This is a genomic window from Bradyrhizobium sp. WSM3983, from assembly GCF_000473045.1.
GTDB lineage: Bacteria > Pseudomonadota > Alphaproteobacteria > Rhizobiales > Xanthobacteraceae > Bradyrhizobium.
On sequence record NZ_AXAY01000021.1, the window covers coordinates 1 to 112805 of the forward strand.

The following is a 112805-nucleotide window of genomic DNA, read 5'->3' on the forward strand; positions in this document are numbered from 1 at the left end:
GCGGCAGGGCAATCGCATATGAAAACTTGTCCCTGCGGCCATCCTTCGAGACGCCCGCTTTGGGCGGGCTCCTCAGGATGAGGGCGGAGTATGCGGCAGCAGTTTCAAAGGGGCACTGACGCTGGTTAGCCTCATCCTGAGGAGGCGCGTAAGCGCCGTCTCGAAGGACGAGGCGTGCGCGCAGGTCGCCGCAACGAGTCATATGCGATTGCCCTGCCGCTTGCGGGGAGAGGGGGAATTTCAGCACGGGAGGTGATAGCTGGATTCGCGGAGAGTCCCCCTCACCCGGATTGCATCCACGATGCAATCCGACCTCTCCCCGCAGGCGGGGCGAGGTGAAGCGGAGCTCGTGGCGATACCACAGCATTCAGTATCCCGCCCGCGTCTTGCCGTAGCCTGCCGGCGCGGTGGCGTTGGCGTCGAGCAGCCAGCGCGCGCGCGGTTGCGCCTCCATCGTATCGGTGATGCCGAGCGCGAGGCGTTCGGCGCCGGCCCAGGCGATCATCGCGCCATTGTCGGTGCAGAGCGCGGGCGGCGGCATGATCAGCTGCGTGCCGGCTTGCCGCGCGACGTCAAACAGTGCGCCGCGGATCGCCTGATTGGCGGCGACGCCGCCGGCCGCGACCAGCGCGCGCGGCGCGCCGAACTGTTCGCGGAACAGTTTTAGGCCAACGCGAAGCCGATCGGCCGTGGAATCCAGCACCGCGGCCTGAAAGCCCGCGCAGAGATCGCTGACGTCCTGCGGCGTGATCTCAGCCAACCGGCTCGCTTCGGTGCGGACTGCGGTCTTCAATCCCGACAGCGAGAAATTGGCATCGGGACGTCCCTGCATCGGCCGCGGGAAAGCGAAGCGCGCCGCATCGCCGTTCGCCGCCGCGCGCTCGACCTGCGGGCCGCCCGGATAGGGCAGGCCCAGCATCTTCGCGACCTTGTCGAAGGCCTCGCCGATCGCGTCGTCAACGGTGGTGCCAAGCCGCACATATTGGCCGACGCCGGTGACCGCGACGATCTGGGTGTGGCCGCCGGAAGCGAGGAACAGGCAATAAGGAAAGTCGATGCCGTCGGTCAGGCGCGGCGTCAGCGCATGCGCCTCGAGATGGTTGACCGCGACCAGCGGCGTGTCATGTACCATCGCGATCGCCTTTGCGGTGGTGAGCCCGACGATGACGCCGCCGATCAGGCCCGGGCCCGCGGCTGCCGCGACGCCGTCGAGCTGGGCGTAGTCGATGCCGGCCTCGTGCATGGCGCGGTCGATGATGCCGTCGAGCACGTCGACATGGGCGCGCGCGGCGATCTCCGGCACGACGCCGCCGAAACGGGCATGCTCCTCGACCTGCGACCGCACGATATTGGACAGGATCCTGCCGCTCCCGTCAGGCGCGCGCTCGATCACGGCCGCCGCGGTTTCGTCGCAGGTGGTCTCGATGCCCAGTACCAGCATTGGCGAATTGTTATCCAATTTGCGCCCTTGCGCTCATCCGTAAAGCAGAGTTCTGGTACGTCCGGTAGCATTCCGGGGTCGGCTTGCGCAATCGTCACGCGCCGCCATCCCTTGAATGCGTCACCGCCACGTGGGTCGGGAACACAAGCGATGTCCATTCTTGTCACACGTCCGCATCCCGACAATGAGGCGACGGCGGAAAATCTGCGCGCGCGGGGACATGTGGTGCTGCTTGCGCCAGTGCTCAAGTTCGAGCCGGTCGCGTTCCATGACGAGAGTGAGGCGGACTATAGCGCCATCATCGTGACATCGGCCAATGCGATCCGCGCCGTCGCGCCGCAATTGCGGGACCTCGGCCTCTCGGACCTGCCGCTGTTCGCGGTCGGCGAGCACACGGCTTCCGTGGCGCGCGACGTCGGCTTTGCTGATGTGATCGTCGCCGGCGGTGATGCCGCTTCCTTGCGCGACAAGGTGATGCAGAGCGCGCGCGACAAGGTGCTGAAGAAAAAGAGTACGCTGCTCTATCTCGCGGGCGCCGATCTGTCCCGGGATCTTGGCGGCGAGCTCGGTATGGAAGGGTTTAGCGTGGTCACCCAGACGACTTACCGCATGGCCCCGGTCAAGATCCTCCCGCGCGACGTCTGCGACGGCTTTGCCGCGCATGGCATCGCGGCGGTGCTGCACTACTCCCGACGCAGTGCGCGGGCCTTCCTGGACGCGGCCCGGGACGAGGGCGTCGAAATCTCGGCGCTGGCGATCCCGCAATGCTGCCTATCCGAGACGGTCGCCAGCGTGCTGCGTGACGCCGGAGCATCACAGGTCCTGGTGGCCGCGACCCCGGACGAAAATGCCCTGTTTGACGCCTTGGAGCGTGCTTTGCGGACCCGTTTGGCGTAAGAGGACGGGCCGAATCCGAGGCAATCGGGCTCGTCTCTGGTATGAAAGTGTGAGGAACCGTCACGATGGCCGACGACAAGCCTGAAGACGCAGGATTGGCCCCCGAGTCCGGCCGTGCCAAGCGCAGCGCGCCCACCATCGACCTCGAGGCGACCGAAGTTTCCACCCAGCCGCAGGATGTTGCGGGTGAGCCGGAGGCGCAGCCATCGGCCGAGCAGGAAAATTCCGAGCAGCCCGGTGCCGAAGACGCCAAGGTCGAGACAGCCAATGTTGAGGCTACCAAGGCCGAGCCGGAGCATAGCGAGGCGCAGGCGGCCGCCGCGTCTACAGCCATTTCTCCCTGGGTCATTGCGCCATTTTCCGGCGCCGTCGCAGCCGCGGTTGTGATCGCGGTCGGCTGGGTGCTGGGCTGGCCCGCGGTGCAGGCGCCGCCGGCCGCGCCGCAAGTGACGAGTGCCACAGTCGATGCGCTAAGCGGACGCGTCGCCGCAGTCGAAGCCAAAGCAGGCAAGCCCGCCGCCGATCCGGCCATCGTCGCGCGGCTCGATGCGCTGGAGAAATCCGTCGGCACCTTGCGCGGCGACATCGCCAATTTGCGTGCGCAATCCGACAAGATCGCGAGCGCATTGAACGATGCGAAATCCGCGCCGCGTGACGCGGCGGCCTCGCCCGGCCTCGCCGCCCTCGACGACCGCATCTCCCAGCTCGAGCGCGCCAGCACCACCGCCCGTGCCGAGCTCGCGCAGCAGGGCGAAAAGATCGCCGATGCCAAGGTGATGGACGACAAGCCGTTGCGCTATGTGGTCGCCGCCACCCTGCTCGACGTCGCCGTTCGCCATAACGATCCCTATGAGGCGCAGCTCACTGCTGCGCGGTCGTTCGCGGCCAAGCCCGAATTGCTCAAGCCGCTCGATGCGTTCGCAGCCGCCGGCATCCCGACGCCGGTCGCGCTGAGCCGTGAGCTCCTCAACATCGTGCCGAAACTGTCGCCGCCGGCGGAAACACCGAGCAGCAGCGCCGGTATCGTCGAGCGCCTTCAGGCGGGCGCGTCGAAACTCGTCCGCATCGAGCGCACCGACGGCGTCGGCAATGACCGCGGCGCAATCGTCGCGCGGGTCACCGCGGCGGCGCTGCGCAACGATTTCGTCGAGGCGCGCCGCGAGCTGAAGACGCTGCCCGAGGCCGATCGCGTGCCGGCACAAGCCTGGCTCGACAAGGCCGACGCGCGCGATGCCGCGCTCGCGGCTTCCCGCAAATTCGCCGACGACGCTCTCGCTGGTCTCGCCAAGCCTGTTCAATAAGCCTGCTCGATAAGATTCGCGCAACAATCCGCGCGTATAGGGATAGTCATGCTTCGCATCGTCCTCTTCCTTGTTCTGATTGCGCTCGCCGGCGCCGGCGCGGCCTGGGTTGCCGATCAGCCCGGCGATGTCGTGCTGACCTGGGGCGGTTTTCGGGCCTCACCGAGCATTCCGGTGTTCGTGCTCTGCCTCGGCATATTCGCAGTCCTGATCGTTTTCCTTTGGAGCATCCTGACCGTGATCTGGCGCATGCCCGGACGGATGCGCCGCCGCCGGCATGAAAAGCGTCACGCCCGCGGCCGCCACGCCATCACCCACGGCCTGCTCGCGATCGGCCATGGCGACACTGCGCTTGCCCGCCGTCACGCCGAAGCGGCGCGGCGGCACGCGCCGAACGATCCGCTCGCGCTTCTCTTGCACGCTCAATCGGCCCAGCTCGACGGCAATCGCGACGAGGCGCAGCGCGCGTTCCGGGCCATGGCCGAGCGCGAGGATACCCGGCTGCTCGGCCTGCGCGGCCTGTTCATCGAGGCGCAGCGCGCCGACGATGCGGTCGGTGCCGTGATGATCGCGGAGGAAGCGATCAAGCTGTCACCGTCCTCGACCTGGGCCTCGCATGCGGTGCTCGGCTTCCGCTGCGCGCGCGGCGATTGGAGCGGCGCGCTCGCGATCCTGGATTCGAACCTGTCCGCGGGCCTGATCGACAAGCAGGCCTACCGCCGGCAGCGCGGCGTGCTGCTGACGGCGCGCGCGCTGGAATTGGAGACGATGGACCGCGATGTCGCGCGCGAGAGCGTGATGGAAGCCGTCAAGCTCGCGCCGATCCTGGTGCCGGCGGCGGTGCTCGCGGCGAAATTCGAGAGCGAGGCGCATCAGGTGCGCCGCGCCATGAAGCTGGTCGAGGCCGCCTGGCTCGCCAATCCGCATCCCGATCTCGCTGACGCCTATGCGCATGTCAAACTCGGCGACGCGGCGCGGCAGCGCCTGCAACGGGTCGAGACGCTCGCGGCGAAAACGCCGGCGGACAAGGCCGGCCATGTCGAGGGACAGCTTGCGATCGCGCGCGCTGCGATCGATGCCTCCGCGTTCGCTCGTGCGCGCGAAGTGCTGGCGCCCTACGTCAACGATCCGACCCAGCGCGTGGCGCTGTTGATGGCCGAGCTCGAACGCACCGAGCACGGCGACGGCGGCCGGGCCCGCGCCTGGACCTTGCGTGCGGTGCGTGCCCGTCACGACCCCGCCTGGACCGCGGACGGCTATGTCAGCGATCGCTGGCGTCCGGTCTCCCCGGTCACTGGCCGGCTCGACGCCTTCCAGTGGCAGACGCCGGTGGCGAGCCTGCCCTCGGACAAGGGCACGACGATCGAGTCCTCAGCCTTCGAGGAAGCCATGCTCGCCGCCCCGCCGCCGAAGCGGGTCACGGTCGCCAAGGAGCCGCCGGCGGAACCGGCCGTGATCGCGCCCGTCCCGACCCCAGCCCCGGCCGCGCAGGACAACGTGCCCCCGGGGGCCAAGGAAGAACCGGTGGTGACGCCCGCCGATCCGGTCAAGCCGGTCCCTGAGGCCGCCGAATCATTGCCGGTGGCGGCAACCCCGGTGTTCCGGACCCGGGCCGACCTCGACAAGCCCACACAGGCGCCGATCCAGGCCGTCATCCCGATCGTTCGCGCGCCGGATGATCCCGGTATCGATGATGACGGCCCGAGCGATGAATTTACGGAACAAATCGGAACGCCCAAGACCTATGCAAAGGCTCAAGCCGGCGGCTGGCGCGGATTCTGGTCCCGCTGGGGCGCGTGAGGCCCATTTCGCCTGCCGCTTGTCCTTGCCAATTCGAGCCATGCCCGATATCAGGAGCGCGCGTATCGGGGCCGGCAGCGCCGGGCCCCCGGCAGGGTTCGCCGCAATAGCTCAGTTGGTAGAGCACGTCATTCGTAATGACGGGGTCGGGGGTTCGAGTCCCTCTTGCGGCACCAATTATCGCTCTGATTTTTCGATGTTTTTCGTGCGCGCCCGGCGTCTTTCCTCGTCCCTGCCAAAGCAAGGAACCACCGCGCAACCACCAAAGTTCAGGATTGAAGAATGGCGCCCGTGGCCACCGAACCGGTACACCTCATCGAGGATGCAGCGACTGGCGACCGGCTTTTGATCTACGGAACAGAACGCGGCATCAAGGTGGAGCTGCGTTACGAGGGCGAAACACTGTGGATGAGCCAGGCCCAGATAGCCGAGCTGTTCCAAGTGGACCGCTCGGTCGTCTCCAAGCATTTGGCGAATATTTACCAAGACGGCGAACTGGATCCCGCGGCAACTAGTGCAAAAATTGCACAGGTTCGCACCGAAGGAGCCCGAGCCGTCAATCGTGCCGTGGAGCACTATAATCTCGATGCCATCATCAGCGTCGGCTATCGGGTAAGCTCAGCCGCGGGAACGCAGTTCCGGAAATGGGCCACCGAGAAGCTGGTCCAATTCGCGACCAAAGGCTTCGTGATCGACGCCGAGCATCTGAAGGCACCCGACAGCAGAGACCGTGTCGCCGAGCTGAAGGAGATCATCCGAGACATCCGATCGGATGAAGCAAACGTCTATCGTGAGATCAAGCGCATTTGCGCGATGTGCAGCGACTACGATCCGAAGTCGCCAGCTTGGCATGCGTTCTACGCGCATACCCAAGCAAAGCTGATGTATGCGGTCACCACTCACACACCCTCTGAGATGGTCTACAGCCGCGCCAACGCGGATCATCCGAACATGGGCTTGCGCACATGGAAGGGCGACAACGTCACTCAAGCCGACGTGGACGTTTCGAAGAACTATCTCGCCGAAGGTGAGCTGCGAGAGTTCAACCGCCTGACGGTGATTCTGCTCGATATATTCGAAGACCAACTCGATCTCGGCAAGATCAACACGATGGCCGAGATCGAAGCCCTGCTCGACAACCAGCTTAAATCACTTAACCGTAACCTGCTTAGAGGCGGCGGTTTCGTGAAAACGGAGCAGGCTAAGGCACACGCGTTGGAGCAGTACAAAGCGTTCAACGAAAAGCGGAAGGCGCTCCGTTTCGCTGAGGCGGATGCCGCCTTGAAAGCTCTGAAGGCCGAAGAAAAGTCTCTTCCAAAAACTCGGCGCCCTGGTCCTGCCAAGAGCTGATCAGGCGGATCATCAGATCCACGACCGCCAGACAGCGACGCTCCCCCACAACAAGACAGACTAGCGAACCGGCCCCGCCAGCTATCGCGATCCACATGGTCGGCTTCATTGCCTTGCCTTTGTCCGACCGCGGCCAATACTGAGGAACAGAAAGCATTCTGACGTCCGTCCAGCGATGGAATAGCACCGCTGCGAAGGTGAAATTCCACCAAGCGGCGCATGCTGCGACAAAAGCCGAGACGATGCTAGCTACGAACAAAACAGAGCGCCCGAGTAAGATGGAGGATGCTCGCCAGCATGCGCCTCGAAGAGTAGGCCAACAATGGCCCCTGAGATCGACGCGGATGCTGAGCCTGGCCGGTTCAAGGCAGTGCGGCAGCTCGCGTGATTTTGATCACATAACCTCGCGCGCCTCTCGCCTAGTATCCCGGTCACGCAAACACGGGGAGATTTCACATGCGCAAGATTATTTTGGTCGCCGCCATGGTTCTGGCTTCCGCATCGGCCCAGGCAGGTGACCGCAGCCTGTCGCTGTCCACGGCAACGGCCGCTCCGCAAGCCACCACGACGACGCAAATCAGCGAAGTCGCGCCGGCGGTCGAAGCACCGAAATATGTCGACCGTCCGCCGACAATCCCGACCGCCGCGCCCGCTGCGGCGACCGCTCCCGCCGTGACCACGACAACGACGACCTCGGCGCCAGTCACGACGAGCAAGCCCAAATCCACTGCGAAGGCCGACAAGCCCAGGCACAAGCGCACCTGGACCGAAGCCCGCATCGTCGGCGAGCTGCACCGCCACGGCATTTGCTGGTAAGCGGCGGCGTGTCGCTCTCAAAATAAAAATGACCGGGCTGAGCCCGGTCATTTCTGCTTGTCGAAACCTGAGCCGCTTAGCGCTGCGAGACCGTCTGCACCACGCTCGAGATCGGACGCATGCTGGTGCTGGCGGTCGGCACCTTCATGTCCTTCATCAGCGCTTCATCATATTCCGGCAGCGTCTGAAGCGTCGTCTTCGCTTTCATCTGCACGACCTTGTAGCCGCCGGCCTTGAGCCGCGCGAGCAGCGCCGGCATTGCTTCGCCGGTGTGCTTCTGGAAATCGTGCATCAGGATGATGCCCTTGCCGAGCTTGTCGAGCCGCGTCATCACCGTCTCGATGATCTTCTCCGGCGTCGCGCCCTTCCGGAAATCGAAGGAGTCGATGTCGGTCGAGAACATCGCGACGTTGCGGGTGCCGAAATAGCTCACGATCGCCGGATTGTGTTGAAGCTGCGGGAAGCGGAAGAACGGCGACGGATTGGTGCCGAGCGCCCATTTCACCGCGCTGATACCCTTCTCGACCTCGTCCTTCGCCATCTGCTCGGTCATCTTCTTGCCGTTCAGGTTGACATGCGACCAGGTGTGCGTGCCGACCGTGTGGCCTTGGGCCAGCACCTGGCGCAGGATCTCCGGATGATAGGTCGCATGCTTGCCGACCGAGAAGAACAGGCCCTTGGTGCATTCATCCGCGAGCGCCTTCAGCACTGCGGGCGTGTTCACCGGCCAGGGACCGTCGTCGAAGGTCAACACGACCTCCTTGTCGGTGAGGAAGTCGAACTGCTTGAAATGGTCGAAGCCGAAGCCGGGGCCGCCGGTGGTGTCGATCTCGACCACGCGGGAGACGCCCAAAGCATTCGGATTGGTGCAGGTCGTCGTCTGCTGAACCGGCGCCGGTGCCGGCGCGACGGCAGGAGCAGCGGGCTTGCCCGCGAGCGCCGCAGTCGTCTCGACGTCATCCTTGGCGGCAAGCTTGGCCGGCGCCGGCAGAGGATCGGCGGCGCGGGCAGCTGTTGTCTTGGGGGCGCCCTGGTCGGCGCGCGAGGAATAAAAGTACCAACCTCCGGCGATCACGACCGCCGCAAGGACACTGGCCAGCATCAGGCCCAACGCATTACGCATCGCTACTCTTTCCAAATACGCAACCAAACCAGCGGAATTTCCCGCGCGCCCGGCCATTAATGCGAAGGAACAGTTAACGTGACACCAACACGACAGCGGTTGCGGAGGAATTTCAGCTGGGTGCGCCAAAGTGACCGATCTCACAGAGGGCAGGCCGCCCGTGACCATCATCACAGTAGAAAGGATTTTGGGGGAGCATGGTCATTCCCATCAACAGCGGGCCCGCTACGCGGTGCCAATGGGAGCTTCAAATGACCACCTCTCTGAACACCAAGTCCCTGACCACCAGGATCCGCGACACCAGCCTGGCTCTGGGCTTTGCGGCCATCGTCTCGATCATCTCGACGACCTCGAGCTTCGCCTTCTCGGCCGAAGCGCAGCAGATGTGCACCGGCGATGCCTTCCGCCTGTGCTCGTCGGAGATCCCCAATATCCCGAAGATCACCACGTGCATGATGAAGCATCGTTCGGATCTGAGCGCCGGCTGCCGCGCGGTGATGGACAAGGACCTCGCCAAGGGCGCCTCACGCAAGGTCGCTGACGTTCAGGACGGTCAATAAGAGCGCAACGAGTACATCGTTGCGTCGGTGAGCTCCCCTCGCGATGTGCCCCGGCGTCAAGCCGGGGCCACGCGGCGGCGCGGAGCAGCCTGCAAGGTCAACCTGCCAATAAAGCCGTTGCGGCTAAGGGATCGTCGCACTAGCTTCGCCCGCACATTTTGCGGGTACGAGGCATGACGCGATGACCAGATTTCTTTTCATTGTTTCTTTGGTTCTGTGCGCATCCGGCGCGTCTGCACAGCAGCAGCAACCCGGTCACGACGCCTGCGCGCGCGACGTCTCGCGTCATTGCCGCGCCGTGATGAACAATGGCGATAGCGCCGTGCTCGCCTGCCTGAAGCAGAACCGCGCCAAGCTGAGCAAGGCCTGCGACAAGGTGCTGACGGAGCACGGGCAGTAAGGCTCCTGCTAGCGACTGATGCTGCTTCCTGCCGCAGTCGCGACCACCGGCAACACTTCGGCGCTGGCGCGGTCCGGCGTCTCTTCCTTCCAGCGCACCGAGCCGAATGGCCGCTCCAGCATGCGGCGGATCCGCACCGGATCGGGGCCGATGTGGAAATCGATCGCCTGCTGATGGAGTGCGCGTTCGGACTGGGTGGAACGGTTGCGCTGGCGCAGATAATCGAACCAGGTCGGACAGTGATAGCGCTCGGTCCACAATTCGGGATCGGCGATGTCGCGCGCGATCGACCAGCCGTAAGCGCCGTTGCGTTGCCGGGAGAGTTGCACGTCCTGCATCACATTGTGGAAGGCGCGCGCGTTCTCCTGGGCGACGCGATATTCGATCTCAACCACCAGCGGTCCGCTGCGCCCGGTCAGCGACAGCTTGACTTCGGGATCGGCCAGCACGTCGGCGTCCTCGTTGCGGGCGCCGACGCGCGGCATCGCAAGCCAGATGCCGAGAACGGGCGAGATCAGCATCAACCCGGCGGCAGTCAGCAGCGCGACCTCGACCCCGGCATAGTCGGTGAGATGACCCCAGCCCCAGGCGCCGATTGCGATGCCGCCTGAAATCGAGGCCTGGAACGCCGCGAGCGATCGCCCCGCGACCCAGCGCGGCGCCGAGAGTTGCACGCCGATGTTGAAGAGTGCGACAGCCGCCATCCAGACAGCGCCCGCCAGCACCAGCGCGGCCGCTGTCAGCACCGGCTCGCTCGAGAGCGCAAGGGCCGCCATCGCAAAGGCCACCGAGATCGTGCAGGCGCGGATCGCGGACTCACCGCTCATGCGCTTGCGCAGCTCGTGAATGTTAAGCGCGCCGACGACGGCGCCCATACCGAAGGCGCCCAACATGATGCCGTAAGTCTGTGCACCGCCGTGTAGCAGGTCGCGCGCGACCAGCGGCATCAGCGCCATGATCGCGCCACCGATCAGGCCCATCACCAGCGTGCGTAGCAGCACGATCTTGATCGGCGGCGAATTGGTGATGTAGCGGAAGCCGGACACCATCGCACGATTGAGTTTTTCCCGCGGCAATCGCGAGGGCTCGACCTCGCGCCGCCAGACCAGCAGCACTACCAGCAGCGGAAGGTAGAGGATCGCGTTACAGGCAAACGCCGCCACCGCGCCGAGTGCGGCGACGATGACACCGCCCACTGCGGGACCGAAGCTGCGTGCGATGTTGTAGCTGATGCCGTTCAGCGCGACGGCCGATGGCAAGGCTTCAGGCGGCACCTGCTCGCTGACGGAGGACTGCCAGGCCGGTCCGAACAGCGCATTGCCGCTGCCGACGACGAAGCAGAAGGCCAGCAACGATTCCGGGGCGATGAGCTGCAGCCCGGCCAGGATCGTGAGTGCGGTCGCACCGATCAGCGCGATCATGAGGGCGACGAGGGCCACGATGCGGCGGTCGTACATGTCGGCGATGGCGCCGGCCGGCATCGAGATCAGCATGATCGGCAGCATCAGGGCGGTCTGCACCAGCGCCACCTTGTCGGCGGAGGCCGCCATCTGCGTCATCGCCCAGGCGGCGCCCACGCCCTGGATCAGGAGGCCGAGATTGGAGAGCAGGCTCGCGAGCCAGATGCGCCGGAACACGGTATACCGCAGGGGTGCCGTAATGCCGTCGGCGGGACGTCTCTGGCGGTTCGTCTGCTCGGTCATATCCTCTTCCAAATCGTCTGGCAGAAATGGCTCCAATGATTCCGGCATCTTCAGTGATGCCCGCGAAAGCCCTTCGCTGTCCAGTGGTTAGGCCGCTATAAGCGGTGCAAAGACATGGTTTACGGGGAAGAGCAGATGAAGCTGTCGCGGCGGACGATCCTCCAGGGTGCGGGTAGCCTGGCGTTCGCGGTTGCGAACTTCCGCAACGATGCGCTGGCGCAAGCGCCGTCCGCGGCCCAAAGCCCTGAGGTGCCGCCGATCCTGTTCGTCCATGGCAATGGCGATTACGACGCGCTCTGGATGACGACGCTGTGGCGGATGGAGTCCAATGGTATTGCGCGCGACCGCATGATGGCGATCAATTTCACCAATCCCACCGCGCGCACCGACGATACGGTCGAGGAGGCCAACCGCTCCTCGACCGAGGATCAGCGCCGCGAGCTTGCCGCCGCCATCGCCGAGCTGAAGCGCCGCACGGGCGCGGCGCGCGTGGCGCTGGTCGGCAACTCTCGCGGCGGCAATTCCATCCGCAACGTCATCAAGAACGGCGGCGCCGGCGATGTCAGCCACGCGGTCCTGTGCGGTACGCCCAATCATGGCGTGTTTGCGCTCGATGATCTGCTCGGCAGCGAGTTCAACGGACGCGGCACCTTCCTGCGCGGCCTGAACGACGGCGACAGCGAGGTGACGCCGGGCACAGCCTTCCTCACCCTGCGCAGCGACGGCATGGACAAATATGCGCAACCCGATGGCCGCTTCATGGGCAAGCCGGGCGTGCCGACCAATGTCACCGCCGAGGGGCCGGAGCTGAAGGGCGCGACCAATCTCGTGCTCGGCACGATCGACCATCGGGAGACGGCGTATCACCCGCGCGCTTTCCGTGAGATCTACAAGTTTATCGCCGGCCGCGAGCCCGCGCGCATCGCGATCACGCCGGAGCGCACCGTCCGCCTCAGCGGATTGGTCACGGGCGCGGTGGATGGCGTGCCGACCAATCGCCCGGTGGCCGGGGCGGTGGTAGAGGTCAACTATGTCGACGGTGAGAGCGGGGAGCGCAGGGGCGTGGTGCATCGCTCGACGACGGGTGCCGACGGCCGTTGGGGGCCGGCCGCGGTCGATTCCACCTTGCCGCTCGAGCTCGTCCTGACCTCACCCGACGCCCCGACGACGCATTTCTACCGCTCGCCCTTCCCGCGCTCCTCCGACGTTGTACATTTGCGCGCCGCGCGCCCGTTCATTCCCGCGGACAAGGATGCCGGTGCGGTCGTGATCATGTCGCGCCCGCGCGGCTATTTCGGCCTGCCGCGCGATACCGTCCTGTTCGACGGCCAGGAGCCCGCCGACGTTCATCCGGGCGTGCCCACGGATGCGACAGCAACCTTGCGCCTTCCGGCCAGCGAGGGCCGGCGCAACATCGTGGCCCAGTTCAACGAAGAACGAATTGTGGCACGCGCGTGGCCGGCCTCCGAGAACAGGATTGCGGTTGCCGAACTGACTTATTAGCTAATTGCCTGCGCAAGCCTTTACTGCGACGAGATCTGCGGGAGAGAGCCATGAACATCGCCAGCGTGCGTCGGCCCATCATCCCCCCGACCCCGCCGCGCGCGCCGGACAATTTGTCGTTCTTTGGCCGGCTTGCGGTGATCAGGCAGAACATGATCGCCACCTGGGGGCAGCGCGCCTATGAGGAAGAGATCATCCAGGGCCGCTTCTTCCTGCACAAGAGCTTCATCCTGAATCAGCCGGATGCGATCCGGCACGTCCTGCTCAGCAACTACGAGAACTACAAGCGGACGCCGGCGGGGATCCGCATGCTGCGTCCCGTGCTCGGCGAAGGTCTTCTGCTCGCCGAGGGGCATGCCTGGACGCATCAGCGCCGGACGCTCGCACCCGCCTTCACGCCGCGCGCCACCGCCAATCTCGTCCCGCACATGACGGCGGTGCTCGACGAGACCATCGCGAAGCTGGATGCGCGCGCGGACGAGCTGATCGATCTGCGCGAGATCATGCAGCACATGACGCTTGAGATCGCCGGGCGCACGATGTTCTCGTTCGGCATGGACCGGCACGGCCCGACCTTGCGCAACTTCGTCAGGGAATACGCCGAACGGCTCGGGCGGGCCTACTTCCTCGACATGGTGCTGCCGGTCTCCTGGCCGACGCCGATGGATCGGGCTCGCGCCCGCTTCCGCACGCGCTGGACCGAATTCGTCGCGATGCTGATCGCCGAGCGACGCGCGGCGGGCAAGAAGGACGGTGCACCGCCGCGCGATCTGTTCGATCTCATGGACGAGGCGCGCGATCCTGAAACGGGCAAGGGTTTTTCGGACGAGCAGCTCGTCGACGAGGTCGCGACCATGATCCTGGCGGGTCATGAGACGACCGCAACCGCGCTGTTCTGGGCGCTCTATCTGCTGGCGCTCGATCCTGATACGCAGGAGGAGGTCGCCTCCGAGACCCGCGGTGAGCATCTCGACAGCATGGCCGATATCGACCGGCAGAAATTCACCCGCGCCGTGATCGACGAGACCATGCGGCTCTATCCGCCGGCGTTCCTCGTCGCCCGAGCTGCGCGCGCCAAGGACAATGTGGCCGGAGCTGAGGTCAGCAAGGGCGACATCATCATGATCGCGCCCTGGCTGCTGCATCGGCACGAGAAGCTGTGGGATCAGCCGAACGCGTTCATTCCAAAGCGCTTCATGTCGAAGGAACCGCCCGATCGCTTCGCCTATCTGCCGTTCGGCGCGGGCCCGCGTGTCTGCGTCGGCGCGCCGTTCGCGCAGGCTGAGTCCGTGCTGGCGCTGGCCCGGCTGATCGGCGCGTTCCGCGTCGAGCTCGTCGACACGGATCCTGTCATTCCGTATGGCGTCGTCACGACCCAGCCGGACCACTCACCCATGTTCCGCATCACACGCCGGTGACAGGCTTTGGCCGTGGGCGTGATCCACCCCAAATAGAGTTTGCGCCATGAGCGACATCCAGGCCCAGTTTTCCGTTCTGAAGCAGACCGCCGACGCGAAGGTGGTCGATGCGATCGCACGTCTCATCAAGGACGGTGAGGATCACGAGCTCAACCGCGTCAATGTCCTCGACTTCGCCAGGCAGTATGGCCTCGATGAAGAGCACGCGATTTCCGCCTTTCTGCATTCGGCGCGACTGGGGTTGTTCGATCTCGGCTGGAACGTGCTGTGCCCCGGCTGCGGCGGCGTGCTTGGCGCCCATACGACGCTGAAGGCGCTCAAGCCGGACGATTATCACTGCGCGCTCTGCGCCTGCGGCTACAAGGCCTCGGTCGACGATCAGGTCGAGGTCTCCTTCACCGTGAATCCGCGCGCCCGGCGGATCGCCGCGCACGATCCTGATACGCTTCCGGTGTGGGAGTATTTCAAGCAGGTGTTCTGGAGTTCCGGCGTCGACTTCAACAAGGAATCGTTTGCGACACTGGCCAACGAGGTGACGCTGGATACGATGGAGCTGCCGGCCGGCGAGAAGGCAACCATGTCGCTGCAACTGCCGAACGACTTCATCATCATCTTCGAGCCGGTGACGCACGCCGCTCATTTTATCGACGTCCAGGGCGAGCCGACCAAGGATCGTCAACAGCTTGCCATCATGTACAACAAGGTGCAGGCCCCGACGGGGACCGCGACGATGCGGCCGGGTCCGCTGCGGCTGTCGCTGGAGAACCAGGCCGGCGTGCGCGTGCTACCGTCGGTGTTCATCGCGGCCGAAGCGCTTCATCATCTGATCGGCAAGCGCAAGCCGTTCCTGACCGCCAAGCGCATGCTGTCGAACCAGACGTTTCGCGACGTCTTCAAGGCGGACAATCTCAGTCTCGACCAGCGGCTCCAGATCACCTCGCTGACCTTCCTGTTCACCGATTTGAAGGGATCGACAGCGCTCTACGAGCGCGTCGGCGACCTCGCCGCCTTCGATCTCGTGCGTGCGCATTTCCACGCGTTGCTGGAGATCATCTCGTCCGAGAAGGGCGCGGTGGTGAAGACCATCGGCGATGCCGTGATGGCGACCTTCGTCCGTCCCGAGCACGCGATCGTCGCGGGCTTGCGGATGCGCGCGGCGATGGACGAACTCAACAAGCAACGCGGCACCGCTGATCTCATCGTCAAGATCGGCATCCATGAAGGCCCGTGCCTCGCGGTGATGCTCAACGAGCGGCAGGATTATTTCGGCCAGACCGTCAATATCGCCGCGCGCGTGCAAAGCCTCTCGACCGCGCGGGAGATCCACATCACCGGCCCGGTGCTGGACGCACCCGCCGTCGCCGAGGTCTTGCAGCAGCGTGCGATCAAGCCGATCCAGAAGCAGGCGGCGCTACGCGGCATCGCCGACAAGATGGTGGTGTACGAGATACCGTGAGGGACTGACGGTGACTGCCACCGCAATGATGATGTGGAGGCAGGTGCGTGCCACATCCTCTACCGTCAAGCCCGGCCATAACGCTAATTGACGCACTCAGATTGCCGAAACGTAATGCGGCGCGCGGGACTGACGCACGTTGCGCCGGTTGAGTTTCCCTCTCATATAATGCTGGTAGCGGCCGCGTTCCTCGCGGCGTCATCGATTTCGGTAGGATCTTATGCTCGACGGCCTGCGCCAATTCATCGCCGACATTGTTGCTCCTCATGCCCAGGACCGCGGCTTCGGCGACAGCGATTATCGGCTGGCGGCCACCGCGCTGCTGATCCATGTGGTTTCGCTGGACGGCCAGCCGACGCAGGCCGAGCAGAGCAAGCTGCACAATCTGATCGAAAGCCATTTCGGGCTCGACCGGGGCACGGCCGACCGGCTGATTGCGGATGCGACCCAGGTCGAGGGCGAGGCGGTCGATCTGTATCATTTCACCAGCGTCATCATGCGCTCGCTCGACGAAGAGGGGCGCAAGCGCATCGTCCAGATGATGTGGGAGCTGGTCTATGCCGACGGCCAGGTCACCGAGTTCGAGGACAACGTCGTCTGGCGCGCCTCCGACCTGCTCGGGATTTCCCAGCGCGACCGGATCGATCTCAAGCACGCCGTCGGGGACCGCGCCGGCGATCAGGTCAAGGACGACGCCGTCGGCGGCTAAGTAGTGCTCATGCGCGAAATTTCCGGTTGTGCGGCTCACATGACGAAACTTTAATGTAGCGTCGCGCCGCCCGAGTTCCGGATTCCCCTGTTAATCCGGGGTTTTCCCGCTCTCCCTGTTGCCCGCTCAGGCCGCCATGCTGCTGGCGCCGCTTGCTTGTCGCGCGCGGCTTATGCTCCATTTCGGCCATTAAGGGCCAAAAAACTTCAATTCATGAGACTGCGATCGTGACTGAGCGGGTAACGTTGATCACCGGTGCCTCGGCGGGCATCGGCACGGAGCTGGCGCGCGTGTTTGCCGCGAACGGACACCGGCTCGCGCTGACGGCGCGACGCGCCGACCGGCTCGAGGCGCTCGCGAACGAGCTCACCTCCACGTGCGGCAAGAAGCCGATCGTGATCGCCTGCGATCTCCAGCAAGCCGATGCCGGCGAAAGGATTGCTGCTGCGCTGGCCGCCGAAGAGGTCGAGCTCGACAATCTCGTCAACAATGCCGGCTTCGGCGTGTTCGGCGACGCCATCGAGCGCGACCGCGACGAGCAGGTCGGCATCATCGACGTCAACGTCCGGGCGCTGACCGATCTGTCGCTGCGCTTTGCCGATCAGCTGATCAGGAACAAGGGCGGCCTGCTCAATGTCGGCTCCGTCGCGGGCTTCCTGCCGGGGCCCGGCATGGCCGTGTATTACGCGTCCAAGGCCTATGTGATTTCGCTCACCGAGGCGTTGCGGGCCGAACTGGCGCCGCGCGGTGTTCGCGTCACCGTGCTGTGTCCGGGTCCGGTGCCGACCGAATTCCAGGGGCGCGCCGGTGTTGGCGCCGGGCATGATACGGCCATTCTCAATGTCTCGGCCGCCGATGTCGCACGGCAGGCCTATCGTGGCCTGATGACGAACAAGCGGGCAGTGCTGCCCGGGCTCGGCATCAAGATTGTGCCGTTCGCACTGCGCTTCTTCCCGCGCGGGTTCATTCTGTCCGCCACCAGCCGGTTCCAGCGGCAGAGACACTAGCGAACGCCCGAAGCACCCGTAGTGGCCCGGAGCTTGCTTCAGTATCGGGGCGTGTGTGCGCGAACTCACACGATGTTAACCACAGCTTAGCTATGCTGGCGGCTTGAACCGATAGCACTCGCAGAGGCCATGTCGTTTCGGACGGACAGGTTTGGTGGCGCAGAAGTGGTGCCCTTCCCCGGAAGGACGCCGAGCGCGGCCGCCTCCGAGTCCCGATTGCCGGTTCTGATCGTGCTGCACCAGGAATCGTCGACGCCCGGCCGCGTCGGCAACGCGCTGCGCGCGCTTGGCCATCGCCTCGACATTCGCAGGCCGCGCTTTGGCGATCCCCTGCCCGACACGCTCGACCGGCATGCCGGCGCCGTGGTCTTCGGCGGCCCGATGAGCGCCAATGATCCCGACGACTACATCCGCCGCGAGATCGACTGGATCGAAATTCCGCTGCGCGAACAGCGGCCGTTCCTCGGCATCTGCCTCGGCGCGCAGATGCTGGCGATGCAACTTGGCGCACGCGTCGCGCCGCATGCGCAGGCATTGACCCAGATCGGTTATTACCCGATCCGCCCAACGGCGGCGGGACACGCACTCTGCCCGGATTGGCCGGCGCGGGTGTATCACTGGCATCGCGAAGGTTTCGAGCTGCCGGTTGGCGCCGAACTGCTTGCCGAGGGCGATGATTTCCCGATCCAGGCGTTCCGCACCGGCAATGCCTTCGGCGTGCAGTTTCATCCCGACGTGACCTACGCGATGATGCATTGCTGGACCACGCGCGGCTACGACGGTCTCAGCGCGCCAGGTGCGCGCGAGCGGCATCATCATTTCGCGGACCGTGCCGTCTACAACGCCGCGGAACGGGCCTGGCTCGATCATTTCATTGACGGCTGGCTGGCGCGTCGCGCCGTGCTGGCACAAGCCGCCGAGTGATCGCGCCTTCGTGCAGGTCCTTAGCGCAAGTCCTTGGCGCAGGTCCTTGGCACAAGTCCTTGCCTCATCCCTGATATACTAGGCTCGTTGCCAACGAGCGCGCGCGAACGCGTGCGGCCAACAGAGGAAGAGCGCGATGGCCTATGAACACATTCTCTATGAGGTGAGCGACAAGATCGCGACCATCACGCTCAATCGTCCCGACCGCATGAATGCGTGGACGCCGACCATGGAGCGCGACGTGCGCCACGCGATGGAAGCATCGAGCGCCGACGACAATGTTCGCGTCATCGTGCTCACCGGCGCGGGCCGCGCGTTCTGCGCCGGCGCCGACATGGATGCGCTGAAAGGGCTCGATCCCAACGACGTCAGGCGTGCGTCGAACCTGCCGCCCTTTGACATGAACCGCCGTCCGGACTGGCAGACGCGCTACGGTTTCTATCCGTCGATCGGCAAGCCGGTCATTGCGATGCTCAACGGGGCGACGGCCGGCATCGGCCTCGTGCATGCGCTCTATTGCGACCTGCGCTTTGCCGCCGACAACACCGTGTTCACGACAGCTTTCGCGCGGCGCGGATTGATCGCCGAGCACGGAATCTCATGGATGCTGCCGCGCATCGTCGGTCATGCCAACGCAATGGATCTGCTGATCTCGGCGCGTCGTGTTCCAAGCGAAGAGGCGTTGCGAATCGGGTTGGTCAACCGGCTCTGCTCGCCCGAGAAGCTGCGCGAGGAGACTTACGCCTATGCCCGCGATCTCGCCGATTTCGTCTCGCCGAGCGCGATGGCCGTGATCAAGCGGCAGCTCTACGAGGTGCCGTTCCAGACGCTGGGCGAGGCGACGATCGAGGCCAACCGGGAGATGATGGTGGCGTTGAACGGGAGCGATTTTCGCGAGGGTGTGGCGAGCTTTATGGAGAAGCGGCCGCCGCGGTTTACGGGGAAGTAGGGGGATCTGACTTATTGAAGAAGCCCGCCGTCGCCCTTCGGGCTATGGCGCGGCAGCCTTCGCCACGAAACGGCTCGCCGAGCCGAAGCAGGCGCAGCCTGCGAAGGCTGGTGGAGCCAGGCGGGATCGAACCGCCGACCTCGTCATTGCGAACGACGCGCTCTCCCAGCTGAGCTATGGCCCCTTTGCTGGCCGCTCTGGTAAACGCGGCCGACAACCGGGCGCCATTTAAGTCCCCGCCAAGGTCAAGTCAAGGACGGGTGTAACCCGGTTTTAGCCATCCGGACGCCGACTTCCCTTGTTAGGGCCGGAGGGAACCGATATCTAGCCATGGCCGCCCCAAAGCACTGCCCCAATGACACAGGCCCAGAGAGTGTTTCGCTGATGCGCCCGATAGTCTACATTCTGATCCAGATCATCAATCTCTATATCTACCTGCTGATCGCATCGGCGATCTTGTCCTGGTTGATCGCATTCAACGTCGTGAATACCCGCAACCAGTTCGTCGGCGCGGTGTGGGAGTTTCTCTACCGGATTACCGAGCCGGTCCTCGGCCCCATCAGGCGCAGGCTGCCCGCGATGGGCGGGCTCGATCTGTCTCCGATCGTCGCCTTCTTCGTGCTCTGGTTGATCCAGCTCTATCTCGCCGAGTACGTCTATCCGAACGTGCCGTAGGCTGACGGAGCCTCGATGGTTCCTTGGCGCACCTCCACCACGGGCGTCAGCATCGCGTTGCGCGTGACGCCGCGTGGCGGACGCGACGGCATCGACGGGATCGAGCAGCTCTCCGACGGCCGCAGCGTATTGAAGGTGCGCGTGCGTGCCATCGCCGATGGCGGCGAGGCCAATCGCGCCGTTCTGGCGCTGCTGGCGAAATCGCTTGGCGTACCCAAGGCGAGCGTCAGCCTCCTGTCCGGGGCGACGTCGCGGCTGAAGCAGGTCGCGGTCGCTGGCGATCCGGCACGGCTTACTGACGCGTTGCGCGAGCTCGCTTCAGTCAAATCGACAGGCATAAGGAACTGACATGACGGCCAAGATCATCGATGGAAAAGTCATCGCCGCGGACCTTCGTGCCCGCGTCGCGGACGAGGTCGCCCGCATCAAGCGCGAGCACAATCTGGTGCCCGGTCTTGCGGTGGTTCTGGTCGGCCATGATCCCGCCAGCGAGGTCTATGTCCGCTCGAAGCATACGCAGACGCAAGCTGCCGGCATGGCGTCGTTCGAGCACAAGCTGCCGGCGGATGTCTCGCAAGCCGATCTGCTGGCGGTCGTTGCAAAGCTCAATCGCGATCCCGCCGTGCACGGTATCCTCGTGCAACTGCCGCTGCCCAAGAGCCTGGACACCGAAGCCGTGATCAATGCGATCGATCCCGCCAAGGATGTCGACGGCCTGCATCCGAACAATGCTGGCCGGCTTGCCGGCGGCTTCGAGGCGCTGTCGCCCTGCACGCCTCTCGGCTGCATCATCCTGACCAAGACCGTGCACCCTTCCCTCGAAGGCATGAATGCCATCGTGATCGGCCGCTCCAATCTTGTCGGCCGCCCGCTGGTGCAATTGCTGTTGAACGAGAACGTCACGGTGACGATCGCCCATTCGCGCTCGCGCGACCTGCCCGGGCTCGTGAAGAAGGCCGACCTCGTCTATGCCGCCGTCGGCAGACCTGAGATGGTGCGGGGCGACTGGCTGAAGCCGGGTGCGACCGTGATCGATGTCGGCATCAACCGTATTCCGAAGGACGACGGCAAGACCCGCCTCGTCGGCGATGTCGCCTATCAGGAAGCGCTCGCGGTCGCTGGTGCCGTTACACCGGTGCCGGGTGGCGTTGGTCAGATGACGGTCGCCTGCCTGCTCGTGAACACGCTGCGCGCAGCTTGTGCGATCGCGGGTCTACAGAAGCCTGCGGTGTAGTTCACCTCGCCCCGCAAGCGGGGCGAGGGAGCAAGGCTTACGCCTTCTTTTTCTTCTCGCGCTCGATGCCTTCGAGGATCAGCTTCTGCGCTTCCTCGGCGCCGCCCCAGCGCGTGATCTTCACCCATTTGCCTGGTTCGAGATCCTTGTAGTGCTCGAAGAAGTGCTGGATCTGCTGCAACGTGATATCAGGCAGGTCGGAATACGACTTCACCTTGTCGTAGCGCTGCGTCAGCTTTGACGACGGCACCGCCAGAATTTTCTCGTCGCCGCCGGCCTCGTCTTCCATGAACAGCACGCCGACCGGGCGCACGCTCATGACGGCGCCGGGGATGATGGCGCGCGTGTTGACGATCAGGACGTCGCAGGGATCGCCGTCATCAGACAGGGTGTGCGGAATGAAGCCGTAGTTACCGGGGTAACGCATCGGCGTGTAGAGGAAGCGGTCGACCACCAGCGTGCCGGCTTCCTTGTCCATCTCGTATTTGATCGGTTCGCCGCCCACGGGGACTTCAATGATGACGTTGACGTCCTCGGGGACGTTTTTTCCGATCGAGACCGCATCGATACGCATTAGAAAGGCTCCGTTATTGCCGAAGTTAAATCTCGCCCGGCAGCGATTTTTGCGCTGTCATACGCGGGCTTGGCCCGCTGATCCATGGTGTTTTTGTGAAATAATGAATCCAGCGATCACCGGCGCAAAAGGCAGCGGTATCGATGGATGGAAACGCTGCCGATTAAGCTTTCAGCAGCTTAATTGGTCCAAGCGAAGGCAACCTTGTCGAGCGACTTCGGCCCGAAACGCTCCGAGGAGCGCGCCACCATGCGGCCGCCCAAGGCACGGTAGAACTCGGTCGCCGGATCGTTGTCCGAGAGCGCCCACACCACCATGCTCTTCAGATTGCTCTGCATGAGGTCGCGGCGGGCGGCGGTGAACAGGCGCCGGCCGAAGCCGAGGCCCTGGAATTCCGGACGCAAATAAAGCTCGTAGATCTCACCGTCGAAATGCAGGCTGCGGGCGCGATTGCGGCCGTAGTTCGCATAGCCTGCGATCTTGTCGCCGAACACCAGTACGCTGACGCGGCTGCCCTTGCGGATTGCGCTGTCCCACCACTGCGGACCGCGGCGGTTAATCAACTTCTCCAGCTCGGCGCCGGGAATGATGCCCTGATAGGCGGAACGCCAAGCTTCGTCATGGGTGGACGCCACTGCAGTTGCATCTGCAGCTTTGGCCGGCCGGACCTCGATCAGGGTTGTGCTCATGGGGGCGATCAAACCAAGTCGCCGCGTCGACGGCAAGACCTATCGTTAATTATCGGTTAACCTGTGGACTTTCTGCATCAGTATTTTAACCATGTTGTACCGAAAAAAGACAAGACGTCATTTCGGGCGGCAGTGGCGTGCCATGCGCCGGTGCAAAACTCCGCGGTCTCAAGAATGAACGCCGATGGCAACGCAGAAAGTCCGCCCAAGGTGATTCGTTCCGACTAATCTGGCCTGCGCTATCCGTGTTCGCCCTCGGCCATTCATGCGGCTCCTCGACACCCTTGCCCCTCTGCTCCTGCTGTCCCTGCTGACGGCGCAGCCTCTGTGCGCTCAGGTCACGTTCGGGGCATCGGGCGCAGAGAGCGAGCCGTTCCGCCGCCAGGAATGGCGCGTGCCGTCGCCGGATACCGACGTTGCCGCGCGCGCGCTGTTGTTTCGTCCCGTCGGTGCCGGTCCGTTCCGGCTTGCGGTGATTGCCCATGCGTCGACGCAGAACGTGTTGCGTCGCGCGCAAATGCCGCAGCCGGAATATCGCGCGCTCGCAGCGTTTCTCGCCGCGCGCGGCTTTGCCGTGCTGGTGCCCGAGCGGCTCGGCCATGGTGCGACCGGCGGCCGCTATGTCGAGGACCAGGGCGGCTGCGACGAAGCGGACTATGCGCGCGCAGGCCGCGCCACCGCGGAAGAAATTTCGCTCGCACTGGACTATCTGCAAAAGCAGGATTTTATTCGCAGGGATGCCGCGGTCGTGATTGGGCACTCTGCAGGTGGCTGGGGTGCACTGGCGCTTGCGAACGCCGATTCGAAAGCGATTTCTGCGATCATCGCATTTGCGCCCGGACGCGGCGGTCACGCCAATGACGAACCGAACAAGGTCTGCGCGCCACACACCCTTCTCGTGGCCGCGGCCGAATTCGGCAAGGCGGCGCGCATTCCCGTCACTTCGCTGGTCGCGGCCAATGACAGCTATTTTGCGCCGGCGTTCTCGAAAGCATTGGCAGATGCGTTTCGCAGCGGAGGCGGCAAGGACGATCTCCGCACGCTGCCGGCCGTGGGCAGCGAAGGACACTGGATGATCGAGACCGAGGCTGGCGTCCAGGCCGCGAGCAGCGAGCTGGCGCGTGCGCTGAACCTGCCCATGAACCCGCCAAGGCCTGTGGCGACCAGGAAGCCATGACGCTGTACTTCTTGGTTAAATATCTGCATGTGCTCGGCGCCATCGTCATGCTCGGGTCAAAACGGGACCGGCGATCGTGCAGACGCGGGTCGCGCTGCTCATGCTGGATAGCCGGTAGCGTTTTCGAGCGAAGTGGATCCCGGTTCGCGTGAAGGAAACGGGTCAAAAAAGGGAATTTGATGAGCAAGTGGCCGGACGACGACGTGATCCTGTTCGACGGCGTGTGCGTCTTCTGCTCACGCTGGGTGCGCTTCGTCGCGCAGCGCGACACGGCGAAGCGGTTTCGCTTCACGCCGATCCAGTCGGACTACGGCGCCAGGCTCGCGCGGACCTTCGGTATCGATCCGGATGATCCCGACACCAATGCCGTTGTCCACGGCGGTGAGGTCTTTATGAAATCCGACGCCGCGCTGACAGTGTTGTCGCTGCTTCCCGGCTGGGGTTGGGTGCGCGCGTTGTTCGCCGTGCCGAAGCTGCTGCGGAATGCGGTGTACAGCCTCGTCGCGCGCAACCGCTACCGCATTTTTGGGAAGTACGATGCGTGCTTTGTGCCGGATGCGAAGTTGAGGACGCGGGTGATTGAGTGACTCGATAGCGGCGTTACAAAATCGGTGTCGTCCCGGCGAAGGCCGGGACCCATAACCACAGGACGAAGTTTGGCGAAGGCTGCCAGTTTAGGAATCGCCGTCCGGTATTGATACCTCACTTCACTGATGGATCACGCGGTATGGGTCCCGGCCTTCGCCGGGACGACACCGGGGGATGACGCGACAGCGACGGCGTTCGCTACGGCTTGCGCAGAGCCGCCAGCACTTCCTGCGCCGCCCGCTCGCCGCTGTCCCTCGCCCCATGCGCCGTCGAGAAGAAGTTCGGCGAGGTCGCTTCGCCTGCGAAGAACAGCCGCCCGTCCACCGGAGCGGCGAGCACCGCACGGGCACCGGAATGGCCCGGCAGCGCGTGCGAATAGGAACCTCTGGCGAAGGGGTCCTTTGCCCAGCGGGACTCCGCGAGCGGCTTGAGCTTGCGACGGATGTCGTTGCCGAGATAGTCGGCGATCTCGTCGATGCTCTGGGCTGCGAAGGCGCCATCGCCGCCATCCTCCAACTCCCGGGCAAAGCGGCCGCCGAAAAAGCCCTCGATGCAGGGCTGGCCGAACGGGCGGATGTGGTAGGTGCCCATCGCGGTGCGCATGGTGGCGCCGCGCAGATTGCCTTCCTGCGGGAAGGCTTCGGCATCAGCGAGCGCCAGCGTCACCTTGTCGTCGACCCCGAGCGGCAGGCCGCGCGCGGAATCGACCTTGGCAGGCAGGGGCGGGAGAAAGCGGATCGCTTCGTCAGCGAGCAGGTTGGTCGGAACTGTGATGATCACCTTCTCCGCGGCGAGCGTGCCCAGCGACGTCTCGAGGCGGATGCGTGGGCCGGAATGGTCGATCAGGGCAACATTGCAGTTGAGCACCACAGGCGCGGCCGCGCCGTAGGCCGCGACCAGTGCGCCATACCCGGTCCGCACCCGCCAATTGAAGTAAGTGTCCTCGTAGGCCTCCATGTCGAGGATCGAGACCTGGTCGAGCTCGCAGCCGTTCACATAGGTCGAGACCGCATCGATCATCGGATTCCAGCAATTGCCGGGCTCGAGATAGCAGTCGGCCGCCCGATCCTCGCCATTTGCTGCTGCGTCCCAGAGACGCTCGTAGAATTCGTCGATCGCGAGCACGAAGGCCTCGCGCTCACGCTCCGGAAATACGTCGCCAAAAGCGCGATCGCCCCAGGGCGGCAGATCGGTGTTGAGCTCAAACTTGAGCCGCTGGGCAATCGGGACAAAGGAATTTTTGTCCGCCGAATGCAGCCAGCCACAGCCGATATCGAAGGTCACGTCCGGCGAGGCTTGCACGGTCCAGGCGCGCCCGCCGATCCGGTCCCGCGCTTCCAGCACGATCACGGATAGGCCAGAGCCTTGCAGCGCGTCCGCCGCGCCGAGCCCGGCAGCGCCTGCACCGATGATCGCGACGTCGACGGAGGAGGGAAGGGACATGGCGTCGTCTATTTCGTCGTTATGCCCGGGCTTGTCCCGGGCATCCACGCAGTTCCTGCCCAGTATCAAGGACGTGAATGGCCGGGACAAGCCCGGCCATGACGGCTTCTGTGTAGGGGCGCGCTTACGCCACCGCTTCCTTGGATTTTTCGGCGCGCTTGCGCTCGTTCGGGTCGAGGTGCTTCTTGCGCAGGCGGATCGACTTCGGGGTGACCTCGACGAGCTCGTCGTCCTCGATATAGGCGAGTGCCTTTTCGAGGGTCATCCGGATCGGCGGGGTCAGGCGTACGGCTTCGTCCTTCGACGTCGTGCGGATGTTGGTGAGCTGCTTGCCCTTGAGCACGTTGATCTCGAGATCGTTGTCGCGGGTGTGCTCGCCGACGATCATGCCCTTGTAGACCTTCCAGCCCGGCTCGATCATCATCGGGCCGCGGTCTTCCAGCTTGAACATGGCGTAGGCCACCGCTTCGCCCTGGTCGTTGGAGATCAGCACGCCGTTGCGGCGGCCCTGAATCTCGCCCTTGTACGGGGCGTAGCCGTGGAACAGGCGGTTCATGATCGCGGTGCCGCGGGTGTCGGTCAGCAGTTCGCCCTGGTAGCCGATCAGGCCGCGGGTCGGCGCGTAGAACACCAGGCGCAGGCGGTTGCCGCCGGACGGCTTCATCTCGACCAGCTCGGACTTGCGCTCGCTCATCTTCTGCACGACGACGCCGGAATGCTCCTCGTCGACGTCGATGACGACTTCCTCGATCGGTTCCATGGTGGCGCCGGTCGCTTCGTCCTTCTGGTACACGACGCGCGGGCGCGACACCGAGAGTTCAAAGCCCTCGCGGCGCATGGTCTCGATCAGGATCGCGAGCTGCAATTCGCCACGGCCGGACACTTCCATCGCATCCTTGTCGGTGGCCTCGACGACGCGCAACGCGACGTTACCCTCGGCTTCGCGCAGCAGACGGTCGCGGATCATGCGGCTCGTCACCTTGTCACCTTCGGTGCCGGCGAGCGGGGAGTTGTTGACGATGAATGACATCGACACGGTCGGCGGATCGATCGGCTGCGCCGGCAGCGGCACCTCGACGGTCGGATCGCAGAAGGTGTCGGCGACGGTGCCCTTGGTCAGGCCAGCGATGGCGACGATGTCGCCGGCTTCGGCTTCATCGAGCGGGGTACGCTCGAGACCGCGGAACGCCAGGATCTTGGTGATACGCCCGGTCTCGACCAGCTTGCCGTCGGCATGCAGCACCTTGACCTGCTGGTTCGGTTTGAGCACGCCGGACGAGATGCGGCCGGTGATGATGCGGCCGAGATAGGGGTTGGCCTCGAGGATGGTACCGATCATGCGGAACGGACCTTCCTCGACCGTCGGCGGCGCGACGTGGCGCAGGATCAGGTCGAACAGCGGCTCCATGCCCTTGTCCTGCGGACCCTCGGGGCTTTCGGCCATCCAGCCCTGCTTGGCCGACCCGTAGAGGATCGGGAAGTCGAGCTGCTCCTCGCTGGCGTCGAGCGCTGCGAACAGGTCGAACACTTCGTTGATGACTTCGGTCGGGCGTGCGTCGGGGCGGTCGACCTTGTTGATCACGACGATCGGCTTGAGGCCGACCTTGAGCGCCTTGGAGACCACGAACTTGGTCTGCGGCAGCGGGCCTTCGGCGGCGTCCACCAGCACCAGCGCGCCGTCCACCATGTTCAGGATGCGCTCGACCTCACCGCCGAAATCGGCGTGGCCGGGGGTGTCGACGATGTTGACGCGGGTGTCCTTCCACTGCACCGAGGCCGCCTTGGCCAGAATGGTGATACCGCGCTCACGCTCCAGATCGTTGGAGTCCATGGCGCGATCGGTCACCTTCTGGTTCTCGCGGAACGTGCCGGATTGCTGGAGGAGTTTGTCGACGAGGGTCGTCTTGCCGTGGTCGACGTGGGCGATGATGGCGACGTTACGGAGGTTCATGAGTGAGCTTCTTTGCGGTCGAACAATGGGTTAAGCGCGATCTCGCCGGTCAAGCCGGGACCTCTTCACGGACAACGCTGAAACGTGGAAAACGGGGCCTATTACACCCAAAAAGGAAACCCGGCCATATCGACCGGGCGCCTTACGCGTTTGCGGCGCAATATAGGGAAAAAACGCCAAAAAACAATGCGTTCTTTCGAGGTTGGTTGACTGAATTTTGTCCGGGAATCCCCGGAGCTTAAGCGATCCCGGGCCAAACTGGCCCCTTTATTCGTGGGCCGGCCGCCCCAATTGGCCCCGCGCCGAGCTTTGGTCCGTTTCCTCGGTCGGATAGACCCCGTCCTCGGCTGCAAAAGCCGTGCTCCAGCGATGCGCTGGCGGCGGCGTTGCAGAGGCGCGGCGCGTGACCGCGCTTTAGCTCAGGCGAATTTCGGATCGAGCGTGGTGGACCATAGCGCGACGTCGGCGCGGTCGCGCAGCGTCACCGTCATCTGGCCCGAGGCGCCGTCGATCTTGACGTGGCCGAAGAACTGCATGCCGGCCGACGGCGGCAGGTTCTGCTTGTCGAGGCCGGGTGCCTTGATGAAACGCACGTCGGGGCCGAAGGTGTTGTCGAGCTCGTTCGGACCAAACGTTCCGGCGTGCAGCGGACCCGAGACGAATTCCCAGAACGGCTCGAAATCCTGGAACTGCGCCTTGTTCGGATCGTAATAATGCGCGGCGGCGTAGTGCACGTCCGCCGTCAGCCACACCGTATTCTTGATCGGCGCCATCTTGATGAAGCGCAGGATGTCGGCGATCTCGAGCTCGCGACCGCGCGCCGGGCCGTCACCTTGCGCGAAAGCTTCCGAACCCTTCTTGTTGGTCGCATCGTCATAGACGATCAGGCTGAGCGGCATGTCGGAGGCAATCACCTTCCATGTCGCGCGCGAGTTGAGCAGGCCGCGCTTCAGCCAGGCCATCTGCTCCGGCCCGAGGAAATAGCTGGCAGGGCCGTACTCCGTCTCGAGATTGGCGCCGTTCGGGCCGCGATAGCTGCGCTCGTCGAGCACGAACACGTCGAGATGCGGGCCGTAGGAGATCTGGCGATAGACCCGGCCCGGCTCGACGATGCTCTCGCGCATCGGATACATCTCGTGGAACGCGCGGCCGGCGCGCGCCGCGAGCAGCGAGATGTCGCGCACCTTGTAGGTCGCCGGCAGATCCTTCGACAGCGACCAGTTGTTGGTCACCTCGTGGTCGTCCCACTGCACGAAGATCGGCACTTCGGCATTGAAGGCGCGGACATTGTCGTCGGTGAAATTGTATTTGTGCGCCGCGCGATACTCGTCCAGCGTCTCGGCGACCTTCGCCTTCTCGGGGATCGTGACGTTCTTCCAGATCTTGCCGTCGGCAAGCTTGACCTCGGAGGGGATCACGCCGTCGGCGTAGATGGTGTCGCCGGAATGCAGCAGGAAATCCGGCCGGTGTTTTCGCATGGCGGCGAAAGTCAACATGCCGCCGTCATCGGGATTGATGCCCCAACCCTGGCCTGCGACGTCGCCGCCCCAGACGAAGCTGACGTCGCGGCGGTCGGCCGGCGCGGTCCGGAAGCGGCCGACCACCGGCTCGCCCTCGATGGCGGTGTGGGAGAGATCGCGGAAGCGGACGCGGTAGAAGATGTCCTGGCCGCCCGGGAGATTGTCCACCAGCATCTTCGCGGTGAAGTCGCTCTCGGGCAGCGCCGCGATCGGCGGCAACGCGCGGGCGTCCTTGAACGATTCCGTCGTCGCCACCTCGACCAGCATCTGCGCGGGCCGGTCGGCCCGCGCCCAGACCACGCCGCCGTCGACGGTGACGTCGCCGGACTGGACGCCATGGGTGACCACAGGCCGGTCGGCCGCGCGCGACAGATGCGGCATCGCAAACGCACCAAGTGCACCGGCGCTGGTCGTGAGGAAGTTGCGGCGGGAGAATTTGATCTTCATGGGGATGGCCTCGATATCGCGAGGGACGGTCGCCCAGGCGGCAGCCGCCACGATGAAGTCAGACGCTATATTGAGACAATGTGACGCGGCAATTACGCGCGCAAGCGTTTATGCGTTGCCGGCGGCCCGGAATTGCGCGCCGGTGCGTTGCAGGTTCTGCGGCAGGCTGGACAGCACCGCCTTGCGGTCGGCGACCGCAGTGTGGAATTGGTCGAGCACAATGTTGAACGCGGTCAACGCGCCCTCCTCGATCGCGCCGTGATCGTAGCAGCGCAAGGTGTCGCGCAAGATCTCGTCGGCCTCGGCCTGCATCTGGTCGAGCTCGTCGGTCGTCTCGCTCTTTCGTGCCGCGGCAATCATGTCGAGCAGGCGTTCGCGCAGATGGCTGTTGCCATTGCGCTCGTCCTTCTTCAGGTAGCCGGCGAACCACGCGCCGAGCGAGCCCGTGGCCGAGAGCGCCATCAGGCTCCACCAGATGTAATCGCTGTACTTGTCGAGGAAGGTCTTCTCCTCGCCGTCGACGAAGGCGGCCGCGCCCGGATGCACGGGGATCACAGCATCCTTATCGGTATCGGGCGTTTCGATCTTGGCGGCCAGCGGGAATTCGGTCACCAATTGCTGGCGCACGGCGAAGAGCTGCCGGGTGAAGGCCGCGACGGTGGTTTCCGACAGGCCTTTGCGCGCCACGATGTGATGGGAAAAGCTGATCGTCTTGACCTCGTCGTCGGGCCGGTCGGGCGAGCCGCCGTAAGTGCCGGCGGGAATTTCCGACGCCTCATAGACCGGATGGTTCTGTGCGATCGCGTCCGCCGAATCGATCGCGAGGAAAGTCGGCGCACCGCCATCCTTGGCGGTGGCCGCGATCGCGTCCGACGTGATCTTGCTGTTGACAGGGCCGGCAGCGAGATAGACGTCGGCTTTCTGCGACTTGATCGCTTCGGCGACTTCGCTCGCCGGGAACTGCACGATCTCGACCTTGGCGGGATCGACGCCGTATTGTTGCAGGATCACCTTGAGCAAATTGACATTGGCCTGCGTCCGGCCGACCACGCCGACGCGATGGCCGGCGAGCTGCGCGATCTTGGTGATCTTCGCGCCCTTCTTCTTGCCCTTGCCGGGCACGGACCACAACACCACGACATTCTTGCGCAGCGTCGCGACGGCTTGCGCGTTCTTGGGGACATCGAGATCGCCGCGAACGATGGCGAGATCGGCCCTGCCCTCGGCGAGCAGATTCGCGCTGGCGGTGGCGCCGTCGGTCTGGACCGGGCGCAGCCGCACGAAGCCCTTGCTCTGCGCGAACGCCTGCGTCAGGGCCTGCACCACCTTGACGTCGTCGCTGTTGGCGGGACCGACCGCGATCTTCAGCATCACCGGTCGCATCGCGAAATAGTAGCCGCCGGCCAGCGCGCCGACGATAGCGAGCACCAGTGCCAGAGACACGAGCGCGGTCTTCCGCGCCGCGGATCGCGGCGAAGGCGGAGAGGGCGTTTCGGCCAGGTTCGACTCCCCGGTCATCGATCTCCCAAACAGGCGCTTCAGGCTCAGTTTCATCTTGGCCGGCGATTTACGCCCGCAATTGTAGCAAATTTCTTGTCCGGCGGGGTTACATCTCCGTCATGGTTAGCGGATCGGCCCAATCCCGGTATGAACCCCGGCCGTATGCACGGTGTTAGGGTAAAGTTCCCCTGAAAAACGGAGGCCATCATGGCAGAGCGGCTATCGGCGGATGCACGCAAACAGGCGCTGGGCGGTATCCCCGGCTGGACCGAAATCCAGGGGCGGGATGCCATCGGGAAAACCTTTGTCTTCAAGGATTTCAACGAGGCCTTCGGTTTCATGACCCGCGCGGCGCTGGTCGCCGAGAAGATGGATCACCACCCCGAATGGCGCAATGTCTACAAGACGGTGGAGGTCGTGCTGTCGACCCACGACGCCGGTGGCGTGACCAAGCTCGACATCGCGCTCGCCACGGCGATGAATGCCATCGCAAAGCTGACGCCTGGCTGACATCTTGCAGGCAGGATGCGCATCCCCATGTTGTGATCAGCATTTGATGCGGCCATCCGCCGCGTCGGGCTGAACGGGAGTTTTTCGAACATGGCTGCCGAACACAGCGTCGGCTTCGAGCCGGCCGATCGGCTCGCGGAGGATCGTGAAAGCGTGCGCCGACGCTTCTGGCGCAAGCTGAAGCGCGTCGTCGCGCATCTGCCGTTCGCCGAAGATCTGCTCGCCGCCTATTACTGCGCGTTCGACCGGCAGACGCCGCGCCATGTCCAGGCGTCGCTGCTGGGCGCGATTGCCTATTTCATCCTGCCGTTCGACTTCATTCCGGACGTAATGCCGGTTCTCGGCTTCACCGATGACGCCGCCATTCTCGCCACCGCCATCCGCATGGTCGCCGGCCATATCACGTCGGAGCACCGCGAAGCTGCTCGCGCCGTGCTGAAACGCGGCGTGGACGAGGCGGAGTAGCGCTACTTCTTCTCCGGCCGCGCCTGAGCGCGCGCATTCTCCGCGTCCCAGGCCTGGAATTGCTTGAACAGCGTCTCCTTGTCCGCGTCGGACACTTTCGCAGCCGCAGGGTTCTGTTTCAAAAAGGCCTCGAAGCGCTGCCGCGTCACCGGCTCGACGCCGTGGCTGTTGAGCCATTGCTGCGCCACCGGCAACCTGTTCCAACCCGCCAGGGGCGCCGCGAGCGAAACCTCCTTCCACTTGGGATGGAACGGCGGGTTCTGCAGCGCGGGGAATTTCGTGAAGAACGCATCTACGAACAGCGCGAGCTTGCGATAGCGCTCGGTGTTCGGCGCCCAGTTGTAGGCCGCGAGCACCGCGGGCACCGCGATCGTGTCCACGCTCTCGCCGTCCTTGATCAGGTTCGGATAGTCCTTAGGCGTCAGCGTCGCCGGCAGATAGTCGCTCTGCAAGGGTTTTGCATAGTCGACGGTCGCGAGATGGAAGCGGCCGTCATTGCCGAAGGTCGAGACCGATTTGTACGGCTTGCCGCCGACCACGACGACAGCGTCGATCTCGCCCGCTTTCAGCTTCTCCATCGCGATACGTTGCTCGACATAGACGAATTTCGCCTTGATTCCGAGTCGTTCGAACACCGTCAGGGCGGTGACGAAGGTACCGCCGTTGGGCAAGTCGACGCTCACTGTCTTGCCTTCGAGATCTTTCAGCGTCGCCACTGATTTCGGCGCGATCACCTGCATCTCTTCGTTGTAGAGCTTGGTTACATAGGTGAACTGCCGCTTGATGTCCTTGGCAAAGCCCTTGCGCTCGAGATAGTCGAGCGTGTCTGCGCGCACAACGCCGAGATCGACGCCTTGCAGGAACAGGATGTCGGCGACGCTCTGCACCGAGCCGCGGCCGACGATCGGCAGCACGCGGATCTTGTTGCCGTCGTCGAGCACGGAGGCGAGGTCGGCACCGAACTGCACATAGGTGCCGCCGATCGTTCCGGTGATCAGCGTGACCGTGTTGGCGTTCAGCGCCTGTTTGGTCGAGCTCGAGCCGAACTGGAAGATGGCCTTCAGGCTGTCCGAGACTTTAGCCGGATCATATTCGGTCTGCTCTGCGCGCGCGGCGAAAGCACAGATCGTCATGATGGCGGCAAGCGCCATTCTCAAAGCGTTACGCATGATGTCCCCTGAAGTGTTCTAGTTCTGAAACTGGGCGAGGCGCTGACGCGCCTCCGCCGATCCGAGCTTTGCGGCCCGCTGATACCAGTCACGTGCGGCCGATGCGTCGGCAATGACGCTCCGCGCATCGCTGGTGCCGAGCACCGCGGGATCATAGGTCTGCGCCAGCAGAAGCGCAGCCGCTGTATCCCCCGCATTGGCTGCGCGTTCGAGCAGCAGGCGTGCTGAGGCGATGTCGCCGACGCCGATCAGGCTCCTTGCGCGCGTCATCAGCCCAGCCAGCGTGTCGGCGTCGAGCGTCCTGACGGGCTCGGGCGGTGCAGGCTGTGCCGCGACGGGCGCCGGCACTTGTACGAGCGCTTGAACCGGTGCCTGTACCGGTGCTTGTACCGGTGCCTGGGCTTGCAGCGCGATCTGATAGGCGCTCGCGATCGCTTCGCGGCTTGGCACTGTTGGTGCGGGCAAGCTCTGCGTATCGGCGCTCGCCAGCATCGTGTTGGTCACGCGGGCGGAATCCTTGATCGGGACCTGCCGTGCAACCGGCGGATTGGCCGGAGCGGTGGTCTGCTCGGGAGCCTTGCTCGTCGTGCCATCGGCATTGGCGGTGACGAAGCTGCGCAGGTCGGATTGAAACAGCGTGACCAGGATCGCCGCGGCGGATACCACCAGGACCGCAGCGAGAACGCGCCGGATGATCCTTGCTTTGGAGCGCAACTCCAGCGGCGCATATTCCTGTGGGTCCGGCGCCCCGAGCGGGTCCGACAGGAACAGCGGAATTGGATCGTCGGAAAGGTCAACCCGTGCGGCGCGCGCACGAAGGTAGGACTTGGCGAGTGGACGCAATGCAGCTTGATCGGGGTCGAACGCCCGCGACTCCCTGGACGGACGGGATACCGTCGTCTCCATGGTGTGATGCTCCCCATTACTGACGCAACGCAGGGGCTCTCCCGGTTTCAGTCTTCTTGTTGTTGTCCAGAAGCGCCCCGTAAACTGGAACCGGTAAATCGCCGTCCGATTCAGCCCAAAAAACGACGGCGATTGGCGCGAATCGGGAGATATTTGGGTTTGATTGGGGCGAAGCGGCGGAATGCACCACAATGTTGGCCGCGATGGTTGAGTGGATGAGAATGCAAATGGCCGGGACAAGCCCGGCCATTGAGACGAATTGAGAGCTGCATTCGCGCTCGTCACCTGCAAGCGCGTCGGTTCCTCACGGATGCAAGATCACCTTGCCCATGGCCTGGCGACCCGCAAGCACCTTCAGTGCATCGGCGGTCTGCGCCAGCGGGAAGGTGCGGTCGACGTGCGAGGAGATCTTTCCTTCCGCCGTCCACTTCACGAGCTTCTCGAGATTGGCGCGGTTCTTCTCCGGGTTGAGCCGGGCCCAGGCGCCCCAGAACACGCCGCGGATGTCGCAGCCCTTCAGCAGCGCGAGGTTCAGCGGCATCTTTGGAATGTCGCCGGCGGCAAAGCCGATCACGAGGAAGCGGCCTTCCCAGGCGATCGAACGCAGCGCAGCTTCCGCATACGCACCACCCACCGGATCGAAGATGATGTCGACGCCCTTGCCGCCCGTGAGCTTGCGCAGGCCTTCCTTCAGATCTTCCTTGCCATAGTTCAGCGTCAGTTCGGCGCCGTGTGCTTTGGCGAATTCGAGCTTCTCGTCCGACGAGGCGCAGGCGATCACCTTCAGGCCCATCAGCTTGCCGAGCTCGCAGGCAGCTAAGCCCGTGCCGCCGGCGGCGCCGAGCACCGCGAGCGTCTCGCCCGGCTTCGGGCTCGCGCGATCTTCCAACGCATGCAGCGCGGTGCCATAGATGATGATGATGCCGGCCGCGCGGTCGTAGTCGAGATTGTCGGGAATCTTCACGATCGTTGCCGCCGGTAGCGCGATCTTTTCACGCGCGCCGTTGTGGCCGCAGGAGGCGACCACGCGATCGCCGACCTTGAGGTCAGTGACACCAGGGCCGATGCTCTCAATCACGCCGGAGACTTCTGCGGCCGGCGAGAACGGGAACGGTGGCTTGATCTGATACTTGCCCTGAATCATCAGGATGTCGAAGAAGTTCAGCGCCGCCGCCTTGATCGCGATCACGGCTTCGCCGGGACCGGCCACCGGATCCGGCACATCGGCGAGCACGAGATCGTCGGGCTGGCAGTATTGCGAGCAGAGGATGGCTTTCATGGCGGCACCTTCTTGAGAGCGCGTGCTGAGACGGCACGTGGCGTTTCGACGGAAATATAGTTGGGCTGGTTTTGCCGGATTTAGGCACGGGCGACAATCCGGTTTCTTTGCCCAAAGCGATGCGCAGGCCTATCCTCACGTCATCGCGAGCGCAGCGAAGCAAATCCAGAATCCGTCCTGCGGAAATAGTCTTGATTGCTTTTGCTTCGCTCGCAATGGCGGAAACTCTGTGGAGAAGGGGATTCAAACGATGTTTGAAACAGGTCTGCTCAGGGACAAGCGCATTCTCGTCACCGGCGGCGGCTCGGGCCTCGGTGCCGCGATGGGACGCCGCTTCCTCACGCTCGGCGCCGATCTCGTGATTTGCGGTCGCAAGCTTGACCGGCTCGAAGCAACCGCAATCGAGATGCGCGCGCAGACCGGCGGCAAGGTCACGACGATCGCGTGCGATGTTCGCGACGGCGCCGCCGTCGACGACATGATGGATGCGATCTGGCGCGAGGCGCCGCTCGACATCCTCGTCAACAACGCGGCCGCAACCTTCATCGCGCAGAGCGAGCATCTGTCGTTCCGCGCGGCGGACGCAATCCTGGCGCCGACGCTGCATGGCGCGATGTACTGCACGCTCGCCGCCGGCAAGCGCTGGATCGACGGCAGGCACAATGGCGTCGTGCTCTCGATCCTCTCGACCTCGACCATCACCGGCCGCGCCTTCACTGTTCCCTCAGCGATGGCGAAATCGGCAGTGCTGGCGATGACCAAAAGCCTCGCGGTGGAGTGGGGCCCGAAGGGCATCCGCACCGCCGCGATCGCGCCCGGACCATTCCCGACCGCCGGCGCATCGGGGCAGCTCCGACCCGAGGGCCGCAACGAAGGCTGGACCGCGCGCAACCCAATGGGGCGCACGGGCGAACACAGCGAGCTCGCCGACCTCGCCAGCTTCCTGGTCTCGGACCGCGCCGGCTACATCAACGGTGAGATGGTGGTGATCGACGGTGGGGCGCATTTACGCAGTTCCGGCGCCGAAGATTTGTTGCGCTGGACCGACGCGCAATGGTCCGAGCAACGCGCCGCGCGATCCAAAGGCTGACCCGCTAACTGCCTTCCCAAATTGGACTTTCCCGGCTATCCCTGCGGCGGGGACAAAGCGCGACCGGGCCATCTTCCAGTCACAATATTGAGGGAACCACTCCAGCATGTGGCGGGTGCTGATTTTAGCTTTGATGACTGGTGTAGTGGCCGGCGGAATCACCGATTCCGCACGGGCGCAGACGGCACAACCGGCGCCGAAGGCTGCGGCAAAGCCAGCCGCTGCCGCCGCCAAGACGGCAGCCAAGCCCGAAAGCAAGCCGGCGGCCGTTCCCGCGGCGGTTGCGGGTGGTGCGGAGCCGACGCTGATTGGACAGTTCGGCACCTGGGGCGCCTATTCGGCGACGCCCAACGGCAAGAAGGTCTGCTTTGCGCTGGCAAAACCCTCATCGTCGAAGACCAATCCGCCGAACCGGCCGCGCGATCCCGCCTATGCCTTCGTTTCGACCCGGCCGGCCGAGAAAGTGAACAACGAAGTCTCGGTTATGATCGGCTATGCGCTGAAGCCGGGCTCGGAATCCTCGGTCGAGGTCGGGGGCGCTGCGTTTGCGATGTACACGCAGGGCGACGGCCTCTGGATCAAGAATGCGGCCGAGGAGGAGCGAATGGTCGAAGCCATGCGCAAATCCGCCGATCTCGTGGTCAAGGGCGTCTCGGCCAAGGGGACGGAGACGACCGACACGTTCTCGCTGAAGGGCCTCGCCCAGGCGCTGGACCGGATTTCGCAGGATTGCAGGCGTTAAGCTTGGGGGCTTAAGCCTTTAGGGCTAAGCAATAGCCACGGTCGCAATCGGCGGTTCCGGTTGCTATATAGGGGCGGTTCCAGGTTTTCGCGTCATTTCGGGGCGATGCGCGGCATCGAACTATGGTGCGCAATTGCGCACCTGAGAATCTCGAGGTTCCGGGTTCAGCTCTTCGAGTTGCCCCGGAACGACCCAGCAATTTAGGCCTATCGATGCAACCGACGACCGAGCCGCGCGACGCAATCCTGGTGGAGAAGACTCCACTCGAAACCTATGTGCCGCCGGCGAAGCCCTCGCTGATCGGACTGTCGCGCACCGAGCTTGCCGATCGCCTCGGCGACATCGGCGTCGCGCCGGCGCAGCGCAAGATGCGTGTGCAGCAATTGTGGCATTGGCTCTATTTCCGCGGCGCCCAGAACTTCGATGAGATGACTTCGGTCTCGAAGGGCATTCGCTCCGAGCTCGCCCAGCACTTCACGGTCGACCGGCCCGAAGTCGTGGCTGAGCAGATTTCCAACGACGGCACCCGCAAATGGCTGCTGCGGCTGCCGAGCGGCGACAATGTCGAGAAGGCGCATGAAGTCGAGTGCGTCTACATCCCCGAAACCGATCGCGGCACGCTCTGCGTCTCCTCGCAGGTCGGCTGCACCTTGAACTGCTCGTTCTGCCACACCGGCACGCAGCGCCTGGTGCGCAACCTCACCGCCGGCGAGATCGTGGGCCAGATCATGGTCGCGCGCGATCGCCTGAATGATTGGGCCGATCGCGAGGACGGCACGCGCCGCGTCACCAACATCGTGATGATGGGCATGGGCGAGCCGCTGTACAATTTCGATGCGGTCCGCGATGCGCTCCTCATCGTCGGCGACAATGAAGGCATCGGCATCTCCCGCCGGCGCATCACGCTGTCGACCTCAGGCGTAGTGCCGAACATCGTGCGCGCCGGCGAGGAGATCGGCGTCATGCTCGCGATCTCGCTGCATGCGGTGCGCGACGAGCTGCGCAACGAGCTGGTACCGCTCAACCGCAAATACCCGATCAAGGAGCTGCTGCAGGCCTGCCGCGACTATCCCGGCGCATCGAATGCGCGCCGCATCACCTTCGAATATGTGATGCTCAAGGGCGTCAACGATTCGCTCGACGATGCCAAGCTGCTGGTCAAGCTGCTCAAGGGCATTCACGCAAAGATCAATCTGATCCCGTTCAATCCCTGGCCCGGCACGGCCTATGAGTGCTCGGACTGGGACCAGATCGAAAAATTCTCCGAATACATTTTCAACGCCGGCTATTCCTCACCAGTGCGCACCCCGCGCGGCCGCGACATCCTCGCCGCTTGCGGCCAGCTCAAGTCGGAGACGGAAAAACTGTCCGCCCGCGAACGCCAGGCGCTGCGCGCCATGGCGATGACGGATTAGCCGGTTATGTGTGCGCTCTCGCATCCCTGTCATTGCGAGCGAAGCGAAGCAATCCAGAATCTTTCCGCGGCGGAGTTGGCATTTCTGTGATGTCCCTGATCGGCCGCCTTGTCGTCATCTTCATCGGCTTCCTCGCCGCCTCTTTCGTCGGCGGCATGATCGTCGTCGGCGCGCTGCTGTTTCCGGAATTTTCCGATCTCGGTGCCGGTCCGGTCGACGAGGGCACGATCGACATCCTGCTCGGTTTCGGCTTCATCTTCGTCTCGGGTTTTGCTCTGGTTCCGGCGGCAGTGATCGTTGCGATCACCGAAGCGCTCTATATCCGCAGCGCGCTTGCCTATGCCGTCGGCGGAGGCCTCGTCGGGCTGGCCTGCTATCTCGGCCTCGTTCCCTTCCACTCTGACACGTTGCAGTTCGAAGGCATCGTGCGCCGGCATCTGGAGATCATGACCGGTGCGGGCATCGTCGCAGGCGTCGTCTACTGGCTGATCGCCGGCCGCAACGCCGGCGCTTGGCGCATCCCGCCGGCCCCGCGCAAGCCGCCTCCGCCGCTGCCGTTGAATTCAAGGCCGGATGCAAGGTGATTTTCTTACCCGCCCCTGGAGGGGGAGGGTCGGATCGCATCGTCAGATGAGATCCGGGGTGGGGTGACAGACTTTCCGCGATGGCGGTGCGTGTGGCTTCACCCCACCTCGGTTCGCATTTCGCTTTGCTCCATGCGAACCGATCCTCCCCCTCCAGGGGAGGATGGGCACCTCCGCCGGGGTTTTCATCCCCCTCTCACTCCGCTAAACCGCGCGCCATGAACCGGACTGGACTCTTCATCGCCCTGGCGTTGTGGCTTGTGATCGGCGTCGTCTTCGGCCTCTATCCCGAGCTCGATCTCAAGCTCGCCGCGCTGTTCTTCGATCCCGAGACAAAAACCTTTCCGCTCAAGCTGAACGACTGGGCCGGCTTCGCGCGTGACGCTGCGATGTGGGTCTCCTGGGCCTTCGTGCTGCCTTCGCTGGTTGCGCTCGTGGTCAAGATGATCAAGCCCGACCGTCCCTTGATGGTGTCGGGGCGCGCGATCGTGTTCCTGCTCGTCACGATCATCCTGTCGGCCGGCATTCTGACCAACCTCACCTTCAAGACCTATTGGGGCCGGCCGCGGCCGGTTGTGGTGACCGAGTTTGCTGGCGACCAGCAGTTCGTGGCCTGGTGGGATCCGCGCGGCGATTGCGCGCGCAACTGCTCGTTCTTCTCCGGCGAGGGGGCGACAGCGTTCTGGACGCTGGCGCCGGCTGCGCTGGCGCCACCGGCGTGGCGGCCGCTCGCCTATGCTGGCGCGGTGGTGTTCGGCGCCGCGACCAGCGGCCTCCGCATGGCCTTCGGCGGCCACTTCTTCACCGATGTCGCGACCGCCGGCCTCGTTACCTTCGTCGTGATCTGGTTCGGCTACGCGCTGATCTACCGCTGGCCGCGGACCCGATTTTCGGACGAAGCGGTCGATGCCGCCCTGACCCGGCTGAACATGCCCGCCTACCGGCTGCGCAAGCGCCTGTTCGGCGGCAAGGCGGGCCGCCAGCCCTCGGTATGAGCCATTAAATGCGTGCTCAGCCTCACGAAATTTGATATTCGCCCGGTCAAGTTCGCCCTCGCATCAGCCCCTTGAGACCCGATTGGAAGCGCCATGACCACGATCCTGAAAAGCCTGCCCAAGGGTGAGAAAGTCGGCATTGCGTTTTCGGGCGGCCTCGACACCAGCGCGGCGCTGCTCTGGATGAAGCAGAAAGGCGCGCGCTGCTACGCCTATACCGCCAATCTCGGCCAGCCCGATGAAGCCGATTACAACGAGATCCCGCGCAAGGCGGAAGCGTTCGGCGCCGAGAAGGCCGTGCTGGTCGATTGCCGCATGCAGCTCGTCCATGAAGGCATCGCCGCGATCCAGTCCGGCGCCTTCCACATCTCCACCGGCGGCATCACCTATTTCAACACCACGCCCCTCGGGCGCGCCGTCACCGGCACGATGCTGGTCGCGGCGATGAAGGAAGACGGCGTCAACATCTGGGGCGACGGCTCGACCTTCAAGGGCAACGACATCGAGCGCTTCTACCGCTACGGCCTGCTGACCAATCCATCCTTGCGCATCTACAAGCCCTGGCTCGACCAGCAGTTCATCGACGAGCTCGGCGGCCGCGCCGAGATGTCGGCGTTCATGACCGCCCAGGGCTTTGCCTACAAGATGAGCGCCGAGAAGGCGTATTCGACCGACAGCAATCTGCTCGGCGCTACCCACGAGGCCAAGGATCTCGAAAGCCTCGACAGCGGCATCAAGATCGTCAACCCGATCATGGGCGTGCCGTTCTGGCGCGACGACTGCAACGTCAAGGCCGAGAAGGTCGTCGTGCGTTTCCAGGAAGGTCAGCCGGTCGCGCTGAACGGCCAGACTTTTGGCGATCCGGTCGCGCTGTTCCTGGAAGCCAATGCGATTGGCGGCCGTCACGGCCTCGGCATGAGCGATCAGATCGAGAACCGCATCATCGAGGCCAAGAGCCGCGGCATCTACGAAGCGCCGGGCATGGCGCTGCTGCACATCGCCTATGAGCGTCTCGTCACCGGCATCCATAACGAGGATACGATCGAGCAGTACCGCATCAGCGGCATGCGCCTCGGCCGCCTGCTCTACCAAGGCCGCTGGTTCGACTCGCAGGCCCTGATGCTGCGCGAGACCGCGCAGCGCTGGGTCGCGCGCGCCGTCACCGGCGAGGTCACGCTGGAGCTGCGCCGCGGCAACGATTACTCGATCCTCAACACCGAGAGCCCGAACCTCACCTATGCGCCGGAGCGGCTCAGCATGGAGAAGGTCGAGGACGCCGCCTTCTCGCCCGCCGACCGCATCGGCCAGCTCACCATGCGCAATCTCGACATCGCCGATACGCGGACGAAGCTGAAGCTCTACAGCGACACCGGCCTGCTCTCGGGCAGCGAAGGCTCGCAGATCTTCCGGCTGGAGAGCGACAAGGGTTAGTTGTTGCCGGGGACTTCACTGGTCATTGCGAGCGAAGCGAAGCAATCCAGAATCTTTCGACGATGACAGTTTGGATTGCTTCGTCGCAAGTGCTCCTCGCAATGACCAAAATAAAATGGCCGGGATCGCTCCCGGCCATTTTGCATTTGTGCTTCGCCTCAGCGCGGCGGCGTGGTGCCGGGCGGGGGCGGCGGCAGCGAGGCCTGCCCGCCGTTGAGCAGCGGCGTGATGCGACGCACGGTGACGCGCCGGTTGATGCGACTCGGGCCGTCGGTCTGCTCCTTGAGGTATTGCTTGCCGTAGCCCTGCGACGTCAGGTTCTCCGCCGGCACACCGAACTGCTGGGTCAGCAATTCGGCTGCGGACTGCGCGCGGCGATCCGACAGCGACAGATTGTCGACGTCGTTGCCGACCGCGTCGGTGTGTCCCTCGATCAGGAACACCTCGCGCGGGTTGCGCTGGATCGCACGGTTGAGGCCGTCGGCAATCGCCTGCAGCCGCGCCGCCTGGTCCGGCGGGATGACCCACGATCCGGTTTCGAAGTTGATCGTGTTGACGTCGATGCTCGGCATCGCCATGCGGACGTTCGGCGAGTAGCGAATCTCGTCGAGCGAATAGCGCCGTTCAATCCGTTGGACCGGCGGTGCCTCCATGGTCTCGTAGATCACGTCCGGCGTCGCTTCCTGGGCATCGACGATGTAGCGATCGTAGGGAATGTTCACGACCGGCGGCGGCACGTCGACATAGAAGCCGCCGACCGCGCGCGGATCGCGATAGCTGTTGTCGATAATGACGAGCTCCTGCCCGCGGGGGTCCCTGCGGATTCGACGCAGCAGCGAGCCGTCCGGACCGACCACGGTGATCACCTCGCTGCCATCAGGGCGGATCACGACGGTGCGGGTTTCGCCGCCGACGGTTTCGGTGCGGATGTCACGGGCGCCATAGCGGAAGCGATAGAGATCGTTGCCACGGACATATTCCTGCCCGCCCGGGTCGCGGATGATGATGCGATCCGGCTCGGTGTAGACGGTGCGGCCGCCTTCAACGACCTCCTGCCGCTGATTGCGGTAGTCGGCGATGGTGGCGCCGATCACGGCACCGGCGACCACGCCCGCGCCGATCGCAAGTGGCGTCAGGTCACGCTGCTGTGGACGCGGCGCCGGCGGCAAGGGTGCTGCGACCGTCGGCGCGGCGCGGAAGGCCGGCGCAACGGTCGGCGGCGCGTATTGCGCCTTGTCGGGCGGCGGTGCCGCAGCCGGCGTGGCAGGGACGACACTCGGTGCGGCGGCGCCGGGCGGCGGAGCCGGAGGACGCGGCGCGGCACCCGCCTGTGGTGCCGCAGGCGGAGTTCCGGCAGCCGGCGCGCCGGCGGGCGGCGTCCCACCCTGACGTCCGGGCGGCGGCGTCACCGCGCCGCCGGGAGCCGGCGTTGTTGTCGGGGCCGGGATGGTACCTGGGGCCGGTGTTCCCGCCGGAGGAGCGCCGGGACGTCCGGGCGGCGTCGTCGGGGTGCCACCTGGCGCCGGGGTGGCGCCTGGAGCCGGTGTTCCTGCAGCCGGAGGGGCACCAGGACGTCCGGACGGCGTCGTCGGGGTGCCACCCGGGGCCGGCGTGGCTCCTGGAGCCGGTGACCCTGCAGCCGGGGGAGCGCCGGGGCGTCCGGGCGGCGTGGTGCCAGGCGCTGACGTCGCGGAGGGCGTGGGTGTGGTTGTCGGGGCAGCAGGTGTCGTGGCCGGGCGAGCTGCCGGTGCTGCGGGCGACGGAGTGGGCGTTGCGGTCGGAGCGGGCGTCGCCGCCGGCGCAGGCCGTGCCGCAGAAGGTGGCGTGGCTGCAGCAGGCGGAGGTGGCGGAGGAGTCGGACGCGCCGGTGCTGCCGCGGGCGGTGGCGGAGTCGGTGTCGGTGCGTGCTGCTGCGGGGCCGCTGCAGGAGGCGGCGGCGGTGTCGGTGCATGTTGCTGCGGAGCCGCGGCCGGAGGCGGCGTCGGCGCCTTGGGTGCAGCAGGCGGCGGCGGGGGCGGCGGAGGAGCCTGACGGGTCGCGGGCGGCGGAGCCGGCGGGGGTGGCGGCGTCGGACGTGCCGGCGCGGCAGCCGGCGGGGGTGCAGCGGGCGGATGCGGCGGTGCAGCCGCAGGCGGCGGAGCGGCCGGTGCCTTGGGTGCAGCAGGCGGCGGCGGAGGCGGCGCTGCCGGACGTGCGGCGGGCGGCGGTCCCTTTGGGGCTTCCTTTGGGGCTTCCTTGGGAGGCTGCTTCGGTTTTCCGTCAGGGCCCAGTTCTGGTTGGGCCTGCGCCACCACGAGCGGCGGCGCGCTTTGCGCATGCGATGCGGAGCTTGCGAATTGCATCGCGGTCAGAGCCGTCGTGGCAAGCAGCACGAAGCGAAGATTGGTCATGTCGTGAAATTCCCCGGAAGGTTCTTTGACGAAGTGAAGTCGGGTGATGAACAGCTACGCGTTAGGCCGGATTGTGGCGGGCAAAGACATTGCGTCGCGATTTATTTCTGCATGCAGATCATGTCACACGAACAACGTTCATTGCGCATTCAGGCCCAGCTTGCAATCGCATCACATGCGACCCTGCGACGAATTGGCATCCGTCGCGGGACTCGGCGCGAGCGGACCGTTCGGTCCGCGCGACGGAATCTCTTCAGGCATGCGACCCGGCAATTCATCGGGCCGCGGTGATTCGCCAGGCTCGTGCACCGGCGGCGTGATTTCAGGCTGCGGATTGCCCGGCGGAATTCCGGGCGGCGGCTCGGTCGGCGTGCCGGGTGTCGATGGCGGTATCTCGGGCGGTTCAATCGGCATCGGCATCATCGAGATCAGTTGTCAGGAGAACGACAACGATGATGCCGGGCCGATGTTCCCGTTGCGCCGCGCTATTCCTGTGCGTGACAGACCGCCTCGATGTTGTGGCCGTCGGGGTCCAGCACGAAGGCGCCATAATAGTTGGCGTGATAGTGCGGGCGAAGGCCGGGCGGCCCGTTGTCGCGGCCACCTGCGGCCATCGCAGCCTTGTAGAACGCGTCGACCGTCGCGCGGTCTTTCGCGAGAATCGCGACATGCACCGGCTTGTTCATTGCGCCCTCGCCGCCGATCCAGAAATCCGGCTTGCCGTCGGCGCCGAAGCCGGCTGCTGCGGCGTGGCCGGTCTGCTCCTCCGTCACTTCCATGATCAGGGTGTAATCGAGCGGCGCCAGTGCCTTGGCGTAGAACGCCTTCGCGGCCTCATAGTCGGAGACGGAGAGGCCCAAATGATCAATCATCGCTACCTCCGTGGTTCGCTATCAGCGTGACAGGAACGTATTGCTTCGTGTCTTGCGCGCAATCGCAAAACCGCGCGTGACCATGTCGGCGATACAATCCTGCTGCCATTCGTTTTGTGACAGATGTTCGATCACGACCGCGCGCGGCCACAGCGATGGCGTCGCGTCGCGGAAGAAGCCGATCAGCACGCGGTCCTCGAAACCCTCGACATCGATCTTGAGCGAGTCAACCTGCGTGACGCCGGCCTCTTCAAGGATGCGCGTGAGGCGCAGCGACGGCACCTTGATCGCATCACGGCTGGCCGTGCCGGTGACGACATGCGTGGCGCCGAGATTGCCGCCGCCGCTCTCGATCATCAGCTCGCCGTCGCTGTCGCCCGCGGCGGCCTGCACCAGGCGCACCTGCGTTGTCTTCGATGCGGCGTGGTTGAACGAGAGCCGTCCGAACGTCAGCGGATGCGGCTCGATCGCGACCACCTTGCCGGCGGTCCCGATATGCCGCGCCATCACCAGCGCAAAGGTGCCCACATTGGCGCCGACATCGACGAACGTGCCGCCGGCTGGCGTGTGCTGGCGCAGGAAATCGAGCTCGTCGAGATTGTAGTCGGGGTTGAACAGCGCGCCGCGTTCGGTCGCGCTGCCCTGGTGATAGAAGCGGAACGAGGCGCCCTGATACTGAACGTCGACCGGGCCGCCGCGCAGCAGATTGACCAGCCGCGACATCCAGGGCCGGAACGCGCCGCGCTTCAGCCCCGATCCTTGCGCGAGGCGAATGATCGCGGCCTGCGCTGCGTTCGGCGCAAACGCGCCGAACGGCGCGGATGAAAGGGCGTTGTCGGGCGTCAAGCAGGATATCCTCGTTGCAGGCGGCGCATGCATAGCCGGTTTTGCCGGGGACTCCAATCTCGGTGTCGTCCCGGGACGCGAAGCGAGCCACAATCTCGGTGTCGTCCCGGACAAGCGTCAGCGCAGCTCCGGGACCCATAATCACTGGCCGTGGTTATGACGCGAGATGCCCACGCCAAGGCTTCGCCAAACTTCTCTCTGCGGGTATGGGTCCCGGATCGGCGCGCGCCTGAGAGCGCGCTTGTCCGGGACGACGGTGAGAGTACTACGCCGCCTTCTTCCGCTGCGTCAGGAATCGCCCGAGCAATCTTCGTTTGCTCTTGCGCGGGATCAGGTCGATGTCGCTGACGAGTCTGGCGCCGCCCTTGCGGCGCTCCAGCACGATCTTGCGGCTGTGAAAGGCCTCCAGCTCGACACGATGTCCGACGCTGACGATGGTTGCCTTCGGCAGCTCGTCGGTGACCATCTTCATCATCTTGTCCTGGCTCTTCTCGTCGAGCGCGGAAGTCGCTTCATCGAGCACGACGATATCAGGACTGTGCAGCAACAGCCGCGCGAAGGCGAGGCGCTGCTTCTCGCCGCCCGATAGCGTCTGGTCCCAGGGTCCCTCCTCCTCGATCTTCTCCTTGAGATGACCGAGGCCGACCTTGTGCAGGGCCTCGCCGATCTCCTCGACGGTCCAGTCGTCCTCGGCGCCGGGATAGGCGACCGCGCGGCGCAAGCTGCCGGACGGCACATAGGGCCGCTGCGGCAGCATGAACAGCCGCCGGTCGGGATGGAAATTGACGCTGCCGCCGCCCCATGGCCACAGGCCCGCGATGGCGCGCACCAGCGTGCTCTTGCCGGTGCCGGATTCGCCGGCGACCAGCAGCCGCTCGCCGGGCTCGATCGCCACCTCGGTCTCACCGACCACGGCGGTGCCGTCGTCGAGCGTGACGGAAAGGTCGTTCAGCTCCAGCACCGTCTCGTTGCTGGTTTCGCCGCGCTTGATGCGGCCGAGGCCGTCGCCCTGCTCGGCGCGCTCGAGGCCGTCGAGCGACATCATCAGCGAGGCGATGCGGCGGGCGCAGGCGTTCCAGTCGGCGAGCCGCGGATAATTATCGACCAGCCAGCCGAACGCGCTCTGCACGATGGTGAAGGCGGAGGCCGCCTGCATCACCTGTCCGAGCGTCATGCTGCCGTCGAGGAATTTTGGCGCGCAGAGCAAGAGAGGAACCACGGGAGCAACAAGGTTCGAGCCCTGCGACACCAGCGTGGTGCGCATATGTTGGCCGGCTAGGCGCGCCCATTGCCTGAGCACGCTGGTAAAATTGCGGTCGATGCCGCCGCGTTCTTCTTCCTCGCCGCCAAGCAGCGCGATGCTTTCGCCGTTCTCGCGCACGCGCGTCAGCGTGTAGCGGAAATCGGCTTCAGCCTGGTTCTTGTCCTCGGAGACCTGCACGAATTGACGGCCGATCACCAGGATCGAGCCCGAAGCGATGGCGGCATAGAGCATCGCGGCGATCACGAGGAAGCCGGGAATGGTGATGGTCGATCCGCCAAGCGTGATGGCGAGCGCGCCGCCGATGGTCCAGAGCACGACAATGAAGGTCGCGGCCGACAGCAGGGCGGAGGTCACGCCGGCCAGAAAATCAACCGGCGAGTCCGTTGCGACGCGCAAATCCTCGGCGATCCGGTATTCCGGATTCTTGTGGTCGCCGCCGACGAGGTTGAGCTGGTAATAGCGCCCGTTCTTGAGCCACCGCGTCAGCACGCTGTTGGTGAGCCAGGCGCGCCAGCGCCGCTGGATGCCCATGCGCGCAAACACCTGCGTCACGCCGAGCACAATGCTGCCGATCGCGAGTGGGAAGAACACCGCCGAGAGGTGGAAGACGCTCGCCGCATCGCGCTTCTCGATGGCGTCGAAGATCGCGCGATTCCAGACATTGATGCCGTATTGGAAGCCGATGGTGAGGACGATCAGCACGACGAGACCGATCGAGAACGGCCAGGCAAGACGGTCGCCGTTGCGGCCCCAGAAGCCGCGCGCGCTGATCCAGAAACGGGTGAGGAGATAATCCTTGCGCGCCTGCTCGATCTCTTCGGGCGAGAGCTCAGGGTCGGGCTCGAGCACTTCGGGCGGCGGCGGCTCGATCTCGTCGTCGGCCTCACCCTTGATGTCGACAATGGACGGCTTCTTGCCCCGTTCGCGCTTTGCGGCTCGCTTCTCCATGGCCGGATAACGAAAGAGAAATCAACCGGTTCCCTCAGGTTCCCGCGTACCGCTCACTCCGCGGCGCCGTCGCGCACCCGCTTCAGCCGCGCAGCGTGATGCAGGACCCGCGACAGCTCCTCAATCGAATAGGGCTTTTGCACGAGCTCGAAGCCGGCGACGCCGCCCTGGGACAGGGCGTGGCTGTATCCGGTGGTCAGCACGATCGGCACGCCGATACCGCGATCGCGGATCGCCTGCGCGAGGTCGAGCCCGGTCATCCCGGGCATGACGACGTCGGAGAACACGACGTCGAAACGATCGGCGTCGCCAACCAGCTCGGTGAGGGCGTCGGTGGCGTTGTCGACCAGCGTGATGCTGTAGCCGAGCTCGGTCAGCCCGTCGGCGGCGAAATTGCCGAGCTCGATATTGTCCTCGACGACCAGCACCGACATGCCGCTGCCGGCGACGGCAGGTGCCGTGGTCGGCGCCTGGCTCCGGGGCAGGAGGGCTGCAGGCACGCGCGGCAGATAGAGCGAGAAGGTGCTGCCCTGGCCGACTTTGCTCATGACCGTCACCTCGCCGCCGGATTGCCGGGCGAACCCGAACACCTGCGACAGGCCGAGACCGGTGCCCTGGCCGACCTGCTTGGTGGTGAAGAAGGGCTCGAAGATACGTCCCAATTGTGCAGCGGGAATGCCGATGCCGCTATCGCTGACGGTGACGCAGACGAAGCCAAGATTTTTCAAGGTCTGACTTCCCGAGAGATGCGCGAGCGTGTCCGGAACGGTCGTCGCCGCCTGCACCGTGAAGGCGATCCGGCCCTTGCCCTGCATGGCGTCGCGCGCGTTGGTCGCCATGTTGATGATGGCCGTCTCGAACTGGCCGGCATCGGCATTGACGAGGCAGGGCTCGGTCGGCAGCTGCGTGACGATCTCGATCGCAGGTCCGAGCAGCGTTGCGAGCATGTCGCGCACCGACTGCATGCGATCGCCGATGTCGAACACTTCGGGCTTCAAGGTCTGGCGCCGCGCAAAGGCCAGCAGCTGCGAGGTCAGCTTGGCCGCGCGCGCGACCGACTCCGCGATCGCCGTGATGTAGCGCTGCCGCCGCTCCTCGCTCAGTTGCGGGCGGTTCAAGAGGTCGACGGACGCGCGGATCACGGTCAGGAGGTTGTTGAAGTCGTGCGCGACGCCGCCGGTGAGCTGGCCCAGCGCCTCGAGCCGCTGGCTGTGCTTGAGCGCCTCCTCGGCCTCGCGCCGTTTTGCAGCCTCGGTCTGGAGATGCTGGGTGCGCCGGAAGGCGAAGGCCAGCAGGATGAACAGCAGCGCGGTCGCGGGCACGCCGAACACCAGATGCTGGCTCATGGTGGCGAGCCAGCGTGCGCGGATCGCCGACGTTTCGAGGCCGGCGCTGACATAAATCGGATATTCGGCGACGCGCCGGTAGCCGATGCGCCGCTCGATCCCGTCCGAGGGCCAGGCGACGGTCATGAGCCCGCGATCGGGATGGGTTGCGATGCGCCGGCCGACCGGACCGCTGGGGTCTATCCGGAAATCGCGATCGAGCCGCGGGAAATGCGTCAGCAGCACGCCGTCGGCGCGGCCCATCGCAAAGAAGCTGCCGGGATCGGTGCCGATCCTGGCGTAAAAACTCTCGAAATATTCCGGCAGCACGGACGCCTGGAGCACGCCGGTGAAGCTGCCGTCGTCGGAAGAGCGGCGGCGGCTGACGCCGAAGAAGCGCGCGCCCTGGTAGGGAGGCCGCGGCGTTAGCGAGGCGCCGATGAAGGTGCCGATGCTCTGGTCAACATGGGCGTAGAAATAATCGCGGTCCGCAAAGCTCTGATCCGGCGGCGGCGACACCAGACTGTTGACCAGCGGTTTTCCGTTCGTGTCGAAGATCCAAGCCGATTTGAGCTGCGGCAGCGCGTCGGTCAGCTGCTTCAGGCGCCGGTGCAGCGCAGGTTCCCGAGACCGGATAATGTCGTCGGGGAGGTCGCGCACGACTTCGTTGATCTCGGCCAGGCTGCGATCGATGGTCTCGAACACCTTGAGCGCGTGCTCATGCGCGACATCGAGCGTGCGCTCGATCTCGCGGTCGGCGATGTCGTGCGTCGAATTGTAGGAGATCGTGGAAGCGATGGCGAACAGCGCAATCGGCAGCGCCAGGGATGCAGCCATCATCCACTGCAAGAGTCTCAGCGAATTGCGTTGCGCGCCCTGCACGGTCGCTCCGGTCCCCCGACGGAGAGCTTACTTGAATTTTACGCTTTGAAGGAAGCGGCTTGTGATGGGAACCGGAGGTTGTGGTCCGTCGATTCGCGCGCGGCGCGGGATGGGGTCAATTTTACCCAAAATGACCCCGATCGTAGAATGCCCCGGCCGTCTCGGCCGGGGGCTACAGCGTGAGCAGCGCCTAGATCTGACGCTCGACCATCTTGAGCTTGAGCTCGGCGATGGCTTCGGCCGGGTTCAGGCCCTTCGGGCAGGCCTTGGCGCAGTTCATGATGGTGTGGCAGCGGTAGAGCCGGAACGGATCCTCGAGATTGTCGAGCCGCTCGCCGGTGGCCTCGTCGCGCGAATCAGACACCCAGCGGTTGGCCTGGAGCAGCGCGGCGGGACCGAGATAGCGGTCGCTGTTCCACCAATAGCTCGGGCACGAGGTCGAGCAACAGGCGCACAGGATGCACTCGTAGAGGCCGTCGAGCTTCTCGCGGTCCTCGTGGCTCTGGCGCCATTCCTTCTGCGGCGTCGGCGAGGTCGTCTTCAGCCACGGCTCGACCGAGGCGTACTGCGCGTAGAAATTGGTCAGATCGGGGACGAGATCCTTCACCACCGGCTGGTGCGGCAGCGGATTGATCTTCACCGCGCCGTCCTTCACGTCGTGCATCGAGCGGGTGCAGGCCAGCGTGTTCTGGCCGTCGATGTTCATGGCGCAGGAGCCGCAGACGCCTTCGCGGCAGGAGCGGCGGAACGTCAGCGACGGGTCGATGTGGTTCTTGATCCAGATCAGGCCGTCCAGGACCATCGGACCGCAATCATTGGTGTCGACATAATAGGTGTCAACGCTCGGATTCTTGCCGTCGTCCGGATTCCAGCGATAGACGCGGAATTCGCGAACGTCGGTCGCGCCCGCGGGCTTCGGCCAGGTCTTGCCGCCGGTGATCTTGGAGTTCTTCGGAAGTGCGAATTCAACCATTTCGATAAGGCTTTCGCTGTTCGCTCAGTACACGCGCGCCGTTTAGTACACGCGAGCTTTGGGCGGGATGTACTGCACGTCGTTGGTCATGGTGTAGTCGTGAACCGGGCGGTACTCGATCTTGACCTTGCCGTTGTCGTCCAGCCAGGCCAGCGTGTGCTTCATCCAGTTCTTGTCGTCGCGCGCGGAGAAGTCCTCGCGGGCATGCGCGCCGCGGCTCTCGGTGCGGTTGGCGGCCGAATTCATCGTCACCACCGCCTGCGAGATCAGATTGTCGAATTCGAGCGTCTCGACCAGATCCGAATTCCACACCAGCGAGCGGTCGGACACGGCGATGTCGGTGATGCCGCTGTGGACCTTCTCGATCAGGTTCTGGCCTTCGCTCAGGATGTCGCCGGTGCGGAACACCGCGCAATTGTTCTGCATCACGTGCTGCATGCCTTCGCGCAGTTTTGCGGTCGGCGTGCCGCCGGAAGCGTAGCGGTAATGGTCGAGGCGGCCGAGCGCGAGATCAGACGAGTTCGCCGGCAGCTCGGGCTGCTTGGCGTTCGGCGTCAGCTTCTCGGCGAGACGCAGCGCTGCAGCGCGGCCGAAGACGACGAGGTCGATCAGCGAGTTGGAGCCGAGGCGGTTGGCGCCATGCACGGACACGCACGCGGCTTCGCCGATCGCCATCAGGCCGGGGATGATGGCGTTGTCGTCGCCATCCTTCTTGGTCAGCACTTCGCCGTGATAGTTCGTCGGGATGCCGCCCATGTTGTAGTGCACGGTCGGCACGATCGGGATCGGCTCGCGCGTCACGTCGACATTGGCGAAGATCTTCGCGGATTCGGAGATGCCCGGCAGGCGCTCGGCGAGCACAGCGGGATCGAGATGGTCGAGATGAAGGAAGATGTGGTCCTTCTTCTTGCCGACGCCGCGCCCCTCCCGGATCTCGATGGTCATCGCGCGCGAGACGACGTCGCGCGAGGCGAGGTCCTTCGCCGACGGCGCGTAGCGTTCCATGAAGCGCTCGCCCTCGGAGTTGACGAGATAGCCGCCTTCGCCGCGCGCGCCTTCGGTGACGAGACAGCCCGACCCGTAAATGCCGGTTGGGTGGAATTGCACGAACTCCATGTCCTGCATCGGCAGGCCGGCGCGCAGCACCATGCCGCCGCCGTCGCCGGTGCAGGTGTGCGCTGAGGTGCAGGACGCATAGGCGCGGCCGTAGCCGCCGGTCGCGAGAATCACGGTCTGGGCGCGGAAGCGATGCAGCGTGCCGTCGTCCAGCTTGAGCGCGATGACGCCGCGGCAGGTGCCCTGGTCGTCCATGATCAAATCGATGGCAAAGAACTCGATGAAGAACTCGGCCGCGTGGCGCAGCGACTGGCCGTACATCGTGTGCAGCATGGCGTGGCCGGTGCGGTCGGCGGCGGCGCAAGTGCGCTGTGCCTGCCCCTTGCCGTAGTCCATGGTCATGCCGCCGAACGGACGCTGGTAGATCTTGCCGTCCTCGGTGCGCGAGAACGGCACGCCCCAATGCTCGAGCTCGTAGACCGCCTCGGGCGCGTTGCGCACCATGTATTCGATCGCGTCCTGGTCGCCGAGCCAGTCCGACCCCTTCACGGTGTCGTACATGTGCCAGCGCCAATCGTCCTTGTGCATGTTGCCGAGCGAAGCCGAGATGCCGCCCTGCGCCGCGACCGTGTGCGAGCGGGTCGGAAACACCTTGGTGATACAGGCGGTGCGAAGACCGGCTTCGCTGCAGCCGACCACGGCGCGCAGACCCGCGCCACCGGCGCCGACCACGACGACGTCATAGGTGTGGTCTTCGATCGGATAGGCTTTGCCGTTGGTGGCGGGAGCGCCGTTGCCCTTGCCATTCGTCTCTGTGGCCGAGGTTCCGGTAACCATGGGTTACACTCCGGAGGAAAGTTGGAGAATCGCGTAGATCGAGGCGAGCGCAACCGCGGCCGCGAAGAAATTGTTGAGCATGATTGAAACGAGCTTCAGCTTCTCGTTGTGGACGTAATCCTCGATCACGACCTGCATGCCGATCTTCATGTGCCAGGCGCTGGCGATGATAAAGAGCAGCATGATGATGGCGACCGGCAGCGAGCCGAGGATCTGCTTGGCGCCGGCCTGGTTGCGGCCGAGCAGCATCATGATAATGACCAGCACCGGGATCATCAGCAGCGTCATCGCCACCGCCGTGAGGCGCTGGCGCCAGAAGTCGGACGTGCCGGAATGCGCGGCGCCCAGATTGCGGACGCGGCCGAGCGGGGTGCGCATGCTGCGCTTCGCGGTATCGGCTGCGCTCATCGTCCACCCCCGGTCGCGTAGGCGATGATCCAGATCAGCACCGTCAGCGCGATGCCGCCGATCAGTGCGCCCCAGGTCAGGGCCTCGCGCTCATTGGCCTTGAAGCCGTAGCCGAGGTCCCACACGAAGTGCCGGATGCCGCTCAGCATATGGTGCATCAGCGCCCAGGTGTAGCCGAACACGATCAGCCGGCCGATGATGCTGCCGGTGAAGGCTTGGACATGGCCATAGGCGGCAGGGCCGGAGGCCGCCGCAACCAGCCACCAGGCCAGCAGCAGAGTTCCGGCGTAGAGGGCAATACCGGTGGCGCGGTGGACGATGGACAGCGCCATCGTCAGCGTCCAGCGGTAGACTTGCATGTGTGGGGAAAGCGGTCGTTCGATCCGTGCGGTCATGGGCTTTTGATGTTTATGGCGGCCCAGTAGCGGGCACGCGGGGATCGCGAAAGGTCGGCTCTATTTACGGAGTCGATTTGGCCTGCGCAATCACCAATTCGACATAAATCGAACCGTAGTTCAGCTCTACGGCGTTGATGCAACAAGCCAATCGGGGGCTTGGTATACCAGAGCAATGGTGCACCGACCAAGGAGAGAATATTAATTCATCTTTTGTGGCGACTGGCGAGGCGCATTGAAATCACTATTGGAACGGCTCCAAGCCACCGATCGGCCGCTACGGTTCGAACCAGTCAGTTCATGACGTCCAAGGCAGCGCCGCTGGGCGATGCGCCCGTTCCAATTTCCGCTTTGCGCATCGATTTTCCGTCAGGCGGCGGATATGCGCACCTTGCATTCCACCCCAGCCGGGAGGCGCGGCGTGTCGACCACGCAAATCAGATCGCCTACAGCTTGCTGCGCAGCTCATTCCGAACGGACGAATCGGAGAGTTTGCGCGGCAGGTCCGGGTGATTGCAGGTCTTGATATCAAGGAGCTTGTCGAGCTCGCACTGCTGCTGATCGCAGTCGGCGCGCTCTCGGGATTCCTCGCCGGTGTGTTCGGCATCGGCGGCGGCGCAATTCTCGTGCCGGTGTTTTACGAATGCTTCCGCATCGCCGGCGTGCCGCTGGAAGTGCGCATGCCGCTTTGCGTCGGCACTTCGCTCGCGGTGATCATCCCGACCTCGATCCGTTCGTTCCAGGCGCATTACAAGCGCGGCGCCGTCGACCTGACGATCCTGCGCGTGTGGTGGCTTCCAATTCTGATCGGCGTCGTCCTCGGCAGCGTCATCGCGCGCTATGCGCCGGAGCGGCTGTTCAAGATCGTCTTCGTCGCCGTCGCCTATTCCGCGGCGGTGCGCCTGATCTTCGCGCGCGAAGGGTGGAAGCTCGGTGACGATCTGCCGAAGGGCCCATTGATGCGCGTCTACGGCTTCTGCGTCGGCATTCTCTCGACGCTGATGGGCATCGGCGGCGGATTGTTCTCGAACCTGCTGATGACCTTCTACGGCCGTCCGATCCATCAAGCAGTGGCGACCTCGTCGGCGCTCGCGGTGCTGATCTCGATCCCCGGCGCGCTCGGCTACATCTATGCCGGCTGGCCGGCGGCCGCGACCTATCCGTCCGTTGCAGCGCTGCAGATCCCGTTCGCGCTCGGTTACGTCTCACTGATCGGCGCCGTGCTGGTGATGCCGATGAGCCTGGTTACCGCGCCGCTCGGTGTAACAGCCGCGCATGCGATGTCGAAGCGCACCCTCGAAGTGGCATTCGGCTGTTATCTGTTCATCGTCGGCAGCAGGTTCGTGATGAGCCTGTTGGGCGGCCAGTAGCGGCCACAAACTCCGTCATTGCGAGCGAAGCGAAGCAATCCAGAATCTCCGCGGAGGCAGCCTGGATTGCTTCGTCGCAAGGGCTCCTCGCAATGACGGAGCGAGAGAGCGGCGCCCCTATTTCTTCGCGTAGATGTCCTTGTACGTATCGCGCAGCACGTTCTTTTGCACCTTGCCCATGGTGTTGCGCGGCAGCTCGTCGACGACGAAGACGCGCTTGGGCATCTTGAATTTTGCGAGCCGGCCATCGAGCGCCTTCAGCACTGCGGCTTCGCTGACATCCGCACCCTTGTTGCAAACCAGCACCGCCGTGACGCCCTCGCCGAAATCGGCATGCGGCACGCCGATCACGGCGGATTCGATCACACCGGGCATGGCGTCGATCTCGCTCTCGATTTCCTTCGGATAGACGTTGAATCCGCCGGAGATCACGAGATCCTTGCCGCGGCCGAGGATGTGGACGTAGCCCTTGTCGTCGATCTTGCCGAGGTCGCCGGTGATGAAGAAACCGTCGGGCCGGAATTCCGACTTGGTTTTCTCCGGCATGCGCCAATAGCCCTTGAAGACGTTCGGGCCCTTGACCTCGATCATGCCGATCTCCTCGCGCGGCAGCTCCTTGCCGGTCTCGGGCTCGGTCACCCGCACGGAGACGCCTGGCAAGGGAAAGCCGACCGCGCCGGGCACGCGCTCGCCGTCGTACGGGTTCGACGTGTTCATGTTGGTTTCGGTCATGCCGTAGCGCTCGAGCACCGCGTGCCCGGTGCGCGCCGACCATTCGCGATGGGTCTCGGCTAGCAGCGGCGCCGAGCCCGAGATGAACAGCCGCATATGCTTCGTCGTCTCGCGCGACAGCGCGGGATTTTGCAGAAGCCGCGTGTAGAACGTCGGCACGCCCATCAGCACGGTGGCGCGGGCCATCAGCTTGATGATCAGATCCGGGTCGAGCTTCGGCAGGAAGATCATCGACGCCCGCGCAAACAGCGTCACGTTGGTCGCCACGAACAGGCCGTGGGTGTGGTAGATCGGCAGCGCGTGGATCAGCACGTCCTTGTCGGTGAAGCGCCAGTAGTCGACCAGCGAGAGCGAGTTCGACGCGAGATTGTCATGCGTCAGCATCGCACCCTTGGAGCGGCCGGTGGTGCCCGACGTGTAGAGGATCGCCGCGAGATCGTCGTTTTCGCGCGGGACCGTCGTGAATTCGCTGCTGGCCTTCTCTGCGGCTTCCGTCAGCGAGCCCTTGCCGTCAGGCCCGAGCGTCTCGACCTTGGCCTTCACCTTGGCGGCGATCGGGGCGAGGCCTTCGGCCTTGGAGGGATCGCAGACCACCAGCGACGGCTCGGCGTCGCCGATGAAGTAGTCGAGCTCATTCAGCGTATAGGCGGTGTTGAGCGGCAGGTAGACCGCGCCGGCCCGCACCGTGCCGAGATAGAGCACGATGTTCGCCACCGATTTCTCGACCTGCACCGCGACACGGTCGCCCGGCTTTACGCCGCACGCCACCAGCGCATTCGCCATCTGCCCGGCCCGCGCGATCAGATCGCCATAGCTGATATGGCCGCCGTCCTGCGTCTCGATCGCGAGGCGGCTGGGATCGTCGAGGCCGTCGAACAGGCGGGAAAACAGATTGGCGTTGGCTGCTTGGTTCATGCAAGATTTCCTCGACCGCAAGGCAACAAGGCCGGTCAAAACCGAGGGCTGGATTAGCAAAAACCGCCCCAATGAAGCAACGGAGACAGTTTGCATGGCCAAAAATGGGAAACGCGTGGCCTGGGTCACGGGCGGCGGCAGCGGGATCGGGGAGGCCGGCGCCGAGGCGCTCGCGGCCGACGGCTGGATCGTCGTGGTCTCCGGCCGCCGCAAGGACGCCCTGGAGACCGTGGTTGCGAAGATCGCCAAGGCCGGCGGAGCCACCGAGGCGCTCGCGCTGGACGTGTCAAACGCCACTGAGGCCCAGAAGGCGGCCGATCACATCGTCGCCAAGCATGGCCGGATCGACCTGCTCGTGAACAATGCCGGCATCAATGTCCCCAAGCGCAGCTGGAAGGACATGGAACTGGACGGCTGGGACAGGCTGGTCCAGGTCAACCTCAACGGCGTGCTCTATTGCATGCGCGCGGTGCTGCCGACGATGCGCAAGCAGCAGGACGGCTCGATCATCAACGTCTCGTCCTGGGCCGGCCGCCATGTCTCGAAGATGCCGGGCCCGGCCTACACCACCACCAAGCATGCGGTGCTGGCGCTGACCCATTCCTTCAACATGGACGAATGCGTCAATGGCTTGCGCGCCTGCTGCCTGATGCCGGGCGAGGTGGCGACTCCGATCCTGAAGCTGCGCCCGGTGGTGCCGAGCGAGGAGGAGCAGGCGAAGATGCTGCAGCCGGAAGATCTCGGCCGCACCATCGCGTTCATCGCCAGCATGCCGCCGCGCGTCTGCATCAACGAGCTCCTGATCAGCCCGACGCATAATCGCGGGTTTATTCAGACGCCGCACAACAGGGATTGAGGCGAAGCACGCGCCACACTGGTCGTCCCGGCGAAGGCCGGGACCCATAACCACAGGGAGTAGTTTGGCGAAGACTCGTGATGGCCTGTCTCGCGCTACAACTGCTTCTGAGGAGTATGGGTCCTGGCCCCCCGCGCGCAATTGCGCGCTAGGCCGGGACGACAGCAGAGCGTGCGGCACGCTCGCGTCACTCCACGTACATGCCTCAACATAGTTTCACGCATCACGATAAATTATTGTTCGAAACCCCCTCGCGAACCGTCCCGTAGTTCGGATCAACGACGCGCCGCTGTCTCACGTCAAACTGTCGCAGCCGCCGTTGTTACCAACGCAAACGCCGGCCATTGCCGGTCACAATCCAAACGGGAGTTTCTCCATGTCGAAGCGCATCGCCTATCTCACTGCTACAGCCTTCAGCGCGCTGGCCATCACCGCGACCGTCATTGCGCCCGCCCGTGCCGAGGAAAGGACCGTCATGGTCGGCGGCGCCGCGATGTTCCCGTCGAAGAACATCGTCCAGAACGCGGTCAACTCGAAGGACCACACCACGCTGGTGGCGGCGGTGAAGGCGGCCGGCCTGGTGCCGACGCTGGAAGGCAAGGGCCCGTTCACGGTGTTCGCGCCGACCAATGCCGCCTTCGGCAAGCTGCCGGCCGGCACCGTCGACACCCTGGTCAAGCCTGAGAACAAGGCGACCCTGACCAAGATTCTCACCTACCATGTCGTGGCCGGCAAGCTCGAGGCCTCCGACCTCACCGACGGCAAGAAGCTCAAGACCGTCGAGGGCGAGGAACTCACGGTGAAGAAGCAGGACGGCAAGGTCTGGATCGTCGATGCCAAGGGCGGCACCTCGATGGTGACGATCTCCAACGTCAACCAGTCCAACGGCGTGATCCATGTGGTCGATACCGTGCTGATGCCGGCGACCTAACCCCGCGCAACCCTGTTTCATCTCCCTGAGCAGGGATGAACGGCAAGGCGAGCCGGGGCTACCTCCGGCTCGCCTTATTGTGAGAAGCTGCACGCCAGATTCGCGAAAACGCCGATGTAACGAAGCTGGAGCGGCTGGCGTATAATCCTCAACGCGATCTACAGGACGGAACCACCATGTCGACCCTGGCCACGACCGACGAGCACATCAGCGCCACCCGGGCCAAAACGATCCAGCCGGTCTGGGTCCGCGTGATGCACTGGACCAACGCTGTCGCCATGATCCTGATGATCATGTCGGGCTGGCAGATCTACAACGCCTCGCCACTCTTCGACTTCCGGTTCTCGCACGACATCACGCTCGGCGGCTGGCTCGGCGGCGCGCTGCTCTGGCACTTTGCCGCGATGTGGCTGCTGATGATCAACGGCCTCGCCTATCTGATCGCGGGTTTCGTATCCGGCCGCTTCCGGAAAAAGCTGCTGCCGATCACGCCGGCGGGCGTGCTCCACGACGTCAGGGCGGCGCTCACTTTCAAGCTCAGCCACGACGATCTCAGCGTCTACAATTACGTGCAGCGCACGCTCTATGCCGGTATCATCGTGGTCGGCGTGCTGATCGTGCTGTCGGGCCTGTCGATCTGGAAACCGGTGCAACTCTACTATCTGGTGGCGTTGTTCGGCGATTATCCGACCGCGCGCTACGTGCATTTCTTCTGCATGGCCGCGATCTGCGCCTTCCTCGTCGTCCACGTTGCGCTCGCGCTGCTGGTGCCGAAGAGCCTGCGCGCCATGATCATCGGCCGTTGAGAGGGAGAAGAACCATGGCCAAGCGTTCATTCCTGATCTCCGGCGTCGACAAGCGGCTGCTGATCAAGGACTCCATCAAGACGATGCCGGATGTCATCCGCCGCCGCTTCATCGCAGGCGGCGCCAGCCTCGGCGCGCTGACCTTGCTCACCGGTTGCGACGTGGTCGACTCGTCCTCGGCCGAGGCGTTGCTGGCAAAAGTCTCGAAATTCAACGACGCCGTGCAGGATTTCATCTTCAATCCCGATGCACTGGCGCCGACGTTTCCCGAGAGCGCGATTACAAAACCGTTCCCGTTCAACGCCTATTACGATCTCGACGACGCGCCCGATGTCGATGGCGACGACTGGAAGCTCGAAGTGCGCGGCCTCGTCGATAACAAGAAGTCCTGGACGCTGCCGGAGCTCTACAAGCTGCCGCAGTTCACGCAAGTGACCCGCCACATCTGCGTCGAGGGCTGGAGCGCGATCGGCAGCTGGACCGGCACGCCCTTGCGCGATTTCCTGAAACTGATCGGCGCCGACATGCGCGCGAAATACGTCTGGTTCCAGTGCGCCGACAAGGACGGCTACAACTCGCCCTTGGACATGCGCACCGCGCTGCATCCGCAGACCCAGATGACGTTCAAATACGCCAACGAGATTTTGCCGCGCGCCTATGGTTTCCCGATGAAGATCCGGGTGCCGACAAAACTCGGCTTCAAGAACCCGAAATACGTGGTCTCGATGGAAGTCACCAACGACTACAAGGGCGGCTATTGGGAAGACCAGGGGTATAATTCGTTCAGCGGGAGCTGACCGTCGTCCCGGCGAAAGCTGCCGTAGGGTGGGCAAAGCGGAGCGTGCCCACCAGCACTGTGTCCGCGGCGGCGGTCATGGTGGGCACGGCGCTGCGCGCCTTTGCCCACCCTACGGCACCGAGTTCTTCGGCCCGGCCTTCCGCTGGCACAACGCCGCCACCGCTCCCAGCGCTAACAACGCCGCCGAAACATTCAGCGCGTAACTCAGACTCCCTAGCGCATCGGTGATGGCGCCGACCACGATCGGCCCGAGCGTCTGCCCCACGCCGAACGAGATCGTCATCGCGGCGATCGCACGCGGCCACATTTCGGGCGGATAGTTGAAGCGCACGAAGGCGGTGGTCGAGCCGACGACGGCGAAGAAGGCGACGCCGAACACCACCGCGGAGGTCGCAAGCCACGCGGTCGAATGTCCGAGCATCGGCAGGCCGGCGCCGATCGCGTTGGTGCCGAGGATGATCGCGGTGGCGAGACCGCCGCGGTCGAGCGCGAGCACGCGACGCCAGGCCCAGGGCGTCACGAACGCACTCATGCCGATCAAGCCCCAGAATCCCGCTTGCGCCGCCGCCCCGCCACCGCCGTCGCGGACATAGGCGATCATGAAGGTCATGTAGGCGATGTAGCCGGCGCCAAACAGGAAGTAGGCGGCGAGATAGATCAGCACGGGACGGATCGCGAAGGCGTCGTGGCTACCTTCTGAAAAACGCGCGCCGCTCTCGATGCGCACCAAAAACAGCGGCACCGTCATCGCGGCCGACAGCAGTGTCATCGCCCACCACACGATCCACCACGAGCCGGGCCCGAAATGCTGCAGCGTGAACGGTGCGATCAGGCCTGAGGAGAGAATGCCGACACCCGGGCCGGCGTAGAACAGGCTGAGCAGGAAATTGGCCCGCGCGGGGCGCGATTGCGCGATGCTCGCAGCCAGCGCGCCGCCGGCGACGAAGCCGGCCGCGGCCCCCAGGCCCAGCACGAGGCGCGCCAGGCTCAGTGCGATGAAATTGCCTGTCAGCGCGCAGGTCGCAAGTGCTGCGACGCAGGCCACGGTTCCGCCGCGGATCGCTGCCGACCAGCCGACGCGCTGGATCAGCCGGGACGCCACCAGTGCGCCGACGAGGTAGCCGACGGCGTTGATGGTGTTCATGAAACCGGCCGCAGAGTAGGACCAGCCGAGATCCTCCCGCATATCAGGCAGCACCAGCGCATAGGCAAAGCGGCCAATGCCGAGCCCGACCGTCGCGGCCAGCGACAGGGTCAGGATCAGCCGCGCGGGATGTGCGTCGGGCGGTGGGCGGTTTGGGGCGTGCAAAGGGTACTCCAACCTGCGCAGTGTGGCAGGCCCCGCCCGGCTTGCACAGCCGCGCGGCGGCAATGGTGTCTTGCCAAGCGCGCAACGCCGCTCTAGCACTCCGGCCGAATTCGATCTCAGAGGAAACGACCATGGCGACCCATAAATTGCTGCTGCTCCCCGGCGACGGTATCGGCCCCGAGGTGATGGGCGAGGTGAAGCGGCTGATCGATTGGCTCAATTCGGCCGGGATCGCCAAATTCGAGACCGATACCGGCTTGGTCGGCGGTTCGGCCTATGACGCCCACAAGGTCTCGATCTCCGAGGGCGACATGGCCAAGGCGATGGATGCCGACGCCATCATCTTCGGCGCGGTCGGCGGCCCGAAGTGGGATGCGGTTCCTTACGAGGTGCGCCCCGAAGCCGGCCTGCTGCGCCTGCGCAAGGATCTCGCTTTGTTCGCCAACCTCCGTCCCGCCGTCTGCTACCCGGCGCTGGCCGATGCGTCGAGCCTGAAGCGCGAGGCGGTCGAAGGTCTCGACATCGTCATCGTGCGCGAGCTCACCGGCGGCGTCTATTTCGGCGAGCCCAAGACCATCACCGATCTCGGCAACGGCCAGAAGCGCGCCATCGATACCCAGGTCTACGACACCTATGAGATCGAGCGCATCGGCCGCGTTGCCTTCGAGCTTGCCAGGAAGCGCAAGAACAAGGTGACGTCGATGGAGAAGCGCAACGTCATGAAGTCGGGCGTGCTCTGGAACGAGGTCATGACCCAGGTCCACAAGCGCGAATACCCTGATGTCACGCTCGAGCACCAGCTTGCTGACTCCGGCGGCATGATGCTGGTGAAGGCGCCGAAGCAGTTCGACGTCATCGTCACCGACAATCTGTTCGGCGACATGCTCTCCGACATCGCGGCGATGCTGACCGGTTCGCTCGGCATGCTGCCCTCGGCCTCGCTCGGCGAGGTCGACGTCAAGAGCAAGAAGCGCAAGGCGCTGTACGAGCCCGTGCACGGTTCGGCGCCTGATATCGCAGGCCAAGGCCTCGCCAATCCTATCGCGATGATCTCATCGTTCGGCATGGCGCTGCGCTATTCCTTCGACATGGGCGCGCTCGCCGACAAGGTCGACGCCGCGATCGCCGCGGTGCTCGCCAGCGGTCTGCGCACCGCCGACATCAAGTCGGAAGGCACGACCGCCGCCTCGACCACGCAGATGGGCGAAGCGATCCTGAAGGAATTGCAGAAGCTGCACGCGTAAGGCTTGCGCCGCTATCGTAGGGTGGGCAAAGCGAAGCGTGCCCACCATTTCGATCGCGATTGGAGAGAGATGATGGGCACGGCGCTTCGCGCCTATGCCCACGAAATCCGGGAGCCGCTCCATGGACGCCTCGCATCGCCCCAAGATCGCGGAAACCATCATCCATGACACGGTGCGCCAGCGCGAGGCGCAGATCGGGCGGCGCTGCGAGATCCTGAGCCACACGCGCATCGAATATGCCTCGCTCGGCGACTATTCTTATCTCGGCGAGAATTGCGACGTCGCCGATGCCGTGATCGGCAAATTCACCGCCATCGCCAATTCGGTGCGGATCGGCGCGCCCAACCATCCGATGGGCCGTCCGTCCCAGCATCGGTTTACCTATGTCCCTGAGTATTACGACGCGACAGCGAGCCGCGACCGCGACTTCTTCGCGGACCGCCGCGGCGACCGCGTCATCGTCGGCCATGATGTCTGGATCGGTCACGCCGCGATCCTGCTGCCGGGCGTGACCGTCGGTGACGGTGCGGTGATTGCCGCAGGCGCAGTCGTCAGCCGCGATGTGCCGCCCTACACCATCGTCGGCGGCGTTCCCGCGCGCGCCATCCGCAAGCGCTTTGATGATGCTGTTGCTGAGAGCCTGCGCCGTATCGCCTGGTGGGATTGGCCCGACGAGTTGATCTTCGAACGCCTGAGCGATTTCCGCTCCGAGGCGATCGAAGACTTTTGCAGGCGCTACGACCCGGCGCCCAACGCGTGAAGCGGAAGCATCTCGCACACAACAAAAAGGCCGGGCGTGAGCCCGGCCTTTTGATTCGGTCGTGACGTCCGCTCAGTACAGCGGGAAGTTCTGCGGATAGCCGCCGACATCCGCCGGCGTCGCGAGCGGCTGGCGATCGATCGGGCGGTTGAGGTTTTCGCGGGCGAAGGACGGATAGCCCACCGCCGGCGGGAAGGCGTAGTCGGAAAACTTGCGGTCGCCCGGATTGACCTCGGTGCCGCCGTCGAGCCAGGAGCGCTTGCTCACATAGATACGGGTGCGGCCCTGCTGGTAGACCGCGTTGGGGCCGCTCGGGCCGTAAACGGGCCGGCCGCGATCGTCATAGCGCTGCTTGGTCTTGGTGTCGGCCGACGCCGGCGCAGCGAAGGCCATCGCAACCACGGCGCCTGCGGCAAGCCAGCCAGCCAGTTTGTTTGCGGCCAATTTCTTTGCGCAAGTGAAATTCGAGCTCATCACGTCCCCTTCAGGCGGCAAGCCGCCAGTCGATTTCACCCCATACTAGCCCGGCCGGGGTGGGTGCAACTAGGTCAATTCAGTCACACCGCGCCGGAATAATCGTGCGCGCCGGCAAAAGCTGCATGAATACCAGCTACTTGAGCTTGATGCCGGTCAAAGCGCGCCGCGCAATTGCGCGTTCGCGGCGCCCAGCAGCCAGTCCGCCGCGGCTCCGGCGTCGCAGGAGCGGCGCTTCAGCTCTGCATGGGCGAACAATTCCGCGAGCTTCGGCTCGTTACCCGAGGTGAGCAACGTCAGCCGGTTCAGCGTGCAGGCGATCGCCGCGCGCCGGGCCGGCATTGTATCGCCCTGGCAAGAGAAGCCGGAGATCTGCAGCGCCGGCTCCTCGTTGCGCTTGAGATAACCCAGGCACGCCGGTGTCCCGTCCGCCGTGCCGGTCGGCCGGAACAGGGCGACGGGGCCGAATTTGGTATCGATAAGGCCGGCCTGCTCGAGTGCGGTGGCTGCACCCAGGCCCATCTGGATAGCGAGGCCAGCGGTCGCCGGACGGGTCACGTCGAATTCGCTGCCTTCCCGGTAGATCTCGAGCTCGGCCACAGGCTTGTCGGCGTCGCCGGTCCAGCGCATCACGTCGCGCCGGCCACCTTCGGGATGCCGCAGGATAGTGTAAGAGACTGTTTTTTCTGATGAATCAAGCCGATTGAGCGTAAAGGCCGGATGCGACCGGTCCGCGACAGCCCAGCCCGGCCTCGAAGCGGGCTCGTCGTCGCGCAAATCCGGCAGCTGGCCGAGCCCAGCAAGCGCAAGGATGGCAAACAGCGCGAGCGCCCCCACATAGGCGAACAGGTGCGCCAGCGTGCCGACGACCTCGTCGGCGAAATTGGCGAGCGCCAGATGGATCTGGGTGGGGGTTGCGGCCGTGCTGGCCTCAGGCGACTGCATCCACGGCCTTCAGGCATGGTCCAACGTTGTCTTGAGGCCGGTTCTCGCATAGAAGCGCTGCTCTTCCTGTTTAAGCGTCAGCTTCAGGAACGGGCTTTTTCATCGGAGAGTGAACGATGGGTTACAAAGTCGCAGTCGTCGGCGCGACCGGCAATGTCGGACGGGAAATGCTCAACATTCTGGATGAGCGCAAATTCCCGGCGGATGAGGTCGTGGCCCTGGCGTCACGCCGCAGTGTCGGCGTCGAGGTCTCCTATGGCGACCGCACTTTGAAAGTCAAAGCGCTCGAGCATTACGATTTCTCCGACGTCGATATCTGCCTGATGTCGGCGGGCGGCGAGGCGTCGAAGGAATGGTCGCCGAAGATCGGTGCCGCCGGCACGGTCGTGATCGACAATTCTTCCGCCTGGCGCATGGATCCGGACGTCCCGCTGATCGTGCCTGAGGTGAACGCCGACGCAGCGGCGGGCTTCAAGAAGAAGAACATTATCGCCAACCCGAACTGCTCGACCGCGCAGCTCGTGGTCGCGCTGAAGCCGCTGCATGACAAGGCGAAGATCAAGCGCGTCGTGGTTTCGACCTATCAGTCGGTGTCGGGCGCCGGCAAGGATGCGATGGACGAATTGTTCTCGCAGACCAAGGCCGTCTACACCAACCAGGAGCTGGTCAACAAGAAATTCCCGACGCGCATCGCCTTCAACGTCATCCCCCAGATCGATGTCTTCATGGAGGACGGCTACACCAAGGAAGAGTGGAAGATGATGGCGGAGACCAAGAAGATTCTTGATCCCAAGATCAAGCTCTCCGCGACCTGCGTGCGCGTGCCGGTGTTCGTCGGCCATTCCGAGGCCGTCAACATCGAGTTCGAGGATCCGATCAGTGCGGACGAAGCGCGCGACATCCTGCGCAAGGCGCCGGGTTGCCTCGTCATCGACAAGCACGAGCCCGGCGGCTACGCCACGCCGTATGAAGCGGCCGGCGAGGATGCGACCTACATCAGCCGCATCCGCGAGGATGCGACGGTGGAGAACGGTCTCGTGCTGTGGTGCGTGTCGGACAATCTGCGCAAGGGTGCCGCGCTCAACGCGATCCAGATCGCGGAAGTGCTGATCAACCGCAAGCTGATAGCCGCGAAGAAGAAGGCGGCGTAAGCCGCGCTGCCGTAGGGTGGGCAAAGGCGCGAAGCGCCGTGCCCACCATCCTGCTGCGATTGGTTTAGAAGTGGTGGGCACGCTTCGCTTTGCCCACCCTACAAGAGCGGCGAACTACACCACGCTCCGCGCGCTCTTGAATTCCTTGCCCGCCTGGTCCAGCACGAACAGCGTTCCCTCCGCGACGCCGAAATAGGCGCCGTGCAGTTGCATCTGGCCGCTCTCGACTGCCTTGCGCACGAACGGAAACGTCATCAGGTTTTCCAGGCTGCGAAACACCGCGGCCTTCTCGATGCGCTCGACGAATTGCGCCATGGTCTCGTGGTTGCGCTGTTCGACCACTTCGCCCGGCTTGATGAACATCTGCATCCATTTGCCGATGAAGTCGCCGGGCGTCAGCGGCTCGATCTTGTCGACGAAGGCACGGATGCCGCCGCATTGCGCGTGACCGAGCACCACGATGTGCTTCACGTTCAGCACCGTCACGGCATATTCCAGCGCGGCCGAAACGCCGTGCGCGTTGCCATCGGGCTGATACACCGGCACCAGATTGGCGATGTTGCGGACCACGAACAATTCGCCCGGGCCGACGTCAAAAATGGTTTCCGGCGCGACACGGCTATCGCAGCAGCCGATCACCATCACTTCCGGGAACTGTCCCTTCACCGACAGCTCGCGATAGCGGTTCTGCTCGGCCGGCAACCGCTGAGTGGCGAAGGCGTTGTAACCTTCCAGCAAATGCTTCGGGAATGTGATCATGGCCTATGCCTAATCATATACCGCAGAGACGAACAAGCCTTTCGAATAGGCAGGCCAAGTGCTATCGCTCGCCCGAGCAAACCGGAAGGAACGCCAGCATGACCCGCCCGCGCCGCAGCCATCTGTTCATGCCCGGCTCCAACCCCCGCGCGCTGGAAAAGGCACGCAATCTCGCCGCCGACGGCCTGATTCTGGACCTCGAAGATTCCGTCGCCCCCGACGCCAAGGCGGTGGCGCGTGACGGCATCGCTGCCGCGATCGCGGCCAAAGGGTTCGGCAAGCGCGAGATCCTGATCCGGACCAACGCGCTCGACACGCAATGGTGGGCCGATGACGTGGCGATGGCTGCCAGGGCGTCGCCCGACGGCATCCTGGTTCCGAAAGTGTCAAGCATCGAGGATCTCCAGACCATTGGCCACCACCTCGCCGAACTCGGCGCCGCGCCGACCGTGAAAGTCTGGGCCATGATCGAGACCGCGCGTGCGGTGCTGCATGCCGAGGAGCTCGCAACGGCCGGCCGCGATCCGAAGACGCGCCTCTCTGGTTTCGTGTTCGGCCCAAATGACATCTCGCGCGAGACGCGGATCAAGATGATGCCCGGCCGTGCCGCGATGATCCCGATGATCACCCATTGCATCCTGGCGACGCGCGCCGCCGGCCTCGAAATCCTCGACGGCCCCTACAGCGACATCAACAATTCCGACGGCTTCGCCACCGAATGCGCGCAGGGTCGCGATCTCGGCTTCGACGGCAAGACGCTGATCCATCCGTCGCAGATCGACGCCTGCAACGCGATCTTCACGCCGCCCGAGGAAGAGGTCGCGCGCGCGCGAAAAATCATCGCCGCGTTCGAGCTGCCGGAAAACGTCTCCCGCGGCGCGATCCGCCTTGATGGCGCGATGGTGGAGCGCCTCCACGCCGACATGGCAAGGCGCACGATCGAGATCGCGGATGCGATTGCGGCGATGAGCAGGGGCTGAGGCATCAACTCGAGAGAGCGATAGCCGCTTTTCTGCGCCAAGATCGCAACGGCTGTAAGGTCATTCCGTCGATCGAGTGCAGTCCAGCACCGTCACCGCGATTTCAGGCTTTGCTCTCTATTTTCCCGCCCGAAAAACGGCTCTGGATTCACCACCCGCTCCGTCGGACGCGACGATGGCGCTTTCCCGGAATGGCGCATGGCCAGGCTGCGGCGCCGCCAATTCCTGGCAATACATCCGATCGATCTTGCGCTGCATGAGCGCATAACAATCGCACGCGACCTTCTCGAGCCGGGCTCGATCGATCTCTACAAACCCGCGCCGGTCGGACGGGACGGCGCCGGCCTCGCGTAGCTTGCCCATCGTCAGAGTCACGGTTGTCCGTCGCACCCCAAGCAATTGCGCAAGCGCCTCGTGGGTCACCGGAAGCAGGTTGTCGGGAACGCGGTCGTGAAGCTGCAGGAGCCACCGCGCCATGCGGCCATCCACCCGGTGCAGCGCGTTGCAGGCGGCTACGTGCTGGAGCTGCAACAACACCGCGCGGGCGTGAACCTGCACGACATTCCTGATGGCTGCGCTTTGCGCATAGGCAGCCCGAAATTTGGCGGCGGAAATCAGCGATGCTGTGCCGGCCATGCGAGCAATCGCGGTCACGGAAGAAAGCGACGGGCCGAGCACGGAAAACGAGGCCAAAGCGCCTTCCCGCCCCATCAAGGTGGTTGCGACCGTTTGCCCGTCGGGCATATCGAGCATGAAGGCGATTGCGCCGCTATGGGGAAAATAAACCGGGTCGAGCTCATCGCCCGACCGCACCAGGACGGCATCGGGCTCGAACGCGACCTTCTGGAAGTAGGGCGTGAGCAAGCCGAGATCCGCCGGCGGCAACGCCGCCAGTAGCCGATTCCCGATGCCAGCGCGGTGCGCGGTCACGATGCTTTCTTGTGAACGAGCACCCGATGAACCACGGTATCCATCTATTTCATTTGCCATGATTATCCGAAATACGAACGGCCGAACGGCAACTATCCAAACAGAGCAATGCGTCGCGATCAAGCACGGATAATTGCGGAGACCTCAGCAGCGTCCTCGCCGCGCAAACAGGATCTTCCATAAATCATACTATTCACGATCTTTGCCGCTCGGCGAGGTGCCCACGAGGTGATCGCCGCATTCGATCTGCCGGAGAACGTCTCGCGCGGTGCGATCCGGCTCGATGGCGTAATGGTAGAACGCCTGCACGCCGACATGGCGAAGCGCACGATCGAGATCGCGGATGCGATCGCAGCGATGGGGAAGGGTTAGGGCCCGCTTGGAGCTTGTGTGGCAATGCCACGCCACACGGCATCTTTCAGGGCGATGAGAGAAGGCGGTGGGATGGTCGGCGGATCGGCAGGTCCATTTGCCGCTCCTGGCACCAGGACGGCAACATGGATCTCGCCGTCGGTGTAGTAGGGGTCGCCACCACCATTTCGGCCGAACAGCGTCGGGCCTATGCCCGAGATCTGAAAGAATTTGCTGACGACGTTTGCCTTGCGCAGGTCGGTCATCACGAGATCCCGCTCGGCATCGATGTTGGCATCGATATGATGGGTGACTTGTCCTGTGTCGTGGCTCAGTCCGACACCCCGGTCGAAGGTTGCCGAGCCGAGCCAGACCGGACGACCGTCGTCGCCTTTCTCGAGAGCCTTCCAGAACCGAACGTGATTCCGTCGATCCGCACTGCGCCCTGCGGGCTTCTCGAAAGCGTATTGCTCCTTCTTTCCCAGATAGTAGAGCGGGCTGACGGGAGCGTTGTGATAGGGGCGATCCAGCACCACGCTCCCGACGATCTCGACACTCGAACGCAGGGTCACGGCATCGGCCGCAAACCATCCGGCCGCATTCATGGCGCGGACAATGTCTTCGTCGTTACCGACGATTCCAACGTTGAGGGGGTCACCAGGGATATCGTCCGATGTCCTGGTGAGCATCGGCAACGAAGCAAGTCCGGCTTCGTGCTCGTGGTGGATCCACAGCATGGGCACAAGGAAGTACGCTAGCGCCAGATACGCGAGCAGCAAGATTGCCAAACGGAAAAACCACCGCCGCTTCTTCGTCCCGTTCTCCGCTGAGTTGGTCACTCGGTATCGCTCGGGGCCAAAATGCTCACCACCATACCTATCCAGCACCCGGCTACAACGCCATTCAGGATATCTGGGTCAGAGCCTCAGTGCGGCGCGATTTCGGCGCGGTCGAGCGATTCCAGCGTCGCGGCGTTGCCGCAATAGCCCGGGTAGTTTTCAGCGGCCGCGCCGGTGACGAGCTCGAGATTGCAGCGTGCCTTCTGCTGGCACAACGAGCAGACCCGCTCCATGTCGCGCAGTAGCAGCGGTTGTGCGCGCTGCAGGAGGCCGCTGTCGATGCCGAGCCGGTCGAGCATTTGCGGCAGTTCGTCGGCCGCGTGCCGGCCGTGGCGGACCAGTTCTTCCAGATCGTCCGGGGCGATCCTGAGATCGTTCGCGATCCGGTCGAAATCGGAGCGATCGAGCTGCCGCAATTCGCTCAGCTCGCGGCGGTGCTTCAGCCAATTCGCGAAGGACTCGATGAGGTCCTGGACGATGGGATAAGGCCTGCTTGCGGTGCTCATTGCGAAGCTCCATTGGACTGTGCGATGGGGAGCGAGACTAGGTACAATGGTGCAGGAGCGCGTTGCGCTGGATCAAATTAAGGATAAGCGAAGGTAATTGCTCTCGTGCCCCGGACGCGGCGCAGCACGCAGTGATGCGCTGCAGAGCCGGGGCCCATGCCGTGGCATTACTGGGTCCCGGCTCTGCGGAGCGGCGCTACGCGCCGCACCGCGTCCGGGACACGAGAGGAGAGTTACGCAAACCGCTCCGCCGCCCACGCATAAAGGCTGCCGGGTATCGGCTTCTCGCCGCCACGGCCCTTGGGCGAGATGTGCAGGCCGATGATGTCGGGGTCGGTGACGAGGCCGAGATAGCTCGAGGGATCGAAGAACAGCTTTGGCTCGGCATGCACGGCGTAGAACGACTGCTTCGGCAGGGCATTGTGCAATTCGCCGGTGCGGCGGGCGAGCGCGGTTAGTGCCGCCGGCCCGAAGATCGCGACGCGAATATCAGAAAGACGGTTCGAGCCGCCGCGCAGGCGGCGCATCATGAAGGTGATGCGATGGCGCACCGACAGCCAGTTCGGCGTCAGTTCCTCCTGCTCCATCAGCTCCTCGAAGGCGGCAACGATGCCGTGCTCGGGCGGCAGATAGATCACGGAATTGCCGAGCTGGCGCGGCCGCTCCCAGGCGAAATAGGGCTTTGCCCGATCGATCTCGGCGGGCTTGAGCAGCAGCACGTCGGCATCGAGCCAGAGGCCGAGGCCCTTGGCCATCAGCTTCATGCGGAAGAAATCGCTGAACTGCAGCGTGGTCCAGTCGCGCCAGCTTCCATCCGGCTGCGGCGGCCGTAGCCGTTCGGAGAACGCGTGCGGCAGGATCGCCTCGGCATCCGCATTGCCGACGCCCGCCGGAAGGCCCGGAATGGTGTCAAAACTGTAGACCGTGACCTTGTGGCCGGCAGCCAGCTGCGAGCGCAGACAGGTCTGGCGCAGCGCGTCCATCGGGCCATGCCAGAAGGTGACGATCTCGGGCAGCATCAGACAACGCTATAAGCGATAACGAAGGCAAAGAAAAAGCCCCGGCGCCTTGGACGCCGGGGCTCGAACGAAAATCTGAACTCAAGCCCAGGCGCGTTCGTGCTTGAGCTTTTCCTCATAGGTGTCGATCGAGGCCTTCTTCTCCATCGTGAGACCGATGTCGTCGAGGCCGTTGATCAGGCAGTGCTTGCGGAACGGATCGATCTCGAACTTGACCTTGCCGCCATCGGGACCGCGGATCTCCTGGTTCGGCAGGTCGATCGTCAGCGTCGCGTTGGCGCCGCGCTCGGCGTCGTCGAACAGCTTGTCGAGGTCTTCCTGGGAGACGCGGATCGGCAGAATGCCGTTCTTGAAACAGTTATTGTAGAAGATGTCGCCGAACGAGGTCGAGATCACGCAGCGGATGCCGAAGTCAAGCAGCGCCCAGGGCGCATGCTCGCGGCTCGAGCCGCAGCCGAAATTGTCGCCGGCGACCAGCACCTTCGAATTGCGATAGGCGGGCTGGTTGAGGACGAAATCCGGATTCTCGCTGCCGTCGTCCATGTAGCGCTGCTCGGAGAAGAGCCCCTTGCCAAGGCCGGTGCGCTTGATGGTCTTGAGGTACTGCTTCGGAATGATCATGTCGGTGTCGACATTGATGATCTTCAGCGGCGCCGCGACGCCTTCCAGCGTGGTGAACTTGTCCATGGTTGCGCTTCCCGAGGGGTGGTTAGGGAACGCGTATTTATCGCGATCGGGGCCCGAATCCTAGGCCGATTTCGGCAGATCTGCCTTACCTCTCCCGCTTGCGGGAGAGGTCGCGCCGAAGGCGCGGGTGAGGGTTCTCTCCTCTTGGGGATTATCCCACTGCCGCGACACCCTCTCCCCAACCCTCCCCCGCACGCGAGGGAGGGAGCGCACCGCCGTTGCGGCGACGCTCCCTACTCTGCCTTAGCCTCGATCGCCGCCATATCGTCGTCCGAGAGGCCGAAATGGTGGCCGATCTCGTGAATCAGGACGTGGCGGACGATATGGCCGAGGCTTTCGTCGTGCTCGGCCCAGTAATCCAGGATCGGCCGGCGGTAGAGCCAGACCATGTTGGGCAACCGCGCCACGTCGCCAAAGCTCTGCTGGGGCAGGCCGACGCCCTGGAACAGGCCGAGCAGGTCGAACTCGCTCTCGCATTCCATCTCGTCCAGGACCTCCTCGGTCGGGAAGTCGTCGACGCGGATGATCAGGCCTTCGCAGAGGCCGCGGAATTCCGCCGGCAGGCGGTCGAAAATGTCGTGCGCCGTCACTTCCATCTCGGCCAGCGAGGGCGCCTTCAGGTCCGTCCACATGCGTCTCTCTTAGCGTGGGTTCCGCGGCAATGCATCCGGCTTTATCAGCGCGCGAGGTTGACGGGCGCCGCCAAAACGGGGAGCTTGGGGCTTCGATGGGGACGGTTCAGGTGGGCGAATAAAATGCGAGCAAAAACAGCGCTGACGCTACTGTGCATGGGGTTGTTTTCGCAGTTTTGCGTCCCCGCCGAAGCCCAGACGGCCGGCACCAACGTCCGCATGGCCCAGGCGGTCTCGCCCGACGACGCCCCGCCGCCGCGCAAGCGGCCCCAGACCCGCCTGCGCGTCACGCCCTACTACACCCCGGACGGCGTCTATCCGCGCTACAACCCGGGCCCGGACGCGGTCCGCGAGTGCAATGCCACCTATGTGCAGGAATTCCGGCCGAGCGGCACGGTGATCGTGCCGCATATGAGCTGCTACTGGCGTCGCGGCTGATACAAGCTCAGTGCCCGCGCAGCGCGCCGATCAGGCCGGCGCCGACGACGAGCGCACATTTTCGGGCGGAGGTTGTCATGACGAGATGGATCGCATTGGCCGTCGTTGTCGGGCTCGTCGCAGGCCTGCCTCACGCTTTCGCGGCGCAGAGAGTGACGAGGCTGCCAGATGCCTCTGCAGGACGCGCCGTGTTCGATGCGCGACGCCATCTGCGATACGACGACATCGCGCGGTACTCTCCGCGTCCCGATCCGCACTATTACGCGCGGCCTGTCTATTACCGTCCCTATCCCTATGGCGTGCCCGCGCCCTTCGTGTTCGGCTACGGGCCGTTTTGGTGACGGGAGGAGCGTCGTTCATTCATGCGGCGTTCAAGTCAGGGTCCCTAGCTTAATCTCGGGAGCGACTGCAATTGAACAGCGATGGCGGGATGGCTACGCCGCAATGACGCTGTCCACATTCAGGGAGACATTCCATGCTGAGGATCTTGGGTCCCGGGACAAACCCGCTGCGCTTGCTCGGGCTTGCGGCCATTGCGACGTTGATGCTGGTGGCCGGAACTGCGCGTCGCGCTGAAGCGATGACGCCGATCAATCCGACCGCGCTGCCCGCAGCGAAGACCGCAAGCGATGACATGATGATCCAGGTCCGCCACGGTGGCGGCGGCGGTGGAGGACATGGCGGCGGTTTCCATGGCGGCGGCTTCCACGGTGGCGGAGGTCATTTCGGTGGCTTCCATGGCGGTGGTTTTCACGGCGGCGGCTTCCGCGCTGCGCCGGCCTTCCATGGCGGCGGTTATCACTATGGCGGCTTCCATCGCTTCGGCGGATATGGCGGCTATCACCGCCACTGGGGCTATCGTCCCTATTACGGCTATCGCCACTTCCACCGGCGCTATTACGGCGGCTACTATCCCTACTACCACTATCCGCGCCGTTGCCGGATCATCTGGACCTATTACGGCCCGCGCCGCATCTGCCACTGGCACCATTGGCATCGCTGGCACCATCCGTACCGCTATTGGTAAGTGCAGTTGAAATGGAAAGGGCGCCTCAGCGGCGCCCTTTGTTTATCCAATGGCCTAAAGCCAATCCTTCAGCTTCCAGGATGTGGATTTCCACTGCATCAGGTTCTCGAGTTTCCACTGCCGAAACATCGCCGGCGGCCAGCGGCTGAGCCTTGATGTCTCCTCGACCTCGGGCTTGGCGACGATGCGCAGCGGCGCCACGCGCCGCCGGTGCTGGCGCGTCGCCTCGCTGATCAGGTCGACATATTCAGGCTTGTTGGCCATGAGGCGTCCTCGCGAAACCGTCGCGAGGACGAGAATGCGGGTGATCCGCTTAACGGCCGTTTGCCGCGATCACTACAATTGCAGCGAGTGGCTCAGCGCCACTCTCTGACGTCGACGAAGTGACCAGCGATCGCAGCCGCCGCCGCCATCGCCGGCGACACCAGGTGGGTGCGGCCCTTGAAGCCCTGGCGTCCCTCGAAGTTGCGGTTCGAGGTCGAGGCGCAGCGCTCTTCCGGAGCCAGCTTGTCCGGATTCATCGCGAGGCACATCGAGCAGCCGGGCTCGCGCCATTCGAAGCCGGCCTTGATGAAGATCTTGTCGAGGCCCTCAGCTTCCGCCTGCTCCTTCACGATGCCGGAGCCGGGCACGACCATGGCGTTGACGCTGCCCGCGACCTGCTTGCCCTCCGCGATCTTCGCAGCGGCGCGCAAGTCTTCGATGCGGCCGTTGGTGCAGGAGCCGATGAAGACGCGGTCGAGCTTGATGTCGGTGATCTTCGTTCCCGCCGTCAGGCCCATATATTTCAGCGCGCGATGCTTGGAGAGACGCTTGGCCTCGTCCGCGATCTTGTCGGGATCGGGCACGATGCCGGTCACCGAGATCACGTCCTCTGGGCTCGTGCCCCAGGTCACGATCGGCGGGAGCTTGGCGGCGTCGAGACGCAGCTCGTGGTCGAAATGCGCGCCCTTGTCGGAGCGCAAGCCCTCCCAGTAGCGCATCGCCGCATCCCAGTCCGCGCCCTTTGGCGCCTTCGGGCGGCCGCGCAGGAAGTCGTAGGCCTTCTGGTCGGGCGCAACGAGGCCGGCGCGGGCGCCGCCTTCGATCGACATGTTGCAGACCGTCATGCGGCCTTCCATGCTGAGCGCGCTGATCGCATCGCCGGCGTATTCCAGCACGTAGCCGGTACCGCCCGCGGTGCCGATCTCGCCGATGATGGCCAGGATGATGTCCTTGCCCGTCACGCCGTCAGGCAATTTGCCGTCGACCGTGACGCGCATGTTCTTTGCCTTCTTCTGGATCAGCGTTTGCGTCGCCAGCACATGCTCGACCTCGGAGGTGCCGATGCCGTGCGCGAGCGCGCCGAACGCGCCATGCGTCGAGGTGTGGCTGTCTCCGCAGACGATGGTGGTGCCGGGCAGGGTAAAGCCCTGCTCGGGGCCGATGACGTGGACGATGCCCTGGCGCTTGTCGAACTCGTCGTAATATTCGATGCCGAATTCCCTGGCGTTGTCGGCCAGCGCCTTGATCTGCTCGATGCTTTCCGGATCGGGATTTGGCTTGGTGCGATCGGTGGTCGGCACGTTGTGATCGACGACGGCGAGCGTCTTTTCCGGCGCGTGGACCTTGCGGCCGGTCGCGCGCAGACCTTCGAACGCCTGCGGCGAGGTCACCTCGTGTACCAGATGGCGGTCGATATAGAGCAGGCAGGTGCCGTCATCGGCTTCGTGCACCAGATGGTCGTTCCAGATCTTGTCGTACAATGTGGTCGGCTTGGACATGAGCTTCAGCTCCGAACAATGTGTGTCAGCGAAATGCGCGGGTTCGCGCGGGGCAATCGTCCTCAGCGCAGCCTTTAAGCTGCGGGACTAAGCTCTGACGTTGCCGAGGTCGCGAAGCGTCCGAAGAACCGGCCAGGCAGCCGCGAGCGATCGTCGATGACGATGCGCTGGGGGGTTACGAAGCTGGTCAGATCTGGAAACATTCCAGGAATATATAGCAGGCCGATTTGGAAGCGCGAGGGCTTTGACGCGCACGGCTGACGCAACAAAAAAGCGCGGGGTCTTGGCCCCGCGCTTTTCGAAACTCGTCTGGTAGCGGAGCTTACTCGTTGACGGCCTTGGCGTGCTCAGTCTTCTCGACGATACGGGCCGACTTGCCGCGGAGATTGCGGAGGTAATAGAGCTTGGCGCGACGCACCTTGCCGCGACGCACCACCTTGATCGAGTCGATCATCGGCGACATCACCGGGAACACGCGCTCGACGCCTTCGCCGTAGGAGATCTTGCGAACGGTGAAGCTCTCGTTGAGGCCACCGCCGGAACGGCCGATGCAAACGCCTTCATAGGCCTGCACGCGGGTGCGCTCGCCTTCGACCACCTTCACGTTGACGATCACGGTGTCGCCGGGACCGAATTCCGGAATGTCCTTGCCGGCGGACAGCTTGTCGAATTGCTCTTGCTCGAGCTGCTTGATCAGGTTCATGGGTAAATCTCCATCGGCGCGCCCAGCCTTGGAAACGGGGGCTGCGCGAAATTCGTTTATCCAGCCATTGCGGATGTGGCCGCTCCTATAAGGCAAGCCGGAGCGTTTGTCACCCGTCCGTCTTGTTTTTTGGCGTTTTTTGGCGTCCGGGCCGATTCGGGGATTTGGGCGGGATTTGGGCCCATAAATCGGGTCGCCGGGCCGCCGTCAGGGCCTCGGATTGCGTCCGTCGCCAGGCCGCGACCTTGGCGTGGTCGCCTGAGGTCAGGATGTCCGGGATCGGAGCCCCCTCGAACAGCTGCGGACGGGTGTATTGGGGGTATTCGAGCAGGCCGTCCGAAAAACTTTCCTCGGTTCCCGAGGCCTCCTTGCCCATCACCCCCGGCAGCAGTCGCACGCAAGCATCGATCAGGGCCAAAGCCGCGATTTCGCCCCCTGAGAGCACGTAGTCACCGATCGAGACCTCCTCCAGGCCGCGGGCGTCGATCACCCGCTGATCGATTCCCTCGAACCGCCCGCAGACGATCAGGGGGCCAGGGCCCTGGGCCAGTTCCATGACGCGGGCCTGGGTCAATGGCCGACCGCGCGGGCTCATCAGCAATTTCGGGCGGTCCGGGCTGATCCCCACGGCATCGATCGCCGCCGCGAGAACGTCGGCCCGCAGCACCATGCCCGGGCCGCCGCCGGCGGGGGTGTCGTCGACGCTGCGATGGCGGTCCGTGGCAGAGGCGCGGATATCCCGCGCCTCGATCTCCCAGAGGCCCGACGCCAGCGCCCGGCCGGCCAGGCTCACGCCGAGCGGCCCCGGAAACATCTCCGGAAACAGCGTCAGCACCGTCGCGCGCCAGGGATTTGTCATCGTATCCAAAACGTCTCGTCGTCCCGGCGAAGGCCGGGACCCATAGCCACCGCATTCAGTTTTGCGAAGACTGGAGCGATCAGCTTACCCAAAACCACAGCCGGTGGTTATGGGTCCCGGCCTTCGCCGGGACGACTCGGGGAGGGACCGTCCTTGTCGCCCTCGACTTCCCGCGGCAGCTCGATCACGACACGGCCACCGGCAATGTCGACCTCGGGGACCACTGCGTTCGTGAACGGCAGCAGCATCGTCGGGCCCTTCAGCGGCGCGATCTCGATGATGTCGCCGGCGCCGAAATTGTGGATCGCGAGCACGCGACCGAGCGCATCGCCTGCCGTGGTCACGGCGGCGAGCCCGATCAGATCGGCGTGGTAATATTCGTCCTCGTCGGTCGCGGGCAGTTTTTCGCGCGCGACATAGAGCTCGATTCCGTTGAGGCGCTCGGCCTCATCGCGGGTCGTGACGCCCTTGAAGGTCGCGACCAGATGGTCCTTGGCTTCACGGGCCTGCGCCAGCTCGAACTGGCGCTTGCCGTCCTTGGAGAGAAGCGGACCGTAGCGCTTAACGGCAAAGGGATCTTCGGTGAAGGTCCACAATTTGACCGCGCCGCGCACACCATGCGCGGCGCCGATCCGCGCGACGCAGATCAGCGCCGACATGGATGAGCCTTAGCCCTTCGCAGCGGCTTCAGCCTGCGCCTTGCGCTCCTTGCGCGGCACGGCCTTCTCGGGGTTGTTGCGCGCTTCGCGCTTCTTGACGCCGGCGGCGTCGAGGAAGCGGGACACGCGGTCCGACGGCTGCGCGCCCTTGGCAAGCCAGGCCTTCACCTTGTCCATGTCGAGCTTCAGGCGGGTCTCGTTGTCCTTCGGCAGCAGCGGGTTGAAATAGCCGAGGCGCTCGATGAAGCGGCCATCGCGGGGGAAGCGCGAGTCGGCGACGACGACGTGATAGACGGGACGCTTCTTGGTGCCTGCGCGGGCGAGGCGGATAACGACGGACATTCAGTTCTCCTTAAAAGTACGTTTTGTTCGGTTGATTGGTATTCCGCGTTGCGCGGGACACTTGCGATCCCGTGCGACGAATTCCTCATTTCTTCTTGCCTGGAAAACCGCCGAGACCCGGCAGCGTCGGCTTGCCGCTCAGACCGGTCAGTCCGGGAACGTTCGGCAGACCGGTGCGAAGACCGGCCGGCAAATCCTTCGGCAGGTTGGGCAGACCCTGTCCGCCGCCGCTCTGCATTTTCTCTTGCAGCGCCTTCATCTCTTCCGGCGAGGGCGGCTTCATGCCGCCGCCAAACCCCATCGCCTGCGCGATGCCGGCGAGCGGGCCGCGCTTGCCTGAGCCCATGGCTTTCATCACGTCGGCCATGTTCCGGTGCATCTTCAGCAGCTTGTTGACCTGCTCGACGCTCTGGCCGGAACCTGCGGCAATGCGCTTCTTGCGGCTGGCCTTGAGCAGGTCGGGATGACGGCGCTCGTCGCGCGTCATGGAATCGATCACCGCGACCTGACGCTTCAGGATCTTGTCGTCGATCCCGGCGGCCGCGATCTGGTTCTTCATCTTGGCGATGCCGGGCATCATGCCCATCAGGCCGCTGATGCCGCCCATATTCGCCATCTGCGAGAGTTGCTCGCGCATGTCGTTGAGGTCGAACTGACCCTTGCGCATGCGCTCTGCGGTGCGCGCGGCTTTTTCGGCGTCGATATTGGCGGCGGCGCGTTCGACCAGCGACACCACGTCGCCCATGCCGAGGATACGGCCGGCGATACGATCGGGATGGAAATCTTCCAGCGCGTCGGTCTTTTCACCGGTACCGATCAGCTTGATCGGCTTGCCGGTGACGGCGCGCATCGAGAGTGCAGCGCCGCCGCGGCCGTCGCCGTCGACGCGCGTCAGCACGATGCCGGTGAGGCCGACGCGCTCGTCGAAGGCGCGGGCGAGATTCACTGCGTCCTGGCCGGTGAGGCTGTCCGCGACCAGCAGCACTTCATGCGGGTTCGCAGCCGCTTTGATCGCTGCCGCTTCCGCCATCATCTCTTCGTCGAGCGTGGTGCGGCCGGCGGTGTCGAGCAGCACGATGTCGTAGCCGCCAAGCTTGCCGGCTTCGAGTGCGCGCTTCGCGATCTGCGGCGGCTGCTGGCCGGGGACGATCGGCAGCGTCGGAATGTCGAGATCGCGGCCGAGCACGGCGAGTTGCTCCATCGCCGCCGGGCGATAGACGTCGAGCGAGGCCATCAGCACCTTGCGCTTGTCGCGCTGGACCAGACGGCGGGCGAGCTTTGCGGTGGTGGTCGTCTTACCGGAGCCTTGCAGACCGACCATCATGATCGGCACTGGCGGCACGGAATTGACGTCGATGGTCTGGCTTTCGGCGCCGAGCGTGTTGATCAGCTCGTCATGGACGATCTTGACCACCATCTGGCCGGGGGTCACCGATTTGACGACGGTGGCGCCGATCGCCTGCTCGCGGACGCGCTCGATGAAGCTGCGTACCACTTCGAGCGCGACGTCGGCCTCGAGCAGCGCGCGGCGCACCTCGCGCATCGCGGCGTCGACGTCCTTTTCGGTCAGCGCACCGCGCCCCGTCAGACGATCGAGAATGCCACCAAGCCGTTCCGACAGATTGTCGAACAATGCAATTGTCCTGTTGCTGTCCCCGTGAGGGGCGCGCCGTCACTCTCCGCTGTCATGCCCCGCGCAGGCGGGGCATCCAGTACGCCGCGGCCTCTCGGTTCAAGCCGAGCAGCCTCTGGAATACTGGATCCCCCGCCTTCGCGGGGGATGACCACTTCCTGGGTATGCGATCTCCCAAACACCTTTACGCCCGAGGGCGCACAGCGCTGTCGGGCGTTGGCCTCTGGCCTCTGGAGCCAGTGGGCGGGTCGAAAAGAAAGCCTTTCCGAGAAAGTCGGCGGGTTAAACGCCGCTGACGCCCGAAAGTCAAGGAAAGTTAGGGGGCAGGAGGCCCGTTGGTAGGGCAAGGTACTGAAAACGTGATTGTTTTAGTGACGGGTTCCTTTTCCGGCGGTCCCGCCCATATAGGCGGTGATGCCTTACTGTCCCGACCATCCCTGAAGCCCTGCCCCGTGCCGATCACCCGCCGCCGCATCTTCGGACTGCTTGCCGGTGGTGCCGCGCTGGTCGGCGTCCCGTCCTTTTGGATATCCCGCATGAAAACCTATGATGGACCCGTCTCCGATCATTTTGACGGTCTGCACTTCTTTGATCCGGACGGCGTCCCGCCAAAATCACTCGGCGAGGTGTTCCGCTGGCAGTTTGGTGGCGGGCGAAAGCGCGAGACCTGGCCCGATTGGGCGCCGAGCCCCCACGCCGATACCCCGCCAGCGCGTATCGACGGCGACAAAGCGCGACTCTCCTTTGTCGGACATGCCAGCTGGCTGATCCAGACCGGTGGCCTCAACATCCTCGTCGATCCCGTCTGGTCGATGCGGGTCTCGCCCGTCGGCTTCGCCGGGCCGAAGCGGCACAACGATCCCGGCATCGCCTTCGATAAGCTGCCGAAGATCGATATCGTGCTGGTCTCGCACGGGCACTACGATCATCTCGACGTTACGACACTGTCGCGGCTCGCCAAGAATTTCGCGCCGCGCGTGGTGACGCCGCTCGGTAACGACGTCACGATGCGCAGCGCTGATTCCACGATCAAGGTAGAGGCATTCGACTGGCACGACCGCGTCGATCTCGGCGGCGGCATCGCCGTGCACCTCGTGCCGACGCGGCACTGGACGGCGCGCGGGCTCTCCGACCGCAACAAGGCGCTGTGGGCGAGTTTTGTGCTGGAGACGCCGGCCGGAAAAATCTACGTGGTTTGCGATTCCGGCTATGGCGACGGCAGGCATTTTCGCCGCGTCGCCGAGAAGCATGGGCCGTTACGTCTGGCGATTCTTCCCATCGGCGCCTACGAGCCGCGCTGGTTCATGCGTGACCAGCACATGAACCCGGAAGACGCGGTGAAGGCGCTCGCCGACTGCGGCGCGCAAGCCGCGCTCGGGCATCATCACGGCACGTTCCAGCTCACCGATGAAGCGATCGACGCGCCGGCGAAGGCGCTCGTCGAGGCGCTGGATGCCGCGAACATTCCGCAGGAGCGGTTCGTCGCGATGAAGCCGGGGCAGGTGGTGGAGATTTAGTCCTCTCCACGCGTTAAGCCGTCGTCCCGGCGAAGGCCGGGACCCATACCGCGCGATCTGGCGGTGATAATTCGATAGCAGTACCGCGTTGTGATGGGCCACTGCCAGTCTTCGCCGAACAGCTGCCTGTGGTTATGGGTCCCGGCCTTCGCCGGGACGACACCATTGTTGTTGCGGCAGCGTGCCTAGTACAGTTCGGCTCTAACTTACTGCCCCTGCTTGATCGCCCAGCTCACATTCACCGTCACCGACAGCGTTTCCTCACCCGGTGCGACGGCAGCCGGTGCAGCCATCGGGGCCGTGGCCATGCGGCCCTTGAACAACGGCATCGGGGCGCCGCCTTCGGCAACGCTGAGCGGCGCGCCGAGCGTGACGCCGGTGGCCTTGGCGTAGATCTCGGCCTTGCGGCGGGCATCGGCGACGGCCTGCTCGCGGGCATCGTCGAGAAGTTTTGAGGCCTGCGTCACTTCAAACGAGATGTTGCCGATATCGTTCGCGCCGGCGCTGACCAGCGTGTCGATGATGCCGGCCACCTTGGTCACGTCGCGAATTTTTACCGTGACGCGATTGGAGGCGCGGAAGCTGACCACGGGCGAGGCGCCGTTCGACCGATTCGGCGCATACTGCGGCTGCAGCGACAGGCGCGAGGTCTGGTAATCCTTCTCGGCGATGCCGGCGCCCTTCAGCGCCAGCAGCACCTTGCCCATCGCGGCGTTGTTGGCGTCGGACGCTTCCTTCGCCGTCTTGGCGTCATTGGCAACGCCTGCATCGATCTGCGCGAGATCGGGCGCCGCCGAGACGGTCGCCTCGCCACTGACGGTGATGGCGGACGGAAAATCGCCGGCGTGCGCGGGCGCCGCCAGCAGTGTGGCGGCGAAAACGGCGGCGAGGACAGCAGGCTTTTTCATCGGTCTCACTTCAGCGGCACGAACACATTGATCACGAGCTTGTCCTCGGCCGTCTTCAGCGGATCGGTGAGGTACTCCTCGATGAAGGTGTCCTTGGCTTCCAGCTTCTTGTCGTCGAGGTGATTGGTGATCGCCTCATACGTGTTGTCCATGTTGTCGTAGGAACCCCGATGGACGAATTTCAGCGCCTTGCCCTCCGGCGATTTGCCGATGCTCATGTCCTTGGTCAGGTTTTTCGGGTCCTGCTCGACCGGGATCTCGGCGAGGAAGGTGAAGCCGGTGTCGTCGGTCGAGGTGTAGACGATCATCGAATTGCCGGCGGGCTTGATACCCTGCTTGTCGAGCAGCGCGTTCAGCGCCTTGAAGGCGTCGACCAGGGTGTCGAAGGCCGAGTCCCAATTGGCAGTGCCCTTGACCATCACGACCTTCTTGGGCTCAAGCGTGGTCTCCAGACCGAAGGGATCGGCGGTCTGGACCGGGGCGGGGCTGGCGGCCGCTGCAGGTGGTGGAGCCGCCGGGCTCGGTGAGGCGCTGGCCGCGGGCGACGCTGAGGGTGCGGGCGAAGCGCTGGCGGCCGGAGACGGGGCGGCTGACGGGGTTGGCGAGGGACTTGCCGATGCGGCGGGCGCCGGGCTCGGGGTCTGAGCCAGAACGCCGGACAGGCCAAGCGACAAGGCCGCTGCCGGGATCAGCGCAGCCAGAGCAAAACGACGAAACCGAAACATTCTATTTTCCCCAACATCTTCCGTGTCAAGGCCTTATCCACCAAGTATCTTCCGTATCAAGGCCCAAATCCGCTCGCGCATCCCGGTTCGCGCGAACTGCGCGGTTCTAACACGCGAGCGCCAAATTCGTCCCATGACAGATGCGTCATGGGTCCACCTTGGCTGCCGCAGCCAAATCACTGGCCAAGAGGGTCAAGGATCGCCATATAAGGCAGGCGAAATTCGGGAATTTTCATGAGCGCGCTGGCCAACCACGCATTTGCCAAGATGAACGGCATCGGCAACGAGATCGTCGTTGTCGACATGCGCGATTCCGCCGGCCGGATCACGCCAGCCGACGCCCGCGCAGTGGCCTCCGCGGACGGCGGCGTGCCCTATGACCAGCTCATGGTGCTGCAGAAGCCGCGGCTCGACGGCACCGAAGCCTTCATCAGCATCTACAACAATGACGGCTCGGAAGCCGGCGCCTGCGGCAACGGCATGCGCTGCGTGGTTCGCCGCATCTTCGAGAGGAGCGGCCAGACCACGGCGACCTTCGAGACCGCGGCTGGCCTGCTCAATGCCTGGCAGGGCCCGGCGCCCGATCTCTACACCGTCGACATGGGCGCGCCGAAGTTCGGATGGCAGGACATTCCGCTGGCGGAGGAGTTTCGCGACACCCGCTACATCGAACTGCAGATCGGGCCGATCGACAAGCCGATCCTGCATTCGCCGTCGGTGGTTAGCATGGGCAATCCGCACGCGATCTTCTGGGTCGACGACGTCAATGCCTATGATCTCGAGCGTTTTGGTCCGCTGCTGGAAAATCATCCGATCTTCCCCGACCGTGCCAACATTACGCTCGCCCATATCGTCGATCGCGACCATATCACCATGCGCACCTGGGAACGCGGTGCGGGCTTGACCAGGGCCTGCGGCTCGGCGGCCTGCGCGACCGCGGTTGCGGCGGCGCGCCTGAAGCGCACCGAGCGCAAGGTCGAGATGACGCTGCCCGGCGGCAATCTCGGCATCGAATGGCGCGAGCGTGACGACCACGTGCTGATGACGGGCACGGCGACCTTCGAATATGAAGGCCATTTCGATCCGGCGCTGTTCGCGCCGGCAGGGTAATGACGGTCGACATTGTCACCTTCGGCTGCCGCCTCAACGCCTTCGAGGCCGAGGTGATCCGTCGCGAGGCCGAGGGCGCCGGTCTTTCCGACACCATCGTCATCAATAGTTGCGCCGTCACCAACGAGGCGGTGGCGCAGGCGCGGCAGTCGATCCGCAAATTGAAGCGTGAACGGCCCGGCGCGCGCATCGTCGTCACCGGCTGCGCGGCGCAGACGCAAAGCGGCATGTTCGCAGAGATGGCCGAGGTTGACCGCGTCGTCGGCAATGATGACAAGATGGGCAGCGATGCGTGGCGCAAGACGCGCGATGCCTTCGATCTCGGCGCCAGCGAGAAGATCGCTGTCAGCGACATCATGGCGGTGAAGGAAATGGCGCCGCATCTGATCGACGGTTTTGCGAGCGGCCTGCCGCGCGTGTTCGTGCAGGTGCAGAACGGCTGCGACCATCGCTGCACTTTTTGCATCATCCCCTATGGTCGCGGCAATTCGCGATCGGTGCCGATGGGCGCTGTGGTCGATCAGGTGCGGGCGCTGGTCGAGCGCGGCCATGCCGAGATCGTGCTGACCGGCGTCGATCTCACCAGCTATGGTGCGGATCTTCCGGGTGCGCCAAAGCTCGGCATGCTGACCAGGCAGATCTTGCGGCACGTGCCGGAGCTGAGGCGCCTGCGCATCTCCTCGATCGATTCGATCGAGGCAGATAGCGATCTGTTAGACGCCATCGCCGACGATGCGCGTCTGATGCCACATCTGCATCTGTCGCTGCAATCCGGCGACGACATGATTTTGAAGCGCATGAAGCGGCGGCATTCGCGGCAGGACGCGATCGCATTTTGCGACCAGGTGCGTCGCCTGCGGCCGGACATCGTCTTTGGCGCCGATATCATCGCGGGTTTCCCGACGGAGGCCGACGAGATGTTCTCGCGCTCTCTCGATCTGGTCGAGGAATGCGGACTCACGTTCCTCCACGTCTTCCCGTATTCCCCGCGCCCCGGGACACCGGCCGCGCGAATGCCGCAGGTGGCGGGCCCGGCGATCAAGGAACGCGCGAGGCGGCTGCGCGCGGCAGGTGAAGCAGCGTTACGGCAGCGCGTACAGGCCGAGATTGGTGCAACACGCGAGGTGCTGATCGAGAGCGAGGATCAGGGGCGCACGGAGCATTATCTGCCGGTGGCGATTGCGGGCGAGCGCGTCGGCAGTGTGGTGCGGCTGAGTATCGCCGGTAACGATGGCGAACGGCTGACACCATAATTAATTGTCGTCCCGGCGAAGGCCGGGACCCATACCGCGCGCTCTACCTGTTGTGCGCGATGCTCGTCCCAACAGAGCAGACTAGCTGCCGGTCGTCGCCAAACTGCTCCCTGTGGTTATGGGTCCCGGCCTTCGCCGGGACGACACCGAGGGTGTGGATGCGGATGCCTTAGGTCGCGAGCGCCCTACGACGCCCGCACCTGCCAGAACCTGAGCGTCCGCTGTGCATTCTCCGGCGACATGCGCGCAAAATTGCCTTGCGCCCGGGCGAGATCGGCCGGCTTCATCGCACCTGTCGCAAAACGGCTTTCGAGCACGGCGGCGGTGGTTTCCCAGCTCAGCTGCGCCGCCTTGCATGGTACCAGCAGGCCGTCCTCACGCAGGCTCTGCATCAGGGGACGAATCACCTCGACGGTCGATCCTGACAGCGCCGCTAGCGCAGCCACAGCCTCCTCGTAGCGCCGCTGCCTGGCGAAGCCGAGCAGCGTCGCCTCGTTGAGCTGGCCGGACGCCTTCAGGTTTCCGATGGCGCGCTTGGCGCCCTCGAAATCGCGAACCCCCGACATCTCGCGTTCGACGCCGACGGTGACGGCGGCGATCGCGTTCTGGATTTCCTCGAACAGATCGGGTGGCGCGCGTGACAGCAGGCGGGTGCGAACGGCATCAGTTGCGGAACGCAGCAATCGGCGGCGCTGGTCCGACGGCAGATCGACGCGGACGCCGACGCTGACGGCGAGTTCGGGATCGGACTCGGCCTGGCCGACGATGACGGCAAAGCCGTTACCCGAGACGCGTGCGCCGGGATTGGCGGCGAGACGCCGGCTGACGCTCGGATAGCGTCGCGCCAGCAGCGTGTCGGTGACGATCTCCTTGAGCCACCAGCGGCCGGCGACCGCGAGCAGATGCTGCTCGCCCTTGGATGATGCGATCTTGACCAGCTCGCCGTCGTCGAGGCGCGCGGATTCCTGCAGCACGGGGCCGGCGATGCGGATCTCGTCATTGTTGGCGAGGCGGCGGATCACGGAGGGCGGCGCCTGCGCGATCGGCGCGAGCTGGGCGCTGATCTCAGCCAGCGCAACGCGCGCGCCGATGTCGGCGATGGCGCGCAGCTCGATGGTGCCGATCAGGCGCTCGAGCACGTCGTCGAACAGCGCGATCTGCTCGTCGTTGAAGCTTCCGGCGGAGGACAGGAACAGGTCGGTGACGCGCCGGGCCGTTTCGAGGCCCTTTTCCGCCGAGCCGAATCGAATGGCGGATTCGACCTCGTCGATGATCGATAGTTCGGCCGTGGACATGACGCGTTGCTCGTCCTGAGCGGATGACGGAAGCTTGTTCTAAGCAACCGCTATCATTAGAGACGAGCACTGAAGGTTTGGTAAACCATGCCTCGGAGAATGCGTTATTCCCCGTTCCAGCCGCAGGCGCGGAGCCGCTCGTGCATGTGGGGCGGGGGAGGCGCGACGACGCGGACCGGCTCCTTGTTCCGGGAGATCGGCACCACGATCTCGCGGGAATGCAGGTGCAGCCGCGGCTCGCCGAAGCGCGGGCCGTTGCCGTAAATGTTATCGCCGAAGATCGGCCAGCCGGTCGCCGACGAATGCACCCGCAATTGATGAGTCCGCCCCGTCACTGGTTCCATGGCGAGCCAGGTCAGCCTGTCGCCCCGGCCCATCACCTTCCAGTTGGTGATCGCCTTCTGCCCCTCGGGGTCGGGCTTCTGCCACCAGCCGCGCTCGGCATTGAGTCGGCCGAGCGGCATGTCGATGGTGCCTTCGTCCTCAGTCGGGCCGCCCTCGACCACGGTCCAGTAAGTCTTGCCGATCTTGCCATGCTTGAACAGCAGGCCGAGCGAGGCGGTCGCCTTGCGATGGCGGCCGAGCACGAGGCAGCCGGAGGTGTCCTTGTCCAGCCGGTGGGCCAGCACCGGCGGCCGCGGCAGGCCGAAACAGAGCGCGTTGAAGGAGGCCTCCAGATTGGCGCCGCCCTTGGGGCCGCGATGCACCGGCAGGCCCGAGGGCTTGTCGATGACCAGCATCAGCCCGTCGCGATGGAGCACGCGCGACTGGATCTCTTCAGCGGTCAATTCGGGAACATCGAGCAATTGCAAGACTTTCGTTTAACAGCGGGAACGGCTAACACACCGCCACCATGAACGATACCACCCCCGAGACCCCCAAGCTGAGCTGGTGGCGCCGCCTGTCCAACGGGCTGAAGCGCACCTCGTCCTCGCTCGGGACCGCGGTCGCCGACCTCGTCACCAAGCGCAAGCTCGACCGCGCCATGCTCGACGACATCGAGGACGTGCTGCTGCGCGCCGATCTCGGCACCTCGGTCGCGGTGCGGATCGCGGATGCGGTCGGCACCGGACGCTATGACAAGGCGATCTCGGCCGACGAGGTCAAGGACGTGGTCGCGACCGAGGTCGAGAAAGTGCTGGCGCCGGTGGCGAAGCCGCTCGAGATCGATACGGCCAAGAGGCCGTTCGTGATCCTCGTGGTTGGCGTCAACGGCTCGGGCAAGACCACCACCATCGGCAAGCTCTCGCAAAAATTCGCGTCCGAAGGCCGCAAGGTGATGCTGGCCGCCGGCGACACGTTTCGCGCAGCAGCCATCGAGCAGCTCAAGGTCTGGGGTGAGCGCACCAGGACGCCCGTGATATCAGGTGCGCAGGGCTCGGACTCGGCGAGCCTCGCTTTCAATGCGCTGACGGCGGCGAAAGAGCAGACCATCGATGTGCTCTTGATCGACACCGCCGGCCGCTTGCAGAACAAGGCCGAGCTGATGAACGAGCTCGAGAAGGTCGTGCGCGTCATCCGGAAGGTGGACGCGTCAGCGCCGCATGCGGTGCTACTTGTGCTCGACGCCACCGTCGGCCAGAACGCGCTGTCGCAGGTCGAGGCCTTCCACCGCACCGCAGGGGTCACCGGCCTGGTGATGACCAAGCTCGACGGCACCGCGCGTGGCGGCATTTTGGTGGCGCTCGCGGAAAAATTCAAACTGCCGGTGCATTTCATCGGCGTCGGCGAAGGCGTCGACGATCTCGCGCCGTTCACCGCGCGCGATTTCGCCCGTGCGATCGCCGGAATCGAAAGCTAGAGAATGGACAAGACCCTGCCGCATCCGCTGTTCAAGCTTGCGACCGAGCTCGGTCCGCTGCTCGTGTTCTTCTTCGTGAACGCGAAGTTCAATCTGTTCGCTGCGACCGGCGCCTTCATGGTGGCGATCGTGGCGGCGATGATCGCCTCCTATGTGGTGACGCGCCACATCCCGATCATGGCGATCGTCACAGGCGTGATCGTGCTGGTGTTCGGCACGCTGACCCTGGTGCTGCACGACGAGACCTTCATCAAGGTCAAGCCGACCATCATCTACGGCCTGTTCGCCGCGATCCTCGGTGGCGGCCTGTTGTTCGGCCGCTCCTTCATCGCCGTGATGTTCGACCAGATGTTCAATTTGACCCCGCAGGGCTGGCGCATCCTGACGCTGCGCTGGGCGCTGTTCTTCGCCGGCATGGCGGTGCTGAACGAGATCGTCTGGCGCACCCAGAGCACGGATTTCTGGGTGAACTTCAAGGTGTTCGGCGTCACGCCGCTGACCATGATCTTCGCCATCGCCCAGATGCCGCTGACCAAGCGCTACGGCGTCGAGCCGGCGTCGCTGGAGACCAGCGAGGCCGAGGCGGGAGACGTGCGGAAGGGCTGAGCTCTCTCAGCTCGCAATGGCGGTCTTGGTCAGGATCCCGCCTTCAGCGCCTTCTCCATTTGCGGCAGCAGCACCGTCCGGTAATTCTCCGGTGTGATCGGGCCGACCAGCTTGTAGACGATGGTACCTTCGCGGCCGACGACGAACGTCTCGGGCACGCCATAGACGCCCCACTCGATCGAGGCGCGGCCGTTGGCATCGGTGCCGACACGGCCGAACGGATTGCCGTAGCGCCCGAGGAATCGCCGCGCGTTGTCGGGCGCATCCTTGTAGTTGATGCCGACGAGTTGGAAGCGCTTGTCCTTGGCAAGCTCGGTCAGCAGCGGCGCTTCGTCGTGGCAGGGTACGCACCAGGACGCCCAGACATTGACGAGGCTGACCTTGCCCTTGAACGCGGCGGGATCGAGCCCGGGCACCTGTGCGCTGTCGGCCTGCAGTCCCTCGAGCGGCGGCAGCGTGGTCTGCGGCGCGGGCCGGCCGATCAGCGCGGACGGAATCCGCGAAGGATCGCCGCTGCCGAGCCGGAACCAGAACAGCACGGCAAGGGCGAGGAAGGCGAGCAGCGGCAGCACCATCAGGAAGGTGCGGCGCTGTGGCGATGTCGAGGTCGATTGCTCGCTCATGTCATTGTTCTTGGTGTGTCCACAGCGCTGCGGCCCGAGCGGCGCGTGACGCCGCTGCGGCCGAGCTCGCGCAGACGCTGCGTCTGGTTGCGATAGTCGAACACGACCCAGCCGATCAGAATCGCGACCACGATGGCGGCCGCCGCATAGGACGTCACGATGAAGGACGCGTAAGGACCGAGCGACATCGTCATGCAGCTCCTTTTGACGCGTTTTCTTCACGCGAACCGGTGCCCACCTCGCTCGAAAACGCTACGCGGCTGGCTTGCATCATCTGCAGCGAGCGCACGCGCCGGCGCAAAATCTCGTTGCGCATCGCCGCGAGGTGCAGCGTGACGAACAGCAGCGTGAACGCGACCGCCATCACCAGCAGCGGAATCAGGAACGATTTGTCGAGCGTCGAGCCGCCCATGCGCATCACCGAGGCCGGCTGGTGCAGCGTGTTCCACCAGTCGACCGAGAATTTGATGATGGGAAGATTGATCGCGCCGACGAGCGTCAGCACGGCCGCGGCGCGCGCCGCGCGCGAGGGATCTTCCACCGCACGCCACAGCGCCATCAGACCGAGATACATCAGGAACAGGATCAGCACCGAGGTCAGCCGCGCATCCCATTCCCAATAGGTGCCCCACATCGGCCGGCCCCACAGCGAGCCCGTAAGCAGCGCGAGGAAGGTGAAGGCCGCGCCAATCGGTGCCGCGGCTTTGGCGGCGACGTCGGCGAGCGGATGCCGCCACACCAGCGTGCCGAGCGAGGCGACGCTCATCACGCCCCAGACGAACATCGACAGCCACGCATTGGGTACGTGGATGAACATGATCTTCACGGTCGCGCCCTGCTGATAGTCGTCGGGCGCGGAGGCGGATTGATAAAGGCCGATCGTGAGCAGGATGACGGTCGCGGCCGCAAGCCACGGCAGCACCCGCGCCGAGAGCGCGAGGAACCGTGTGGGATTGGCGAGGTCGATCAGCGTCATGGTATTTTGATAATCACAGGTCAGCGCTCACGCAATCAGCATGAAAGCGGGCAGCGAAAGTTGATCGGGGTCAAGGTCAATCCAGGCCATGTTTCAGGCTCGCCGCCGCCGCGAACGGGCCGATCACGAGGCTGACCAGCGACAGCGCGCAGAGGATCGAGAACGGCGCGCCGAATGACAAGGGCCCCGTGATCGCAGCCTGCGACGCCGCAACCCCGAAAATCAGGACGGGAATCGACAGCGGCAGCACCAGCACGGCCATCAGCAGCCCGCCGCGATGCAGCGTCACCGCCAGCGCGGCGCCGATCATGCCGGTGAATGTCAGCGCCGGCGTGCCCGCCAGCAGCGTCAGCGCCACTGCGCCGGTCGCGGCCATGTCGAGGTTGAGCAGCAGGCCGAGCACGGGGGTTGCGACAATCAGCGGCAGGCCCGCCGCCAGCCAATGCGCCAGCGCTTTTGCCGCACAGGCGAGCTCCAGCGGCGTCCGGCTCATCGTGATCAGGTCGAGCGAGCCGTCCTCATGGTCGGCCATGAACAGCCGGTCCAGCGTCAGCAGGCTCGCCAGCAGCGCCCCAAGCCACAGGATCGCAGGTCCCAGCCGCGACAGCAGCGCCAGGTCCGGCCCCACCGCAAACGGCATCAACACCACCACGGTCAGGAAGAAAAGCACGCCGATCAGCGCCCCGCCGCCGACGCGGAGCGCAATCCGGATGTCCCGGCGGATCAGGGCGGCGAGGGCGGTCATGGGACGCCTCCGACGGCGAGGCAGTTATGAAGAATCCCCTCGCGCCCCAAGCAAACTGCGCTCCCTCCCCCCTTGTGGGGGAGGGTTGGGGAGGGGGGTAGCCCCGGGAGGGGTGCCTGTCGTCTCCCGGCTGCTAAAAACAGAGCGCCTGCTTCCCCAATGCTTGAACCGAGAGGTCTTGCCGCCTGGCACCCCCCTCCCTGACCCTCCCCCACAAGGGGGGAGGGAACGGAGAGAGCCGTGCTATGCCGCTTGGAAAACTGAGGGTCGATCCACATCATGCCGCACCCCCGATCCGCAACTCGCGCGATTCGATCCCGAGCGGCGCATGGGTCGCCGCGATGATCAGGCCGCCGCGCGCCAGATGGTCGCGCATGAGCCCGCCGAACATGTCCTGGCCAGCGACATCCAGCGCATTGGTCGGCTCGTCCAGCAGCCAGACCGGGCGGCGGACCGTCAGCAGCCGGGCCAGCGATAGCCGGCGGCGCTGACCGGCCGACAGAAAGGCCGCGGGCAGATGGGTGGCGTGGTCGAGGCCGACGGTGGCAAGGCTTTCAGCCGTGTCGCCGCGCTCGCCGCCCAGAAAATCAGCCCAGAATGACAGGTTTTCCGCCACGCTCAGGGCCGGCTTCAGGGCATCGCGATGGCCGAGATAGTGGCATTGCTCCGGCAGCATCATTTCGGCGTCGCCCCCGTCCAGTACGATCGTGCCGCCAGCCGGAATGAGCAGGCCCGCAATCAATCGCAGCAGCGAGGTCTTGCCCGATCCGTTGCGGCCGACGACCGCCACGGCCTCGCCGGAGGCCGCCTCGAAATCGAGCCCGGAAAACACTTCGCGGCCGCCCCTCACGCAAATCACTCCGCGTCCGGACAGCTGCATCTGGCCTGGTACCAACCCGTTCAAAGCCGGGCCTCAGGAAATCTTGGGGTAGCGCATCAGAATTTTTGGCTCGCGACTTGCTGGGTTCCGATTGTGGCTGTGGCGGCGCGGTTAGAAAGCTTCTATAAGCCCGGAACTACTTGATGCAGCAACTCAACCTGCCCCTGCAAGCGACCCAGCCGGATTCGCTGACGGTGTTAAAATACCCCTTGCCGGGTATAACTAACAATTGGGATTTCCTACATGACCTCGCTCGACAGCTTCAAATGCAAAAAGACCCTCAAGGTCGGCGCCAAGACCTATGTCTATTACAGCCTGCCCACGGCCGAGAAGAATGGTCTGAAGGGAATTTCGAAGCTTCCTTATTCGATGAAGGTGCTGCTTGAAAATCTCCTCCGCAACGAGGACGGCCGCACGGTCAAGAAGGAAGACATCACCGCGGTGTCGAAGTGGCTGCGCAAGAAGTCGCTGGAGCATGAGATCGCGTTCCGACCGGCCCGCGTGCTGATGCAGGATTTCACCGGCGTGCCCGCCGTCGTTGACCTCGCCGCGATGCGCAACGCGATGCAGAAGCTCGGCGGCGATGCCGAGAAGATCAACCCGCTGGTGCCGGTCGATCTCGTCATCGACCACTCCGTGATCGTGAACTTCTTCGGGGACAACAAGGCCTTCGGCAAGAACGTCACCGAGGAATACAAGCAGAACCAGGAACGCTACGAGTTCCTGAAGTGGGGCCAGAAGGCGTTCTCGAACTTCTCCGTCGTGCCGCCCGGCACCGGCATCTGCCACCAGGTCAATCTCGAATATCTCTCCCAGACGGTGTGGACCAAGAAGGAGAAGATGACGGTCGGCAAGAAGACCGGCACCTTCGAGGTCGCCTATCCGGACTCGCTGGTCGGCACCGACTCCCACACCACCATGGTCAACGGTCTCGCCGTGCTCGGCTGGGGCGTCGGCGGCATCGAGGCGGAAGCCTGCATGCTCGGCCAGCCGCTGTCGATGCTGCTGCCGACGGTCGTCGGCTTCAAGCTGAAGGGCGCGATGAAGGAAGGCGTCACCGCGACCGACCTCGTGCTCACCGTGACGCAGATGCTGCGCAAGCTCGGCGTCGTCGGCAAGTTCGTCGAGTTCTTCGGCCCCGGCCTCGATAACCTTTCGGTTGCCGACAAGGCGACCATCGCCAACATGGCGCCGGAATATGGCGCGACCTGCGGCTTCTTCCCCGTTGACGCCGCCGCGATCGATTACCTCAAGACCTCGGGTCGCGCTCCGGCGCGCGTCGCGCTGGTGCAGGCCTATGCCAAGGCGCAGGGCCTGTTCCGTACCGCCAAGTCCGCTGATCCCGTGTTCACGGAGACGCTGACGCTCGACCTCGCCGACGTCGTGCCGTCGATGGCCGGTCCGAAGCGCCCCGAAGGCCGCATCGCGCTGCCGTCGGTCGCCGAAGGTTTTTCGCTCGCACTCGGCACCGAGTACAAGAAGGCGGAGGAGCCCTCAAAGCGCTTCGCCGTCGAAGGCAAGAACTTCGAGATCGGCCATGGCGATGTGGTGATCGCAGCCATCACCTCCTGCACCAACACCTCGAACCCAAGCGTGCTGATCGGTGCCGGCCTCCTGGCGCGTAATGCCGCAGCGAAGGGCCTCAAGGCCAAGCCGTGGGTGAAGACCTCGCTCGCCCCGGGCAGCCAGGTGGTCGCGGGCTATCTCGCCGATTCCGGTCTGCAGGCTGATCTCGACAAGGTCGGCTTCAACCTGGTCGGCTTCGGCTGCACCACCTGCATCGGCAATTCCGGTCCGCTGCCCGAAGAGATCTCGAAGTCGATCAACGATAACGGCATCGTTGCTGCTGCCGTGCTGTCCGGTAACCGCAACTTCGAAGGCCGCGTCTCGCCGGACGTGCAGGCGAACTATCTCGCGTCGCCGCCGCTGGTCGTCGCGCATGCGCTCGCCGGCAGCGTGACCAAGAACCTCGCCGTCGAGCCGCTCGGCGAAGGCAAGGACGGCAAGCCGGTGTACCTCAAGGACATCTGGCCGACGACGAAGGAGATCAACGCCTTCATGAAGAAGTTCGTGACCGCGTCGATCTTCAAGAAGAAGTATGCCGACGTGTTCAAGGGCGACACCAACTGGCGCAAGATCAAGACGGTCGAGAGCGAGACCTATCGCTGGAACATGTCGTCGACCTATGTGCAGAACCCGCCCTATTTCGACGGCATGAAGAAGGAGCCGGAGCCGGTCACCGATATCGTCGAGGCACGCATCCTCGCCATGTTCGGCGACAAGATCACCACCGACCACATCTCGCCGGCCGGGTCGATCAAGCTCACTTCGCCCGCGGGCAAATATCTCAGCGAGCACCAGGTGCGCCCCGCCGATTTCAACCAGTACGGTACGCGTCGCGGCAACCATGAAGTCATGATGCGCGGCACCTTCGCCAACATCCGCATCAAGAACTTCATGCTGAAGGGCGCCGACGGCAACATTCCGGAAGGCGGTCTCACCAAGCACTGGCCGGACGGCGAGCAAATGTCGATCTACGACGCCGCGATGAAGTACCAGCAGGAGCAGGTGCCGCTGGTGGTGTTCGCCGGCGCCGAATACGGCAACGGCTCGTCGCGCGACTGGGCCGCGAAGGGCACCCGTCTGCTCGGCGTGCGCGCCGTGATCTGCCAGAGCTTCGAGCGCATCCATCGCTCCAATCTGGTCGGCATGGGCGTGCTGCCGCTGACCTTCGAGGACGGCACGTCCTGGTCGTCGCTCGGTCTCAAGGGCGACGAGAAGGTCACGCTGCGTGGCCTGGTCGGCGACCTGAAGCCGCGCCAGAAGCTGACCGCGGAGATCGTGTCCGGTGACGGTTCGTTGCAGCGCGTTTCGCTGCTTTGCCGCATCGATACGCTGGACGAGCTCGATTACTACCGGAACGGCGGCATTCTGCACTATGTGCTGCGCAAGCTCGCGGCCTAAGCGCGAATTTGTGAACGGTGGCTCACCGCGACGTGAGTAGAAGGTTAAATGAAGGCGGCCTATCACAGGGCCGCCTTCATACGTTTGCGGCATGCTTCGGATAGGCCCGCCCGGCAACAACTTGGCTTGAACGGTTGCCTGGACGGTCGAATGTGCCGTGCCCCTAAGACTACCCCGTAAGACTACGGTGACCATCAAGCGATAAGATCTTCCCTTAATCGAACGACGATGTGTGACGTCCGACATGACTGGAATGATGGCTTCTAATCTCGTTTCGCGCTGGTCCGGTACATTCTGGTCGGGAGCACTCGGCATCTGCGCAATCGTCGCTGTCATCCGTCCTGTCCAGGCCGACCCCCGCGCCGTGGTCGAGTTGTTCACCTCGCAGGGCTGCTCCTCCTGCCCGCCCGCCGACAAGGTCATCGGCGACCTCGCCAAGGATCCCTCGATCATCGCGCTCAGCATGCCGATCGATTATTGGGATTATCTCGGCTGGAAGGACACGCTGGCGGATTCGCGTTTCTCGGCGCGGCAGCGCGCCTATTCGCGCATGCGCGGTGACCGCGAGGTCTACACGCCGCAGGTCGTGGTCAACGGCGCCGTGCATGTCATCGGCAGCGACCGTGCCGGCATCGAAAGCGCGATCGGCAAGACTGACACGGGCGCGGGCGTGATGAGCGTGCCTGTGACGATGTCGCTGGCAGGAAAGCAGATCAACGTGTCTGTGGCCGCGAGCAAGGAGCCGGCAATTTCGCATGGCGAGGTCTGGATCTGCTCGATCGCGAAATCGGTGCCGATCGAGATCAGCCGCGGCGAAAACCGCGGACAGCAAATCACCTACCACAACGTCGTGCGCAATCTGCTCAAGGTCGGCGACTGGAACGGACATCCGGAAAGCTGGACCGTGCCGCTCGAGAATTTGACGTCGCGCGACGGCGTCGACGGCGCGGTGGTCTATGTCCAGGACGGCAACCGCGAGAAGCCCGGCGCGATGCTGGGCGCGGCGTACACGTCGCTGCACTGAACGCGTAGATCGTCTCAGGAAAAATTTTGTCTCTCGTCATTCCGGGGCGCGCGAAGCGCGAACCCGGAATCCATCGATCCATTTTCCGAGATGAGAAATGGATTCCGGGCCCGCGCCAAGAGGCGCGTCCCGGAATGACGAGACGCCGGAAACATCCCGACACAAACAAAACATCCCGACACAAACAAAAAAGGACCAACTTGCGTTGGCCCTCCTTGTCGCGCGTACAGACCCGATCCTGTCCGACCCCGGGGGGCTGGGGGCTGAGGAATCCGGAACCGAAAGGACCGGGTCAACGCACATAATTCTTTTCGCAATGCAGGGCGGCAGGCCGTGGGCGGAAAAGCGGCGATACTATGATTCCTGCTAACGATCCCGTGACGGTTTGCCGCTGAAAAGTTCCACCGTTGTGTGTGTCATGATTCGCAACCGATTGGCGAGGTGAGTTCAGGTCCTCGAGAGACCCTCAGGAGCCTCTTGCGGCGGGGAACAGTTGGCGCAATCATGCAATTGTCATGATCCGCGGCTCCGGGGACGGTCTTCGCGGAGGCGGGTCATGCTGAAGCGACAGGAGGCGCTGCATGAGTTTGACGCCGGAGGATGCCGATCCGAGCGAGCAGCGCGCAGTGGCGCGCCCCGCCGCTGCGAATGCCCAGCTGAGCCGGGTGACGTTCAACCGGCTTGAGTTGAACAGAATTCTCAACCTCTACGGCCGCATGGTCGCCGACGGCGAGTGGCGCGACTACGCGATCGACTTCCTGAAGGACCGCGCGGTGTTCTCGGTCTATCGCCGCGCCTCCGAAGTGCCGATTTACCGCATCGAGAAGGATCCGCGGCTGGCCCGCAAGCAAGGCATATACAGCGTGATCTCGGCGACGGGCTTGATCCTGCGCCGCGGCCACGAGCTCGACCGCGTGCTGCTGGTAATCGACCGGAAACTGGCGGTGGTGTAGCGGCACCAACGGAGCCCTAGGGTGGGCAAAGGCGCAAAGCGCTGTGCCCACCATCGTTCCTCAATCACCGCAACGTGGTGGGCACGCTGCGCTTTGCCCACCGTACGAAACCGAGCTTATTTCTCCGGCACCGTGCTTGCGCCCTCGCCGAGGTCGCGCTGCATCATCACCGTATCCAGCCAGCGGCCGAACTTCAGGCCGACATTCGGATGCGTTCCGATCATCTTGAAGCCGCCTCTGGTGTGCACGCCGATCGAGCCGGCATTGGCGGAATCGCCGATCACCGCGATCATCTGGCGGAAGCCGCGCGCCTCGCATTCGGTGATCAGCCGCTCCAGCAGCAGCGAGCCAATGCCGCGGCGGTGGAAGGCGGGGTCGAGATAGATCGAGTTCTCGACCGTGAAGCGATAGGCCGGGCGCGGCCGGTAGGCACCGGCATAGGCGTAGCCGGCGACGCGGCCGTCGAGGATGGCGACGAAATAGGGATAGCCGCCGTCGACGAGTGCGCGATAGCGGCGCGTCATCTCGGCGAGGTCAGGTGGCTCCAGCTCGAACGTGGCGGTGCCCTCGCGGACGGCCTGCTGATAGATGGCGGTGATGGCGGGGAGGTCGGCCTCAAGGGTGGGCCTGATGTCGGGTGCGGACATGGCGGTGAGATTAGAGGCTTCGCGCGGCGGCTGGAAGAGGCAACGATGCTTCCACATACGCCGTCATTGCGATCGCAGCCTACTTGCTCCGTCGTCATTCCCCGCGAAGGCGGGGAATCCAGTACGCCGCGGCCTCTCGGTCAATCACCACCGCCTCCGGAATACTGGATCGCCCGGTCAAGCCGTGCGATGACTCCGAGTGTGGGGCACCCGGACGCAAAACAAAAACCCCGGCCTCGCGGCCGGGGTTCGCGTCTGTTCTCTCGGGTCTTGCGCTTAGTCGCGCTGGCCGAGGAGCTGCAGCAGCAGCGTGAACAGGTTGATGAAGTTCAAGTAGAGTGACAGCGCACCGGAGATCGCCGCACGTTCGGCGATGTCACCACCGGCCGAGGCGTAGCCGTAGATGTAGTCGTTCTTCAGCCGCTGCGTATCCCAGGCGGTGAGGCCCGCGAACACCAGCACGCCGACCACCGACACCACGAACTGCAGCACCGAGCTCGCCAGGAACAGGTTCACCAGGCTCGCGATGATGATGCCGATCAGGCCCATGAACAGGAACGAGCCCATGCCGCTCATGTCACGCTTGGTGGTGTAACCATAGAGGCTCAGCGCGCCGAAGGTCGCCGCAGTGATGAAGAACACCCGCACGATCGAGGTGTGCGTGAACACCAGGAAGATCGAGGACAGCGAGATGCCCATCAGCGCCGAGAACACCCAGAACAGGATCTGGGCGGTCGAGGGGGCGAGACGGTTGATGCCGGCCGAGATCACGAACACCATGGCGAGCGGCGCCAGCATGAACAGCCATTTCAGCGGGCTCACGAACATCGCGTAGCCGAACGGGGTCAGGAACAGCTTGCCGACGCGGACCGCTTCCGGGGTCGGAACGTCAGTCACGGCAGCCATATAGACACCGAGCGCGGCGAGGCCCGTGATGGCGAGGCCAATGCTCATGTAATTGTAGATGCGCAGCATGTAGGCGCGCAGACCGGCGTCGACCGTCGCGGCGTCAACACGCCCGGCGGCCCTGCCGAAAGGAGAAGCGTAATTGCGGTCTAGGTCCGACATGGTCGAATTCCCGTTGGTTGCCCGGTCCGGCACGAGGGTTGCCATGCCGCCGGTTCGTCAAATTCTATCTCGGACACCGATGTCTGCCGACATTAATTTTGGCTAACAATCGGGGCTCCGAACCCATTCGATATGTGGGAAACTAACACATTCGCTGCAACCGTCCACGCGCGGCTGAATGTCGCCCTTACCCACAATCCTGACGGGCAGACGTGGTTATCCGCCGGAATCGTGCGATTCTGCCCCCCGTGCGGCCACCCGCTACGTTTTGTCACAAATTCCGCAACACCGTGGCGGGCTTTTTGTTCAGCGCCAGCAGCGTGCCGGCGAGGCCGAGCCCGACGGTGACGACCAGGGCGGCGGCCACCACGCCGGCCGCGCTCCCGGCCTGCCAGACGAAGGTCAGCGTCATCAGCCGCGTCACGATCATCCAGGCCGCGATGCTGCCGGCGACCACCCCGAACACCGCGGTGGCGAGGCCGATCAGGAGGTATTCGAGCGCATAGGCGCCGAGCAGCCGCAGTCGTGTCGCGCCCAGGGTCTTCAGGATCACCGCGTCATAGACCCGGTGGCGGTGGCCTGCGGCGAGCGCGCCGCCCAGCACCAGGATCGCCGAGATCAGGGTTACGGCGCTGGCGCCGCGGATGGCGAGCGCGAGATTGGTCACGACCGCGCCGACCGTCTCCATCACCTCGCGCACGCGCACGCTCGTCACCATTGGGTAGGTGTCGGCGACCTGCTTGATGATCTTGCCGTCGCCGGTCGCATCGCCGCCGGCTTCGGTCAGCGTCGCAATGTGGGTATGCGGTGCGCCCTTGAAGGCCTTCGGCGAGAACACCAGCACGAAATTGATGCCGAGCCCCTGCCAGTCGATGGTGCGCAGATTGCCGATTTTCGCCGGGATGTCGCGGCCGAGCACGTTGACCACGATTTCGTCGCCGAGCTTGAGGCCGAGGCCGTCGGCGATCTTCTTCTCCATCGAGACCAGCGGCGGACCGGAATAGTCGGTGCCCCACCATTCGCCCTCGACCACCTTGGATCCCTTCGGCAACTCGCCGGTATAGGTCAGGCCGCGGTCGCTCTGCAGCACCCATTCGGAGTCGGTGGTGGGCTTGAGGTCCTCGGCGCGGACGCCGCGGGCGGCGACGATGCGCCCGCGCAGCATCGGCACGTCCTCGACCTTCGCTCCCGGTGCGATCTCGCGCAGATAACCGTCGAATTGCTCGGCCTGCGTGCTCGGAATGTCGATGAAGTAGAACGCCGGCGCGCGATCGGGCAGCGCCGCGAGAAACTGCCGGCGCAGATTGCCGTCGATCTGGGTGATGGTGACGAGCACGGCGAGCCCAAGCCCGAGCGACAGCACGACCGAGGGCGTCAGCGCGCCTGGCCTGTGGATGTTGGAGATTGCAAGCCGCAGCATGGTGAAGCGCGTGCGCGGCAGCCGGCGTGCGATCGCCATCAGCACGGCGGCGACACCGCGCAGCACCGCGAACACGATGACGGAGGAGGCCACGAACACCGCGGCGATGCGCTTGTCGAACGATAATCCGATCACAACAGCGACCAGAAGCGCGACGACGACGCCCATGAAGGCAAGATAGCTCCAGCGCGGCCGGTGCCATTCGGAACTGATGGTGTCGCGGAACAGCGCTGCGACCGGCACGTCGTGCACGCGTCCGAGCGGCCACAGGCCGAAGGCGAGCGCGGTCAAAAGGCCGTAGACAAAGGACAGCGCAAGCTCGCCGGCATGCACGGCCGGCACCACTGGCAGCGGCAACAGCTTGCCGAACAGACCGACGATGGCGAACGGCATGGCCGCGCCGAGCGCGAGGCCGATCACCGAGCCGATCGCCGCGAGCAGGACGACCTGCGCGAGGTAAATGCCGAACACGTCGCGCCCCGTGGCGCCGACGGCCTTGAGAGCCGCGATCACCTCGAGCCGACGGTCGATATGGCTCTTCACGGCGTTGGCGACGCCGACGCCGCCGACCAGGAGCGCGGCAAGGCCGACCAGGGTCAGGAATTGCGTGAAGCGGCTGATATTGCGCTCGAGCTGTGGCGAGGCGTTGGAGCGGCTGCGGACCTCCCAGCCGGCCTGCGGCGCGGCGTTGCGGGCGTCAGCGATGAACGCGTCGGTGGCGCGGTCGCTGTTGGCGGTGTCAGGCAGTTTTACCCGGTAGACCCAGCGCACCAGGCTGCCGGGCTGGATCAGCCCGGTGGCGCGCAGGGCCGCCTCGCTGATCAGGAAGCGCGGACCGAAGCCGATGCCGCCGGCGAGCTTGTCGGGCTCGGCCTCGACAGTAGAGCGGATCTGGAAGGTCGCAGTCCCAATGGTGACGCGGTCGCCGACCTTGAGTGACAGCCGCGCCAGCAGCGTCGGGTCGGCGGCGGCGCCGAACGCACCGTCGCGCTCGGCGACAAGATCGGTCAGCGGCATCGGCGGCGCCAAGGTCAATTGGCCCAGCATCGGATAGGTGTCGTCGACCGCCTTCATCTCGACCAGCGCCAGCTTGCCCTCGGCCGAGCGCGCCATGCCGCGCAGGGTGGATGCAACGGAGACGGTGCCGCGCGAGCGCAGGAAGGCAACCTCCTCGGGCTTCGCCTCGCGCTGGAACAACACGAAGGAGACGTCGCCGCCGAGCAACGTGCGCCCCTCGCGCGCGAGGCCGTCGCTCAGGCTCGCCGAGACCGAGCCGACGCCGGCGATGGCCATCACGCCGAGCGCGATACAGGCGATGAAGACGTAGAAGCCGCGCAGACCCCCGCGCAATTCGCGCAGCGCATAGCGCAGCGACAGCGCGACGCCGTTCGGGTTCGCAAACGGTTCGACAGCTATGCTCATGCTTTGGTCGTCTGCGTGTCGATGCGGCCCGAGCGCAGGCGGATCACGCGATCGCAGCGATGCGCGAGCGAGGAATCGTGCGTGACCAGCACCAGCGTCATGCCGCGCTCGGCATGCTTGGTGAACAGCAGATCGACGATCTGTTTTCCGGTAGCCTCGTCGAGATTGCCGGTCGGCTCGTCGGCGACGAGGATGGCGGGATCGGGTGCCAGCGCGCGCGCCAGTGCCACGCGCTGCTGCTCGCCGCCGGAGAGCTGCGTCGGATAATGATGCAGACGGTCGCCGAGCCCGACCGATTGCAGCTCCTCGGCCGCGCGCTTGCTCGCATCGGGATTGCCGGCGAGTTCGAGCGGCACGGCCACGTTCTCCAGCGCCGTCATGGTCGGGATCAGATGGAAGGACTGGAAGACGATGCCGACCTGACGGCCGCGGAAGCGGGCCAGCGCGTCCTCGTCGAGGGCATTGAAAGGCGTGCCTGACACCACCACCTCTCCGCTATCAGGACGCTCCAGCCCCGCCATCACCATCAGCAGCGTGGATTTGCCCGAGCCTGACGGGCCGATCAGGCCGATCGTCTCGCCCGAGCCGACGCGCAAGCTGATATCCTTGAGGATGTGAACGCGTGCCGCCCCCGACCCCAATGAGAGATTGACGTTGGAGATGGCGATGGTGTCCGGCGCAGTGCCGGCGAGCGAAGAGGGAGAGATGCGAGTGTCCATGGTCCGGTCATATGGCAACTCCGCACGCGCGGTCGAGAGGCGTTACGGATTGTTCATGCACATAGCCGTGTTGATGTTCGCTTTGATGACGGTTGCCAATCCGGCTTGGGCGGACGCGACAAAGCCGATCAAGCTTGTCGTTTTCGGCGATTCCCTGAGTGCCGGCCTCGGCCTTCCGGCCCAGGATGCGTTCCCGGCCAAGCTACAAAAAGCCTTGCAGGCCAAAGGTATAGCCGTGGACATGACCAACGCCGGGGTGTCGGGCGACACCTCGTCCGGCGGCCGCGACCGGCTCGACTGGTCGGTGTCCGACGGAACCGAAGGCGTCATCCTCGAGCTCGGCGCCAACGACGCGATGCGCGGCATCGATCCCGACTTGACGAGAGCTGCGCTGGCCGACATCGTTGGGCGTCTCAAGGCGCGCAAGATCGCCGTGATGCTGTGTGGCATGCTGGCGCCGCCAAATTTCGGCGCGGACTATGGCACGCGCTTCAATTCGATTTATCCGGATCTGGCGAAGCAGTTCGACGTGCCGCTCTATCCGTTCTTCCTCGAAGGTGTCGCCGCCGATGCCAAGCTCAACCAGGCCGACGGCATTCATCCGACCGCTGAAGGCGTCGACATCATCGTCCACAACATGCTGCCCACGGTAGAGGCATTCGTGCGCACGATCGGCGAGCAACGCCGTTGAAAAGCAGGCAACGCTAACCCTAACAACCAGGGTTTTCCCGGTGTAGCGTGAGCGACCCTTCGCAGAGTCACACAACTGCGATAGGAATCAAGGTACAGATGATTCGTCGCCGGCTCTAAAATTTGGATATGATCTTTACCTAAGGGATCATGCCCAAGCATCGGGAGTGCGAAACGATGCCGCGTTTGTTTACTGGTCTGGAAATCCCGACCGAGGTCTGCCAGACTCTTTCCAATTTGCGAGGTGGCCTTCCAGGCGCCCGCTGGATCGATCCCGAAAATTATCACGTCACTCTGCGCTTCATCGGCGACATCGACGGCATCTCCGCCAACGAGATCGCATCGATGCTGTTTCGCGTCGACCGCAAACCGTTCGAGGTGAAGGTGCAGGGGCTCACAAGCTTCGGCGGCCGCAAGCCGCGCGCGGTGGTCGCCACCATCACGCCAAGCAAGCCTTTGATGGAATTGCAGGCCGAACTCGAGCGCATGATGCAGCGGATCGGCCTCGATCCCGAAGGCCGCAAGTTCATCCCGCATGTCACGCTGGCCCGTCTGCACGATGCCACCGACCGCGACGTCGCCGACTATCTCTCGCTGCGCGGCTACTTCCCGAGCAAGGCCTTCATGGCCGAGCGCTTCGTGCTGTTCTCGTCGCGCGCGTCGACCGGCGGCGGCCCGTATGTGGTCGAGGACGCCTATGAGCTGTGTGAGTGAGATCTTTGCGCGGGTATGCTATCGCAGCGGCTCCACGCCTGACCGGCTGACGTCGGTTTTCGCAAAATCCTCGCCCTTGAACAGCAGCGGTTCGCTTCGAGTCGAAGCCAGCGCGTACGAAAAGCAATCACCGTAATTGAGCGACGCGGCGTGACGCCCCTTCCCGTAGCGCCGCCACGCGCGCCGTGCTGCATCGGCTTGTTGGGTATCGACCGCTGCGATCTCTGCGCCGATCTTGATGAGCCAGAGATCGAACTCGCGCCCGCCCGCATCGCCTAACCGTGTCTCGATCACCATCGTTGCTTCAAGCACCGTTGCCGCCGAGATCAGGCGGATCGGATCGTCCGCGATCAGTCGCTCAATATCGGCTGCATCGTCTTCGTTGAGCGCGATTGCCACGATCGCCGATGTGTCGATCACCATCAGCGTGGCAATCCACGCTCGTCGTATCCGAGAATTTCCTCAGGTGTGCGGTCATCCAGGACTCGCATCTCACTCCAGCGTCGCCTGATCTCGGCCATGTCTTGCAGCAGCGCATCTTTGTGAGTTTGACCGCCGAGCCGTCGCAATCGCTCCTCTATGGCGCGCTTGGTCGCAGTCGTGATGTTCTCGCCGGTCAATTGCGCCAGACTCCGCGCCAATTGCTCCGTTTCGGGGTCCTTGATGCTAAGCGCCATATTGAGGTTCCTTGGTTCCTCAATAGGTATATTCTAGCCACCCTGAGCGCAAGAATAGATCGATTCGGCCGCCCAAGTGCCGGACCTCTGCTGAGGCCGTGTCCACGCGAGATCTGTTCGCGAAGAGCAGGGCGCATAAGCCGTTGCGCCAATACACGGTTGCAATTTCCGCCGGTCTCTGGCGGTAAAGAGCGATGCTCTCCACCCCAAACTCCTCCTTCAGCGAAGCGTATCAGGCCCAGATCGCATCCGGCGCGATCGAGCCCGACGCTGCGCAAGCCGAGGTCGCCGAGGCCTATGCCGCGCTCGACCTGCGGCTCGCGAACTACAAGCCGCAGCGCAAGCAGGGGCTGCTCGCCCGCCTGTTCAACGGCGGCGACAAGGACGAGGCGCCGCGCGGGCTCTATGTCCATGGCGAGGTCGGCCGTGGCAAGACCATGCTGATGGATCTGTTCTTCCAGCACTCCACCGTCGAACACAAGCGACGCGCGCATTTCCACGAGTTCATGGCGGATGTGCACGAACGCATCTACGACTACCGCCAGAGCATCGCGCGTGGCGAGTCCGCCGACGGCGATGTGATCGCGCTGACCGCGCAAGCGATCTTCGAGGAGAGCTGGCTGCTCTGCTTCGACGAATTCCACGTCACCGACATCGCGGATGCGATGATCCTCGGCCGCCTGTTCGCAAAGCTGTTCGAGCTCGGCACCGTCGTGGTCGCGACCTCCAACGTCGCGCCCGACGATCTCTACAAGGGCGGGTTGAACCGCGCGCTGTTCCTGCCCTTCATCAAGCAGATCACCGACCACATGGACGTGCGGCGGCTCGATGCGCGCACTGACTTCCGGCTCGAAAAACTTCAGGGCGTGCCGATGTGGCTGACGCCAGCGGATGCCGATGCGGATACGGCGCTCGACCGTGCCTGGTCGAAGATGACCGGCAACGCCAAATGCAAGTCGCGCGACATTTCCATCAAGGGACGCACCCTGCACGTGCCGTGCTCGGCCCATGGCGTGGCGCGCTTCGCCTTTGCCGATCTCTGCGAGAAGCCGCTCGGTGCATCCGACTATCTCAGGCTGGCGCACGACTACCACACCATCCTGGTCGACCATATTCCAGTGATGGACTTCTCCCAGCGCAACGCCGCCAAGCGCTTCATCACGCTGATCGACACGCTCTATGACAATGCCGTGAAGCTAATGGCTTCGGCCGATGCCAACCCGATCGCGCTCTACCTCGCCCATGAGGGCAACGAGGCCATGGAGTTCAAGCGGACCTCGTCGCGCCTGATCGAGATGAGCTCGGAATCCTATCTGGCGCTGCCTCACGGCCGCAAGGATTCCACCGCCAGCGGCTCGACCAAGGGCCTGGTGGAGACTTAAGTCCTATTTTCTCCGCACCCAGCGCCGTCATTCCGGGGCGCGACAAAGTCGCGAGCCCGGAATCCATTGTGCCACCAACTCAGGCAGCCCGATGGATTCCGGGCCTGAGCCTGCCGGCGCATCCCGGAATGACAGACGGGGTATGTTGGCGGTTGTCTCGGCGAGCCCGACAATTGGGCATCCACCGACTTGAACGGGGGAAGCGAAAGGGATAACCACCCATTCAGTTTTTCCCTCCTCACGTGTCTAAAGGACAGGCTCACATGGCGCGCGACAAGATTGCTTTGATTGGCTCCGGCCAGATCGGCGGAACGCTGGCTCACCTCATCGGCCTGAAAGAACTGGGCGACGTCGTGATGTTCGACATCGCCGAGGGCGTGCCGCAGGGCAAGGCACTCGACATCGCGCAGTCCTCGCCGGTCGACGGTTTTGACGCGCACTACACCGGCGCCAACTCCTACGAGGCGCTCGACAACGCCAAGGTCTGCATCGTCACCGCCGGCGTGCCGCGCAAGCCCGGCATGAGCCGCGACGACCTCCTCTCCATCAACCTCAAGGTCATGGAGCAGGTCGGTGCGGGCATCAAGAAGTACGCCCCCGACGCCTTCGTCATCTGCATCACCAACCCGCTCGACGCGATGGTCTGGGCGCTGCAGAAGGCCTCCGGCCTGCCGCACAAGAAGGTCGTCGGCATGGCCGGCGTGCTGGATTCGTCGCGCTTCCGCTACTTCCTGGCCGACGAGTTCAACGTCTCCGTTGAAGACGTCACCGCCTTCGTGCTCGGCGGCCATGGCGACACCATGGTGCCGCTGGTGAAGTACTCCACCGTCGCCGGCATTCCGCTGCCCGACCTTGTCAAGATGGGCTGGACCTCGCAGGCGCGCCTCGACGAGATCGTCGACCGCACCCGCAACGGCGGCGCCGAGATCGTCAACCTGCTCAAGACCGGTTCGGCCTTCTACGCCCCGGCGGCTTCGGCGATCGCGATGGCCGAGAGCTACCTGCGTGACAAGAAGCGCGTGCTGGCCAGCGCGGCCTACCTCAACGGCGAATACGGCGTGAAGGACATGTATGTCGGCGTGCCCGTTGTGATCGGCTCCAAGGGCGTCGAGCGCGTCGTCGAGATCGAGCTGGCCGGCAAGGACCGCGAGGCCTTCGACAAATCGGTCGGCGCGGTGCAGGGCCTCGTCGATGCCTGCAAGAAGATCGCACCCGATCTTCTCGGCCGCTAAGGAAAAACAATCCCGCCGAAGATCGAAACCCGGTCTTCGGCGGTTTCATTTCCGGACCCGCCTGCAACCCTTTTTGAAGGCTGGGCGGGTTCCGGATCCGCGATTTTGATGTCAAAGAATCCGGGTTGCAGTTCCTGTGGTATATGGTATACCAGCCACAAGACTGAGGTGGGCCCCTAGGGGGCACCGCCCGCGGGTTCAGGGAGCGACCATATGAATATCCATGAATATCAGGCCAAAGCGCTGCTGAACGAGTTCGGCGTAGCGATCTCGAAGGGCGTACCGGTCCTGAAGGCCGCCGACGCGGAAGCGGCCGCCAAGGCCCTCCCGGGCCCGGTCTGGGTGGTGAAGAGCCAGATCCACGCCGGCGGACGTGGCAAGGGCAAGTTCAAGGAAGCCAGTGCCGGCGACAAGGGCGGCGTCCGCATCGCCAAGTCGGCCGCTGAGGTGTCCGAATTCGCCAAGCAGATGCTCGGCGCAACCCTCGTGACCATCCAGACCGGCCCGGCCGGCAAGCAGGTCAATCGCCTCTACATCGAGGACGGCTCCGACATCGACAAAGAGTTCTACCTGTCGATCCTGGTCGACCGCGAGACCTCGCGCGTTTCGTTCGTCGTCTCGACCGAAGGCGGCGTCAACATCGAGGACGTCGCGCACAACAGCCCTGAGAAGATCGTGACCTTCTCGGTCGATCCCGCAACCGGCATCATGGGCCATCACGGCCGCACCGTCGCCAATGCGCTGAAGCTGTCCGGTGATCTCGCCAAGCAGGCGGAAAAGCTCACCGCACAGCTCTACGCGGCTTTCGTCGCCAAGGACATGTCGATGCTGGAGATCAACCCGCTGGTCGTGACCAAGCAGGGCCAGCTCCGCGTGCTCGACGCAAAAGTGTCGTTCGACGACAACGCGCTGTTCCGTCATCCCGAGGTGCTCGCGCTGCGCGACGAGACCGAGGAAGACGCCAAGGAAATCGAGGCGTCGAAATACGATCTCAACTACGTCACCCTCGACGGCAATATCGGCTGCATGGTCAACGGCGCCGGTCTTGCCATGGCGACGATGGACATCATCAAGCTCTACGGCATGGCGCCGGCGAACTTCCTCGACGTCGGCGGCAGCGCCAGCAAGGAGAAGGTCGCGGCCGCGTTCAAGATCATCACGGCCGATCCCAACGTGAAGGGCATCCTGGTCAACATCTTCGGTGGTATCATGAAGTGCGACGTGATCGCCGAGGGCGTCACCGCCGCCGTGCGCGAGGTCGGCCTCAGCGTGCCGCTGGTGGTTCGCCTCGAGGGCACCAACGTCGAGCTCGGAAAGAAGATCATCCGTGAATCCGGCCTGAACGTGGTGCCCGCCGACAATCTCGACGACGCCGCGCAGAAGATCGTGAAGGCCGTCAAGGGAGGCTAGGGCCATGACCCAGGACCATCTCGCCGCTTCATCTCCGCTTGCAGAGCACACGCGCCTCGCCGCGTTCGCCGGCGAATGGGATGGCGAAGAGGTGGTCTTCCCGTCCCGCTGGACCGCGGGCGGACCGGCCACCTCGCGCACCGTCGCGCGCATGGACCTCAACGGATTTTACCTGATCCAGGACGCAGTCCAGATGCGCGACGGCAAGGAGATCTTCGCAACCCACGGCATCTTCACCTACGACCGCGACGACCGGACCTACAAATTGTTCTGGTACGACTCGCTCGGCTACACGCCGCCCTCGCCCGCCTCCGGCGGGTGGGTCGGCAAGACCTTGACGCTGGTGCGCGGCTCGCTCCGCGGCAATGCGCGCCACGTCTACGAGATCATCGACGACAATTCCTACGCGTTGAAGATCCAGTTCTCGCCGGACGCGGAAGGCTGGGCCGACGTGCTCACCGGCGTCTACCGCCGCATCCACTGACCTCTCACTCGTTAGTTTCGCGAAAGCAGACCTCATGTCCATCCTGATCGACAAGAACACCAAGGTCATCTGCCAGGGCTTTACCGGCAAGAACGGCACCTTCCATTCCGAAGCCGCGATGGCCTACGGCACCAAGATGGTCGGCGGCACTTCGCCCGGCAAAGGCGGCGCGACGCATCTGGGCCTGCCGGTGTTCGACACCGTGCGCGAGGCGCGTGAGAAGACCGGCGCCGATGCCTCGGTGATCTACGTGCCGCCGCCGGGCGCGGCCGATGCGATCTGCGAAGCCATCGACGCCGAGATCCCGCTGATCGTCTGCATCACCGAGGGCATTCCGGTCATCGACATGGTGCGCGTGAAGCGCTCGCTGGCGGGCTCCAAGTCGCGCCTGATCGGACCGAACTGCCCGGGCGTCATGACCGCCGGCGAGTGCAAGATCGGCATCATGCCGGCCAACATCTTCAAGACCGGCTCTGTCGGCATCGTCTCCCGCTCGGGCACGCTGACCTACGAAGCCGTGTTCCAAACCTCGCAGGAAGGCCTCGGCCAGACCACGGCGGTCGGCATCGGCGGCGACCCGGTCAAGGGCACCGAGTTCATCGACGTGCTGGAGATGCTGCTGGCCGATCCCAAGACCGAATCGATCATCATGATCGGCGAGATCGGCGGTTCCGCCGAGGAGGACGCTGCCCAGTTCCTCAAGGACGAGGCCAAGCGCGGCCGCACCAAGCCGATGGTCGGCTTCATCGCCGGCGTCACCGCACCTCCCGGCCGCCGTATGGGCCATGCCGGTGCGATCATCTCGGGTGGCAAAGGCGACGCCGGTTCCAAGACCGACGCGATGAAATCCGCTGGGATTACAGTGTCGCCGTCGCCGGCGCGCCTCGGCCACACGCTTGCCGAAAAATTGAAGGGCTAATTCACTCCTTCGTGCTTTTCCGGGCGAAGTTTCGCAGCAAATAGGATAAATGGTGCCTGTCGCGCTGAGCCTCTGCCGGGGAGCTCAGCGCCAGCGCCGTTTGTTATGCGCGAACCAAAATCGCCAGGAACTCAAGTATGTCTCGCCAAGACGCGAACGCAGCCTTTGCCCTCTCCTCCTTTTTGCAGGGCACCAACGCCACCTACATCGACGAAATCTACGCCCGCTACGAGAAGGACCCGTCCTCGGTCGACGCCGAGTGGCAGGAGTTCTTCAAGAGCCTCAACGACCAGCCTGCCGACGTCCGGAAGAACGCCGAGGGCCCGTCCTGGGAGCGCGCCAACTGGCCGCTGGCCCCGACGGACGATCTGACCTCCGCCCTCGACGGCAACTGGGCCGAGGTCGAGAAGGTGGTCGGTGCCAAGATCGCCGCCAAGGCGCAGGCCAAGGGAGGCGACAAGGGCGGCGCTGACTTCTCCTCCGCCGACCTGCTCCAGGCCACGCGCGACTCCGTCCGCGCCCTGATGCTGATCCGCTCCTACCGCATGCGCGGCCACTTCCACGCCAAGCTCGACCCGCTCGGGATCGAAGCCCCGCGCAACCGCGAAGAGCTCGACCCGCGCACCTACGGCTTCAGCGAAGCCGATTTCGACCGCAAGATCTTCCTCGATCACGTGCTCGGCCTCGAATACGCCACGCTGCGCGAGATCACCGCGATCTGCGAGCGCACCTACTGCCAGACTCTCGGCGTCGAATTCATGCATATCAGCAATGCTGCGCAGAAGGCCTGGATCCAGGAGCGCATCGAGGGGCCGGACAAGGATATCTCATTCACCCGCGAAGGCCGGCGCGCGATCCTGATGAAGCTGGTCGAAGCCGAAGGCTTCGAGAAGTTCTGCGATACCAAGTTCACCGGCACCAAGCGCTTCGGCCTTGATGGCGGTGAATCGCTGATCCCGGCGCTCGAGCAGATCATCAAGCGCGGCGGCAATCTCGGCGTGAAGGAAGTCGTGGTCGGCATGCCGCATCGCGGCCGTCTCAATGTGCTGACGCAGGTGATGGGCAAGGCCCATCGCGCGCTGTTCCACGAGTTCAAGGGCGGCTCGGCCAATCCCGACGCGGTCGAAGGCTCGGGCGACGTCAAATATCACCTCGGTGCGTCCTCGGACCGCGAGTTTGACGGCAATCGCATCCATCTGTCGCTGACCGCGAACCCCTCGCATCTCGAGATCGTCGATCCCGTCGTGCTCGGCAAGGTCCGCGCCAAGCAGGACCAGTATGGCGATCCGCCGGACCAGCGCATCTCGGTGATGCCGCTGCTGATGCATGGCGACGCGGCGTTCGCGGGCCAGGGCGTGGTCGCGGAATGCTTCGGTCTGTCGGACCTGAAGGGCTACCGCACCGGCGGCTCCGTGCACTTCATCGTCAACAACCAGATCGGCTTCACCACCTATCCGCGTTACTCGCGCTCCTCGCCCTATCCGTCGGATGTGGCGAAGATGATCGACGCGCCGATCTTCCATGTGAACGGTGACGATCCGGAAGCCGTGGTGTTCGCCGCCAAGGTCGCGACCGAATTCCGGCAGAAATTCCACAAGCCCGTCGTCATCGACATGTTCTGCTACCGCAGGCATGGCCACAATGAGGGCGACGAGCCGGCCTTCACCCAGCCGGTGATGTACAAGAGGATCGCGGCTCACCCGACGACGCTGGAGCTCTACGCCCGCCGCCTGATCAGCGAAGGCGTGATGACCGAGGGCGAGGTCGACAAGGCCAAGGCCGACTGGCGCGCGCGGCTCGATGCCGAGTTCGAGGCCGGCACCTCCTACAAGCCGAACAAGGCCGACTGGCTCGACGGCAAGTGGTCTGGCTTCAAGATCGCGGATCAGGAAGAAGACGCGCGACGCGGCGTCACCGGCGTCGACACCGCTGAGCTGAAGGAAATCGCCCGCAAGATCACCAAGGTCCCGGACGGTTTTCGCGTTCACCGCACCATCCAGCGCTTCCTCGACAACCGCGCCAAGGCGATCGACACCGGCGTCGGCATCGACTGGGCGACCGGCGAGGCGCTGGCGTTCTGCACCCTGCTCAACGAGAACCACCATGTCCGCCTGTCGGGCCAGGATTCGGAACGCGGTACCTTCTCGCAGCGCCACTCGGTGCTGATCGATCAGGAGGACGAGAGCCGCTACACGCCGTTCAACCATCTCGGCCACGAGCAGGGCCATTACGAGGTCATCAACTCGCTGTTGTCGGAAGAAGCGGTGCTCGGCTTCGAATACGGC

Annotated in this window: 110 protein-coding genes, 2 tRNA genes and 1 pseudogene (1 of these 113 running past the window's edge); 57 read left to right on the plus strand and 56 right to left on the minus strand. The window is 64.4% G+C overall.

What is annotated here, in order from left to right:
• Positions 1-367 precede the first annotated feature (367 nt).
• Positions 368-1441, minus strand: a complete 1074-nt coding sequence (gene tsaD / locus YUA_RS0125345; RefSeq protein ID WP_027533210.1) for a tRNA (adenosine(37)-N6)-threonylcarbamoyltransferase complex transferase subunit TsaD — start codon at positions 1439-1441, stop codon at positions 368-370.
• 150 nt (positions 1442-1591) lie between these two features.
• On the opposite strand from tsaD, the gene YUA_RS0125350 reads away from it, so the two are divergent.
• The 6 genes from YUA_RS0125350 to YUA_RS0125375 all read left to right on the plus strand — a co-directional run bounded on the left by YUA_RS0125350 (position 1592) and on the right by YUA_RS0125375 (position 7605).
• Complete coding sequence (locus tag YUA_RS0125350) at positions 1592-2338, plus strand: uroporphyrinogen-III synthase (protein ID WP_027533211.1); 747 nt, start codon at positions 1592-1594, stop codon at positions 2336-2338.
• 65 nt (positions 2339-2403) lie between these two features.
• Positions 2404-3639, plus strand: a complete 1236-nt coding sequence (locus YUA_RS0125355) for a COG4223 family protein (protein ID WP_027533212.1) — start codon at positions 2404-2406, stop codon at positions 3637-3639.
• Between the two features lie 48 nt (positions 3640-3687).
• A complete protein-coding gene (locus YUA_RS0125360) occupies positions 3688-5439 on the plus strand; it encodes a heme biosynthesis protein HemY (protein WP_027533213.1) in 1752 nt (583 codons plus the stop codon).
• 100 nt (positions 5440-5539) lie between these two features.
• Positions 5540-5615, plus strand: a tRNA-Thr gene (locus YUA_RS0125365).
• A 106-nt stretch (positions 5616-5721) separates the two neighbouring features.
• The gene (rhuM, locus tag YUA_RS0125370; RefSeq protein ID WP_027533214.1) at positions 5722-6789 is read left to right on the plus strand and encodes a RhuM family protein; all 1068 of its coding nucleotides are present in this window, start codon (positions 5722-5724) and stop codon (positions 6787-6789) included.
• Positions 6790-7245: 456 nt separating this feature from the next.
• Positions 7246-7605: a hypothetical protein gene (locus YUA_RS0125375; RefSeq protein WP_027533215.1), complete on the plus strand. Its 360-nt coding sequence runs from the start codon at positions 7246-7248 to the stop codon at positions 7603-7605.
• Positions 7606-7681: 76 nt separating this feature from the next.
• Here YUA_RS0125375 and YUA_RS0125380 read toward each other — a convergent pair whose 3' ends face one another.
• The gene (locus tag YUA_RS0125380; protein ID WP_027533216.1) at positions 7682-8728 is read right to left on the minus strand and encodes a polysaccharide deacetylase family protein; all 1047 of its coding nucleotides are present in this window, start codon (positions 8726-8728) and stop codon (positions 7682-7684) included.
• 251 nt (positions 8729-8979) lie between these two features.
• On the opposite strand from YUA_RS0125380, the gene YUA_RS0125385 reads away from it, so the two are divergent.
• Both YUA_RS0125385 and YUA_RS0125390 read left to right on the plus strand, forming a co-directional pair.
• Complete coding sequence (locus YUA_RS0125385; RefSeq protein WP_027533217.1) at positions 8980-9288, plus strand: hypothetical protein; 309 nt, start codon at positions 8980-8982, stop codon at positions 9286-9288.
• 181 nt (positions 9289-9469) lie between these two features.
• On the plus strand, positions 9470-9688 hold the full coding sequence (locus YUA_RS0125390; protein WP_027533218.1) for a hypothetical protein: 219 nt from the start codon (positions 9470-9472) through the stop codon (positions 9686-9688).
• A gap of 8 nt (positions 9689-9696) precedes the next feature.
• Here the strand turns inward: YUA_RS0125390 and YUA_RS0125395 are convergent, their stop codons facing one another.
• Positions 9697-11391, minus strand: a complete 1695-nt coding sequence (locus YUA_RS0125395; RefSeq protein WP_027533219.1) for an MFS transporter — start codon at positions 11389-11391, stop codon at positions 9697-9699.
• A 135-nt stretch (positions 11392-11526) separates the two neighbouring features.
• On the opposite strand from YUA_RS0125395, the gene YUA_RS0125400 reads away from it, so the two are divergent.
• The 7 genes from YUA_RS0125400 (at position 11527) to YUA_RS0125430 (ending at position 19357) form a co-directional block, all read left to right on the plus strand.
• The gene (locus YUA_RS0125400; RefSeq protein ID WP_027533220.1) at positions 11527-12894 is read left to right on the plus strand and encodes a hydrolase; all 1368 of its coding nucleotides are present in this window, start codon (positions 11527-11529) and stop codon (positions 12892-12894) included.
• A 50-nt stretch (positions 12895-12944) separates the two neighbouring features.
• A complete protein-coding gene (locus tag YUA_RS0125405) occupies positions 12945-14312 on the plus strand; it encodes a cytochrome P450 (RefSeq protein ID WP_027533221.1) in 1368 nt (455 codons plus the stop codon).
• A 46-nt stretch (positions 14313-14358) separates the two neighbouring features.
• On the plus strand, positions 14359-15768 hold the full coding sequence (locus tag YUA_RS0125410; RefSeq protein ID WP_027533222.1) for an adenylate/guanylate cyclase domain-containing protein: 1410 nt from the start codon (positions 14359-14361) through the stop codon (positions 15766-15768).
• 220 nt (positions 15769-15988) lie between these two features.
• Complete coding sequence (locus YUA_RS0125415) at positions 15989-16477, plus strand: TerB family tellurite resistance protein (RefSeq protein ID WP_027533223.1); 489 nt, start codon at positions 15989-15991, stop codon at positions 16475-16477.
• A gap of 227 nt (positions 16478-16704) precedes the next feature.
• Positions 16705-17484 carry an SDR family oxidoreductase gene (locus YUA_RS0125420; RefSeq protein WP_027533224.1) on the plus strand — a complete coding sequence of 260 codons (780 nt, stop codon included), beginning with the start codon at positions 16705-16707 and terminating at the stop codon, positions 17482-17484.
• 129 nt (positions 17485-17613) lie between these two features.
• Entirely contained in the window at positions 17614-18408 is a 795-nt protein-coding gene (locus tag YUA_RS0125425; RefSeq protein ID WP_027533225.1) for a glutamine amidotransferase, read from the plus strand.
• A 136-nt stretch (positions 18409-18544) separates the two neighbouring features.
• Positions 18545-19357, plus strand: coding sequence for an enoyl-CoA hydratase (locus YUA_RS0125430; protein WP_027533226.1), 813 nt, complete (start codon positions 18545-18547; stop codon positions 19355-19357).
• 108 nt (positions 19358-19465) lie between these two features.
• Here the strand turns inward: YUA_RS0125430 and YUA_RS0125435 are convergent.
• A tRNA-Ala gene (locus tag YUA_RS0125435) sits at positions 19466-19541 on the minus strand.
• Positions 19542-19741: 200 nt separating this feature from the next.
• Here YUA_RS0125435 and YUA_RS0125440 point away from each other — a divergent pair.
• The 3 genes from YUA_RS0125440 to folD are packed head-to-tail and all read left to right on the plus strand — an operon-like array spanning position 19742 to position 21266.
• The gene (locus tag YUA_RS0125440) at positions 19742-20032 is read left to right on the plus strand and encodes a YggT family protein (RefSeq protein WP_027533227.1); all 291 of its coding nucleotides are present in this window, start codon (positions 19742-19744) and stop codon (positions 20030-20032) included.
• Positions 20033-20047: 15 nt separating this feature from the next.
• Entirely contained in the window at positions 20048-20380 is a 333-nt protein-coding gene (locus YUA_RS0125445; protein ID WP_027533228.1) for a DUF167 domain-containing protein, read from the plus strand.
• Position 20381: 1 nt separating this feature from the next.
• The gene (gene folD / locus YUA_RS0125450; protein WP_027533229.1) at positions 20382-21266 is read left to right on the plus strand and encodes a bifunctional methylenetetrahydrofolate dehydrogenase/methenyltetrahydrofolate cyclohydrolase FolD; all 885 of its coding nucleotides are present in this window, start codon (positions 20382-20384) and stop codon (positions 21264-21266) included.
• A gap of 37 nt (positions 21267-21303) precedes the next feature.
• Here folD and ppa read toward each other — a convergent pair whose 3' ends face one another.
• Positions 21304-21840 (minus strand): inorganic diphosphatase, encoded by a 537-nt coding sequence (ppa, locus tag YUA_RS0125455; RefSeq protein WP_027533230.1) that lies wholly within the window; start codon positions 21838-21840, stop codon positions 21304-21306.
• 179 nt (positions 21841-22019) lie between these two features.
• Positions 22020-22529, minus strand: coding sequence for a GNAT family N-acetyltransferase (locus tag YUA_RS0125460; RefSeq protein WP_027533231.1), 510 nt, complete (start codon positions 22527-22529; stop codon positions 22020-22022).
• Between the two features lie 265 nt (positions 22530-22794).
• Between YUA_RS0125460 and YUA_RS0125465 the strand changes: the two genes are divergently transcribed.
• Positions 22795-23706 (plus strand): S9 family peptidase, encoded by a 912-nt coding sequence (locus tag YUA_RS0125465; RefSeq protein ID WP_027533232.1) that lies wholly within the window; start codon positions 22795-22797, stop codon positions 23704-23706.
• 179 nt (positions 23707-23885) lie between these two features.
• On the plus strand, positions 23886-24293 hold the full coding sequence (locus YUA_RS0125470; protein ID WP_027533233.1) for a thiol-disulfide oxidoreductase DCC family protein: 408 nt from the start codon (positions 23886-23888) through the stop codon (positions 24291-24293).
• A gap of 199 nt (positions 24294-24492) precedes the next feature.
• Here the strand turns inward: YUA_RS0125470 and YUA_RS0125475 are convergent, their stop codons facing one another.
• The 4 genes from YUA_RS0125475 to YUA_RS0125490 all read right to left on the minus strand — a co-directional run bounded on the left by YUA_RS0125475 (position 24493) and on the right by YUA_RS0125490 (position 31209).
• Positions 24493-25737: an NAD(P)/FAD-dependent oxidoreductase gene (locus YUA_RS0125475; RefSeq protein ID WP_027533234.1), complete on the minus strand. Its 1245-nt coding sequence runs from the start codon at positions 25735-25737 to the stop codon at positions 24493-24495.
• A gap of 124 nt (positions 25738-25861) precedes the next feature.
• The gene (gene typA / locus YUA_RS0125480) at positions 25862-27688 is read right to left on the minus strand and encodes a translational GTPase TypA (RefSeq protein WP_027533235.1); all 1827 of its coding nucleotides are present in this window, start codon (positions 27686-27688) and stop codon (positions 25862-25864) included.
• A gap of 419 nt (positions 27689-28107) precedes the next feature.
• Positions 28108-29655: an alkaline phosphatase gene (locus tag YUA_RS0125485; RefSeq protein ID WP_027533236.1), complete on the minus strand. Its 1548-nt coding sequence runs from the start codon at positions 29653-29655 to the stop codon at positions 28108-28110.
• Positions 29656-29763: 108 nt separating this feature from the next.
• Positions 29764-31209 (minus strand): TAXI family TRAP transporter solute-binding subunit, encoded by a 1446-nt coding sequence (locus YUA_RS0125490; protein ID WP_027533237.1) that lies wholly within the window; start codon positions 31207-31209, stop codon positions 29764-29766.
• Between the two features lie 153 nt (positions 31210-31362).
• Between YUA_RS0125490 and YUA_RS0125495 the strand changes: the two genes are divergently transcribed.
• Both YUA_RS0125495 and YUA_RS0125500 read left to right on the plus strand, forming a co-directional pair.
• The gene (locus YUA_RS0125495) at positions 31363-31665 is read left to right on the plus strand and encodes a 4a-hydroxytetrahydrobiopterin dehydratase (RefSeq protein ID WP_027533238.1); all 303 of its coding nucleotides are present in this window, start codon (positions 31363-31365) and stop codon (positions 31663-31665) included.
• Between the two features lie 90 nt (positions 31666-31755).
• Positions 31756-32130 (plus strand): YkvA family protein, encoded by a 375-nt coding sequence (locus tag YUA_RS0125500; protein WP_027533239.1) that lies wholly within the window; start codon positions 31756-31758, stop codon positions 32128-32130.
• Between the two features lie 2 nt (positions 32131-32132).
• On the opposite strand, the gene YUA_RS0125505 is transcribed toward YUA_RS0125500, so the two are convergent.
• The 3 genes from YUA_RS0125505 to YUA_RS0125520 all read right to left on the minus strand — a co-directional run bounded on the left by YUA_RS0125505 (position 32133) and on the right by YUA_RS0125520 (position 35484).
• Positions 32133-33299, minus strand: a complete 1167-nt coding sequence (locus tag YUA_RS0125505) for a TAXI family TRAP transporter solute-binding subunit (protein ID WP_027533240.1) — start codon at positions 33297-33299, stop codon at positions 32133-32135.
• Between the two features lie 18 nt (positions 33300-33317).
• On the minus strand, positions 33318-34205 hold the full coding sequence (locus tag YUA_RS0125510; RefSeq protein WP_027533241.1) for a hypothetical protein: 888 nt from the start codon (positions 34203-34205) through the stop codon (positions 33318-33320).
• Between the two features lie 304 nt (positions 34206-34509).
• On the minus strand, positions 34510-35484 hold the full coding sequence (locus YUA_RS0125520) for an NADPH:quinone oxidoreductase family protein (RefSeq protein ID WP_027533243.1): 975 nt from the start codon (positions 35482-35484) through the stop codon (positions 34510-34512).
• Between the two features lie 250 nt (positions 35485-35734).
• Here YUA_RS0125520 and YUA_RS0125525 point away from each other — a divergent pair, with 250 nt between their 5' ends.
• From YUA_RS0125525 to argG, 6 genes are all read left to right on the plus strand, one after another.
• Positions 35735-36574 carry an SDR family oxidoreductase gene (locus YUA_RS0125525; protein ID WP_027533244.1) on the plus strand — a complete coding sequence of 280 codons (840 nt, stop codon included), beginning with the start codon at positions 35735-35737 and terminating at the stop codon, positions 36572-36574.
• A 106-nt stretch (positions 36575-36680) separates the two neighbouring features.
• Complete coding sequence (locus YUA_RS0125530; protein WP_027533245.1) at positions 36681-37316, plus strand: invasion associated locus B family protein; 636 nt, start codon at positions 36681-36683, stop codon at positions 37314-37316.
• Positions 37317-37528: 212 nt separating this feature from the next.
• Positions 37529-38731, plus strand: coding sequence for a 23S rRNA (adenine(2503)-C(2))-methyltransferase RlmN (gene rlmN / locus YUA_RS0125535; protein WP_027533246.1), 1203 nt, complete (start codon positions 37529-37531; stop codon positions 38729-38731).
• A gap of 89 nt (positions 38732-38820) precedes the next feature.
• Positions 38821-39315: a hypothetical protein gene (locus YUA_RS0125540; RefSeq protein WP_027533247.1), complete on the plus strand. Its 495-nt coding sequence runs from the start codon at positions 38821-38823 to the stop codon at positions 39313-39315.
• Positions 39316-39533: 218 nt separating this feature from the next.
• Entirely contained in the window at positions 39534-40310 is a 777-nt protein-coding gene (locus YUA_RS0125545) for a phosphatase PAP2 family protein (protein ID WP_027533248.1), read from the plus strand.
• Between the two features lie 93 nt (positions 40311-40403).
• Positions 40404-41741, plus strand: a complete 1338-nt coding sequence (gene argG, locus YUA_RS0125550; RefSeq protein ID WP_027533249.1) for an argininosuccinate synthase — start codon at positions 40404-40406, stop codon at positions 41739-41741.
• Between the two features lie 158 nt (positions 41742-41899).
• On the opposite strand, the gene YUA_RS48685 is transcribed toward argG, so the two are convergent.
• From YUA_RS48685 to sdhC, 10 genes are all read right to left on the minus strand, one after another.
• The gene (locus YUA_RS48685) at positions 41900-44131 is read right to left on the minus strand and encodes an OmpA family protein (protein WP_084292863.1); all 2232 of its coding nucleotides are present in this window, start codon (positions 44129-44131) and stop codon (positions 41900-41902) included.
• 171 nt (positions 44132-44302) lie between these two features.
• Entirely contained in the window at positions 44303-44545 is a 243-nt protein-coding gene (locus YUA_RS0125570) for a hypothetical protein (protein ID WP_027533253.1), read from the minus strand.
• 71 nt (positions 44546-44616) lie between these two features.
• Positions 44617-45003: a VOC family protein gene (locus YUA_RS0125575; protein ID WP_027533254.1), complete on the minus strand. Its 387-nt coding sequence runs from the start codon at positions 45001-45003 to the stop codon at positions 44617-44619.
• A 21-nt stretch (positions 45004-45024) separates the two neighbouring features.
• Positions 45025-45849 carry an FkbM family methyltransferase gene (locus YUA_RS0125580; protein WP_027533255.1) on the minus strand — a complete coding sequence of 275 codons (825 nt, stop codon included), beginning with the start codon at positions 45847-45849 and terminating at the stop codon, positions 45025-45027.
• 265 nt (positions 45850-46114) lie between these two features.
• Positions 46115-48061: an ABC transporter ATP-binding protein/permease gene (locus YUA_RS0125585; protein WP_027533256.1), complete on the minus strand. Its 1947-nt coding sequence runs from the start codon at positions 48059-48061 to the stop codon at positions 46115-46117.
• Positions 48062-48114: 53 nt separating this feature from the next.
• On the minus strand, positions 48115-50268 hold the full coding sequence (locus YUA_RS0125590) for a hybrid sensor histidine kinase/response regulator (RefSeq protein WP_027533257.1): 2154 nt from the start codon (positions 50266-50268) through the stop codon (positions 48115-48117).
• Between the two features lie 190 nt (positions 50269-50458).
• On the minus strand, positions 50459-51241 hold the full coding sequence (locus tag YUA_RS0125595; protein WP_027533258.1) for a succinate dehydrogenase iron-sulfur subunit: 783 nt from the start codon (positions 51239-51241) through the stop codon (positions 50459-50461).
• A gap of 42 nt (positions 51242-51283) precedes the next feature.
• Positions 51284-53134: a succinate dehydrogenase flavoprotein subunit gene (gene sdhA / locus YUA_RS0125600; RefSeq protein ID WP_027533259.1), complete on the minus strand. Its 1851-nt coding sequence runs from the start codon at positions 53132-53134 to the stop codon at positions 51284-51286.
• Positions 53135-53137: 3 nt separating this feature from the next.
• On the minus strand, positions 53138-53542 hold the full coding sequence (gene sdhD, locus YUA_RS0125605) for a succinate dehydrogenase, hydrophobic membrane anchor protein (protein ID WP_027533260.1): 405 nt from the start codon (positions 53540-53542) through the stop codon (positions 53138-53140).
• A complete protein-coding gene (gene sdhC, locus YUA_RS0125610) occupies positions 53539-53937 on the minus strand; it encodes a succinate dehydrogenase, cytochrome b556 subunit (RefSeq protein WP_027533261.1) in 399 nt (132 codons plus the stop codon). The genes sdhD and sdhC overlap by 4 nt, the downstream gene beginning before the upstream one ends.
• 509 nt (positions 53938-54446) lie before the next feature.
• On the opposite strand from sdhC, the gene YUA_RS0125620 reads away from it, so the two are divergent.
• A complete protein-coding gene (locus YUA_RS0125620) occupies positions 54447-55307 on the plus strand; it encodes a sulfite exporter TauE/SafE family protein (RefSeq protein ID WP_027533263.1) in 861 nt (286 codons plus the stop codon).
• Between the two features lie 117 nt (positions 55308-55424).
• Here the strand turns inward: YUA_RS0125620 and YUA_RS0125625 are convergent, their stop codons facing one another.
• The gene (locus YUA_RS0125625) at positions 55425-56954 is read right to left on the minus strand and encodes a malonyl-CoA synthase (RefSeq protein WP_027533264.1); all 1530 of its coding nucleotides are present in this window, start codon (positions 56952-56954) and stop codon (positions 55425-55427) included.
• A 94-nt stretch (positions 56955-57048) separates the two neighbouring features.
• Here YUA_RS0125625 and YUA_RS0125630 point away from each other — a divergent pair, with 94 nt between their 5' ends.
• The 4 genes from YUA_RS0125630 (at position 57049) to YUA_RS0125645 (ending at position 60344) form a co-directional block, all read left to right on the plus strand.
• Entirely contained in the window at positions 57049-57810 is a 762-nt protein-coding gene (locus YUA_RS0125630; RefSeq protein ID WP_027533265.1) for an SDR family oxidoreductase, read from the plus strand.
• Between the two features lie 376 nt (positions 57811-58186).
• Positions 58187-58741, plus strand: a complete 555-nt coding sequence (locus YUA_RS0125635; RefSeq protein ID WP_027533266.1) for a fasciclin domain-containing protein — start codon at positions 58187-58189, stop codon at positions 58739-58741.
• Between the two features lie 176 nt (positions 58742-58917).
• Positions 58918-59547: a cytochrome b/b6 domain-containing protein gene (locus YUA_RS0125640; protein ID WP_027533267.1), complete on the plus strand. Its 630-nt coding sequence runs from the start codon at positions 58918-58920 to the stop codon at positions 59545-59547.
• Between the two features lie 14 nt (positions 59548-59561).
• Entirely contained in the window at positions 59562-60344 is a 783-nt protein-coding gene (locus YUA_RS0125645; protein WP_027533268.1) for a molybdopterin-dependent oxidoreductase, read from the plus strand.
• A gap of 111 nt (positions 60345-60455) precedes the next feature.
• Here YUA_RS0125645 and YUA_RS0125650 read toward each other — a convergent pair whose 3' ends face one another.
• On the minus strand, positions 60456-61655 hold the full coding sequence (locus YUA_RS0125650) for a YbfB/YjiJ family MFS transporter (RefSeq protein WP_027533269.1): 1200 nt from the start codon (positions 61653-61655) through the stop codon (positions 60456-60458).
• 131 nt (positions 61656-61786) lie between these two features.
• Between YUA_RS0125650 and leuB the strand changes: the two genes are divergently transcribed.
• Both leuB and YUA_RS0125660 read left to right on the plus strand, forming a co-directional pair.
• Positions 61787-62899 (plus strand): 3-isopropylmalate dehydrogenase, encoded by a 1113-nt coding sequence (gene leuB / locus YUA_RS0125655; protein WP_027533270.1) that lies wholly within the window; start codon positions 61787-61789, stop codon positions 62897-62899.
• Between the two features lie 121 nt (positions 62900-63020).
• A complete protein-coding gene (locus YUA_RS0125660; protein ID WP_027533271.1) occupies positions 63021-63659 on the plus strand; it encodes a DapH/DapD/GlmU-related protein in 639 nt (212 codons plus the stop codon).
• A 72-nt stretch (positions 63660-63731) separates the two neighbouring features.
• Here the strand turns inward: YUA_RS0125660 and YUA_RS0125665 are convergent, their stop codons facing one another.
• Entirely contained in the window at positions 63732-64133 is a 402-nt protein-coding gene (locus YUA_RS0125665; protein ID WP_027533272.1) for a hypothetical protein, read from the minus strand.
• A gap of 156 nt (positions 64134-64289) precedes the next feature.
• Positions 64290-65078 (minus strand): hypothetical protein, encoded by a 789-nt coding sequence (locus tag YUA_RS0125670; RefSeq protein WP_027533273.1) that lies wholly within the window; start codon positions 65076-65078, stop codon positions 64290-64292.
• A 116-nt stretch (positions 65079-65194) separates the two neighbouring features.
• On the opposite strand from YUA_RS0125670, the gene YUA_RS0125675 reads away from it, so the two are divergent.
• Positions 65195-66229 carry an aspartate-semialdehyde dehydrogenase gene (locus YUA_RS0125675; protein WP_027533274.1) on the plus strand — a complete coding sequence of 345 codons (1035 nt, stop codon included), beginning with the start codon at positions 65195-65197 and terminating at the stop codon, positions 66227-66229.
• A gap of 114 nt (positions 66230-66343) precedes the next feature.
• On the opposite strand, the gene YUA_RS0125680 is transcribed toward YUA_RS0125675, so the two are convergent.
• A complete protein-coding gene (locus tag YUA_RS0125680) occupies positions 66344-66988 on the minus strand; it encodes a carbonic anhydrase (protein ID WP_027533275.1) in 645 nt (214 codons plus the stop codon).
• A 98-nt stretch (positions 66989-67086) separates the two neighbouring features.
• Here YUA_RS0125680 and YUA_RS0125685 point away from each other — a divergent pair, with 98 nt between their 5' ends.
• Entirely contained in the window at positions 67087-67968 is an 882-nt protein-coding gene (locus YUA_RS0125685; RefSeq protein WP_027533276.1) for a CoA ester lyase, read from the plus strand.
• A 117-nt stretch (positions 67969-68085) separates the two neighbouring features.
• Here the strand turns inward: YUA_RS0125685 and YUA_RS0125690 are convergent, their stop codons facing one another.
• Positions 68086-68898 carry a Crp/Fnr family transcriptional regulator gene (locus YUA_RS0125690; RefSeq protein ID WP_027533277.1) on the minus strand — a complete coding sequence of 271 codons (813 nt, stop codon included), beginning with the start codon at positions 68896-68898 and terminating at the stop codon, positions 68086-68088.
• Between the two features lie 219 nt (positions 68899-69117).
• On the opposite strand from YUA_RS0125690, the pseudogene YUA_RS50225 reads away from it, so the two are divergent.
• Positions 69118-69270: pseudogene (locus YUA_RS50225) on the plus strand (CoA ester lyase); the annotation flags it as partial.
• Here YUA_RS50225 and YUA_RS0125700 read toward each other — a convergent pair.
• The 5 genes from YUA_RS0125700 to YUA_RS0125720 all read right to left on the minus strand — a co-directional run bounded on the left by YUA_RS0125700 (position 69267) and on the right by YUA_RS0125720 (position 72932).
• Positions 69267-70088, minus strand: a complete 822-nt coding sequence (locus YUA_RS0125700; RefSeq protein ID WP_027533278.1) for an LssY C-terminal domain-containing protein — start codon at positions 70086-70088, stop codon at positions 69267-69269. The pseudogene YUA_RS50225 and the gene YUA_RS0125700 overlap by 4 nt on opposite strands.
• A gap of 86 nt (positions 70089-70174) precedes the next feature.
• The gene (locus YUA_RS0125705; protein WP_027533279.1) at positions 70175-70594 is read right to left on the minus strand and encodes a DUF6455 family protein; all 420 of its coding nucleotides are present in this window, start codon (positions 70592-70594) and stop codon (positions 70175-70177) included.
• Positions 70595-70827: 233 nt separating this feature from the next.
• Positions 70828-71613, minus strand: a complete 786-nt coding sequence (locus YUA_RS0125710) for a hypothetical protein (protein WP_027533280.1) — start codon at positions 71611-71613, stop codon at positions 70828-70830.
• Positions 71614-71694: 81 nt separating this feature from the next.
• Entirely contained in the window at positions 71695-72300 is a 606-nt protein-coding gene (leuD, locus tag YUA_RS0125715; protein WP_027533281.1) for a 3-isopropylmalate dehydratase small subunit, read from the minus strand.
• Positions 72301-72533: 233 nt separating this feature from the next.
• Positions 72534-72932 (minus strand): metallopeptidase family protein, encoded by a 399-nt coding sequence (locus YUA_RS0125720; protein ID WP_027533282.1) that lies wholly within the window; start codon positions 72930-72932, stop codon positions 72534-72536.
• A 156-nt stretch (positions 72933-73088) separates the two neighbouring features.
• Here YUA_RS0125720 and YUA_RS0125725 point away from each other — a divergent pair, with 156 nt between their 5' ends.
• The 3 genes from YUA_RS0125725 to YUA_RS44995 all read left to right on the plus strand — a co-directional run bounded on the left by YUA_RS0125725 (position 73089) and on the right by YUA_RS44995 (position 74397).
• Complete coding sequence (locus YUA_RS0125725; protein ID WP_027533283.1) at positions 73089-73370, plus strand: hypothetical protein; 282 nt, start codon at positions 73089-73091, stop codon at positions 73368-73370.
• Between the two features lie 77 nt (positions 73371-73447).
• On the plus strand, positions 73448-73711 hold the full coding sequence (locus YUA_RS0125730) for a hypothetical protein (RefSeq protein ID WP_027533284.1): 264 nt from the start codon (positions 73448-73450) through the stop codon (positions 73709-73711).
• Between the two features lie 134 nt (positions 73712-73845).
• Complete coding sequence (locus YUA_RS44995; RefSeq protein ID WP_035971881.1) at positions 73846-74397, plus strand: hypothetical protein; 552 nt, start codon at positions 73846-73848, stop codon at positions 74395-74397.
• A 54-nt stretch (positions 74398-74451) separates the two neighbouring features.
• Here YUA_RS44995 and YUA_RS0125740 read toward each other — a convergent pair whose 3' ends face one another.
• The 7 genes from YUA_RS0125740 to ffh all read right to left on the minus strand — a co-directional run bounded on the left by YUA_RS0125740 (position 74452) and on the right by ffh (position 80356).
• Entirely contained in the window at positions 74452-74661 is a 210-nt protein-coding gene (locus YUA_RS0125740; RefSeq protein WP_027533285.1) for a hypothetical protein, read from the minus strand.
• 92 nt (positions 74662-74753) lie between these two features.
• Positions 74754-76160, minus strand: coding sequence for a 3-isopropylmalate dehydratase large subunit (gene leuC, locus YUA_RS0125745; protein WP_027533286.1), 1407 nt, complete (start codon positions 76158-76160; stop codon positions 74754-74756).
• A 322-nt stretch (positions 76161-76482) separates the two neighbouring features.
• Positions 76483-76863 (minus strand): 50S ribosomal protein L19, encoded by a 381-nt coding sequence (gene rplS, locus YUA_RS0125750; RefSeq protein ID WP_027533287.1) that lies wholly within the window; start codon positions 76861-76863, stop codon positions 76483-76485.
• 109 nt (positions 76864-76972) lie between these two features.
• Entirely contained in the window at positions 76973-77722 is a 750-nt protein-coding gene (trmD, locus tag YUA_RS0125755) for a tRNA (guanosine(37)-N1)-methyltransferase TrmD (protein ID WP_027533288.1), read from the minus strand.
• 107 nt (positions 77723-77829) lie between these two features.
• Positions 77830-78381 carry a ribosome maturation factor RimM gene (gene rimM, locus YUA_RS0125760; RefSeq protein ID WP_027533289.1) on the minus strand — a complete coding sequence of 184 codons (552 nt, stop codon included), beginning with the start codon at positions 78379-78381 and terminating at the stop codon, positions 77830-77832.
• 9 nt (positions 78382-78390) lie between these two features.
• Positions 78391-78723 carry a 30S ribosomal protein S16 gene (rpsP, locus tag YUA_RS0125765; protein ID WP_014438992.1) on the minus strand — a complete coding sequence of 111 codons (333 nt, stop codon included), beginning with the start codon at positions 78721-78723 and terminating at the stop codon, positions 78391-78393.
• An 85-nt stretch (positions 78724-78808) separates the two neighbouring features.
• The gene (gene ffh, locus YUA_RS0125770; RefSeq protein ID WP_027533290.1) at positions 78809-80356 is read right to left on the minus strand and encodes a signal recognition particle protein; all 1548 of its coding nucleotides are present in this window, start codon (positions 80354-80356) and stop codon (positions 78809-78811) included.
• 452 nt (positions 80357-80808) lie between these two features.
• Between ffh and YUA_RS0125775 the strand changes: the two genes are divergently transcribed.
• Positions 80809-81873 carry an MBL fold metallo-hydrolase gene (locus tag YUA_RS0125775; protein WP_027533291.1) on the plus strand — a complete coding sequence of 355 codons (1065 nt, stop codon included), beginning with the start codon at positions 80809-80811 and terminating at the stop codon, positions 81871-81873.
• A 206-nt stretch (positions 81874-82079) separates the two neighbouring features.
• Here the strand turns inward: YUA_RS0125775 and YUA_RS0125780 are convergent, their stop codons facing one another.
• Positions 82080-82781 carry an SIMPL domain-containing protein gene (locus tag YUA_RS0125780; RefSeq protein WP_027533292.1) on the minus strand — a complete coding sequence of 234 codons (702 nt, stop codon included), beginning with the start codon at positions 82779-82781 and terminating at the stop codon, positions 82080-82082.
• A 5-nt stretch (positions 82782-82786) separates the two neighbouring features.
• Positions 82787-83506, minus strand: a complete 720-nt coding sequence (locus YUA_RS48690; RefSeq protein WP_027533293.1) for a GyrI-like domain-containing protein — start codon at positions 83504-83506, stop codon at positions 82787-82789.
• A 234-nt stretch (positions 83507-83740) separates the two neighbouring features.
• Between YUA_RS48690 and dapF the strand changes: the two genes are divergently transcribed.
• Together dapF and mtaB are read left to right on the plus strand one after the other, a co-directional pair.
• A complete protein-coding gene (gene dapF / locus YUA_RS0125790) occupies positions 83741-84616 on the plus strand; it encodes a diaminopimelate epimerase (RefSeq protein WP_027533294.1) in 876 nt (291 codons plus the stop codon).
• The gene (gene mtaB / locus YUA_RS0125795) at positions 84616-85869 is read left to right on the plus strand and encodes a tRNA (N(6)-L-threonylcarbamoyladenosine(37)-C(2))-methylthiotransferase MtaB (RefSeq protein WP_027533295.1); all 1254 of its coding nucleotides are present in this window, start codon (positions 84616-84618) and stop codon (positions 85867-85869) included. Before dapF ends, mtaB begins: the two co-directional genes overlap by 1 nt.
• A gap of 185 nt (positions 85870-86054) precedes the next feature.
• On the opposite strand, the gene YUA_RS0125800 is transcribed toward mtaB, so the two are convergent.
• Both YUA_RS0125800 and YUA_RS0125805 read right to left on the minus strand, forming a co-directional pair.
• Positions 86055-87164 (minus strand): DUF2336 domain-containing protein, encoded by a 1110-nt coding sequence (locus YUA_RS0125800; RefSeq protein ID WP_027533296.1) that lies wholly within the window; start codon positions 87162-87164, stop codon positions 86055-86057.
• Positions 87165-87268: 104 nt separating this feature from the next.
• Complete coding sequence (locus YUA_RS0125805) at positions 87269-87970, minus strand: RluA family pseudouridine synthase (protein ID WP_027533297.1); 702 nt, start codon at positions 87968-87970, stop codon at positions 87269-87271.
• 47 nt (positions 87971-88017) lie between these two features.
• Here YUA_RS0125805 and ftsY point away from each other — a divergent pair, with 47 nt between their 5' ends.
• Both ftsY and YUA_RS0125815 read left to right on the plus strand, forming a co-directional pair.
• Positions 88018-88965: a signal recognition particle-docking protein FtsY gene (gene ftsY / locus YUA_RS0125810; RefSeq protein WP_027533298.1), complete on the plus strand. Its 948-nt coding sequence runs from the start codon at positions 88018-88020 to the stop codon at positions 88963-88965.
• Positions 88966-88968: 3 nt separating this feature from the next.
• Complete coding sequence (locus YUA_RS0125815; protein WP_027533299.1) at positions 88969-89571, plus strand: septation protein A; 603 nt, start codon at positions 88969-88971, stop codon at positions 89569-89571.
• A gap of 29 nt (positions 89572-89600) precedes the next feature.
• Here YUA_RS0125815 and YUA_RS0125820 read toward each other — a convergent pair whose 3' ends face one another.
• From YUA_RS0125820 to ccmA, 5 genes are all read right to left on the minus strand, one after another.
• Entirely contained in the window at positions 89601-90194 is a 594-nt protein-coding gene (locus tag YUA_RS0125820; RefSeq protein ID WP_027533300.1) for a DsbE family thiol:disulfide interchange protein, read from the minus strand.
• Positions 90191-90388 carry a heme exporter protein CcmD gene (ccmD, locus tag YUA_RS0125825; RefSeq protein ID WP_027533301.1) on the minus strand — a complete coding sequence of 66 codons (198 nt, stop codon included), beginning with the start codon at positions 90386-90388 and terminating at the stop codon, positions 90191-90193. Before ccmD ends, YUA_RS0125820 begins: the two co-directional genes overlap by 4 nt.
• Entirely contained in the window at positions 90385-91170 is a 786-nt protein-coding gene (locus YUA_RS0125830; protein WP_027533302.1) for a heme ABC transporter permease, read from the minus strand. The genes ccmD and YUA_RS0125830 overlap by 4 nt, the downstream gene beginning before the upstream one ends.
• A 76-nt stretch (positions 91171-91246) precedes the next feature.
• On the minus strand, positions 91247-91915 hold the full coding sequence (gene ccmB, locus YUA_RS0125835; RefSeq protein ID WP_027533303.1) for a heme exporter protein CcmB: 669 nt from the start codon (positions 91913-91915) through the stop codon (positions 91247-91249).
• A 277-nt stretch (positions 91916-92192) separates the two neighbouring features.
• Positions 92193-92795 (minus strand): heme ABC exporter ATP-binding protein CcmA, encoded by a 603-nt coding sequence (gene ccmA / locus YUA_RS0125840; protein ID WP_027533304.1) that lies wholly within the window; start codon positions 92793-92795, stop codon positions 92193-92195.
• A 243-nt stretch (positions 92796-93038) separates the two neighbouring features.
• Between ccmA and acnA the strand changes: the two genes are divergently transcribed.
• The 3 genes from acnA (at position 93039) to YUA_RS0125855 (ending at position 97736) form a co-directional block, all read left to right on the plus strand.
• The gene (gene acnA / locus YUA_RS0125845) at positions 93039-95759 is read left to right on the plus strand and encodes an aconitate hydratase AcnA (protein WP_027533305.1); all 2721 of its coding nucleotides are present in this window, start codon (positions 93039-93041) and stop codon (positions 95757-95759) included.
• A 244-nt stretch (positions 95760-96003) separates the two neighbouring features.
• The gene (locus YUA_RS0125850; RefSeq protein ID WP_027533306.1) at positions 96004-96783 is read left to right on the plus strand and encodes a thioredoxin family protein; all 780 of its coding nucleotides are present in this window, start codon (positions 96004-96006) and stop codon (positions 96781-96783) included.
• 581 nt (positions 96784-97364) lie between these two features.
• The gene (locus YUA_RS0125855) at positions 97365-97736 is read left to right on the plus strand and encodes a DUF2794 domain-containing protein (protein ID WP_027533307.1); all 372 of its coding nucleotides are present in this window, start codon (positions 97365-97367) and stop codon (positions 97734-97736) included.
• A 116-nt stretch (positions 97737-97852) separates the two neighbouring features.
• Here YUA_RS0125855 and YUA_RS0125860 read toward each other — a convergent pair whose 3' ends face one another.
• From YUA_RS0125860 to YUA_RS0125875, 4 genes are all read right to left on the minus strand, one after another.
• Positions 97853-98383 carry a GNAT family N-acetyltransferase gene (locus tag YUA_RS0125860; protein ID WP_027533308.1) on the minus strand — a complete coding sequence of 177 codons (531 nt, stop codon included), beginning with the start codon at positions 98381-98383 and terminating at the stop codon, positions 97853-97855.
• Positions 98384-98659: 276 nt separating this feature from the next.
• Entirely contained in the window at positions 98660-99451 is a 792-nt protein-coding gene (locus YUA_RS0125865) for a Bax inhibitor-1/YccA family protein (RefSeq protein ID WP_027533309.1), read from the minus strand.
• Between the two features lie 271 nt (positions 99452-99722).
• Positions 99723-102293 (minus strand): ABC transporter permease, encoded by a 2571-nt coding sequence (locus tag YUA_RS0125870; protein WP_027533310.1) that lies wholly within the window; start codon positions 102291-102293, stop codon positions 99723-99725.
• Complete coding sequence (locus tag YUA_RS0125875; RefSeq protein ID WP_027533311.1) at positions 102290-103012, minus strand: ABC transporter ATP-binding protein; 723 nt, start codon at positions 103010-103012, stop codon at positions 102290-102292. The genes YUA_RS0125870 and YUA_RS0125875 overlap by 4 nt, the downstream gene beginning before the upstream one ends.
• Before the next feature lie 55 nt (positions 103013-103067).
• Here YUA_RS0125875 and YUA_RS0125880 point away from each other — a divergent pair, with 55 nt between their 5' ends.
• On the plus strand, positions 103068-103703 hold the full coding sequence (locus YUA_RS0125880) for an arylesterase (RefSeq protein WP_027533312.1): 636 nt from the start codon (positions 103068-103070) through the stop codon (positions 103701-103703).
• A 176-nt stretch (positions 103704-103879) separates the two neighbouring features.
• Entirely contained in the window at positions 103880-104416 is a 537-nt protein-coding gene (gene thpR / locus YUA_RS0125885) for an RNA 2',3'-cyclic phosphodiesterase (protein WP_027533313.1), read from the plus strand.
• An 18-nt stretch (positions 104417-104434) separates the two neighbouring features.
• On the opposite strand, the gene YUA_RS0125890 is transcribed toward thpR, so the two are convergent.
• Positions 104435-104839 (minus strand): type II toxin-antitoxin system VapC family toxin, encoded by a 405-nt coding sequence (locus tag YUA_RS0125890; RefSeq protein WP_027533314.1) that lies wholly within the window; start codon positions 104837-104839, stop codon positions 104435-104437.
• Positions 104839-105093: a type II toxin-antitoxin system VapB family antitoxin gene (locus YUA_RS0125895; RefSeq protein ID WP_027533315.1), complete on the minus strand. Its 255-nt coding sequence runs from the start codon at positions 105091-105093 to the stop codon at positions 104839-104841. The genes YUA_RS0125890 and YUA_RS0125895 overlap by 1 nt, the downstream gene beginning before the upstream one ends.
• A gap of 194 nt (positions 105094-105287) precedes the next feature.
• Between YUA_RS0125895 and zapE the strand changes: the two genes are divergently transcribed.
• From zapE to YUA_RS0125925, 6 genes are all read left to right on the plus strand, one after another.
• Complete coding sequence (zapE, locus tag YUA_RS0125900; protein WP_027533316.1) at positions 105288-106475, plus strand: cell division protein ZapE; 1188 nt, start codon at positions 105288-105290, stop codon at positions 106473-106475.
• A gap of 263 nt (positions 106476-106738) precedes the next feature.
• Positions 106739-107707, plus strand: a complete 969-nt coding sequence (gene mdh / locus YUA_RS0125905) for a malate dehydrogenase (protein ID WP_027533317.1) — start codon at positions 106739-106741, stop codon at positions 107705-107707.
• A gap of 213 nt (positions 107708-107920) precedes the next feature.
• Positions 107921-109117 carry an ADP-forming succinate--CoA ligase subunit beta gene (sucC, locus tag YUA_RS0125910; protein WP_027533318.1) on the plus strand — a complete coding sequence of 399 codons (1197 nt, stop codon included), beginning with the start codon at positions 107921-107923 and terminating at the stop codon, positions 109115-109117.
• 4 nt (positions 109118-109121) lie between these two features.
• Entirely contained in the window at positions 109122-109601 is a 480-nt protein-coding gene (locus tag YUA_RS0125915) for a DUF1579 family protein (RefSeq protein WP_027533319.1), read from the plus strand.
• 34 nt (positions 109602-109635) lie between these two features.
• Entirely contained in the window at positions 109636-110520 is an 885-nt protein-coding gene (gene sucD, locus YUA_RS0125920) for a succinate--CoA ligase subunit alpha (protein ID WP_027533320.1), read from the plus strand.
• Positions 110521-110657: 137 nt separating this feature from the next.
• On the plus strand, positions 110658-112805 hold the 5' portion of the coding sequence (locus YUA_RS0125925; protein WP_027533321.1) for a 2-oxoglutarate dehydrogenase E1 component. Its footprint extends 825 nt past the window's final position; 2148 of the gene's 2973 nt are visible here — the first part of the coding sequence; the start codon lies at positions 110658-110660; the stop codon falls past the right edge of the window.

Bases quoted from the DNA above. Each gene is read 5' to 3' on its own strand.
- sucD (WP_027533320.1), top strand. From the start codon at position 109,636: ATGTCCATCCTGATCGACAAGAACACCAAGGTCATCTGCCAGGGCTTT.
- argG (WP_027533249.1), top strand. From the start codon at position 40,404: ATGACCACGATCCTGAAAAGCCTGCCCAAGGGTGAGAAAGTCGGCATT.
- thpR (WP_027533313.1), top strand. From the start codon at position 103,880: ATGCCGCGTTTGTTTACTGGTCTGGAAATCCCGACCGAGGTCTGCCAG.
- YUA_RS0125895 (WP_027533315.1), bottom strand. From the start codon at position 105,093: ATGGCGCTTAGCATCAAGGACCCCGAAACGGAGCAATTGGCGCGGAGT.
- YUA_RS0125465 (WP_027533232.1), top strand. From the start codon at position 22,795: ATGCGGCTCCTCGACACCCTTGCCCCTCTGCTCCTGCTGTCCCTGCTG.
- rimM (WP_027533289.1), bottom strand. From the start codon at position 78,381: ATGTCGGCGCTGATCTGCGTCGCGCGGATCGGCGCCGCGCATGGTGTG.
- leuC (WP_027533286.1), bottom strand. From the start codon at position 76,160: ATGTCCAAGCCGACCACATTGTACGACAAGATCTGGAACGACCATCTG.
- YUA_RS0125725 (WP_027533283.1), top strand. From the start codon at position 73,089: ATGGGGTTGTTTTCGCAGTTTTGCGTCCCCGCCGAAGCCCAGACGGCC.
- YUA_RS0125395 (WP_027533219.1), bottom strand. From the start codon at position 11,391: ATGACCGAGCAGACGAACCGCCAGAGACGTCCCGCCGACGGCATTACG.
- YUA_RS0125415 (WP_027533223.1), top strand. From the start codon at position 15,989: ATGCTCGACGGCCTGCGCCAATTCATCGCCGACATTGTTGCTCCTCAT.
- YUA_RS0125425 (WP_027533225.1), top strand. From the start codon at position 17,614: ATGTCGTTTCGGACGGACAGGTTTGGTGGCGCAGAAGTGGTGCCCTTC.
- trmD (WP_027533288.1), bottom strand. From the start codon at position 77,722: ATGACAAATCCCTGGCGCGCGACGGTGCTGACGCTGTTTCCGGAGATG.
- YUA_RS0125445 (WP_027533228.1), top strand. From the start codon at position 20,048: ATGGTTCCTTGGCGCACCTCCACCACGGGCGTCAGCATCGCGTTGCGC.
- YUA_RS0125500 (WP_027533239.1), top strand. From the start codon at position 31,756: ATGGCTGCCGAACACAGCGTCGGCTTCGAGCCGGCCGATCGGCTCGCG.
- YUA_RS0125505 (WP_027533240.1), bottom strand. From the start codon at position 33,299: ATGCGTAACGCTTTGAGAATGGCGCTTGCCGCCATCATGACGATCTGT.
- leuD (WP_027533281.1), bottom strand. From the start codon at position 72,300: ATGGACAAGTTCACCACGCTGGAAGGCGTCGCGGCGCCGCTGAAGATC.
- mtaB (WP_027533295.1), top strand. From the start codon at position 84,616: ATGACGGTCGACATTGTCACCTTCGGCTGCCGCCTCAACGCCTTCGAG.
- rlmN (WP_027533246.1), top strand. From the start codon at position 37,529: ATGCAACCGACGACCGAGCCGCGCGACGCAATCCTGGTGGAGAAGACT.
- YUA_RS0125510 (WP_027533241.1), bottom strand. From the start codon at position 34,205: ATGGAGACGACGGTATCCCGTCCGTCCAGGGAGTCGCGGGCGTTCGAC.
- YUA_RS0125460 (WP_027533231.1), bottom strand. From the start codon at position 22,529: ATGAGCACAACCCTGATCGAGGTCCGGCCGGCCAAAGCTGCAGATGCA.
- YUA_RS48690 (WP_027533293.1), bottom strand. From the start codon at position 83,506: ATGTTTCGGTTTCGTCGTTTTGCTCTGGCTGCGCTGATCCCGGCAGCG.
- YUA_RS0125385 (WP_027533217.1), top strand. From the start codon at position 8,980: ATGACCACCTCTCTGAACACCAAGTCCCTGACCACCAGGATCCGCGAC.
- ccmB (WP_027533303.1), bottom strand. From the start codon at position 91,915: ATGACCGCCCTCGCCGCCCTGATCCGCCGGGACATCCGGATTGCGCTC.
- YUA_RS0125495 (WP_027533238.1), top strand. From the start codon at position 31,363: ATGGCAGAGCGGCTATCGGCGGATGCACGCAAACAGGCGCTGGGCGGT.
- YUA_RS0125880 (WP_027533312.1), top strand. From the start codon at position 103,068: ATGCACATAGCCGTGTTGATGTTCGCTTTGATGACGGTTGCCAATCCG.
- YUA_RS0125545 (WP_027533248.1), top strand. From the start codon at position 39,534: ATGAACCGGACTGGACTCTTCATCGCCCTGGCGTTGTGGCTTGTGATC.
- YUA_RS0125730 (WP_027533284.1), top strand. From the start codon at position 73,448: ATGACGAGATGGATCGCATTGGCCGTCGTTGTCGGGCTCGTCGCAGGC.
- sdhC (WP_027533261.1), bottom strand. From the start codon at position 53,937: ATGACCGCACGGATCGAACGACCGCTTTCCCCACACATGCAAGTCTAC.
- YUA_RS0125815 (WP_027533299.1), top strand. From the start codon at position 88,969: ATGGACAAGACCCTGCCGCATCCGCTGTTCAAGCTTGCGACCGAGCTC.
- sucC (WP_027533318.1), top strand. From the start codon at position 107,921: ATGAATATCCATGAATATCAGGCCAAAGCGCTGCTGAACGAGTTCGGC.
- ppa (WP_027533230.1), bottom strand. From the start codon at position 21,840: ATGCGTATCGATGCGGTCTCGATCGGAAAAAACGTCCCCGAGGACGTC.
- YUA_RS0125380 (WP_027533216.1), bottom strand. From the start codon at position 8,728: ATGCGTAATGCGTTGGGCCTGATGCTGGCCAGTGTCCTTGCGGCGGTC.
- YUA_RS0125630 (WP_027533265.1), top strand. From the start codon at position 57,049: ATGGCCAAAAATGGGAAACGCGTGGCCTGGGTCACGGGCGGCGGCAGC.
- ftsY (WP_027533298.1), top strand. From the start codon at position 88,018: ATGAACGATACCACCCCCGAGACCCCCAAGCTGAGCTGGTGGCGCCGC.
- YUA_RS0125350 (WP_027533211.1), top strand. From the start codon at position 1,592: ATGTCCATTCTTGTCACACGTCCGCATCCCGACAATGAGGCGACGGCG.
- YUA_RS0125570 (WP_027533253.1), bottom strand. From the start codon at position 44,545: ATGCCGATTGAACCGCCCGAGATACCGCCATCGACACCCGGCACGCCG.
- YUA_RS0125685 (WP_027533276.1), top strand. From the start codon at position 67,087: ATGACCCGCCCGCGCCGCAGCCATCTGTTCATGCCCGGCTCCAACCCC.
- YUA_RS0125710 (WP_027533280.1), bottom strand. From the start codon at position 71,613: ATGCTGCCCGAGATCGTCACCTTCTGGCATGGCCCGATGGACGCGCTG.
- YUA_RS0125475 (WP_027533234.1), bottom strand. From the start codon at position 25,737: ATGTCCCTTCCCTCCTCCGTCGACGTCGCGATCATCGGTGCAGGCGCT.
- rpsP (WP_014438992.1), bottom strand. From the start codon at position 78,723: ATGTCCGTCGTTATCCGCCTCGCCCGCGCAGGCACCAAGAAGCGTCCC.
- mdh (WP_027533317.1), top strand. From the start codon at position 106,739: ATGGCGCGCGACAAGATTGCTTTGATTGGCTCCGGCCAGATCGGCGGA.
- YUA_RS0125740 (WP_027533285.1), bottom strand. From the start codon at position 74,661: ATGGCCAACAAGCCTGAATATGTCGACCTGATCAGCGAGGCGACGCGC.
- tsaD (WP_027533210.1), bottom strand. From the start codon at position 1,441: ATGCTGGTACTGGGCATCGAGACCACCTGCGACGAAACCGCGGCGGCC.
- YUA_RS0125675 (WP_027533274.1), top strand. From the start codon at position 65,195: ATGGGTTACAAAGTCGCAGTCGTCGGCGCGACCGGCAATGTCGGACGG.
- YUA_RS0125355 (WP_027533212.1), top strand. From the start codon at position 2,404: ATGGCCGACGACAAGCCTGAAGACGCAGGATTGGCCCCCGAGTCCGGC.
- YUA_RS0125660 (WP_027533271.1), top strand. From the start codon at position 63,021: ATGGACGCCTCGCATCGCCCCAAGATCGCGGAAACCATCATCCATGAC.
- YUA_RS0125875 (WP_027533311.1), bottom strand. From the start codon at position 103,012: ATGGACACTCGCATCTCTCCCTCTTCGCTCGCCGGCACTGCGCCGGAC.
- YUA_RS0125830 (WP_027533302.1), bottom strand. From the start codon at position 91,170: ATGACGCTGATCGACCTCGCCAATCCCACACGGTTCCTCGCGCTCTCG.
- YUA_RS0125530 (WP_027533245.1), top strand. From the start codon at position 36,681: ATGTGGCGGGTGCTGATTTTAGCTTTGATGACTGGTGTAGTGGCCGGC.
- dapF (WP_027533294.1), top strand. From the start codon at position 83,741: ATGAGCGCGCTGGCCAACCACGCATTTGCCAAGATGAACGGCATCGGC.
- YUA_RS0125360 (WP_027533213.1), top strand. From the start codon at position 3,688: ATGCTTCGCATCGTCCTCTTCCTTGTTCTGATTGCGCTCGCCGGCGCC.
- YUA_RS0125520 (WP_027533243.1), bottom strand. From the start codon at position 35,484: ATGAAAGCCATCCTCTGCTCGCAATACTGCCAGCCCGACGATCTCGTG.
- YUA_RS0125585 (WP_027533256.1), bottom strand. From the start codon at position 48,061: ATGGAGAAGCGAGCCGCAAAGCGCGAACGGGGCAAGAAGCCGTCCATT.
- YUA_RS0125405 (WP_027533221.1), top strand. From the start codon at position 12,945: ATGAACATCGCCAGCGTGCGTCGGCCCATCATCCCCCCGACCCCGCCG.
- YUA_RS0125890 (WP_027533314.1), bottom strand. From the start codon at position 104,839: ATGGTGATCGACACATCGGCGATCGTGGCAATCGCGCTCAACGAAGAC.
- YUA_RS0125865 (WP_027533309.1), bottom strand. From the start codon at position 99,451: ATGTCGGACCTAGACCGCAATTACGCTTCTCCTTTCGGCAGGGCCGCC.
- YUA_RS0125645 (WP_027533268.1), top strand. From the start codon at position 59,562: ATGGCCAAGCGTTCATTCCTGATCTCCGGCGTCGACAAGCGGCTGCTG.
- leuB (WP_027533270.1), top strand. From the start codon at position 61,787: ATGGCGACCCATAAATTGCTGCTGCTCCCCGGCGACGGTATCGGCCCC.
- YUA_RS0125640 (WP_027533267.1), top strand. From the start codon at position 58,918: ATGTCGACCCTGGCCACGACCGACGAGCACATCAGCGCCACCCGGGCC.
- YUA_RS0125635 (WP_027533266.1), top strand. From the start codon at position 58,187: ATGTCGAAGCGCATCGCCTATCTCACTGCTACAGCCTTCAGCGCGCTG.
- YUA_RS48685 (WP_084292863.1), bottom strand. From the start codon at position 44,131: ATGACCAATCTTCGCTTCGTGCTGCTTGCCACGACGGCTCTGACCGCG.
- YUA_RS0125665 (WP_027533272.1), bottom strand. From the start codon at position 64,133: ATGAGCTCGAATTTCACTTGCGCAAAGAAATTGGCCGCAAACAAACTG.
- YUA_RS0125870 (WP_027533310.1), bottom strand. From the start codon at position 102,293: ATGAGCATAGCTGTCGAACCGTTTGCGAACCCGAACGGCGTCGCGCTG.
- ccmA (WP_027533304.1), bottom strand. From the start codon at position 92,795: ATGCAGCTGTCCGGACGCGGAGTGATTTGCGTGAGGGGCGGCCGCGAA.
- sdhA (WP_027533259.1), bottom strand. From the start codon at position 53,134: ATGGTTACCGGAACCTCGGCCACAGAGACGAATGGCAAGGGCAACGGC.
- YUA_RS0125670 (WP_027533273.1), bottom strand. From the start codon at position 65,078: ATGCAGTCGCCTGAGGCCAGCACGGCCGCAACCCCCACCCAGATCCAT.
- acnA (WP_027533305.1), top strand. From the start codon at position 93,039: ATGACCTCGCTCGACAGCTTCAAATGCAAAAAGACCCTCAAGGTCGGC.
- YUA_RS0125680 (WP_027533275.1), bottom strand. From the start codon at position 66,988: ATGATCACATTCCCGAAGCATTTGCTGGAAGGTTACAACGCCTTCGCC.
- YUA_RS0125470 (WP_027533233.1), top strand. From the start codon at position 23,886: ATGAGCAAGTGGCCGGACGACGACGTGATCCTGTTCGACGGCGTGTGC.
- YUA_RS0125440 (WP_027533227.1), top strand. From the start codon at position 19,742: ATGCGCCCGATAGTCTACATTCTGATCCAGATCATCAATCTCTATATC.
- folD (WP_027533229.1), top strand. From the start codon at position 20,382: ATGACGGCCAAGATCATCGATGGAAAAGTCATCGCCGCGGACCTTCGT.
- ccmD (WP_027533301.1), bottom strand. From the start codon at position 90,388: ATGACGATGTCGCTCGGTCCTTACGCGTCCTTCATCGTGACGTCCTAT.
- YUA_RS0125915 (WP_027533319.1), top strand. From the start codon at position 109,122: ATGACCCAGGACCATCTCGCCGCTTCATCTCCGCTTGCAGAGCACACG.
- YUA_RS44995 (WP_035971881.1), top strand. From the start codon at position 73,846: ATGCTGAGGATCTTGGGTCCCGGGACAAACCCGCTGCGCTTGCTCGGG.
- YUA_RS0125780 (WP_027533292.1), bottom strand. From the start codon at position 82,781: ATGAAAAAGCCTGCTGTCCTCGCCGCCGTTTTCGCCGCCACACTGCTG.
- YUA_RS0125625 (WP_027533264.1), bottom strand. From the start codon at position 56,954: ATGAACCAAGCAGCCAACGCCAATCTGTTTTCCCGCCTGTTCGACGGC.
- YUA_RS0125375 (WP_027533215.1), top strand. From the start codon at position 7,246: ATGCGCAAGATTATTTTGGTCGCCGCCATGGTTCTGGCTTCCGCATCG.
- YUA_RS0125490 (WP_027533237.1), bottom strand. From the start codon at position 31,209: ATGAAACTGAGCCTGAAGCGCCTGTTTGGGAGATCGATGACCGGGGAG.
- YUA_RS0125485 (WP_027533236.1), bottom strand. From the start codon at position 29,655: ATGAAGATCAAATTCTCCCGCCGCAACTTCCTCACGACCAGCGCCGGT.
- zapE (WP_027533316.1), top strand. From the start codon at position 105,288: ATGCTCTCCACCCCAAACTCCTCCTTCAGCGAAGCGTATCAGGCCCAG.
- YUA_RS0125400 (WP_027533220.1), top strand. From the start codon at position 11,527: ATGAAGCTGTCGCGGCGGACGATCCTCCAGGGTGCGGGTAGCCTGGCG.
- YUA_RS0125595 (WP_027533258.1), bottom strand. From the start codon at position 51,241: ATGGTTGAATTCGCACTTCCGAAGAACTCCAAGATCACCGGCGGCAAG.
- YUA_RS0125430 (WP_027533226.1), top strand. From the start codon at position 18,545: ATGGCCTATGAACACATTCTCTATGAGGTGAGCGACAAGATCGCGACC.
- YUA_RS0125820 (WP_027533300.1), bottom strand. From the start codon at position 90,194: ATGAGCGAGCAATCGACCTCGACATCGCCACAGCGCCGCACCTTCCTG.
- YUA_RS0125800 (WP_027533296.1), bottom strand. From the start codon at position 87,164: ATGTCCACGGCCGAACTATCGATCATCGACGAGGTCGAATCCGCCATT.
- rplS (WP_027533287.1), bottom strand. From the start codon at position 76,863: ATGAACCTGATCAAGCAGCTCGAGCAAGAGCAATTCGACAAGCTGTCC.
- rhuM (WP_027533214.1), top strand. From the start codon at position 5,722: ATGGCGCCCGTGGCCACCGAACCGGTACACCTCATCGAGGATGCAGCG.
- YUA_RS0125410 (WP_027533222.1), top strand. From the start codon at position 14,359: ATGAGCGACATCCAGGCCCAGTTTTCCGTTCTGAAGCAGACCGCCGAC.
- sdhD (WP_027533260.1), bottom strand. From the start codon at position 53,542: ATGAGCGCAGCCGATACCGCGAAGCGCAGCATGCGCACCCCGCTCGGC.
- YUA_RS0125540 (WP_027533247.1), top strand. From the start codon at position 38,821: ATGTCCCTGATCGGCCGCCTTGTCGTCATCTTCATCGGCTTCCTCGCC.
- YUA_RS0125855 (WP_027533307.1), top strand. From the start codon at position 97,365: ATGAGTTTGACGCCGGAGGATGCCGATCCGAGCGAGCAGCGCGCAGTG.
- YUA_RS0125390 (WP_027533218.1), top strand. From the start codon at position 9,470: ATGACCAGATTTCTTTTCATTGTTTCTTTGGTTCTGTGCGCATCCGGC.
- YUA_RS0125525 (WP_027533244.1), top strand. From the start codon at position 35,735: ATGTTTGAAACAGGTCTGCTCAGGGACAAGCGCATTCTCGTCACCGGC.
- YUA_RS0125850 (WP_027533306.1), top strand. From the start codon at position 96,004: ATGACTGGAATGATGGCTTCTAATCTCGTTTCGCGCTGGTCCGGTACA.
- typA (WP_027533235.1), bottom strand. From the start codon at position 27,688: ATGAACCTCCGTAACGTCGCCATCATCGCCCACGTCGACCACGGCAAG.
- YUA_RS0125575 (WP_027533254.1), bottom strand. From the start codon at position 45,003: ATGATTGATCATTTGGGCCTCTCCGTCTCCGACTATGAGGCCGCGAAG.
- YUA_RS0125705 (WP_027533279.1), bottom strand. From the start codon at position 70,594: ATGAGCACCGCAAGCAGGCCTTATCCCATCGTCCAGGACCTCATCGAG.
- YUA_RS0125720 (WP_027533282.1), bottom strand. From the start codon at position 72,932: ATGTGGACGGACCTGAAGGCGCCCTCGCTGGCCGAGATGGAAGTGACG.
- YUA_RS0125860 (WP_027533308.1), bottom strand. From the start codon at position 98,383: ATGTCCGCACCCGACATCAGGCCCACCCTTGAGGCCGACCTCCCCGCC.